Origin of the sequence: Acidovorax sp. 1608163, assembly GCF_003669015.1 — a bacterium.
Taxonomy (GTDB): domain Bacteria; phylum Pseudomonadota; class Gammaproteobacteria; order Burkholderiales; family Burkholderiaceae_C; genus Acidovorax.
Genome location: NZ_CP033069.1, coordinates 1,932,501 through 2,047,843, shown reverse-complemented (window position 1 = coordinate 2,047,843; position 115,343 = coordinate 1,932,501). Strand labels below are relative to the sequence as shown.

At 64.2% G+C, this 115,343-nt stretch carries 88 protein-coding genes, 1 tRNA gene, 2 rRNA genes, 4 pseudogenes and 1 riboswitch (2 of these 96 cut by a window edge); of the genes and pseudogenes, 40 read left to right on the top strand and 55 right to left on the bottom strand.

Annotation, left to right across the window (positions count from 1 at the left end; translation table 11 throughout):
• Window positions 1-1,189: the 3' portion of an amidohydrolase family protein gene (locus tag EAG14_RS09215; RefSeq protein ID WP_121728664.1), read on the top strand. The gene continues 80 nt to the left of window position 1, outside the view; only the last 1,189 of its 1,269 coding nucleotides appear in the window; the start codon falls outside the window, past its left edge; it ends in the stop codon at window positions 1,187-1,189.
• 121 nt (window positions 1,190-1,310) lie between these two features.
• On the opposite strand, the gene EAG14_RS09210 is transcribed toward EAG14_RS09215, so the two are convergent.
• The 11 genes from EAG14_RS09210 to EAG14_RS09160 form a co-directional block, all read right to left on the bottom strand.
• On the bottom strand, window positions 1,311-2,438 hold the full coding sequence (locus EAG14_RS09210) for an ABC transporter permease (RefSeq protein WP_233205578.1): 1,128 nt from the start codon (window positions 2,436-2,438) through the stop codon (window positions 1,311-1,313).
• A gap of 73 nt (window positions 2,439-2,511) precedes the next feature.
• A complete protein-coding gene (rbbA, locus tag EAG14_RS09205; protein ID WP_121728662.1) occupies window positions 2,512-5,328 on the bottom strand; it encodes a ribosome-associated ATPase/putative transporter RbbA in 2,817 nt (938 codons plus the stop codon).
• Window positions 5,265-6,362, bottom strand: coding sequence for an HlyD family secretion protein (locus tag EAG14_RS09200; protein WP_121728661.1), 1,098 nt, complete (start codon window positions 6,360-6,362; stop codon window positions 5,265-5,267). Before EAG14_RS09200 ends, rbbA begins: the two co-directional genes overlap by 64 nt.
• A gap of 301 nt (window positions 6,363-6,663) precedes the next feature.
• Complete coding sequence (locus EAG14_RS09195) at window positions 6,664-7,272, bottom strand: DUF1569 domain-containing protein (protein ID WP_121728660.1); 609 nt, start codon at window positions 7,270-7,272, stop codon at window positions 6,664-6,666.
• Window positions 7,273-7,436: 164 nt separating this feature from the next.
• Window positions 7,437-8,615, bottom strand: a complete 1,179-nt coding sequence (locus EAG14_RS09190) for a GGDEF domain-containing protein (protein ID WP_121728659.1) — start codon at window positions 8,613-8,615, stop codon at window positions 7,437-7,439.
• A 96-nt stretch (window positions 8,616-8,711) separates the two neighbouring features.
• On the bottom strand, window positions 8,712-9,377 hold the full coding sequence (locus EAG14_RS23730) for an EAL domain-containing protein (RefSeq protein ID WP_121728658.1): 666 nt from the start codon (window positions 9,375-9,377) through the stop codon (window positions 8,712-8,714).
• Window positions 9,331-10,623, bottom strand: coding sequence for a hypothetical protein (locus EAG14_RS09180; protein ID WP_121730389.1), 1,293 nt, complete (start codon window positions 10,621-10,623; stop codon window positions 9,331-9,333). The genes EAG14_RS23730 and EAG14_RS09180 overlap by 47 nt, the downstream gene beginning before the upstream one ends.
• Before the next feature lie 169 nt (window positions 10,624-10,792).
• Complete coding sequence (locus EAG14_RS09175) at window positions 10,793-11,545, bottom strand: hypothetical protein (protein ID WP_121728657.1); 753 nt, start codon at window positions 11,543-11,545, stop codon at window positions 10,793-10,795.
• 32 nt (window positions 11,546-11,577) lie between these two features.
• Complete coding sequence (locus tag EAG14_RS09170) at window positions 11,578-12,153, bottom strand: hypothetical protein (protein WP_099655660.1); 576 nt, start codon at window positions 12,151-12,153, stop codon at window positions 11,578-11,580.
• Complete coding sequence (locus EAG14_RS09165) at window positions 12,150-12,431, bottom strand: DnaJ domain-containing protein (RefSeq protein WP_099655661.1); 282 nt, start codon at window positions 12,429-12,431, stop codon at window positions 12,150-12,152. Before EAG14_RS09165 ends, EAG14_RS09170 begins: the two co-directional genes overlap by 4 nt.
• Window positions 12,432-12,582: 151 nt before the next feature.
• Window positions 12,583-13,296, bottom strand: a complete 714-nt coding sequence (locus EAG14_RS09160) for a YebC/PmpR family DNA-binding transcriptional regulator (RefSeq protein ID WP_099655662.1) — start codon at window positions 13,294-13,296, stop codon at window positions 12,583-12,585.
• A 332-nt stretch (window positions 13,297-13,628) separates the two neighbouring features.
• Here EAG14_RS09160 and EAG14_RS22730 point away from each other — a divergent pair, with 332 nt between their 5' ends.
• Complete coding sequence (locus EAG14_RS22730; protein ID WP_143225950.1) at window positions 13,629-13,826, top strand: hypothetical protein; 198 nt, start codon at window positions 13,629-13,631, stop codon at window positions 13,824-13,826.
• Between the two features lie 143 nt (window positions 13,827-13,969).
• Here EAG14_RS22730 and EAG14_RS09155 read toward each other — a convergent pair.
• The 5 genes from EAG14_RS09155 to tolB all read right to left on the bottom strand — a co-directional run bounded on the left by EAG14_RS09155 (window position 13,970) and on the right by tolB (window position 17,611).
• A tRNA-Lys gene (locus tag EAG14_RS09155) sits at window positions 13,970-14,045 on the bottom strand.
• 48 nt (window positions 14,046-14,093) lie between these two features.
• Window positions 14,094-14,885, bottom strand: a complete 792-nt coding sequence (locus EAG14_RS09150; protein ID WP_240456977.1) for a ThiF family adenylyltransferase — start codon at window positions 14,883-14,885, stop codon at window positions 14,094-14,096.
• 37 nt (window positions 14,886-14,922) lie between these two features.
• Window positions 14,923-15,705, bottom strand: a complete 783-nt coding sequence (ybgF, locus tag EAG14_RS09145; RefSeq protein WP_099655664.1) for a tol-pal system protein YbgF — start codon at window positions 15,703-15,705, stop codon at window positions 14,923-14,925.
• Window positions 15,705-16,241 carry a peptidoglycan-associated lipoprotein Pal gene (gene pal / locus EAG14_RS09140; RefSeq protein ID WP_099741308.1) on the bottom strand — a complete coding sequence of 179 codons (537 nt, stop codon included), beginning with the start codon at window positions 16,239-16,241 and terminating at the stop codon, window positions 15,705-15,707. The genes ybgF and pal overlap by 1 nt, the downstream gene beginning before the upstream one ends.
• A 44-nt stretch (window positions 16,242-16,285) precedes the next feature.
• Entirely contained in the window at window positions 16,286-17,611 is a 1,326-nt protein-coding gene (gene tolB / locus EAG14_RS09135; RefSeq protein WP_371414407.1) for a Tol-Pal system beta propeller repeat protein TolB, read from the bottom strand.
• A gap of 330 nt (window positions 17,612-17,941) precedes the next feature.
• Here tolB and msbA point away from each other — a divergent pair, with 330 nt between their 5' ends.
• Window positions 17,942-19,729 (top strand): lipid A export permease/ATP-binding protein MsbA, encoded by a 1,788-nt coding sequence (msbA, locus tag EAG14_RS09130; protein ID WP_121728655.1) that lies wholly within the window; start codon window positions 17,942-17,944, stop codon window positions 19,727-19,729.
• An 84-nt stretch (window positions 19,730-19,813) separates the two neighbouring features.
• Here msbA and EAG14_RS09125 read toward each other — a convergent pair whose 3' ends face one another.
• The 6 genes from EAG14_RS09125 to mltG form a co-directional block, all read right to left on the bottom strand.
• Window positions 19,814-20,485, bottom strand: a complete 672-nt coding sequence (locus EAG14_RS09125; protein ID WP_099741311.1) for an ankyrin repeat domain-containing protein — start codon at window positions 20,483-20,485, stop codon at window positions 19,814-19,816.
• The gene (locus EAG14_RS09120; protein WP_121728654.1) at window positions 20,479-21,300 is read right to left on the bottom strand and encodes a TatD family hydrolase; all 822 of its coding nucleotides are present in this window, start codon (window positions 21,298-21,300) and stop codon (window positions 20,479-20,481) included. The genes EAG14_RS09125 and EAG14_RS09120 overlap by 7 nt, the downstream gene beginning before the upstream one ends.
• 62 nt (window positions 21,301-21,362) lie before the next feature.
• Window positions 21,363-21,722: a PilZ domain-containing protein gene (locus EAG14_RS09115; protein WP_099655670.1), complete on the bottom strand. Its 360-nt coding sequence runs from the start codon at window positions 21,720-21,722 to the stop codon at window positions 21,363-21,365.
• Window positions 21,723-21,727: 5 nt separating this feature from the next.
• A complete protein-coding gene (locus EAG14_RS09110; RefSeq protein WP_121728653.1) occupies window positions 21,728-22,756 on the bottom strand; it encodes a DNA polymerase III subunit delta' in 1,029 nt (342 codons plus the stop codon).
• Window positions 22,753-23,430: a dTMP kinase gene (gene tmk / locus EAG14_RS09105; RefSeq protein ID WP_121730387.1), complete on the bottom strand. Its 678-nt coding sequence runs from the start codon at window positions 23,428-23,430 to the stop codon at window positions 22,753-22,755. The genes EAG14_RS09110 and tmk overlap by 4 nt, the downstream gene beginning before the upstream one ends.
• Before the next feature lie 28 nt (window positions 23,431-23,458).
• Window positions 23,459-24,448, bottom strand: coding sequence for an endolytic transglycosylase MltG (gene mltG, locus EAG14_RS09100; protein ID WP_305781979.1), 990 nt, complete (start codon window positions 24,446-24,448; stop codon window positions 23,459-23,461).
• A gap of 45 nt (window positions 24,449-24,493) precedes the next feature.
• Between mltG and EAG14_RS09095 the strand changes: the two genes are divergently transcribed.
• Window positions 24,494-25,420, top strand: a complete 927-nt coding sequence (locus EAG14_RS09095) for a folate-binding protein YgfZ (protein WP_121728651.1) — start codon at window positions 24,494-24,496, stop codon at window positions 25,418-25,420.
• A gap of 69 nt (window positions 25,421-25,489) precedes the next feature.
• Here the strand turns inward: EAG14_RS09095 and EAG14_RS09090 are convergent.
• From EAG14_RS09090 to EAG14_RS09080, 3 genes and pseudogenes are all read right to left on the bottom strand, one after another.
• A pseudogene (locus EAG14_RS09090) lies at window positions 25,490-26,347 on the bottom strand (YbgC/FadM family acyl-CoA thioesterase).
• Window positions 26,348-26,352: 5 nt separating this feature from the next.
• Window positions 26,353-27,282 carry an alpha/beta hydrolase gene (locus EAG14_RS09085; protein WP_121730386.1) on the bottom strand — a complete coding sequence of 310 codons (930 nt, stop codon included), beginning with the start codon at window positions 27,280-27,282 and terminating at the stop codon, window positions 26,353-26,355.
• A 97-nt stretch (window positions 27,283-27,379) separates the two neighbouring features.
• Window positions 27,380-28,249 carry a 2-keto-4-pentenoate hydratase gene (locus EAG14_RS09080; RefSeq protein WP_121728650.1) on the bottom strand — a complete coding sequence of 290 codons (870 nt, stop codon included), beginning with the start codon at window positions 28,247-28,249 and terminating at the stop codon, window positions 27,380-27,382.
• Between the two features lie 112 nt (window positions 28,250-28,361).
• On the opposite strand from EAG14_RS09080, the gene EAG14_RS09075 reads away from it, so the two are divergent.
• The 3 genes from EAG14_RS09075 (at window position 28,362) to EAG14_RS23260 (ending at window position 32,410) form a co-directional block, all read left to right on the top strand.
• Window positions 28,362-29,507 carry an iron-containing alcohol dehydrogenase gene (locus tag EAG14_RS09075; RefSeq protein WP_121728649.1) on the top strand — a complete coding sequence of 382 codons (1,146 nt, stop codon included), beginning with the start codon at window positions 28,362-28,364 and terminating at the stop codon, window positions 29,505-29,507.
• A 132-nt stretch (window positions 29,508-29,639) separates the two neighbouring features.
• The gene (locus EAG14_RS09070) at window positions 29,640-31,781 is read left to right on the top strand and encodes a GGDEF domain-containing protein (RefSeq protein WP_162995946.1); all 2,142 of its coding nucleotides are present in this window, start codon (window positions 29,640-29,642) and stop codon (window positions 31,779-31,781) included.
• Window positions 31,664-32,410, top strand: coding sequence for an EAL domain-containing protein (locus EAG14_RS23260; RefSeq protein WP_240457039.1), 747 nt, complete (start codon window positions 31,664-31,666; stop codon window positions 32,408-32,410). The genes EAG14_RS09070 and EAG14_RS23260 overlap by 118 nt, the downstream gene beginning before the upstream one ends.
• A 75-nt stretch (window positions 32,411-32,485) precedes the next feature.
• Here EAG14_RS23260 and EAG14_RS09060 read toward each other — a convergent pair whose 3' ends face one another.
• The 3 genes from EAG14_RS09060 to EAG14_RS09050 form a co-directional block, all read right to left on the bottom strand.
• The gene (locus EAG14_RS09060; RefSeq protein ID WP_121728646.1) at window positions 32,486-33,691 is read right to left on the bottom strand and encodes a patatin-like phospholipase family protein; all 1,206 of its coding nucleotides are present in this window, start codon (window positions 33,689-33,691) and stop codon (window positions 32,486-32,488) included.
• A gap of 99 nt (window positions 33,692-33,790) precedes the next feature.
• Entirely contained in the window at window positions 33,791-34,618 is an 828-nt protein-coding gene (locus tag EAG14_RS09055) for an HDOD domain-containing protein (protein WP_099655680.1), read from the bottom strand.
• 83 nt (window positions 34,619-34,701) lie between these two features.
• Window positions 34,702-37,068, bottom strand: coding sequence for a Tex family protein (locus EAG14_RS09050; protein ID WP_121728645.1), 2,367 nt, complete (start codon window positions 37,066-37,068; stop codon window positions 34,702-34,704).
• A 210-nt stretch (window positions 37,069-37,278) separates the two neighbouring features.
• Here EAG14_RS09050 and EAG14_RS09045 point away from each other — a divergent pair, with 210 nt between their 5' ends.
• Window positions 37,279-38,394 carry a DUF72 domain-containing protein gene (locus EAG14_RS09045; RefSeq protein WP_121728644.1) on the top strand — a complete coding sequence of 372 codons (1,116 nt, stop codon included), beginning with the start codon at window positions 37,279-37,281 and terminating at the stop codon, window positions 38,392-38,394.
• A 74-nt stretch (window positions 38,395-38,468) separates the two neighbouring features.
• Here the strand turns inward: EAG14_RS09045 and EAG14_RS09040 are convergent, their stop codons facing one another.
• Entirely contained in the window at window positions 38,469-40,448 is a 1,980-nt protein-coding gene (locus tag EAG14_RS09040; protein WP_121728643.1) for a Cache 3/Cache 2 fusion domain-containing protein, read from the bottom strand.
• A 274-nt stretch (window positions 40,449-40,722) separates the two neighbouring features.
• Here EAG14_RS09040 and EAG14_RS09035 point away from each other — a divergent pair, with 274 nt between their 5' ends.
• Together EAG14_RS09035 and EAG14_RS09030 are read left to right on the top strand one after the other, a co-directional pair.
• A complete protein-coding gene (locus tag EAG14_RS09035) occupies window positions 40,723-41,667 on the top strand; it encodes a pseudouridine synthase (RefSeq protein ID WP_121728642.1) in 945 nt (314 codons plus the stop codon).
• Between the two features lie 251 nt (window positions 41,668-41,918).
• On the top strand, window positions 41,919-43,235 hold the full coding sequence (locus EAG14_RS09030) for a cytosine permease (RefSeq protein ID WP_121728641.1): 1,317 nt from the start codon (window positions 41,919-41,921) through the stop codon (window positions 43,233-43,235).
• A 58-nt stretch (window positions 43,236-43,293) separates the two neighbouring features.
• Here the strand turns inward: EAG14_RS09030 and thiD are convergent, their stop codons facing one another.
• Window positions 43,294-44,175: a bifunctional hydroxymethylpyrimidine kinase/phosphomethylpyrimidine kinase gene (thiD, locus tag EAG14_RS09025; protein ID WP_099741325.1), complete on the bottom strand. Its 882-nt coding sequence runs from the start codon at window positions 44,173-44,175 to the stop codon at window positions 43,294-43,296.
• A gap of 68 nt (window positions 44,176-44,243) precedes the next feature.
• A riboswitch (TPP riboswitch) is annotated at window positions 44,244-44,378 on the top strand.
• 58 nt (window positions 44,379-44,436) lie between these two features.
• Here thiD and EAG14_RS09020 point away from each other — a divergent pair.
• Genes EAG14_RS09020 through EAG14_RS09005 form a run of 4 tightly spaced genes read left to right on the top strand, consistent with a single transcriptional unit; the run spans window position 44,437 to window position 47,489 of the window.
• A complete protein-coding gene (locus EAG14_RS09020) occupies window positions 44,437-45,567 on the top strand; it encodes an FAD-dependent oxidoreductase (RefSeq protein WP_099741326.1) in 1,131 nt (376 codons plus the stop codon).
• Window positions 45,564-45,761 carry a sulfur carrier protein ThiS gene (gene thiS / locus EAG14_RS09015; RefSeq protein ID WP_099655688.1) on the top strand — a complete coding sequence of 66 codons (198 nt, stop codon included), beginning with the start codon at window positions 45,564-45,566 and terminating at the stop codon, window positions 45,759-45,761. Before EAG14_RS09020 ends, thiS begins: the two co-directional genes overlap by 4 nt.
• 14 nt (window positions 45,762-45,775) lie before the next feature.
• Entirely contained in the window at window positions 45,776-46,588 is an 813-nt protein-coding gene (locus tag EAG14_RS09010) for a thiazole synthase (RefSeq protein ID WP_121728640.1), read from the top strand.
• A complete protein-coding gene (locus EAG14_RS09005) occupies window positions 46,581-47,489 on the top strand; it encodes a thiamine phosphate synthase (protein ID WP_121728639.1) in 909 nt (302 codons plus the stop codon). The genes EAG14_RS09010 and EAG14_RS09005 overlap by 8 nt, the downstream gene beginning before the upstream one ends.
• 62 nt (window positions 47,490-47,551) lie before the next feature.
• Here EAG14_RS09005 and EAG14_RS09000 read toward each other — a convergent pair whose 3' ends face one another.
• Window positions 47,552-49,690 carry a hypothetical protein gene (locus EAG14_RS09000; protein WP_240456976.1) on the bottom strand — a complete coding sequence of 713 codons (2,139 nt, stop codon included), beginning with the start codon at window positions 49,688-49,690 and terminating at the stop codon, window positions 47,552-47,554.
• A 166-nt stretch (window positions 49,691-49,856) separates the two neighbouring features.
• On the opposite strand from EAG14_RS09000, the gene EAG14_RS08995 reads away from it, so the two are divergent.
• The 6 genes from EAG14_RS08995 (at window position 49,857) to EAG14_RS08970 (ending at window position 56,501) form a co-directional block, all read left to right on the top strand.
• Window positions 49,857-51,380, top strand: coding sequence for a 3-hydroxyacyl-CoA dehydrogenase (locus tag EAG14_RS08995; RefSeq protein WP_121728638.1), 1,524 nt, complete (start codon window positions 49,857-49,859; stop codon window positions 51,378-51,380).
• A 4-nt stretch (window positions 51,381-51,384) separates the two neighbouring features.
• A complete protein-coding gene (locus tag EAG14_RS08990; RefSeq protein WP_121728637.1) occupies window positions 51,385-52,164 on the top strand; it encodes an oxepin-CoA hydrolase, alternative type in 780 nt (259 codons plus the stop codon).
• Window positions 52,165-52,364: 200 nt separating this feature from the next.
• Window positions 52,365-53,084, top strand: coding sequence for a Crp/Fnr family transcriptional regulator (locus EAG14_RS08985; protein ID WP_099655693.1), 720 nt, complete (start codon window positions 52,365-52,367; stop codon window positions 53,082-53,084).
• Between the two features lie 180 nt (window positions 53,085-53,264).
• Window positions 53,265-54,350, top strand: coding sequence for a phosphotransferase (locus EAG14_RS08980; RefSeq protein WP_099655694.1), 1,086 nt, complete (start codon window positions 53,265-53,267; stop codon window positions 54,348-54,350).
• Between the two features lie 46 nt (window positions 54,351-54,396).
• Window positions 54,397-55,671: an acyl-CoA dehydrogenase family protein gene (locus EAG14_RS08975; protein ID WP_121730384.1), complete on the top strand. Its 1,275-nt coding sequence runs from the start codon at window positions 54,397-54,399 to the stop codon at window positions 55,669-55,671.
• 143 nt (window positions 55,672-55,814) lie between these two features.
• Window positions 55,815-56,501 carry a hypothetical protein gene (locus EAG14_RS08970; protein WP_240456975.1) on the top strand — a complete coding sequence of 229 codons (687 nt, stop codon included), beginning with the start codon at window positions 55,815-55,817 and terminating at the stop codon, window positions 56,499-56,501.
• Between the two features lie 170 nt (window positions 56,502-56,671).
• Here the strand turns inward: EAG14_RS08970 and EAG14_RS08965 are convergent, their stop codons facing one another.
• The 8 genes from EAG14_RS08965 to msrA form a co-directional block, all read right to left on the bottom strand.
• Window positions 56,672-58,753 (bottom strand): TonB-dependent receptor, encoded by a 2,082-nt coding sequence (locus tag EAG14_RS08965; protein ID WP_121728636.1) that lies wholly within the window; start codon window positions 58,751-58,753, stop codon window positions 56,672-56,674.
• A gap of 360 nt (window positions 58,754-59,113) precedes the next feature.
• Window positions 59,114-59,605 carry a hypothetical protein gene (locus tag EAG14_RS08960; protein ID WP_240456974.1) on the bottom strand — a complete coding sequence of 164 codons (492 nt, stop codon included), beginning with the start codon at window positions 59,603-59,605 and terminating at the stop codon, window positions 59,114-59,116.
• A 218-nt stretch (window positions 59,606-59,823) separates the two neighbouring features.
• Window positions 59,824-60,465 (bottom strand): DUF3299 domain-containing protein, encoded by a 642-nt coding sequence (locus tag EAG14_RS08955; RefSeq protein ID WP_121728635.1) that lies wholly within the window; start codon window positions 60,463-60,465, stop codon window positions 59,824-59,826.
• A 229-nt stretch (window positions 60,466-60,694) separates the two neighbouring features.
• A complete protein-coding gene (locus EAG14_RS08950; RefSeq protein WP_099741334.1) occupies window positions 60,695-60,946 on the bottom strand; it encodes a hypothetical protein in 252 nt (83 codons plus the stop codon).
• A gap of 47 nt (window positions 60,947-60,993) precedes the next feature.
• A complete protein-coding gene (locus EAG14_RS08945) occupies window positions 60,994-62,229 on the bottom strand; it encodes an FtsX-like permease family protein (RefSeq protein ID WP_121728634.1) in 1,236 nt (411 codons plus the stop codon).
• A 5-nt stretch (window positions 62,230-62,234) separates the two neighbouring features.
• On the bottom strand, window positions 62,235-62,951 hold the full coding sequence (locus EAG14_RS08940) for an ABC transporter ATP-binding protein (RefSeq protein ID WP_121728633.1): 717 nt from the start codon (window positions 62,949-62,951) through the stop codon (window positions 62,235-62,237).
• Window positions 62,948-63,373 carry a Fur family transcriptional regulator gene (locus EAG14_RS08935; protein ID WP_099655701.1) on the bottom strand — a complete coding sequence of 142 codons (426 nt, stop codon included), beginning with the start codon at window positions 63,371-63,373 and terminating at the stop codon, window positions 62,948-62,950. Before EAG14_RS08935 ends, EAG14_RS08940 begins: the two co-directional genes overlap by 4 nt.
• A 190-nt stretch (window positions 63,374-63,563) precedes the next feature.
• The gene (gene msrA / locus EAG14_RS08930) at window positions 63,564-64,100 is read right to left on the bottom strand and encodes a peptide-methionine (S)-S-oxide reductase MsrA (protein ID WP_121728632.1); all 537 of its coding nucleotides are present in this window, start codon (window positions 64,098-64,100) and stop codon (window positions 63,564-63,566) included.
• Window positions 64,101-64,238: 138 nt separating this feature from the next.
• Between msrA and EAG14_RS08925 the strand changes: the two genes are divergently transcribed.
• From EAG14_RS08925 to EAG14_RS08895, 7 genes are all read left to right on the top strand, one after another.
• Entirely contained in the window at window positions 64,239-64,931 is a 693-nt protein-coding gene (locus EAG14_RS08925) for a TetR/AcrR family transcriptional regulator (protein WP_121728631.1), read from the top strand.
• A 5-nt stretch (window positions 64,932-64,936) separates the two neighbouring features.
• On the top strand, window positions 64,937-66,160 hold the full coding sequence (locus tag EAG14_RS08920; RefSeq protein WP_121728630.1) for an efflux RND transporter periplasmic adaptor subunit: 1,224 nt from the start codon (window positions 64,937-64,939) through the stop codon (window positions 66,158-66,160).
• A gap of 17 nt (window positions 66,161-66,177) precedes the next feature.
• Window positions 66,178-69,417: an efflux RND transporter permease subunit gene (locus tag EAG14_RS08915; protein ID WP_121728629.1), complete on the top strand. Its 3,240-nt coding sequence runs from the start codon at window positions 66,178-66,180 to the stop codon at window positions 69,415-69,417.
• A gap of 25 nt (window positions 69,418-69,442) precedes the next feature.
• The gene (locus EAG14_RS08910) at window positions 69,443-70,156 is read left to right on the top strand and encodes a protein-L-isoaspartate O-methyltransferase (protein WP_099655706.1); all 714 of its coding nucleotides are present in this window, start codon (window positions 69,443-69,445) and stop codon (window positions 70,154-70,156) included.
• A 23-nt stretch (window positions 70,157-70,179) separates the two neighbouring features.
• Entirely contained in the window at window positions 70,180-70,521 is a 342-nt protein-coding gene (locus EAG14_RS08905; protein ID WP_099655707.1) for a rhodanese-like domain-containing protein, read from the top strand.
• A gap of 57 nt (window positions 70,522-70,578) precedes the next feature.
• Window positions 70,579-71,958, top strand: a complete 1,380-nt coding sequence (locus EAG14_RS08900; RefSeq protein ID WP_121728628.1) for a TolC family outer membrane protein — start codon at window positions 70,579-70,581, stop codon at window positions 71,956-71,958.
• Window positions 71,959-72,368: 410 nt separating this feature from the next.
• On the top strand, window positions 72,369-73,955 hold the full coding sequence (locus tag EAG14_RS08895; protein WP_121728627.1) for a BLUF domain-containing protein: 1,587 nt from the start codon (window positions 72,369-72,371) through the stop codon (window positions 73,953-73,955).
• Between the two features lie 51 nt (window positions 73,956-74,006).
• Here the strand turns inward: EAG14_RS08895 and EAG14_RS08890 are convergent, their stop codons facing one another.
• The 3 genes from EAG14_RS08890 to EAG14_RS08880 all read right to left on the bottom strand — a co-directional run bounded on the left by EAG14_RS08890 (window position 74,007) and on the right by EAG14_RS08880 (window position 77,681).
• Entirely contained in the window at window positions 74,007-75,419 is a 1,413-nt protein-coding gene (locus EAG14_RS08890) for a 3-deoxy-D-manno-octulosonic acid transferase (protein WP_121728626.1), read from the bottom strand.
• Window positions 75,416-76,228, bottom strand: coding sequence for a carbon-nitrogen hydrolase family protein (locus EAG14_RS08885; RefSeq protein WP_121728625.1), 813 nt, complete (start codon window positions 76,226-76,228; stop codon window positions 75,416-75,418). Before EAG14_RS08885 ends, EAG14_RS08890 begins: the two co-directional genes overlap by 4 nt.
• A 64-nt stretch (window positions 76,229-76,292) precedes the next feature.
• Complete coding sequence (locus EAG14_RS08880) at window positions 76,293-77,681, bottom strand: phosphomannomutase/phosphoglucomutase (protein ID WP_121728624.1); 1,389 nt, start codon at window positions 77,679-77,681, stop codon at window positions 76,293-76,295.
• A 249-nt stretch (window positions 77,682-77,930) separates the two neighbouring features.
• Here EAG14_RS08880 and EAG14_RS08875 point away from each other — a divergent pair, with 249 nt between their 5' ends.
• The 5 genes from EAG14_RS08875 (at window position 77,931) to EAG14_RS08860 (ending at window position 85,075) form a co-directional block, all read left to right on the top strand.
• The gene (locus EAG14_RS08875; RefSeq protein WP_121728623.1) at window positions 77,931-79,526 is read left to right on the top strand and encodes a DNA-3-methyladenine glycosylase 2 family protein; all 1,596 of its coding nucleotides are present in this window, start codon (window positions 77,931-77,933) and stop codon (window positions 79,524-79,526) included.
• A gap of 50 nt (window positions 79,527-79,576) precedes the next feature.
• Window positions 79,577-80,086, top strand: coding sequence for a methylated-DNA--[protein]-cysteine S-methyltransferase (locus EAG14_RS08870; protein WP_099741349.1), 510 nt, complete (start codon window positions 79,577-79,579; stop codon window positions 80,084-80,086).
• A gap of 126 nt (window positions 80,087-80,212) precedes the next feature.
• A complete protein-coding gene (locus tag EAG14_RS08865) occupies window positions 80,213-81,097 on the top strand; it encodes a DMT family transporter (protein ID WP_099655715.1) in 885 nt (294 codons plus the stop codon).
• A 133-nt stretch (window positions 81,098-81,230) separates the two neighbouring features.
• The gene (locus EAG14_RS23255; RefSeq protein WP_240456973.1) at window positions 81,231-81,383 is read left to right on the top strand and encodes a hypothetical protein; all 153 of its coding nucleotides are present in this window, start codon (window positions 81,231-81,233) and stop codon (window positions 81,381-81,383) included.
• On the top strand, window positions 81,380-85,075 hold the full coding sequence (locus EAG14_RS08860; RefSeq protein ID WP_240456972.1) for an EAL domain-containing protein: 3,696 nt from the start codon (window positions 81,380-81,382) through the stop codon (window positions 85,073-85,075). Before EAG14_RS23255 ends, EAG14_RS08860 begins: the two co-directional genes overlap by 4 nt.
• 31 nt (window positions 85,076-85,106) lie before the next feature.
• Here the strand turns inward: EAG14_RS08860 and EAG14_RS08855 are convergent, their stop codons facing one another.
• Window positions 85,107-85,508 carry a hypothetical protein gene (locus EAG14_RS08855; RefSeq protein ID WP_162995945.1) on the bottom strand — a complete coding sequence of 134 codons (402 nt, stop codon included), beginning with the start codon at window positions 85,506-85,508 and terminating at the stop codon, window positions 85,107-85,109.
• A 93-nt stretch (window positions 85,509-85,601) separates the two neighbouring features.
• Window positions 85,602-86,570, bottom strand: coding sequence for a CDF family Co(II)/Ni(II) efflux transporter DmeF (gene dmeF / locus EAG14_RS08850; protein ID WP_121728621.1), 969 nt, complete (start codon window positions 86,568-86,570; stop codon window positions 85,602-85,604).
• A 237-nt stretch (window positions 86,571-86,807) separates the two neighbouring features.
• Between dmeF and EAG14_RS08845 the strand changes: the two genes are divergently transcribed.
• A complete protein-coding gene (locus tag EAG14_RS08845) occupies window positions 86,808-87,083 on the top strand; it encodes a metal/formaldehyde-sensitive transcriptional repressor (RefSeq protein WP_099655719.1) in 276 nt (91 codons plus the stop codon).
• A 98-nt stretch (window positions 87,084-87,181) separates the two neighbouring features.
• Here the strand turns inward: EAG14_RS08845 and EAG14_RS08840 are convergent.
• Together EAG14_RS08840 and EAG14_RS08835 are read right to left on the bottom strand one after the other, a co-directional pair.
• Window positions 87,182-89,169 (bottom strand): annotated as a pseudogene (locus tag EAG14_RS08840) (propionate--CoA ligase).
• Window positions 89,170-89,426: 257 nt separating this feature from the next.
• Entirely contained in the window at window positions 89,427-92,588 is a 3,162-nt protein-coding gene (locus EAG14_RS08835; protein WP_121728620.1) for an EAL domain-containing protein, read from the bottom strand.
• 425 nt (window positions 92,589-93,013) lie between these two features.
• Between EAG14_RS08835 and EAG14_RS08830 the strand changes: the two genes are divergently transcribed.
• From EAG14_RS08830 to EAG14_RS08810, 4 genes and pseudogenes are all read left to right on the top strand, one after another.
• The gene (locus EAG14_RS08830) at window positions 93,014-94,366 is read left to right on the top strand and encodes a diguanylate cyclase domain-containing protein (protein WP_121728619.1); all 1,353 of its coding nucleotides are present in this window, start codon (window positions 93,014-93,016) and stop codon (window positions 94,364-94,366) included.
• A gap of 431 nt (window positions 94,367-94,797) precedes the next feature.
• Window positions 94,798-95,265, top strand: a complete 468-nt coding sequence (locus EAG14_RS08820; protein ID WP_121728618.1) for a CopD family protein — start codon at window positions 94,798-94,800, stop codon at window positions 95,263-95,265.
• A gap of 70 nt (window positions 95,266-95,335) precedes the next feature.
• Window positions 95,336-95,730: pseudogene (locus EAG14_RS23250) on the top strand (VOC family protein).
• Window positions 95,731-95,837: 107 nt separating this feature from the next.
• On the top strand, window positions 95,838-97,625 hold the full coding sequence (locus EAG14_RS08810) for an ATP-binding protein (protein WP_121728617.1): 1,788 nt from the start codon (window positions 95,838-95,840) through the stop codon (window positions 97,623-97,625).
• 148 nt (window positions 97,626-97,773) lie between these two features.
• Here EAG14_RS08810 and EAG14_RS08805 read toward each other — a convergent pair whose 3' ends face one another.
• Both EAG14_RS08805 and EAG14_RS08800 read right to left on the bottom strand, forming a co-directional pair.
• Complete coding sequence (locus tag EAG14_RS08805) at window positions 97,774-98,373, bottom strand: OmpW family protein (protein WP_099655726.1); 600 nt, start codon at window positions 98,371-98,373, stop codon at window positions 97,774-97,776.
• A gap of 154 nt (window positions 98,374-98,527) precedes the next feature.
• Window positions 98,528-99,518, bottom strand: a pseudogene (locus EAG14_RS08800) (DUF808 domain-containing protein).
• A gap of 245 nt (window positions 99,519-99,763) precedes the next feature.
• Here EAG14_RS08800 and EAG14_RS08795 point away from each other — a divergent pair.
• Window positions 99,764-100,468, top strand: coding sequence for a methyltransferase (locus EAG14_RS08795; RefSeq protein ID WP_121728616.1), 705 nt, complete (start codon window positions 99,764-99,766; stop codon window positions 100,466-100,468).
• A gap of 155 nt (window positions 100,469-100,623) precedes the next feature.
• Here EAG14_RS08795 and purL read toward each other — a convergent pair whose 3' ends face one another.
• Window positions 100,624-104,631: a phosphoribosylformylglycinamidine synthase gene (gene purL / locus EAG14_RS08790; RefSeq protein ID WP_121730381.1), complete on the bottom strand. Its 4,008-nt coding sequence runs from the start codon at window positions 104,629-104,631 to the stop codon at window positions 100,624-100,626.
• Between the two features lie 136 nt (window positions 104,632-104,767).
• On the opposite strand from purL, the gene map reads away from it, so the two are divergent.
• Window positions 104,768-105,583 carry a type I methionyl aminopeptidase gene (gene map, locus EAG14_RS08785; RefSeq protein WP_121728615.1) on the top strand — a complete coding sequence of 272 codons (816 nt, stop codon included), beginning with the start codon at window positions 104,768-104,770 and terminating at the stop codon, window positions 105,581-105,583.
• Window positions 105,584-105,978: 395 nt separating this feature from the next.
• Window positions 105,979-108,570 (top strand): [protein-PII] uridylyltransferase, encoded by a 2,592-nt coding sequence (locus EAG14_RS08775; protein WP_121728614.1) that lies wholly within the window; start codon window positions 105,979-105,981, stop codon window positions 108,568-108,570.
• A gap of 34 nt (window positions 108,571-108,604) precedes the next feature.
• Here EAG14_RS08775 and def read toward each other — a convergent pair whose 3' ends face one another.
• The 6 genes from def to EAG14_RS08745 all read right to left on the bottom strand — a co-directional run.
• Window positions 108,605-109,147: a peptide deformylase gene (def, locus tag EAG14_RS08770; RefSeq protein ID WP_099741364.1), complete on the bottom strand. Its 543-nt coding sequence runs from the start codon at window positions 109,145-109,147 to the stop codon at window positions 108,605-108,607.
• A 67-nt stretch (window positions 109,148-109,214) separates the two neighbouring features.
• The gene (locus EAG14_RS08765) at window positions 109,215-110,144 is read right to left on the bottom strand and encodes an adenylate/guanylate cyclase domain-containing protein (RefSeq protein ID WP_121728613.1); all 930 of its coding nucleotides are present in this window, start codon (window positions 110,142-110,144) and stop codon (window positions 109,215-109,217) included.
• Between the two features lie 224 nt (window positions 110,145-110,368).
• The gene (locus EAG14_RS08760; protein ID WP_121728612.1) at window positions 110,369-111,343 is read right to left on the bottom strand and encodes an LD-carboxypeptidase; all 975 of its coding nucleotides are present in this window, start codon (window positions 111,341-111,343) and stop codon (window positions 110,369-110,371) included.
• Between the two features lie 55 nt (window positions 111,344-111,398).
• Window positions 111,399-112,649 carry a tRNA adenosine(34) deaminase TadA gene (gene tadA, locus EAG14_RS08755; RefSeq protein ID WP_121728611.1) on the bottom strand — a complete coding sequence of 417 codons (1,251 nt, stop codon included), beginning with the start codon at window positions 112,647-112,649 and terminating at the stop codon, window positions 111,399-111,401.
• A gap of 91 nt (window positions 112,650-112,740) precedes the next feature.
• Window positions 112,741-112,853: ribosomal RNA gene (gene rrf, locus EAG14_RS08750) — 5S ribosomal RNA — on the bottom strand.
• Between the two features lie 153 nt (window positions 112,854-113,006).
• A 23S ribosomal RNA gene (locus EAG14_RS08745) occupies window positions 113,007-115,343 on the bottom strand (it continues 541 nt past the right edge of the window).

Genomic DNA, 115,343 nt, shown 5'->3' with positions numbered 1-115,343 from the left:
CACCGAAGTGACAGAAGGTCTGCAAGCCCCCGCGCACGAAACGGTGGATGCGGGCGGCCTGCTGGTGAGCCCGCCGTTTGTGGACGCACATTTCCACATGGATTCGACCCTGAGCTACGGCCAGCCGCGCGTGAACGAGAGCGGCACACTGCTCGAAGGCATTGCGCTGTGGGGCGAGCTCAAACCCCAGCTCACGCACGATGCCATCGTGCAGCGCGCGCTGCAGTATTGCGACTGGGCCGTGGCACGCGGGCTGCTGGCCATCCGCAGCCATGTGGACACCAGCGACCCCAGCTCGCTGCCGGTGCAGGCGCTGCTGGATGTGAAGCAGCGCGTGGCGCCCTACCTGGACTTGCAGCTGGTGGCCTTTCCGCAAGACGGTGTGCTGCGCCGCCCCGGCGGGCTGGAGAACATCCGGCGCGCACTCGACCTGGGGGTGGACGTGGTGGGCGGCATTCCGCACTTTGAGCGCACCTACGCCGATGGCACCGAGAGCGTGCGGCTGCTGTGCGAGCTGGCCGCCGAGCGCGGCAAACGCGTGGACATGCACTGCGACGAGAGCGACGACCCGCACTCGCGCCATGTGGAGACCCTGGCGTATGAAACCCAGCGCCTGGGCCTGCACGGCCGCGTGACGGGCTCGCACCTGACTTCCATGCACAGCATGGACAACTACTACGTGAGCAAGCTCATCGCCCTGATGCGCGAGGCCGACCTGGGCGTGGTGGCCAATCCGCTCATCAACATCACCCTGCAAGGCCGCCACGACACCTACCCCAAGCGCCGGGGCATGACCCGTGTGCCCGAGCTGATGGCCGCAGGCCTGACCGTGGCCTTTGGCCACGACTGCGTGCTCGACCCCTGGTACAGCGGCGGCAGCGGCGACATGCTGGAGGCCGCGCACATGGGCCTGCATGTGGGCCAGATGACTAGCCAGACGGGCATGCGCCAGTGCTTTGACGCGATAACGGTGAACCCCGCGCGCCTGCTGGGGCTGGAGGGCTACGGCATCGCCCCCGGCTCACATGCGGACTTTGTGCTGCTGCATGCGCGCAACCCGGCAGAAGCCATCCGCCTGCGGGCGGCGCGCCTGGGGGTGTGGCGGCGCGGCCAGCGCGTGGCAAGCCAGCCCGCCCCCACGGCAACCTTGAACCTGCCCGGGCGACCCGGCACCGTGGGCTTTATGTAAAAAGCCCGTAGGTCGGGTTACGCTGCGCTAACCCGACCTACAACCTACGGCTATTGAAAGAATCGGGCTCTAGCGCTCATCTAATAAGCGCGGGCAGCTACACAAAAGATAGCAATGACAATCAAGCCATCCGGGCGATGGTCTTGCGAAACCGTGCCAGCGCCAGCGCAAACAGCGCCACCCCAATCGCCAGCAGCCACACCAGTGACGACCACACCACCGACAGCCCCGCGCCCCGGTACAGGATGGCCTGGGACAGCTCGGTGAAATGCGTGGTGGGGGCCAGCGCCATCACGTACTGCACCCACAGCGGCATGCTCTCGCGCGGGGTGACGCCGCCCGACAGCATCTCCAGCGGCATCATGGTCAACACCATCAGCAGGCCAAACTGCGGCATGCTGCGCGCCAGCGTGGCCATGTAGATGCCCATGGAGGTGGTGGCAAACAGGTGCAGCACGGTGCCCAACAAAAACAGCGGTACCGAGCCTTCGATGGGCACGCCAATCGCCCACCGAATCACCACCGTGAGCGACACCCAGGTGGCCACCAGCACCACCAGCGCCATGGCCCACACCTTGGCCAGCATGATCTCGGCCGGGGTGACGGGCATGACGAGCAGGTGCTCCACCGTGCCGTGCTCTCGCTCGCGGATCAGCGCAGCGCCGGTGAGGATGATGGAGAGCATGGTGACGATGTTGATCAACTCCATCACCGAGCCAAACCACGCGGGGGTGAGCGCCGGGTTGAACCGGGCGCGCACCGACAAATCGATGGCGGGCGTGGACACGGCCCGGTAGCGCTGCACAAACTCGGCCACCTCCAGCTGCACAATCTGCTGCACCGCGCCGTTGGAGCTAAAGGCCTGCATCATGCGCGTAGCGTCCATGTTGAGCTGCACGCGCGGCACCTTGCCTGCCAGCACATCGCGCTGGAAGTTGGGCGGTATGTGCAGCACCAGCGTGTAGCGGCCCGCGTCCAGGCCGGGGTCCACGTCCTGCGGGGTGATCAGATCGGGCCCCACAAACTGCGGCGCAAAAAACGCGGTGGCAATGCGCTGCGAGAGCGTGGACACGTCTTCATCGACGATGGCAATGGGCACGTGCGAGAGCGTCTCGGGCTGGGCCTTGCCCGCGCTGTACACCGCCAGCGTGGTGGTGTAGACGATGAGCACCAGCATCATCGGGTCGCGCCACAGGCTCCACAGCTCTTTGATGCCCAGGCGAAAGATGGTGGCGCAACGCCCCCGCAGGGCCGCCCATCGGCGGGGGGTGTGCACAGGCGAACTGGATGAACTGGGTGAGGAAGATGGGGCTGCTGGCATGTCAGCTTTCTTGTTTGCGCAGCAGCGCAATCGCCACGCCGATGATGACCGGGGCCGACATGCCCAGGGCCCAAAACTCGGGCTGCAGGTCGTGCAGCGACAGCGCCTTGCTGAACACGCCCCGGCTGATGGTGAACATGTGGCTGGCGGGGTAGACCTCGCCAATCCAGCGGGCCACGCCCACCAGGGACGACACCGGGTTGATGAGCCCCGCAAACTGCACCGCCGGGATCAGCGTGCCCACCATGGCAAAGAACATGGCCGCAATCTGGCTGCGCGTGACGGTGGACGCCAGCAGGCCCATGCCGGTGGAGCACAGGCTGAACAGCAGCGCCGCCCCCGTGAGGGTGGCCAGGCTGCCGGTGATGGGCACGCCAAACACCGTGACGGCCGCCAACACCATGAGCCCAAAGTTGAGCATGGCCAGCGCCACATAGGGCAGCTGCTTGCCCAGCATGAATTCGGTGCGCGTGGTGGGCGTGACGTACAGGTTGATGATGGAGCCCATCTCTTTTTCGCGCACCACGGCCAGCGCAGTCAGCATGGCGGGCAGCATGAGCAGCAGCAGCGGGATGACGGCGGGCACCATGGCGGGCAGGCTGCGCACATCGGGGTTGTAGCGGTAGCGGGTTTCCACCTCCAGCAGGCCGATGGGGGCCACGCCGGTGCGGCTGCGCACCGCATCGACCAGCCACTGCTGGTGCATGCCCTGCACATAGCCCAACACGGTCTGCGCGCGCTGGGGCATGGCGCCGTCCACCCACGCCGCAATCTGCACCGCCTTGCCCCGCTCCACATCGCGGCCAAAGCCGGGCGGAATCTCGATGGCCAGCGACAGCTCGCCCGAGCGCATGCGCGCGTCCAGCTCGGTGTATTCGCTCAAAGGGGCGCGCTCCACAAAGTAGCGCGAGCCCGAGAGGTTGAGCACATAGGCACGGCTGGTGGCCGACTGGTCGCGGTCCAGCACCGCAAAGCGCAGGCTCTCCACGTCCATGCTGATGCCGTAGCCCATCACAAACATCAGCAGCAGCGAGCCCAGCAGCGCCAGAGCGCTGCGCACCGGGTCGCGCCGCAACTCCAGCGACTCGCGCCACTGCGTGCTGTGGATGCGGGCCAGGCTTTGGCGCAGGCGTGCGGCCCAGCCGGGGCGTGCAGGTGCTGCGTGCGACACCGGCACCGCCGGAGCGGCCGCAGAGGCCAGGGCATCGTCCCCCTGCTCTGCCGGGGTGCCTGCGGCCTCTTGCAGGTAGCCGATGAAGGCTTCCTCCAGCGTGGCGGCGCCGCGCTGGGCCACGATATCGGCCGGTGCGGCACTGGTCAGCACCTGGCCCGCGTGCATGAGCGAGATGCGGTCGCACCGCTCGGCCTCGTTCATGAAGTGGGTAGAGATGAAGATGGTGACCTTGTCGCGCCGGGCCAGCTCCACCATCAGCCGCCAGAAGTTATCCCGCGCAATCGGGTCCACGCCCGAGGTGGGCTCGTCCAGGATCAGCAGCTCGGGCTGGTGCACCATGGCCACGGCCAGCGACAGGCGCTGGCGCATGCCCAGCGGCAGCTGCATGGGCAGCGTGCTGCGTGCGGCCTGCAGGTCAAAACGCTCCAGCATGGTCTGCACGCGCTGGGGCACCTCAGCCTCGGGCACATGGAACAGCCGGGCGTGCAGCACCAGGTTTTGCTCCACCGACAGCTCGCTGTACAGCGAGAACGCCTGCGACATGTAGCCCACGCGGCGGCGCGTGGCCATGTCTTTCGGGTCCACCGGCTGGCCAAACAGCCAGGCCTGCCCGTCGGTGGCGGGCAGCAGGCCGGTGAGCATTTTCATGGTGGTGGACTTGCCACAGCCATTGCTGCCCAGAAAGCCAAAAATCTCGCCGCGCTGGATGCGAAAGCTCACATGGTCCACCGCCACAAAGTCGCCAAACTGCATGGTCAGGCCCTGGGCCTCGATGGCGATCTCTGCCGCCGCGTCGGCCAGCAAAGGGGTGATGACCACTGGCTGGTGCCCGCGCCGCTTGGCCTCGGGCAGCAGGGCCACAAAGGCGGCCTCCAGGCTGGCGTGGCCGGTGCGCTGCATCAGCTCGGCGGGCGTGCCTGTGGCCAGGATGCGGCCCTCGTCCATGGCCACCAGCCAGTCAAAGCGCTGGGCTTCTTCCATGTAGGCGGTGGCCACCAGCACGCTCATGCCGGGGCGGCCTGCGCGGATGCGGGCGATCAGATCCCAGAACTGGGCGCGGGCCAGCGGGTCTACGCCCGTGGTGGGCTCGTCCAGGATGAGCAGGTCCGGGTCGTGGATGAGGGCGCAGCACAGGGCCAGCTTTTGCTTCATACCGCCTGAGAGCTTGCCCGCGGGCCGCGCCAGAAACGGGTGCAGCCCGGTGCTGCGGGTCAGGTCGTCAATGCGGCGACGGCGCTCGGCTGTGTCGTGGCCAAACAGGCGGCCAAAGAACTGCAGGTTCTCTTCCACCGACAGCGTGGGGTACAGGTTCTTGCCCAGGCCCTGCGGCATGTAGGCAATGCGCGGGCACACGGCGTCGCGGTGGCGGCCATCGGCCATGTCGCCCCCCAACACCATCACCTGTCCTTGCTGCACGGCACGCGCCCCAGCCACCAGGGCCAGCAAGCTGGATTTTCCCACGCCGTCCGGCCCGATCAGCCCCACCATGCAGGCGGCGGGCACCTGCAGGTCGATGCCCGCCAGCGCCACCGTGGCGCCGTAGCGCTGACCGACGCCTGCGAGGGTGACGACGGGTGCGGTCACTGCGCGGCCTTGGGGGCTGCCGCCTGCATGCTTTCTTTGACCGCCAGCTGCTGCGGCCATGGGGCGTTCGAGTCAATGCGCAACCAGGCCACACCGGGCAGGCCCGTCTTGACCTGTTCGCGGTGGCGCAGCAGCAGCTCTTTGGGGATTTGCGCCCGCACACGGAACATGAGCTTTTGCCGCTCGCTGGCGGTCTCCACCGTCTTGGGGGTGAACTGTGCGGTGCTGGCCACAAACGACACGCTGGCCGGGATGACAAAGCCGGGGGCGGCGTCGAGCACGATGCGCACCTCGCTGCCCATGGCGACGCGGCCCGCCACGGCTTCGGGCAAGAAGAAGGTCATGTACACATCGGTCAAATCGGCCAGCTGCAGCACGCGGGCCCCCGCGCCCACCACTTCGCCGGGCTGCACCACGCGGAACTGCACACGCCCGTCGCGCGGGGCCTTCAGGTCGCTGTCGGCCAGCTCCACGTCAATGCGGGCCAGCGTGGCCTCCAGGGCGCGCACATTGGCCTCGGCACTGGTCACCTGCGTGCGGGCAGCACCAATGCCCGCCTGCGCTGCCTTGGACTGGGCCTGGGCCGCCGTGAGGGCCGCCTGCAGGCTGCGCACCTTGGCGCGGTCATCGTCCAGCAGTTGGGTCGAAAAGAACCCGTCGCGCGCCAGTTGCTCAGAGCGCGGCAGGCGCCGTTTGGCGGTGTCCAGGTCGCTGTCGCGCTGGGCCACCACGGCCAGGGCAGATTGGTAGTCGCTCTCGCGCTGGGCCACTTGCACCTGGGCGCTGCTCACGGCCAGCCGGGCTTGCTGCAGCCGGGCCACGGCCTCGTCGCGCTGGGCTTGCAGGCTGTCGATCTGCATGCGGGCCACGGTTTGCCCAGCGGTCACAAAATCGCCCTCGCTGGCCGATATCTCCAGCACCCGGCCCGCCAGTTTGGTGGCCACCGACACTTCGGTCGCCTCGATGCGGCCGTTGCCGCTGACGAAGCCTTCACCGGGGCCTTGGGTCTTCCATGGCTGCCAGTACAACAGCCCTCCCCCCACCCCTGCCAACAGCACCGCAGTGGCGGCAAAGGTCTTCAGCTTCTTGCTCATGGTTCTTCCTTGTGGGCGCCACCCAAGCGCCTTCGTGGCCTTGCCGACATGCTAGACCAAGGCCATGGCGCACAGGGACGCAGCGCAAGCATCACTTGACCTGCATCAACGATGCGGGCGCACGGAGGGCACACCCATGCGCTTGCGGCGAGGGCCCTGCACCAGGCCATGGAACACAAGGGAGCACCAGGGAGCGCCATGGAGCGCCCGTTGGGCAGGCCCTCAGCGCATTCAATGCAAAAAATGCCTCTAGCGCTTTATTTAAAAGCGCTAGTAGCTATATTTTTAATAGCAAACCATCTCACCCAGGGCGCACATCAAAGGCCGAGAGGTGGTTGGCCAGGTGCATGGCGTGGGCCTGCTCGTACTGGGTGCGGCCCAGGGGGCCGTAGGCAAAGTGGGGCTGCAGCGGGCCGGGGTGCGCCACAAAGTCTTGCACCGCCTGGCGCAGCCGGGCCAGGGCGGCCGACGCATCGGGCGCCGCAGCGGCCAGCGCTGGCGCCCCCGGAATGGGCTCGGCCAGGCTGTGGCGCATGCGGCCCAGTGCTGCAAACGCCGCAAAGGCCGCAGCGCCTGCCGTGTGCTGAAACAGCGCCGCCTTGGGCGCAGGAAAACCGCGCAGAGAAAACTCGATGCTCTGCGCGCAGTGCTCCAGGGTTTGCGACCAGCTCCAGGCTGTGGTGGGCTCCAGTGCCTGCGCGCCTGCTGCGCTCAAACGGTCAACCTCTTGCATGGCCTGCTCGAGGGTGGCAAACACCAGCTGCCGGTCGTTGTCCGGCTGGTACATCCACACGCCTGTGCCTGCCACACCCGCAGCTGCCGTGGCCCCCGCAGCCCACGCCCCCAGCTTGATCCAGCGCCGCCGCGAGGGAGTTTGCCCTTGGCGGGCGGAGAGCGTTGTCTTGGGCATGCGTGGGCGTCTGCAGAAGCAAAAAATGCATTCTGCGGGGGCTGCAAGGCCCAGTGCTGCGGGGCGGAGACGCCGTGCGTCAGGCAGCCGACACAAGCACAGCATGGCCGCTGCACGGCGCTGCCGTGGCATGCAGCAAGCCAGCGGTGGCCCCAAACAGGTGGCTACACAAACAGCGGTGTCTCGGCCACTTCCACCCGGTTACGGCCGTTTTGTTTGGCAAGGTACATCGCGGTGTCGGCCCGCTTGAGCACAGCGTCGGCAGAGTCGGCACGCACGCACAGCGCCACGCCAATGCTCACCGTCAGCGCGATGGACTGCGGGCCAGATTGCACGGGTTGCGCCTGCACCAAAATGCGCAGGCGCTCTGCCACCGCTTGGGCGCCGGGGCCATCGGCATTGGGCAGAAAAATCGCGAACTCCTCGCCCCCCAGCCGCCCCATCACATCTTCCTTGCGCAGGCAGCGGTTGGCCAGCAGCACAAACTGGCGCAGCACGTCGTCTCCGCCGCCGTGGCCCCAGGTGTCGTTGATTTTTTTGAAATGGTCCAAGTCCAGCACCAGCACGGGCAGGCTCTGGCGCGTGCGCTCGGCCTGGCTGATGGCTTTTTCCAGCAGGGTGAGAAACGCGCGGCGGTTGAACACGCTGGTCAGCGGGTCCACCTCGGCCAGGTGGCGCAGTTCGGTGGTGATGTGTTCGTTGGTCAGCATCAAAATGCCAAAGGCCATCATCACCAGCGCGACGGTGGACTCCAGCACCACGTACTGCGACAGCAGATCGATCAACCGGGCGTTCGGGACGCCAAGGCCGTTGGAGTCGGCCGTGGCCAGCCGAAACGCCAGCGGGCGCAGCAGTACAAACAAGCCATGCGCCCCCACCAGCACCGAAAACAGGTACCGAGCGGGCACCTTGCGAACCCCGCCGTGGGCCAGCGTGGTCGCGGTCCCGATGAAATAAACGCCCGCCACCAGCCCACTCAATGCAAACCGAATGCCAGTGTGTGAATGCTCCAACGTGAAATAAACCGACACCCCAACCACCGCAGCAATGGCTGCCACCGCGTAGCCATGGAACGGCAGTGAGCGGCCCACATACAGGCGGCTGCCCAGAAAGCAGAAATAGGCGGCCAGGGCGATGACGGTTTGCGTGAGCACCACCGACGCCACTTCCGGCAGGCGCTCACGCACCAGCAAGTGGGTGCAAAACACCGAAGCGCACAGGAACGACAGCGTCCACCAGCGCAAGCCGGGGATGCTTTTGTTGAAGTACCAGACGACATACAGCACCGTGGTGACCAGTGCCGCAAGGATGGCGGCCAGAACGATGATCGTGGGGCTGTGCACAGGATGAAGGAAAAGGGGCAGCCGACGAGCGAGCGTTTCAGCCCTGCGCCGCACCACTGCGTCGTGCGAACCAGAGCCTCAGAACAGGAATATGTATCAAATGTTAACCCAAGGGGGCTGCGATAGAGCGCTAGATGACTTCGATGCAAGGTATTTGCCAGGGAACGCAGTAAAGGCGCCCAGCGGGCTTGCGCCCCGCCACAGGTTCAAAGAGGCCAAGCCATGCCCCATGGCGGCCTCGAACTCTTCTATGGTCGCAGGGCGGCCAAACAGATACCCCTGGTAGCTGTCGCAGCCGTAGGCCCGCAACAGGCGTTGCTGCTCGACCGTTTCAACGCCTTCGACCATCACGTTCAGCCCCTGCCCCTGCCCCTGCCCCTGCCCCTGCCCCTGCCCCAACGCAATGACGGCCCGCACAATGGAGGCGTCGCTGGCATGGGTGGTCACGTCGCGCACAAAGGACTGGTCGATCTTGAGCTGGTCCAGCGGCAGGCGTTTGAGGTAGCTCAGGGAAGAATACCCCGTGCCAAAGTCGTCCAGCGAAAAGCTGATGCCCACGGCTTTGAGCACCTGCATCTTGCAAACCACGGCATCTACGTCTTCGGCCAGGACGCTCTCGGTCAACTCCAGCTTCAGCCGGTGCGGGTTGGCCTGTGTCTGCAGCAGGATGCGCAGCACGCCGTGCTGCATAATCGGGGGCGTGAAACTCCTTGAGTCAGCCAACCACACTGCACTCGCGCCGCAGCAGCGCCAGCGCGTCATGCATCTGGTAGTCCATGTCGCTGGTCAGGGTCTTGGCCGCGTCTTGCACAAAGCCGGCCCACAGCGCCAGGTAATCGTTCTGGTACACGCCAGGGGCGTTGTCGCGAATGAACTGGGCCGCCAGCTCCGGCTGCCAGCCGCTCTTGCGGATTTTGCGCACCAGGCTGGTGGCCGTTTTTTCAGTCAACAGGGTCTTTTTCGGCGCCCCTACAGCCAGGCACGCGAACAGCGTGAGCAAGGAGTGTTCGTCCTCATTGCCCTGGGTGGTTTTAAGCCACAGCTTGCTGGCGGGCAAAGGAGGCTCATCCCCCTCTTGCAGCGCATCGAGGCTTCGGTGGTAGCTGTCCACCTCGGCCAAGGGGTCGTCCAGCAAAAAGTACCGGGCCCGGAACACGCCGGTGGGGCGCAACAGGGTGCGCAGTGGCACCGCGCCGTCCAGCAGCTTGGGCATATCGGCCAGCACGGCTTGGCATTGCGCCTGCAAAGCATCGCGCAAGGCCGCAGGCAAGCCCGTGGGCAGGCGCAATGCGGCAGGCACAGGTTGCTTCTTTTTGCGCAGCGTGGTCACCAGTTTTTCAAATGCCACCGTGTGGGGCCATTCGCCCATCGCCAGGGCCTGCGGGGCCAGTGCTTGCATCAGCAACCCGGTGCGAATCACCGCCTCGGCATCTGCCCCCGCCGCCTCCAGCTCGTCCACGTCCAGGTCGTACTGCTCAGCCAGCCATTGGGCCGCAGCGATGGCTTGGCCGATGTGGCTGCGCCGGGCCAGTTCTGCTTGGTATTCGGCATGGCTGCGTAGCGACCACACGGCCAACAGCGGCGTTTGCGCATCGTCGTAGCCCGCCATGCCGAAGTTGCTGCTCTCAGGCATGGCAATCAGGCGCTTGAGCATGTCCGAGCCGCCTTTGGAGCGCGACAGCAAGGAGTTGTCGCGCAGCGAGACGGCTGCTTTGGTCAAATCTCCCCCCGTCGTATCCAGCAGGTACAAGCTGATGAGGTTGACCATGCGGTCACGGGCCTTCTCCAGCTCGGGGCGCAGGAACTCGCTGCCAAAGTACCGGGCAATCTGCACAATGCCTTTGGGCGCGTCGGTGTGGATGGCAGCCAGCCGCTGCGCATCAATGATGCCGTGCTGCACGCCATGGGCCAGTACCTTGTCAAAGAACGGACGGGCATCGTGCAGCTGCAGGGCGTGAGCGGCTCCCACCGGATGGACATCGGAGGAAGGCGTATCAGGCAGGGTCATGTTGGTATCCATCGCGCTATGTATTGTTCACGGGCCATGCAGCTCGCGCAGCCCCCACCAGGCCCCGCCGCGCAGGGACAGCCCGGCCGCACTGGCGAGTCCCCTCAGCAGTGGCTCAGCCGCTCCAAGGAGGGAGAAAGGCGCAAAAGGCCTCAGGGACTGGCAGTCTTTAAATGGCAGACTCTTCGTCTGACACCCGGGCGGCAGGCGTGGCCTTGCCCCGGTCTGTTTCGCTGGTTTCAAACTTGCCGTCGTCTTCCTCTGCAGGCTCATCGGTTTCGTCCAGGCCCAAATCAAAAGCCCTGGCCTTGGCCCGCAGCACCAGCAAGGTTTCAATGAACAGATCGCGGCACTCATAGCGCAGCAGCCAAGCCATCTGCATCCAGTCGCGGTCGGCCACTTCGTCCAAGTCCACGCGCGGTTGCACATAGCCTGAGGCCAGCAGCTCATCGTCGCTCAGCATCAGTCCATAGTCTTCGGTGGCATCGAAGGTGCCAGTGCGCGCAAAGGACTCCACGCGACTCCACTTTTCCGCAAAGTAGTTGGCCAGGGCTTCGGCGCCACCGTCCAGGTCGCCAATGGCCGTCAAGAATTCGATAGGGTCGGCATCGTCGCGGAACACCACCGCGTTGACCATGCTGCGCAGGTGCGTGTGGGTCAGGTCCTTGTACTGTTTCTCCAGCACCATGGCCCGGGCAAATTGCTCGGGCGTGACCAACATATTGACCACAGACGCCTTCGAGTCGTCGTACTCGCGCATCACCGCCAGAATATCTTTGGGCGCCAGTTGGTCCAGCACGACCATCAGAGCGTTGTCGCCATCGGTGTCTGCCAACTCAGCCAGTGCCGACTCGGCACCCACGATATCGCCGGCTGCAATAAGGCTGGTGGTCTTGGTGATAAGTGTCAGGTGGTTGCTCATAAAAATCGGTACGTGGATGGTTGGTGTGCAGTTCAGTCTTTGCGCTCAAAGCCCACATCGGCCAGCCAGTTGGAACTGGCTTCTTCGCGGCTGCGGCTGTTGTGCGGGTCGGCCGCATCGTCCGCGCTCAGCGCATCGTAGCCATCGTCGTGCTCCGCAGCATCGGCATCGTCCTCATCGGACTGGCCCTCATCGTCGCCCTGGGCTGCGGCGGCAAAGCGCGCGTGCTGCAGCAAATACTCCAGCCCCGCAGCCACCACCATGAAGCGCTCTCCACCCGGCTCACTCAGCACGGTTTTGGCCAGGGCGGCCGCCCAGGGCTCCAGGGTGACAACGCTGTCCAGCGCGGACCACTGTGGCAGCTCGTCCTGACCACAGGCCAGCACCTGCTCCAACGCACTGGCTCGGCCAAACCGAAATCCCTGGTGAAACACCACCGCCACCATCTCAGGGGCGAGTTCCATCATCTTCACCAAAAAGCCGATTTCAGACCGCTTTTGGGCAAGCCGCTTGCGCAGAACGTCTTTGCCTTCGGAGTCTTCGGTCAGGTCATCGATCTCGGCTTGGTAAGCAGATCGCAGGTCATGGAAGTAAGGAGAGATTTTCACGGGGCAAGGATGTTGTGGGTGTAGGTTTGCCAGATTTCCTGGGCGGTCTGCAGCGGATCGTCCAGCAGGTTACGGCGGCGGTTGTCGTCATAGGCTTGGCGCGCCTCGTCGTCGGACAGCACCTCATAGGCTTTTTGCACGGAGGCAAAGCGCTGGGCTGCATCGGGGGCATCGTTCTTGTCAGGGTGATAGAACGAAGCCTTTTGCCGAAAAGCCTTTTTGATATCGGCCAGCGAGGCGTTGGCCGCTAGCCCCAAGGCTGCGTAATGGTCGGTCATCGGGTGTCTATCCAGTTGAACAGCACGGGCACTGAAGGCAGTGCATCCGTGCATGCATGGGTGCAGGCGTCAGCCAGAGCCCAGCGGCGGCAATGCGCCAGCGCTGGTGGCCGCCATGCAAGACGAAGGCAGCCCATGCCAGCGCAAACGCTCAGCCTGCCAAGCTCACAAAAACATTTTGCACATCGTCGTTGCCATCAATCGCAGCCAAGAAATTTTCCACTTCTTCCAGCTGCTCGGCCGTCAGGTTGGCGGGATTGACAGGATTCTTGGGCTTGTAGCCCAGCTTGGCAGACAACACGGTAAAGCCTTGCGCGGGCAGTGCACGGCTAACCAAGTCAAGGTCCGTTGGGTCTGTCCAGAACGTGGTCGTGCCCTCTTCATCCCCGGCTTCAAAGTCCTGGGCGCCCGCCTCAATGGCAGCCAGTTCAGGGTCTGCGTCAGGCTTGGCGGGTTCCGCTTCAATCATGCCCACGTGGTTGAAATCCCACGCCACCGAGCCAGAAGTGCCCAATTGCCCCTTGCGGAACAACACCCGCATTTCAGGGGCCGTCCGGTTCACATTGTCCGTCAGGCATTCAACCATCACTGCAACCTGATGGGGCGCAAAACCTTCATAAATGACGCGCTCGTAGTTGACCGCATCAGCACCTGTGCCAGAGCCCTTTTTGATGGCGCGCTCCAGAGTGTCTTTGGGCATGGACGCCTTGCGAGCCTGCTCGACCACCAAACGCAGGCGGGAATTGCTGGCGGGGTCGGCGCCACCACGGGCAGCCACGGTGATTTCCTTGACCAGCTTGCCAAACAGCTTCCCTTTGGCGTCGGCCACAAGGGCCTTGCCTTTTGCTTTCCACTGTGCGCCCATGGCGGTTCTCTTTCTAGGTGTTGTAGCGCGCGACGGCGCTGGTTGGTTGATAGATCGGTGCGCAGGGCCGCTCTTGCAAGCCCAGACTACACGCATTGCTGTATTTTCCTTGATGCGAGCGCACCACCACCGCGTGCAGCCCCATCCAGCAGGTCTTAGAACCTGTTTACGACCTCACTTGTCCCACGTCAGTCCTCAGTGCCGTCATGCCGTCATGCAGGCATGGAACATACAAACGACAAACCGATGAATTACTCTGCTATCAGTTGCAAAGCGGCCCGACTTCACGCAACATCGCTGCGCCAATTTCGGCAACCAGGAGTAATCACAACATGAAAAAAATCCTTGTCCTCGCGCTCGCGCTCGCAATGTCACCGGTCATCATGGCCAAGAGCGTCAACCACAGCACGAAAGGACATTCTGTGCAGAAAAGCGCTCACGCCAAGCCCACCCATCGCAACAAGGCCAAGCCCAGCAGCCACCGAAGGACCGCAAAGCCACACACCAACAAGGCTGGCACACAACGATAAATACTCAGGGCCAACCTGCTTTGGCGGCAGGTTCGCCCTAGCCCCCTTTCCAGGGGGCACCACAGCACCCAGCAACCCATCGACCAAAAACAAAAACCCGCTACTTTTTCAAGAGCGGGTTTTGCGGCAAATGCCGAATTGGGTGGTAGGACGTACTGGATTCGAACCAGTGACCAACGGATTAAAAGTCCGCTGCTCTACCAACTGAGCTAACGTCCCAACCTGGGCTTTTACATTTCTGTAAAGACTCAAATTATAGCTTGAATTTCAGGACTTCAAAGAAGTCTCTGCTATTTTGTCGATCACCCATCCGGCGGCACACTGACCAAAGGTGGCCGTCACCGCAACCACCGAGCCATAGCCATGGCAGTTGAGCGAGCCATCCCCTTCGCCAGCCAGCATGCAAGACGCATCGGGTGGCGCAACCGCTTCACGGCTGAAGACGCACACCACGCCCATTTTTTTCCCATCGCGCGCAGCCCGATGGTGCTTGCGCAAACGGTAGCGCAGCTGCGCCAGCAAGGGGTCGTGGGTTGTAGCAGACAGATCGTCGATGTCCACTTTGTGGGCCAGGCGTTTCCCCCCTGCCGCCCCCACCGAGATCAGGCGATGTTTGCCAGAAAGCGCCCAGGCCGCCATGGCGGTCTTTGCCTTCACCTGATCGCACGCGTCGATCACAGCATCCACAGCAACGCCCGCCAGCAAACCCGGCCAGTTGTCGGCATCCACAAAGTCGTCAATGCAATCCACCCTGCAAATGGGGTTGATCTGGGCAATGCGGTCGCGCATGGCCAGCACCTTGGCTTGGCCCAAGGTGCCCGAGAGCGCATGGATCTGGCGATTGATGTTGGACTCTGCAACATGGTCCATATCGATGAGTGTCAGGTGCCCCACGCCGCTGCGGGCCAAGGCCTCAGCAGCCCAGGAGCCCACACCACCCACACCCACAACGACCACATGCGCGCCGCGAATGCGCTGCGCACCCGCTACGCCGTAGAGCCGCTCCAGTCCGCCAAACCGGCGTTGCGTGACCTCGTCAGGGGCCACTGAGCCAGGCACGGCACCAGAACCACTCAGGTCAACGGGCGCAAAGGGATCACTTGAGCCGGGCAAGTCGCTCTTTCGCCGCTGCGGCTGCCTCAGACTGCGGGTACGCGCGAACCAAATCTTCCAGCGTCTTGCGGGAAGCCCGGTTGTCCTTCAACTCCAACTGGCAGTTGGCAATCGACAGCGCAGCTTCAGGGGCACGAGCATGGGTCGGAGCATCCGTCAACAACTGCTTGAAGTTGCCAATGGCTTCCTTGTAGTCACGCTGCGCATACTGGGCATTGCCCAGCCAAAAACGCGACGAAGGCACATAGCCACTGCGCGGGTTCTGGCGCACGAACGACGCAAAGGCGGTGCTGGCTTCTGCGAACTTGCCAGAGCGGAAGATCGCCAGCGCGGCTTCAAAATCCCGCTTTTCACTGGGGTCGGCCTGGAACTCCTGGCCATCCAGAGTCACCTTCACCGGTTCAAACTTGCTCAGGCGTTCATCCACCCCCTGGGCAATGTCTTTCTGGCGACGCTGCAGGTCGGCCACGTCGCGCAAAAGCTGCTCATTCTGGCCACGCAATTTGGCTTGCTCAGAGCGCAGCAACTCGATCTGGTTCTGCAGATCGAGGAGGTTGCGGCGAAGCTGTTCACTGTCCTGGCGCAACTCCTCAGCCGATCGTTGCTGGGTCGCTTGCATGGAGTCCACGCGCTGGCGCAGCTCCAAAATAGCCCTGCGTGCTTCACCATCTTCGAAGATGGCGGCTTGGCTGGCCGTGGCAAAAAGCCCTGCCAGCAAGGCTGCCAGCAGGGTTTTGACCGGCTTAACGATCAGTGGCGATTGCATCAGCGGTACGACAGTTCAGCGCGGCGGTTCTTGGCGTGGACTTCTTCGGTACCGCCCTGGGCTGCAGGCTTTTCCTTACCAAAGCTCACGGCTTCGACTTGAGCGTCTTGCACGCCCAGCAGGGCCAGTGCGCGGCGCACAGCCTCCGCACGCTTTTGGCCCAGGGCCAGATTGTATTCACGGCCACCGCGCTCATCGGTGTGGCCTTCCACCATCAGCTTGCGGTTACCGCCAGCCTTGATGAAACGGGCATGCGCTTCGATCACAGCCTGGAACTCTGGCTTGATGACATAGCTGTCGTAGTCAAAATACACAATGCGGCTCACACCCACGGGGCCAGCGCCATCGCGGGCCGATTGGTTCAGATCCACACCGGCCACGCCGCTTTGGCTGGTGCCGCCCGAGTTGGCACCGTTGCCAGTCGTGGACGAGGCTGTTTTGTCTTCCACAGGCACATCGTCAAGCTTGACGCCAGAGCTGCAGCCAGCGGCCATCAATGCGACGAGGGAAAGTGCCAGGGTTGCTTGTTTGATCATCCAAAAATCTCCAAAAATACAGATTGCTAAGAAAACTCAAAAATTCATTGTTTTTGAAACGCGCCCCAATCGGGTTCACGGATGTCTCCCGCTTGTCCGGCCAAGCGAGCCTTGATTTTCCCATCCAACGTGGTGGTCATCAGCGCCTCGCGGCCCTGTTGCTGGGTTGCGTAGACCAGCAAGCGACTGTTGGGGGCGAAGCTGGGATTTTCATCCGCCGTGGTGTCGGTGATGGCATTGGCCATACCCGTTGCCAAATCCATGACGTGCAGCTTGAACGCACCGCCCACCCGCGAGATGTAGGCCAGCCATTTCCCATCGGGGCTGATGCTGGGCGAAATGTTGTAGGTGCCAGAGAACGTGACCCGCTCTGCATTGCCGCCGCCCACGGGCACACGGTAAATCTGCGGGGCACCTCCACGGTCGCTGACAAAGTAAATGCTGCGCCCGTCACCCGAGAAAACCGGCTCGGTATCGATACCAGAGCTTTGCATCAGGCGCCGTGGCTCACCACCATTGGCATCAATGGTATAGAGCTGCGAGCCGCCGTCACGGCTGAGTGTCACAGCCAGCGTACGGCCGTCCGGCGCCCAGGCGGGCGCGCTGTTGGAGCCACGGAAATTCGCAATCAAACGGCGTCGGCCCGATGCTACGTCATGGACGTAGACCACAGGCTTGCGCGACTCGAACGACACATAGGCGATCTGCCCGCCGCTCGGGGACCATGCGGGCGAAATAATGGGTTCAGGGCTGGACAAAGCAGACTGGGCGTTTTCGCCGTCTGCGTCGGCCACCCACAGGCTGTAGCGTGGGCCTGTTTTGGTCACGTAGGTGATGCGGGTGGAAAACACCCCGCGCTCGCCTGTGAGCTTTTCGTAAATGAAATCTGCAATGCGGTGGGCGACCAGACGCAGATCGCCCTGCGTGACGACAAAGCTTTGGCCGCCCAAGTCCTGCCCACGCACCACGTCCCAGAGGCGAAAACGAACATCGTAGCGCCCATCGGCCATGCGAGTGACACTGCCCGTCGCCAAGGAATCCGCACTCTTTTGCCGCCACAGGGCGACATCCGGGCGAGAAGACTCGTCCAATGCGGCACCCGAGGCATCGACGGACCGGAACTGCCCGCTGCGCTCCAAGTCGGCCTGCACGATGGCTGCGATTTTTTGGGGAGATTGCGCATCACCCCGAAACGGTGCAATGGCAATGGGCAGCTGGTTCAACCCCACGCCAACAACTTCAACGCGAAACTGCGCCAAGGCGGGCATTGCCGAAGTGGCTGCAGCGGCCGCCAACAGATGGCGGCGATGGGGATGCGGCACAGCCGCAAGGAAAGTTTGGAGTGAATTTTGTTCGATGGTCATTGGCATCCAGCAGTAGCCGAACAATCGCCGCATGGCGTAAGACAGGCCCGAATGTTACACACAGGCGACGCCCCCCTGTGACAAACTGTGCAGCCCTTGTGGGGTGAAGACATTTTTACGGGCGACAAACCTGTGATGGAGCATGGTTCTTCAACACAAGCGCATTTTCCAAAGGCTGCAATTTTGGCACTGCGGACGCGCGCCGTTTGCAGCCGCGCAGGTTTGTTGACACTTTCAGCCTGAAGTTCCACGAACTTGTGCAGGGCGAGCCCTCTGTGAGCATCCGGCAGCAGCCCCTGGGCTACAGCTCGTAGCAAAACGTAGAATCCCCCGCACATGCAAGCACAAGAAACCAGAGCCGCACAGGCCCAAACTCCCAGCCTCCCATTGATGACCCGATTGGCTAGGCTGGCCGTTTATTTTGGACACCAGCGCCTTGCCTGGGGCCTCGCCATTGCCGCTACGCTGGTGGGTGCAGTGACAGAGCCCATGATTCCAGCGCTGTTGCAACCCCTGCTGGACAAAGGCTTCACCCAAGGAACCCTGCAACTGTGGACTGTCCCCCTGGCCATCATGGGGGTGTTTTTGGTGCGCGGTTTCGCACAGTTTGTGGGGCAGTACGCTCTGGCAAAAATTGCCAACGAAGGCATGCTGCTGCTGCGCAAGGCGCTGTTTGACCGCGTGCTTTCGGCAGAAATGGGCTTGTTTGGCCGCCAGTCGGCCAGTGCGCTGTCCAACACCGTGGTGTATGAGGTGCAAAACGGCTCGAACCTGCTGGTGCAGGCCCTGCTGGGGCTGTCGCGTGACGGGTTCACCCTGGTGGCACTGCTGGGGTATCTGCTTTATTTGAATTGGCAGCTCACACTGATTGTGGCAGTGGTCGTTCCCGGGGTCGCCTGGATCATGAAGACGCTGTCGCGCAGGCTGTACCACCTTACCAAGGTGAGTCAGCAAGCCACGGACGAACTGGCCTATGTGGTAGAAGAAAACGTGCTCGCCCACCGCATGGTGCGCCTGCACGGCGCGCAGCAGGGGCAAGCCGGGCGTTTTGCCGCACTCAGCCAGAGCCTGCGCAGGTTGGCCATCAAGTCCACCATCGCATCGGCCGCGATGACCCCGCTGACCCAGTTGCTGGCGGCCGCAGCCCTCTCGGTGGTGATTTGCATTGCACTTTGGCAAAGCCGAGGCGCTGTGGACGCCAAAGATGTGACGGTGGGCGGCTTTGTCTCCTTCATCACCGCCATGCTGATGCTGATTGCCCCCATCCGCAGACTGGCCGATGTGGCCAACCCCATCACCCGCGGCGCAGCAGCGCTGGAGCGGGGCTTGTCATTGCTTGGAGACACAGGCGCTGAAGCCCAGGGCACCCACACCGCAGACAGGGTGCGCGGCGAAATCGTGCTGAGCCATGTGAGCGTGCAATTTGGCACTGACCAGGCCCCGGCGCTTGACGACATCAGCCTGCGGGTTGCCCCCGGCGAAGTGGTGGCGCTGGTGGGCCCATCGGGTGCAGGCAAGACCACACTGGTCAATCTGTTGCCACGCTTCATCAACAGCAGCCAGGGGCAGATCACGCTGGACGGGCAAGAGCTGACCACCTGGAACCTGGCATCGCTGCGCGGCCAGTTCGCCATGGTGAGCCAGGACGTCGTGATGTTCAACGACACCATTGCCGCCAACGTGGCACTAGGCAGTGCCATGGATGAGCAGCGCGTGCATGAATGCCTGGCTGCCGCCAACCTGGCAGAGCACATTGCCGCCCTGCCCCAAGGCATTCACACCGTGGCAGGGCACAACGCGGCCCAGCTCTCAGGCGGCCAACGGCAGCGCCTGGCGATTGCCCGCGCACTGTACAAAAATGCGCCCATCCTCATCCTGGACGAGGCCACCTCGGCCCTCGACACCGAATCAGAACGGCTGGTGCAAGACGCGCTGCAGCGCCTGATGCAGGGCCGCACGACGCTGGTGATTGCCCACAGGCTCTCCACCATCGAGCACGCAGACCGTGTGGTGGTCATGGAGCGCGGAAAAATCGTGGAGCAAGGCAGCCACACGCAGTTGATGGCCGCTGGCGGTCTGTATGCGCGGCTGCAAAGCCGGCCAGGAGCAACAGGCGCCCACTGACGAACGCGGACAGAGCAACCACGGCCCCGTGCCACGGGGCCAGGGCACGGACGCCACAGTCGGCCTCAATCGGCAGCGGTTAGCTCACCAGGCCCCGGCGTTGGGCTGCCGCTTGCGAATGGCCGCAGCGATTTGCGCAGCCGCCTCAGCGCGGCTGACACGCTGGGCAAAGTTCACGGCCGTCAGCCCCAACCGGTTTTTCAGCGTAGGGTCAGCCCCCTCAGCCAACAGCAACTTGACGATATCGGACGAGCCGTATTGCGCTGCCATCATCAACGGAGTGGTTCCGTTGGGCGAGGCCGCATCGATGTACGCATGGTTTTCCAGCAGCAGCGCAGCAATGCGCAGGTGCTGCTCCGTGCCACCCGATGCCGCGTAGTGCAGGGGCGTCCAGCCGGTTTTGTTGACGTCGGCATCGCGCGCAATCAGCTGTTTGACGGCGTCTTCATTGCCCTTGATGGCCGCCATCATGAGCGGGCTTTCGTCCTGGGCGTTGCGCGCCTCGACCTGGGTGTTGCGCGCCGCCATCAGTGCCTCAAAGGCTTTGTGCGACTCTTCCTTGAGCGCAATGACCAAACCCACCTGCCCCTTGGCATCCCGCGTGTTGGGATCAAAACCCCTGCGCAACAGGGCTGTGATGGTGTCCGGGTCGTCCCGCAAAATGGCCGTGAAGAAATCGTCGTACGAGCCAGCCACAGCCCATGTTGCGGCTCCGGCCAGGGCGGCACCCAGCAAGGCGGCACGGCGCGTCAGCATGTCACGCCTCCTGCCACAACCCCCGTGAACAAGGTATCAAAATTGCGACTGGTGGCCTGCGCCACCTCTTGCACAGATAGGCCCTTGCACTGGGCCACCTGCTGCGCCACATACGGCACATACGAAGGGTTGTTCGTCTTGCCCCGGTAAGGCACCGGCGCCAGATAAGGGCTGTCGGTTTCGATGAGGATCCGGTCCAGCGGCGCAAAGGCCACCACGTCGCGCAGATCCTGCGCATTCTTGAAAGTGATGATGCCGGAGAACGACAGGTAGTAGCCCAGGTCCAGCGCGGCGCGGGCGACCTGCATGGATTCGGTGAAGCAGTGGAACACGCCCCCAGCCACATTACCCGCACCGTCCTCGCCCTCTTCCCGCAAGATGGCCAGGGTGTCGTCCGAGGCGCTGCGGGTGTGGATGATCAAAGGTTTGGAGCAGGCGCGCGCTGCGCGGATGTGGGTGCGAAAACGGTCGCGCTGCCACTCCAGATCGGCAATGCTGCGACCGCCTTTGCGGTCTTCCATGCCGTAGTAGTCCAGCCCCGTTTCACCAATGGCCACCACACGCGGCAACGCTGCTTTGTCCAGCAAATCCTGCAAGCTGGGCTCCTGCACGCCCTCGTTGTCAGGGTGCACCCCCACGGTACTCCAGAAGTTGTCGTAGCCCAGGGCCAGCGCATGCACGTCACCAAACTCTTCCATGGTGGTGCAAATACACAGGGCCCGCTCCACCTGCGCATCGGCCATGGCCTGGCGAATGGCTGGCAATTGGCTCACAAGGTCAGGAAACGAAAGGTGGCAGTGCGAATCGGTAAACATGCGGACTCAAAATGAAAAAGCCGACCCGCCAGCGCGGGTCGGCACAGGGCGCGAAGGCGCCATCAAATGGTTTGGGTAGGACGTTCGGAGCCGAGCGCAGTTCCCAGAATTTCTTCGATCTTGAGCTTGAGCAGGCGCGACTTGTCATCTTTTGGAAACTGAATGCCCACGCCTTGGGTGCGATTGCCAGCAGCCCGTGCGGGGGTCACCCAGGCCACGCGGCCTGCCACGGGGTAACGCTGCGTATCGTCAGGCAGTGTCAGCAGCACATACACATCGTCACCCAGCTTGTAATCCCGCTGGGTGGGCACAAAGATGCCACCCTCTACAAAAAACGGGATATACGCGGCATACAAGGCGCCCTTTTCCTTGATGGCCAGCTGCATGACGCTGGGACGGGGTGCGGTGGATGGACTGCTCATGGTGATCAATGCGTTGGTTGTCTGGAGTGTAGGGTGTTTCGCGCCTGGGCGACAAGCGCCTCCAGCATCAGGCCTGCGTTGAACGGATGGTCTGCCGTGCGCGCTTCTTTGGCCAGGGCCTTGGACCAGCGCGTCAAGGCCGCCAACGGCGGTGGCTTGGGCAGGTCGGCTACAGCAAAGTAGCGCGGAGCCGCGCCCACCCCCACCGACAGCAAATCGTGACACAGCTTCTGCAAGGCATCGATGGCCTGGGCCGGAGCCCAATCGCCCAAAGCCGTCACATCGCCCCGCGCCATGGCCTGCGGCAACGAGCCCCAAGCCTGCGGACTGCGCCCCGAGCGAGCCACGGCCAAGGCATCGTCTGGCCGCCCGCCTGCGGCACGCAAAAATGCCGTGGCCGCATCGGCAGCAATGCCTTGCGATTGCAGCCAAGGCAACATTTCCGCCTGGCTGGGCCACACCATGGTGTGGCCCAGGCAACGGCTGCGAATGGTGGGCAGCAGCTGGTGCGCAGCCTCACTGGCCAACACAAACCGCACATCGCCGGGTGGCTCCTCCAGGGTTTTGAGCAACGCGTTGGCCGTGACATGGTTCATTTGCTCGGCCGGGTACACCAGCACCGCCTTGCCGCGCCCCCGCGCCGAGGTGCGCTGCGAGAACTCCACCGCATCGCGCATGGCCTCCACACGGATCTCGCGGCTGGGTTTACGCTTCTTGTCGTCAATTTCAGCCTGGGCCTTTTCGGACAGGGGCCAGCCCAGCGCCAGCATCTGCACCTCAGGCATCAGCACGCACACATCGGCATGGGTGCGCACGTCAATGGCGTGGCAACTGGCGCACTGGCCGCAAGCGCCATGGGCCGTGGGGGCATCGCACATCCACGCGCGCACCAGCTCCAGCGCCAAGGCATATTGCCCCATGCCCGAAGGGCCTTGCAGCAGCCAGGCATGGCCGCGCTGGGCCAGCAGCGTGGCACGCTGCGCAGCAATCCAGGGCGCCAGAGGCTGGGTGTCGGGGCTGGAATGCTCGCTCATGGGGCCAACCCAGGTGTGGGCACCATGATGGACAACCAACCCTTGCGCACAAAAACGCTGGTGAGCTGCTGCCACACGCGGTGGCGATCTTGGGCAGCGTCGATGCGTGCGAAGCGCTGCGGGGCCCCTGCAGCACGGTCGGCATAGCCCTGGGCTACGCGCTCAAAAAAGGCCACGGGTTGCGACTCAAAGCGGTCGGGTACGCGCGCGCCCACCAGCCGCTGCGCGGCAATCTCAGGGGCCAGGTCAAACCACACAGTCAAATCAGGTTCTCGCATCAAACCAGGCTCTGGCGCAAGCCCTGTCTGCGCCATGCGCTCCAAAATAGTTAGCAGCTCAAGGTCAAAGCCGCGCCCGGCACCTTGGTAGGCAAAGGTGGCATCGGTGAAGCGGTCGCACAACACCACATCGCCCCGGGCCAGGGCGGGCTCAATCACCTGGCGCAAATGGTCGCGCCGGGCCGCAAAAATCAACAGGGCCTCGGTCAACGCGTCCATGGGGTCGTTGAGGACCAGGTCCCGCAGCTTCTCGGCCAGCGGCGTGCCACCGGGCTCGCGGCTGAGCGTGACGGTGCGCCCCTGGGCGCGAAATGCCTGGGCCAGGCCGTCGATGTGCGAGGACTTGCCCGCACCGTCGATGCCTTCAAACGAGATGAACAAGCCAGTACGTGACATGAAACCCTTCAATGGTGGACGGCCGTCTTTATTGGGATTGCCCGCGCTGGTAGCGGTTCACGGCCCGATTGTGCTCGTCCAGGCTGGCGCTGAAATGGCTGCTGCCATCGCCCTTGGCCACAAAGTAAAGCGCGCGGGTGGGCGCAGGCTGCACCGCCGCCAGCAGCGCCGCCTTGCCCGGCATGGCTATGGGTGTGGGTGGCAGGCCAGGACGGGTGTAAGTATTCCAGGGCGTGTCGGTCTGCAGGTCGCGACGGCGCAGGTTGCCATCAAACTTGTCGCCCATGCCGTAGATGACCGTGGGGTCGGTCTGTAGCAGCATGCCGGTGCGCAGGCGGTTGGCAAACACCCCAGCGATCTGCGGCCGGTCACTGGCGCGGCCGGTTTCTTTTTCCACGATGCTGGCCAGCACCAAGGCTTCGGCAGGGGTCTTGAGCGGCAGGTCGGGCGAGCGCAAGGCCCAGGCAGCTTCGAGCTTGCGGTCCATCGCATGCAAGGCGCGCCGCAGCAGGGCCAGGTCGCTGGAGCCCTTGGCGTAGGAATAGGTATCGGGGAAGAACCGCCCCTCCGCAGGCACCCCAGGGCGGCCCAGCTGCTCCATGATCTGCTCGGCGCTCAGCTGCGCAGTGTCTTGCTTGATCAACTCTTCCTTGGCCAGCGCCTGGCGCACTTGTTTGAAGGACCAGCCCTCCACCAAGGTCAGCGTGCGCAAGGCCTCTTCACCCCGCACCAGCATGCGCAGCAAGCTGCGCGGCGTGGTGCCCGCCGGAATTTCATAGTTGCCCGCCTTGATCAAGCGGTCTTGCCCCGACAGCCGGAACCAGGCGTACAGCAATTGCGCATTGGCTTGGGCGCCTGCAGCCACCACATCGCGGGCCACGCCGCGCGGAGTGGTTCCGGGCTCAATGGCCAGCTCCAGCGGCTCTGCGCCGGTAGCCAGGGGCTCGTGCAACCACCATGCGGCAGCGGCGCCGCTGGCGATCAATAAAACAAACACCCATGCCAGTAAACGTCGCACAACCCTGCTGCCTGTGTGAAAAGGAGGGGGCATCATAATTCAGCCATGACGCAGCTTTTGAACGGTATTGCCCCCCTGTCCCACCTTGGCGTGATTCGCGTAGCAGGCGAAGACGCCACCAAATTTCTCCAAGGCCAGCTCACACAAGACTTTGCGCTACTGGACATGCAGCACGCCCGGCTGGCCGCCTTTCTCTCGGCCAAGGGCCGCATGCAGGCCAGCTTCATTGGCTTCAAGCGCAGCGACACCGAAGTGCTGCTGATTTGCAGCCAAGACCTGCTGGCCCCCACGCTCAAGCGCCTGTCGATGTTTGTGCTGCGCGCCAAGGCCAAGCTCAGCAACGCCTCTGCCGACTTTGCGCTGTATGGCCTGGCTGGAGATACTATTAATTCGATAGCTGGCAGCGCTTATCCTGCTTGGTCCAAGGCCGATTTCGATCAAAACACCCTCGTTCACCTCTACCCCGCAGCGGGCCAGCCACGCGCGTTGTGGATCGCGCCCCAGGGCAGCGCCGCCCCGCAAGGCCCCTTGCTGGATGCCTCCGTCTGGCTGTGGAGCGAAGTGCAAAGTGGCGTGGCCACGCTGACCGCACCACTGGTCGATGCCTTTGTGCCGCAGATGCTCAACTACGAGTCCATTGGCGGGGTGAACTTCAAAAAGGGCTGCTACCCCGGCCAGGAGGTGGTGGCCCGCAGCCAGTTCCGTGGCACGCTCAAGCGCCGCACCTACCTGGCCCATGCCGACAACGGCTTTGCGGTGGGCAGCGAGGTGTTTGCCGCCAACGACCCAGAGCAGCCCTGCGGCACCGTGGTGCAGGTGGCGCCCAGCCCCGAGGGCAGCGGGGTGGATGCCCTGGTGTCCCTGCAAATTGCGGCCACCGAGCACGCCTTGAGCGTTGTGCCTGCAGGCGCGGCCGATGGCATTGCGCTGCAACTGCTGCCCCTGCCTTACCCGTTGCTCGACGACATTTGAGCGAGAACCCGGGGCAGTCAGGCCGTCAGGCTGCGGGCGCGCACACTGCCCAGCAGCACTCGCTCCAACCTAAAAATCCCGCGCCATCAGCACATGGGCAATGCCAGCCTTCTGGTAGGGCTCGCCCGCCACAGCAAACCCTGCACGCTGATAAAACCCCTGGGCACTGCACTGTGCATGCAGCTGCACCTGTTGGTCGCCACGCGCGCGGGCGGCATCCATCAAGGTGTTGAGCAACACACGGCCCCATTGGGCGCCACGCACGGATCGATCCACCGCCATGCGGCCAATGCGCCCCACGCCCGGAGCTTGCTGCAATAGCCGCCCGGTGGCAACCGGCTGGCCGAGGCGGTTGTACAGCACAGCATGGCGTGCGCTGGCGTCCAGCGCATCGGCTTCCACATCGGCGGCAATGCCTTGTTCTCTCACAAACACCGCTGTGCGCAGGCGGCCTGCATCGCGGCCCAGGGCGTTCCAGTCGCCCGTGCGCGCCTCCACCATGTCTGCGCCTGCTTCAAAACCTTCGAGCATGGCCCGCAGCGCAGGGGGCACCGGGGTGGACGTCTGCGTCGAGGGGTCGGCAAACACATACACCAGCTCGCCACTCACCAGCAGCTTGTCGCCACTGAAGATGCCCGCTTCAAACAGGCTGGACGAGTTGCCGATGCGGGCTCAGCGCAGGCCCACCTCCAGGGTGTCGTCCAACTTGGCCGAGGCGTGGTACTCCAGCATGGCTTTTTTCACATACATCTCGCCGCCCAGCGTCTGCATGCTGGCCTCATAAGGCAGCGCCAAGGCACGCCAATAGTCCGACATGGCGGTGTCGATGTACATGAGGTAGTGGGCGTTGAACACGATTTTCTGCATGTCCACCTCGGCCCAGCGCACTCGCAGGCGGTGCACACAACGGAAGTTCTGGCGTTGCATCAGGCTCACTCCATGGCAAAGGCTTGTCGCAGCGCCAAGGCTGCATCGGCGTGGGCTTTCAGTGCCTCTGGCACAGCCCGCCCCATCTTGATGAATTCGTGCGTCACACCCCGGTAGATTTCCAGGTCCACCGGCACACCGCTGGCGCGCAGCTTGTCGGCGTAGTCCACGCCCTCGTCCACCAGCGGGTCGCACTCGGCCAGCCCGATCCATGCCGGCGCCACGCCTTCCACATCGGGTGCATGCAAGGGGGCAAAGCGCCAGTCCTCGCGCTCAGCGCGGGTTTGCACATAGTGGCCAAAAAACCAGCTGATGGCGGGCTCCTCCAGCACCAGGCCCCTGGCAAACGTGGCATGGGATGGCGTGTCCTGGTGCGCCGCGCAGCCAGGGTAAAACAGCAGCTGCAGTGCCAGCGGCAAGCCAGCATCGCGGGCGCAAATGGCATTGACGGCGGCCAGCGTGCCGCCTGCGCTGTCGCCGCCCACCGCCAGTCGCGCCGGGTCAGCGCCCAGTGTGGCCGCATGCTGGGCCAGCCAGGCCAATGCGTCCCAGGCATCGTTGGACGCCGTGGGAAAACGGTGCTCCGGTGCCAGCCGATAGTCCAGCGACACCACCATGGCCCCGGACAGGCGGGCCAGCTCACGGCACAGTACATCGTGCGTGGCAATGCTGCCGATGGTGAAGCCACCACCGTGGGTGTACAGCAGCACAGGCAGCAGCGCACTGCCCCCAGCCGCTACCGGCGCATACAGACGCGCAGGCAGGCGGTGGCCGTCGCGCGCGGGAATATGAAAGTCTTCCACGCGGGGTAGCACTGCCTTGGCCACCTCCAGCACGCCCGCGCCCGCCTCGTAGGCCTTGCGCGCATCCTCGGGCGTGCGGGTGTGCAGCGGAGGATGGCCCGCGCGGGCCATGCCCTGTAGCACGCCGCGCATCTGCGGGGTCAGGCGGGTGTGGTGAATGTGCAAATCGGTCAAAACGCAAAGCTCCTGTCGGCAATATCTGGGATGAGGGCTGGGTGTAGCCTCGGACTTATTTGAAGATCACTCGCACAGGCGCTGCGCCCGGCAGGCCCTCAAACGTGGCCGTCACCGACAGGCCCGCCTTGGGCGGCAACAGCGGCGAGAACGAGCCCAGGCTGATCAGATCACCCGGCTGCATCGCCAGCCCCTCTTGCGCCAAAGAGCCCGCCAGCCAGACAACGGCGTTGAGGGGGTGTTCCAAAATATCGCTGCCTTTGCCACCGCCCAGCCGGGCACCTGTGGCATCGGTCAGGCTGACCTGCATGTCGGCCAAGGCTTGCAGCAGCGCATAACGCTCGGCACGGTACACCGGCACCGGCAGCGGCGCACCCGCCACGCCCAGGCGCGCGCCCACATTGATGGCGCTGACACCCGCACCGTTGAGCTTGGGCGGCGCCTGCACCAGCAGGTCGGGCAGTTCGATGAACGGAATCACCTGGTCGATGGCCTCCAGCACCTGCATGGGGGTTTTGGCATGGTTGATGTCGGCACTTTTCACGCGCACCAGCATGTCGGCCTCAAACAACGGGCGGGCGCCAAAGGCCGCATCTACGGCTGCGCCATTGGCCAGCACCATGCCTTCGTACAGCTTGCCCCACACCGGCTTGTCGGTGTTAAAGCGCTTTTGCACCGCCGGGTTGGTCAGCCCCGCCTTGTAGCCCACCACCTTGCCCAGGCGCTGGGCCAGCAGCGCATTGACCTTGGCACGGGTGCAGGCGCCGTCTGCGTCCGACAAGCCCTCCACATTGGCGGCCGGTGTTTTGGCCACATAGCTGGCGACCAGCTCGGCGGCCTGTGCATCGCTCAGGCATTGGGCTTGGGCGCTTGTCGCGCAGGCGACGGCCACCAGGGCCGCCATCAGGGTTTGCTTCGTGTTCATCTGCGTCTCCTGCTTTTAAAGTGGGGTTTTGGAACCTGTCCTGAGAACCTGTTCAACGCGTCGGCGGGCTATCGTAATCGCTGGCGTCCTTATTCACACACGCTCACACACCATGGCCTTCATCAACTACGTGACCCAGATCCAATTCGAGTTTGGCGCAGTGAAGCTGCTGCACCAGGAGTGCCTGCGCGTGGGCATCACCCGCCCCTTGATCGTGACCGACCCCGGCGTGAAAGCCGCTGGCGTGCTGCAAAAGGCGCTAGACGCCCTGCGCGACTTGCATGAGCAGCCTGTTGCAGTGTTTGACCAAACACCCGCCAACCCCACCGAGGCCGCCGTGCGTGCGGCCGTGCAGGTCTACCAGGCCCAGGGCTGCGATGGCCTGATTGCCGTGGGCGGCGGTTCGGCCATCGACTGCGCCAAGGGCATTGCCATTGCCGCCACCCATGAAGGCCCCCTGACCCACTACGCCACGATCGAGGGTGGCTCGCCCCGCATCAGCGAGCGCACAGCCCCCGTCATTGCCGTGCCCACCACCAGTGGCACCGGCAGCGAGGTGGCGCGCGGCGCCATCATCATCGTGGACGACCACCGCAAGCTCGGTTTTCACTCGTGGAACCTGGTCCCCAAGGCCGCCATTTGCGACCCGGAGCTGACCCTGGGCCTGCCCCCCATGCTCACGGCCGCCACCGGCATGGATGCGATTGCGCACTGCATGGAAACCTTTATGTCGGCCGCCTTCAATCCGCCTGCCGACGGCATTGCGCTCGATGGCCTGCAGCGCGGCTGGGCCAGCATTGAGCAGGCCACCCGCAACGGCGCAGACCGGCAAGCGCGCCTGAACATGATGAGCGCCAGCATGCAAGGCGCCATGGCGTTCCAAAAAGGCCTGGGCTGCGTGCACAGCCTGAGCCACAGCCTGGGCGGCGTGAACCCGCGCCTGCACCACGGCACGCTCAACGCCATGTTTTTGCCCGCTGTGATTCGCTTCAACGCCACCTGCGCATCGGTGCAGGCAGAGCGTCGGCTTGAACGCATGGCACACGCCATGGGCCTGGCCTCTGCGGGCGACGTGGCCCCCGCCATTCAAGACATGAACGCCCGCCTGGGCCTGCCCACGGGCCTGGCGGCCATGGGGGTCACGCCCGAGGTGTTTGACGATGTGATCAAAGGCGCCCTGGCCGACCATTGCCACAAGACCAATCCGCGCATTGCCACGCCCGAGGAATACCGCGAGATGCTGGCCCAGAGCCTGTAGTCGCCTGCAAAAGGCGCCCCCGGCACCTTCTCTTGAGCGCAGGCCATCGCCGGGGGCACCCTGCGCCTTTACACTCACGGACCGTTTTGACCGCTGGGCCCAGCCCGCAGAACGTCGCCCGTGACCGACCCCATGCCCCTCTCCGAAGAAACGCCCAAGACGCCGTGGCAAGCCCGCAGCGTCTACCTGCGCGTTTTTGTCCCGCTGCTTTTGGTGATCCTGGCGGTCAGCGCAGTGCGCTACCACTACATGGTCGAGTCCGAGGTGACCGCTGCCCACGAACGCGCCCAGGCAGAGGCCACGCGCATCGGCAGCGCCTTGCTAACGGCCCTCAAGCGCCTGCCGCCAGACCAGCCCGAACAAGCACAGCGCGCGCTGCAAGACAGCACGGTGTACTTTGCTTCCTCGCTGTACACCGTGCAATGGCAAGTGCAGGGCCGCACGGGTGTCTCGGCCCAAAAGCCCCCAGGCACGCCTGACGCGCCCGCCTGGTTTGCCAAATGGGTCCAAGTGCAGCCCCCCACCCTGGAGCTGAGCGAAACCCTGCCCGACGGCACGGTGGCCCGCCTGAAGATTGCGCTGCAAAGCCATGTGCTGGTGGACCAGATCTGGGACAACCTGCAGGTGCAGACCGGCATATCGCTGTTCAACGTGGTGTTTGTGCTGACCCTGCTGGCCTGGCTGGTGCACCAGCATGTGGGCCTGATGCGGCGGCTGCTGCACGCACACCGCCAATTGCAACGCGGCCACTTCACAGCCAGGATGCAGGAGCGGGGATCGCCCTCAGAGCGCGCCGTGGCGCACAGCTTCAACGCCACGGCGCTGCAATTGCAGACCCAGGTGCAGGGCCAGAAAGACAGTCTGCAACGGCACGCACAGCAACTGGAGCTGGCACAGTTGCTGATTGAAGCCGCCCCCATGCCCGTGACCGTGCGCCGCAGCGACGGCGTGTGCCTGGACGTGCGCGAAGAATGGCAGCGCCTGTTTCAAAGCCCCCTGCCCATGGCCACAGATGAAGCTCAGCCCGCGGCCCTTCCACAACCCCCTCTCGCACTGCAAGCGCAGACCCCACCAACACCCGACGCACAGCCCACACCCGCCAAGCCACCCGCAGCCCCTATCCCCGGAACCATAGGCACCCTGGTCACGGCCAGCGACCGGCAGCGCACCCGGCAGGCGCTGAGCCAGGCGCAGCAGGCCCATGCCGCTGCGCCCCATTTGCCAGGGGGCGATGGCATCATCACCACCGACCTGCACGGCACCATCGAAACCATCAATGAGACGGCCCAGTTCCTCACTGGCTGCAAGGTCCACCAGGCCATGGGGCGCCCCCTGGAAGAGGTCTTTAGGCTGGCCGATGCACTGCACCCGCCGCTGAATGCAGAGGCGCAAGAGACAGAAATCACCGCCCTTGCAGACAGCCCACCGCGCGCACACCCGATCCTGATCCACCGCTCGGGCGAGCGCTACGCCATTGAATACACCGCCTCCACCATCCGCAAAAGCAACGGCGTGGCCGTGGGCTGCGTGCTGGTGTTCCACGATGTGTCCGAGAGCCGGCACTTTCGCCACCAGGTGTCCTGGCAGTCGCACCACGATGCACTGACCGGCCTGCACAACCGGGCCGCATTGGCCGAGAGCCTCACGCATGCCCTCTTCACCGCGCAACAGCAAGGCACCCTGCTGGCCGTGTGCATGATCGACCTGGACCACTTCCAGCGCCTGAACCAGCAGCACGGCAGCGCCACCGGCGACCGCGCCCTGCGCGAAGTGGCCTTGCGCCTGCGCGCCTTTGCCGGCCCGCACGACGCCGTGGCCCGCATGGCCGGAGACGAATTTGTGCTGCTGCTGGGCCACCAGCCCCACCTGCAAGCCATCGAGGCGCGCACCGCCCAACTGCTGGAGCAACTGGGGCAACCCTATGCCATCGATGCGCTGCAACTGCACATCACCGCCAGCATGGGCGTGGCCGTGTACCCGCAGCTGCAGGCCTGCCCCACCACACTGCTGCGCCAGGCCGACCAGGCCATGTGCCAGGCCAAGCAGGCAGGCCGCAAGCAAGTGCGCTTTTTTGACGCACAAAGCGATGCCGCGCTGCAAACCCCCACACGCAGCAAACCCGCATCGCCCAAGCGCTGCGCACCGGAGAAATGCGCCTGCACTACCAGCCCCAGGTCAACCTGGCCAATGGCCAGATCGTGGCGGTGGAGGCCTTGCTGCGCTGGCAACACCCTGAGCGCGGCCTGCAAGGGCCAGAGCAGATTCTTCCGCTGATCGACGACGCCGACCTGGCGGCCGAACTGGGCGAATGGGTGCTGACCGATGCCCTGGCCCAGCTGCGGCTGTGGCACGCGCAAGGGCTGGACTGGACCGTGGGGGTGAACGTGGCCACGCAGCACCTGCTGCGCAGCAACTTTGCCGCGCGGCTGCAAGACCTGCTGGCCCTGTTTGCCCCACTGCCAGCCCACCTGCTGCAGCTGGAGGTGCAAGAGAGCGCAGGGCTGCACGAGCCGCAGGCCCTGCAAGCCCTGATGCAGCACTGCCACCAGACGCTGGGAGTGCGCTGGGCTGTTGACGACTTTGGCATTGGCAAAGCCACCCTGGCCTGGGTGGCCCAGGTGCCCGCAGACACGCTGAAGATTGACCGGTCGATTGCCGGCGCGGTGCTGCACAGCACCGAGGATGCCGCGGTGGTGAGCACCGCTGTGGCCATGGCCCAGGCCCTGGGCCACACCCTGGTGGCCGAAGGGGCAGAATCCCCCGCCCACTGCACCCGGCTGCGCGAGCTGGGCTGCCAGGTGGTGCAAGGCTACGCCATCGCCCACCCCATGCCCGGTGGCGAGGTGGCCGACTGGGCGCGCAGCTACCGGCGCAGCGTGGCCTCAACGCTGGTGCTGCCCTGAAAAGACCTTGAACGGTTTCTGAGCCCACCGCGCACCAGAACTTACATCAGCACTTTCACCAGCGCCCTCACAACGTCACAACGGCTGCACTGCCCCCAGATCAGGCCGTTCCAGCCATTGGGCCAGCTCATCGGCCAGTTGTTGCGCAGCCGCCGTGGCGGTCAACCAGGCTTTGGCGCGGGCCGCCGTATCGTGGCCGTAGTGCATAAAGTCCTGGCGGTCCGGCAGCTTGGCGTTGGGCAAGGTCTTCACCCACTCTGGGTGGGGCGACAGCACCACCATGGTGTCCAGGGCGGCGGTGCTGCGGTGGCGCCAGCGCAGGCCCTTGTCCAGCCAGCCCGGCACCACCTGGTGCTGAAAGTGCGGGTACAGCACCAGGCCCGCCCCTTGATCTGACGCCGCCACACCCTTCTTTGAATGGAATTGGCCGCTAGCGCTTTCTGAATAAGCGCTAGCAGCTATCTTTTCAATAGCATTCGAACCACTGCCTTGGTGCGTGTTGTAGGCCAGGTGCATGTGGTAATCGGTCAAGCCGCCATCCCAGTAAGCCCCGGGCGGGGCGCCCGCGATGTGGTGCACCGCCTGCAGCACAAACGGAATGGAGCAGCTGGCCTGCAAGGCATCCATGAAGTTGGCATGCGTCAGCCGCACCTGCCGGGTGCGAAAGTCTGCCGTGCCAAAAGGCAGCGCTGACATGGCGTCCCCGCCAGGCGCCCCACCTGGCGGGGACGAGAACACCACCCGTTCCAGCCAGGCGCCCAGGGCCTTGCGGTGCACAGCATTGCTCATGAAGGCACCCAGATAGCCCAGCGGCGTGGCCACCGGGTGCTCGCGCCGCAGCAGGTGGCGCCCGCGCGCGGCGATCAGGTGCAGGCGGTAGCGGGGGTGCTGCAGCACCTCGTCCACACGCCCGGCGTAAAAGGCTTGCAGGCTCTGGCCAAAGCGCTCGCTGACATGTGCTGCCGGTGGGCGCTTTTTGCCAGGGGGCACTTGGTAGTGCTGGTGCACATAGGCGTCCTCCAATTGCAGCAAGGCGGCCACGGGGTCGTTCAGGCAGGCCGTGGCCATGCGCCACGCGCCAATCGAGGCACCCACCAGATGCACCGGCTGCTGCGACTGGGCCAGCCAATGGCCAAAGATAAAACGGTCCAGCGGTCCCAGAATCAGCCCCTTGGGGCCACCCGCTGCGGCAGGCACCACGCCCACGTCGCGTGGCTGCAGGCCCTGCTGGGTCAGGTGCTCCAGGGCGCGCGGCCCGGCGTGGATGCTCAATGCTTTCATGGCGCTGATTGTCGCAGCGCACGCCGCGCTGACTGCGGGCCAGGAGCAACCGAAAAACCCAGTGAAGCGGGTCTGGCGAGATGCGTTTAGCCAGCCGCTCTAAACCATGTAGTCCGCAGCGTCCGGGCGCACCGTCCAGTCAATAGGGTCTTGCTGCAGCACCATGTCGATGTCCAGCCCCAGCACCAGCCCCACCTCGCCGGGGAAGGACACTGCCAGCTCGCGCTCGGAGTACTGCGCCTCGCGGGCACGCACGCGCCAGGCGGCCAGGTGGATCACACCTGCCAGCGGCTCGTAGGCCGTGTTTTCAAAGGGGGCGGACTGGTACTGCAGGGCATCGACCACGACCTGCGGCAGCAACCAGCGGCGGGCCAGAGCGGCCGATACCTGGCTGTAGCAAAACCCGAAGATCCGCTGCTCCACCTTGCCACGGCGCATGTCCAGCGGCGACACCAGGGTGTTGATGGACTGCGCGCGGTCGGGGCTGGCCAGATGGATCACCAGCTCGCCCAGCCCATGCAGCAAGCCCGCGGTGTAGGCCGCCGTGGGGTGCTGAAACACCACCCCCGCCAGCGACCGGGCCAGCTTGGCGGTGTGCAGGCTGTAGCGCCAAAACTGCTGCAAATTGATGCCCGGCACCGAACGGGCCGCCGTCCCCAAGGTCGACGCAGCCACCAGTGCACGCACCTGGGCGTTGCCCAGCAGCGCCAGGGCTTCAGAGATACCCGCCACTTGGCGGGGCATTTGCAGCGCGGGCGAATTGGCCAGCTCCAGCAAGCGCGCAGCCAGGGCCGGATCAGAGCCAAACAGCAGATTGATCCGGCGCAGGCTGGGTTGGGGGTGCGCCAACTCGTTCATCAGCAGCGCCACCGTGCGCGGCAGGCTCGGCAACGCCACGGGTTGGGCTAGCAGGGCATTGAGCTCCATGGGTTCGGGGGCGCCTCGGTGGTGGTTGCGGCGATTATGGCCCTGCCACCCGCATTCAATGGCCGAAACGCCCCTGTGCGCTTTTAACGCCCCTTAGCCTGTTGCAATTTGGCAAACGCCGACGCCATGGCCGACTGTTGCGCAGGCTCGGGCGCGCGGCGCTGCGGCTGCGCGTAGCCGCGCCCTGCCCCCTCAAAGCGGTTGCCCTGCGGTGCACCCCGGTCACCCTGCTGGCGCGGTGCGGCGTCCAGCTTCATCGACAGGCCTATGCGCTTGCGCTCCACATCCACTTCCATGACCTTGACCTTGACGATGTCACCGGTCTTGACCACTTCGCGGGCGTCGTTTACGAACTTGTGCGCCAGCTGGCTCACATGCACCAGGCCGTCCTGGTGCACGCCCAGGTCGATGAAGGCGCCAAACTGGGCCACATTGCTCACCGTGCCTTCGAGGATCATGCCCTCCTTGAGGTCCTTGATGTCTTCCACGCCGTCGTTGAAGCGCGCCACCTTGAAGTCGGGGCGCGGGTCGCGGCCGGGCTTTTCCAGCTCGGCCAGGATGTCCTTGACGGTGATGACACCAAACTTCTCGTTGGCGAACAGCTCGGGCTTGAGGGTCTTGAGCATGTCAGAGCGGCCCATGATCTCGGCCACCGGCTTGCCCGTCTTTTCCATGATCTGCTCGACCACCGGGTAGGTTTCGGGGTGCACGCCGGTCATGTCCAGCGGGTTTTCGCCACCGCGAATGCGCAAGAAACCCGCGCTCTGCTCAAAGGTCTTGGCGCCCAGGCCCGCCACGTCCATGAGCTGCTTGCGGCTCTTGAACGCGCCATTGGCCTCGCGCCAGCGCACCACGGCCTTGGCCACGCTGCCCGACAGCCCGGACACGCGGGAGAGCAGAGGCACGCTGGCCGTGTTCAGGTCCACGCCGACCGAGTTCACGCAGTCTTCCACCACCGTACCCAGGGTGCGTGCCAGCTCGCTCTGGTTCACATCGTGCTGGTACTGGCCCACGCCGATGCTCTTGGGGTCGATCTTCACCAGCTCGGCCAGCGGGTCTTGCAAGCGGCGGGCGATGGAGGCGGCACCCCGCAGGCTCACGTCCACATCGGGCATCTCTTGCGAGGCGTATTCGCTGGCGGAATAGACGGACGCACCGGCTTCGCTCACCACCACCTTCTCGATGGCGCGCTCGGCCTTGGCGGCCAGTTTGATGAGGTCGGCCGCCAGCTTGTCGGTCTCGCGGCTGGCCGTCCCGTTGCCGATGGCAATCAGGTTCACGCCGTGCTTCTCGGCCAGCTTGGCCAGGGTATGCAGCGAGCCGTCCCAATCGCGGCGCGGCTCGTGCGGGTACACCGTGGCGGTTTCCACCAACTTGCCGGTGGCGTCCACCACAGCCACCTTCACGCCGGTGCGGATGCCCGGGTCCAGCCCCATCACCACGCGCGGGCCCGCAGGCGCGGCCAGCAGCAGGTCGCGCAGGTTGTCGGCAAACACCTTGATGGCCACCTTCTCGGCGTCGTCGCGCAGGCGGGCGAACAGGTCGCGCTCGGTCGAAAGGCTCAGCTTCACGCGCCAAGTCCAGGCCACACATTTGCGAATCAGGTCATCCGCCTTGCGACCCGCATGGCTCCAGCCCAAGTGCAGGGCGATCTTGCCTTCGGCCATGCTGGGCTTGCCCGGCTCTGGTTCGACTGGCAACACCAGCTTGGCTTCCAGAATCTCCAGCCCACGGCCCCGGAACACGGCCAGCGCACGGTGCGATGGCACGCGGCCAATGGGCTCGTCGTATTCAAAGTAGTCGCGGAACTTGGAGACCTCGGGGTCGTTCTCGTTCTTGCCTTCGACCTTTTTGCTGCGCAGCAGGCCCTCGGCCCACAGCCATTCGCGCAGGCTTTGCACCAGCACGGCATCCTCGGCCCAGCGCTCGCTCAAGATATCGCGCACACCATCAAGCACGGCAGGCACGGTCGAAAAATCGGCGCCCGTCTTGCCGTCGTCCAGCACTTCAGGCGGCTTGGTGAAGGCAGCAGCCTCCACAGCGGGGTCGAGGGTGGGGTCGGCAAACAGCTTGTCGGCCAGGGGCTCAATGCCAAATTCGCGGGCCATCTGGCCCTTGGTGCGGCGCTTTTGCTTGAAGGGCAGGTAGATGTCCTCCAGCTCTTGCTTAGTGGGCGCTGCGGCAATGGCTGCGCGCAACGCGTCGGTCAGCTTGCCTTGTTCGTCAATGCTCTTGAGCACCGCAGCGCGGCGGTCGTCCAGCTCGCGCAGGTAAGACAGGCGGGCTTCCAGCTCGCGCAGCTGGATATCGTCCAGCCCACCGGTGACTTCCTTGCGGTAGCGCGCGATGAAGGGCACCGTGGCCCCGCCGTCCAGCAGCTCGACGGCGGCGCGTACCTGCTGCTCCCCTACTTTGATTTCTGCGGCCAGTTGCCGAATGATCTGCTGCATGTGTGGGCAAACTCTCTGAGACTCAAATGGGACTTACGCCATCGGCTTGCCATGCCAGCCTCGCCCGGGGGCGAACGCTTGCATGAGAACCGGTTTGCGTAAGCCACGTCAAACAAACGAAACGCGAAGCGCGCGAGTTTGCCACAGCGCACTGCGGGCTAACATCGCTATCCGACCCCGGTTGTTACAACTACCCTAGCCCTCCAGCGGATGCAAGAAGACCTGTTTGGCACACCCGCCGTGCCCACGCCCCCCAACCGCCAGGCCACCGATGGGCAGCCTGGCAAAGCCGCCCCCCTCTCCGCACCACCGGCGACACCACGGAGCAAGGGGCTGGGCGTGCGCCCGGTCACCGTGGACGAAGCCTTGCACACACTGGCAGATGCCCTGCCCCAGCGGCTGCGCTTGGGCACCTCGTCATGGACCTACCCCGCCTGGGCCGGGCTCGTGTGGGATGCGGAGCACGCCGAAACGCAGCTGTCCAAACAAGGCCTGGCCGCCTATGCCGCTCACCCGCTGCTGCGCGCCGTGAGCCTGGACCGCAACTTTTACCGCCCCCTCACCATCAGCCAGTACCAGCGCTATGCCGAGCAGGTACCGGCAGACTTTCGCTTTGTCGTGAAGGCGCCCAGCCTGGTCACCGACGCACTGGTGCGCACCGAAGATGGCCGGGGGCGCGAGCCCAACCCGGCGTTTCTGGACCCCGCCCTGGCCTGCACCGAGTTTGTAGAACCTGCCTTGGCGGGGCTGGGCGACAAGCTAGGCGCGCTGGTGTTCCAGCTCAGCCCCCTGCCCATGGCATGGCTGGACCGCATGCCCCTGCTGCTGGGCAAGCTGCGGGATTTGCTGCACGCGCTGCCGTCGCTCAAGCCCCAGGCAAGCGACGGCGTCATTGCCGTGGAGGTGCGAGACCCAGAGTGGCTGACCCCTGAATTTGCCGCTGTGCTGCGCGGTGCGGGCGCCACCTATTGCCTGGGCCTGCACCCCAAGCTGCCGCCGCTGGCGCAGCAGTTGCCCTTGCTGCGCGCCCTGTGGCCCACGCCCCTGGTGTGCCGCTGGAACCTGAACGCATTGCACGGCCCCTACGGCTATGAAGACGCCGAGCGGCGATACGCACCTTACGACCGGTTGCACGACCTGGACCCGGACACCCACGCGGCGCTGGCCAAGGTGATTGCAGGCATCACGGCGGCGGGGCAAAACGCCTACGTCACCATCAGCAACCATGCCGAGGGGTGCGCGCCCTTGACCGTGCAGCGGCTGGCCGAGCAGGTGCGGGCGTTGCAAAAACCCGCCGCCGAGACCGTCCCACCAATCTCTGATTGAGAGACTTTTTGGGCTCTAGCGCTTGATTCCTAAGCGCTAGCAGCTATTGATTCAATAGCAAAAGAATCGATCCCTCAGCGCCCCAGTTGCCGATACTGCCCAGGCTCCTGCCCCAGCTTGAACTGGGCCACGGCCTCGACCATCTGCTCGGCCTGGGTGCGCAGGCTGCTGGCGGCGGCGGCCATTTCTTCGACCAGCGCCGCGTTTTGCTGGGTGGCCTGATCGAGCTGCGTCACCGCCTGGCCCACCTGCCCCACCCCGGCGCTTTGCTCGCCCGTGGCCGCGCTGATTTCAGAGACGATGTCCGCCACCCGCTGGATGGAGCTGACCACCTCGCCCATGGTGGTGCCCGCCTTGTCGGCCAGCACCGAGCCTTCTTGCACCATGGCGCTACTGGCGCCGATCAGCTCCTTGATGGCCTTGGCCTCGGCCGCTGTGCGCTGCGCCAGGTTGCGCACCTCGCTGGCCACCACGGCAAAGCCCCGGCCTTGCTCGCCTGCACGGGCGGCTTCCACGGCGGCGTTCAGCGCCAGGATATTGGTCTGGAAGGCAATGCCGTCAATCACGCCAATGATGTCGGCAATCTTCTGGCTGCTGCCATTGATGTTGTGCATGGTGCTGACCACCTGCGCCACCACCTGCCCGCCCTGTGTGGCCACCTGGCTGGCGCTGGCCGCCAGGCGGCTGGCTTGCGAGGCGTTGTCTGCGTTGTGGCGGATGGTGGAGCCCAGCTCTTCCATGCTGGCGGCGGTTTCTTCCAGCGAGCTGGCCTGCGTCTCGGTGCGTGCCGACAGGTCGTGGTTGCCCTGCGCGATCTCGCTGCTGGCGGACGACACGCTTTCGGCGCTGCGGCGCACCGTGCCCAGGCTTTGCACCAGGCGCTGGCGAAAGCCTTCCATGGCCTGGCCCAGCGCGCCAATCTCGTCGTTCGATCGGATGTCCACGGCGTGCGTCAAATCGCCTTGCGACAAGTGCACCAGCGCTGTGCTGAGCTGCTGCACCGGCTGACCCACCAGCCGGCGCGTGGCATAGACCAGCACCACCGTCAGGATGGCCAGTGCCGCCAAAACGCCCACCCACAGCCAGATCAGCACCGCACGGGCATCTTCCATCATCTCGGACAAGGGGGCTTCGGCCACGATGACCCAGTTCCAGGGCTTGTAGCGCTCTGCGGCCACAAACTGGCGCTGCTGCTTGCCCGCACCCAGGCGGGGCGACCACAGCGTCTCGAAATCGCTGGTCTGGTCTTTCTCGGTCAAACGGGCCAGCCAGGCTTTGCCATCTTCGGTCTTTTCATCCACCACCGGGGCATCGGCCAAGCCCGATGTGCGGCCACGCGCGGGGCCCGAGGACACGTTCACCGCGTACACCGCGCCGCTTTCAAACAGCTTTTGCGAGCCCATGACCTGCGCCAGCTTGCCCAGGATGACCCCCATGTCCGTGCCGATGAACAGAATGCCAATCGTGCGGTTGCCCTCACGGATGGGCTCGTACACCGTCATGTATTCCTTGCCAAACAGGCTGGCGCGGCCAATGTAGGTTTTGCCCTCTTGCATGAGGGGGTAAGCGGGGTGGTTGCGATCCAACAGGGTTTTGTAGGCGCGCTCGCCATCCTGCTTTTTGAGGGACGTGGTCACGCGCATGAAGTCGTCCCCCGTGCGGGCAAAAATGGTGGCAATGGCGCCCGCGCTGTCTTTGGTAAAGCGGTCCACTCCCTCAAAGTTGCCGTTCAGCGGCGCACCTTGAAAGCTCAGAACCGCCTCCTTCTTGCCATCCGCGCCGGGCTGCTCCTCCACGCTGAAGTCGCCCGTGAAGCGGGACTTGAACAACACGAAGTCGCGCTTGGCCTGGTCCTGGGCCGTTTCATCAAAGCTCTGCACCAGCGTGCGCATCTGGGTCGCGTACTGGCGCGCATCGTTGCGCGACACGCCGCCAAAGTCCTGCCAGATGAACAGACTCACCAAGGTCATGGTGCTGAACAAGACCAGCAATAAGCTCACCAGAGCAGCCAATGAGAGCTTGAAAGCGACGGAACGCTGGGCGGAAGTGGGCATGGAAGTCCTTGAAGAATTTCTTGCTTTTATCAAATTTATTATTTAATTCATCATTTAGCAAGAATTGCTTACATCTTAGTTACAACAATAGCGTTGATCCATATCAATTTTTTGTAAAAGGAGATTTTTTACAACAGGCGCCATTGGTGTTAACCCTTGAACCAAGAAAGAAAAGCGGCCGCCCCCCGGCGGGGCAACGCCCCACAGCGCGCAAGTCACGGTGCTATGCTTTTCGAGCCCCATCCAGCCTGGCAAGTCCCTGCCCTCTGAAGCCTTGAACCACCCCCACATCCCTGAAAGCCCCCTGCCCATGCGCGATGGCGTGAGCCCCAGCTGCGTGGTGCTGCCCCAGCAAGGCCGCGGCAGCCTGCTCGAGCGGCTGGCCGCCCACTTGCCCGGGGTGGGCCACGATGAATGGCGTGCGCGCATGCTTGCCGGAGATGTGGTGGACGCCCAGGGCCAGCCTGCGCGCCCTGAGCAAGCGGTGAAAGGCAGCGTGCGCCTGTTCTATTACCGCCACCTGCCGGGCGAGCCCGAGCTGCCCTTTGAACACCAAGTGCTGTACCAGGACGAGCACCTGCTGGTGGCCGACAAGCCGCATTTCATGCCCGTCACACCCACGGGGCGCTATGTGCAGCAGTCGCTGCTGGTGCGCCTGAAGCGGCAACTGGGCCTGGCCGACCTATCGCCCCTGCACCGCATTGACCGTGACACGGCGGGGCTGGTGCTGTTCTCGGTGCAGCAGCGCACGCGGGGCGCGTACCAGGCCTTGTTCAGAGAGCGCAGCATGGCCAAGGCTTACGACGCTGTAGCTCCCTGGGACGCCCACCTCACGTTTCCGCGTGAACACCGCAGCCGCATGGAGGAATCTCCTCAATTTTTCCGCATGCAGGAAGTGCCCGGCGAGCCCAACAGCCACACGCACATGGCCGTGCAAGCCGTGCAAGGCCCCTGGGCGCTGTACCGGCTGGAGCCCATCAGCGGCAAACGCCACCAGTTGCGCGTGCACATGGCCGCGCTGGGCCTGCCGCTGCGCAACGACCCGTTCTACCCCGAGGTGAACGACCCGCCCGAAGGCGACTACTCGCGCCCCTTGCAGTTGCTAGCCCGGTCGCTGCGTTTTGCCGACCCCTTGACCGGGCAGGAGCGCCGCTTTGAAACCCGGCTGCGCCTGCAGTGGCCGGTGGCCGACGCCGCCACCACGCCAGTGGCGGCATAGACCTACAATCCAACCCGCATTGGATGCCACCCGGCCGCCAATGCCTGCTAGGGGTGTCTGCAACGCAAGCTGCAGGCTGAGAGAGTCCCTTTGAACCTGACTGCGCCCAGTCCACAGACTTGGGCCCGAGATCATCCTCGCGCAGGGAAGCCGTTACGCCGCAGCCATGCCCCGCACCGGGCAGCGCCAGGGCGGGCGTTGCCCCCTGCGCTGTAGTTACCCGACCGAACAGACCGCTGCGGAGCTTTTGCATGACGTCATCCCACCACCCTGCCCCCACTTCATCGGCAGTCAACGAGGCCCTGGTACCCGTGCCTGCCGAGCGCCGCGTCTTCCAGTGGCACGACCATGCCTCACTGTGGTTCAGCCTGGGCGTGGGCCTGCTGGTAATGCAGGTCGGCGCCTACCTGATGCCTGCGCTGGGCACCCAGGAGGCCTTGTGGGCGATTGTGGCGGGCTCTTTGCTGGGCGCGGGCCTGCTGGGCTGGGTGGCCAAGCTGGGCTGCGACAGTGGCCTGGCCAGCGCGGGGCTGATGCACGCGGTGTATGGCCGGGGCTTTGCCAGCCTGCCCATCGTGCTGAACATCGTGCAACTGGTGGGCTGGGGCACCTTTGAGCTGGTGGTGATGCGCGACGCCACCGTGGCCATTGGGCAGCAGGCGGGTGGCCTGGCTGGCACCATGGCTGGCACCATGGCTGGAACCCTGTGGCCTGTGCTGGCCACGCTGCTGTGGGGCGGTGTGGTGATGCTGCTCATCAGCGGATCGATGGTGCAACTGGTGCGCAAGGTGATTGCCCGGGTGGCGTTGCCCCTGGTGGTGCTGTCGCTGCTGTGGCTGAGCTGGCAGTTTGTGTCGCTGGCGCAAGCCCAGGGCTTTAGCGCGCTGTGGAATCGCCAGGGCGAAGGCGGCATGGGCGTGCTACCCGCGCTGGATTTGGTCATCGCCATGCCCATTTCGTGGCTGCCGCTGGTGGCCGACTACGCCCGCCATGGCAAGAGCGGCAGCGCGGCCCTGCGTGGCACGTGGCTGGGCTACGCGCTGGCCAACATGTGGTGCTACAGCCTGGGCGTGCTGGTGGCGTTGACGCTCCCGTCCACCGACCTGGTGCAAGCGCTGCTACTGGCACAGGGCGGGCTCATTGCGCTGTCGCTGATCCTGATCGACGAGGTGGACAACGCCTATGGCGATGCGTACTCGGGTGCCGTGTCGGCCCACAGCCTGTTGCCACGCTGGAGCGTGCGCCGCTGGGGCCTGGCCGTGGCAGCTATGTGCACGGGCCTGGCCCTGGTGCTGCCCATGCACAGCCTGGAGCCGTTCTTGCTGCTGCTCAGCTCGGTGTTCGTACCGCTGTTCGGCGTCATCCTGGGGCGCTTGGCGTTTGGCACCCATGCCCCCACGCTGCTGGCGCAGGCCCGGGTGGTGAACGCCTTGCCCGTGGCCCTGTGGTTGGCAGGCATTGCGGTGTACCACCTGGCGCCCAAGGTGTTGCCAGGTGCAGGCTCGGCCTTGCCCGCCCTGGCATTCAGCTTTGCACTGGCCTGGGCCACCCGGCCCAAGGTGCGCTGATCGCTATCAAATTATGAGCTGCCAGCGCTTGATTAATAAGCGCTAGCGGCCAAAATCACTAAGAACCCTCAAACACCCGCTGCGCCACCGGCGCGTAGCCATGGTTCAGCGGGCCGTGGCCGCGCCCCGTGGTCACGTCGGCGCCTGCAGCAATCGCACCCAGGATGTAGGCCCGGGCCTGTTCCACCGCTTGCTGCAGTGGCAGCCCCAGCGCCAGGTGGGCCGCAATGGCCGACGACAGCGTACACCCGGTGCCATGCCCGTTGTGCGTGGCAATGCGCTGCGACTGCAGTTTGTGCACCCGCGGTGCACCGGGCATCGACAGCACATCCACCACCCAATCGCCCGGCAAGTGCCCGCCTTTGAGCAGCACCGCCTGCGCGCCCAATGCACGCAGGTCTTGCGCTGCGGCTTCCAGCGCATCGGCGTCTTGCAAGCTGCGGCCCAGCAGCCAGCCCGCTTCGTCCAAATTGGGGGTCACAACCTCGGCCAGCGGGAACAGCTCTTGCACCAGCACGCCCACGGTTTCCTGTGCAATCAGACGGTCGCCACTGGTGGCCACCATCACAGGGTCCAGCACCACATGGGGCAACTGGTAGGTGCGAATGGCATCGGCCACCACACGCACCACGTCGGGCGAATGCAGCATGCCGATCTTCACCGCGTCCACGCCAATGTCCTGCACCACGGCATCGATCTGGGCCTTGAGCATGTCGGGCGGCACGCCATGGATGCCCGTGACGCCGCAGGTGTTTTGTGCCGTGATGGCAGTGATGGCCGTCATGCCGTAGCAGCCCAGGGCGCTGAAGGTTTTGAGATCGGCCTGGATGCCTGCGCCGCCGCCGCTGTCTGAGCCGGCAATGGACAACACGCGCGCATAACGGGACAACACGCGTGCGTGTGGACGGCCCGCGTGGAGCCCTGAAGAAGAGGAAGTCATGGCAAAAATTATGGCCTATGCGCCAGGTCAAGCTGCGGCAAAAGAGGATGTGCTGTAATTGTTTTTTCCGGACGAAACAGGGGTGTCCCGCTGCCATGCGCGGTGTGTGACTGAGAAATACCCTGGGGCCCGCAGCCACGCTGCACCGCGCCCCGCTACCCGATCCAGGTCATGCTGGCGTGGGGAGTTTCCACCAACGGCGCTGCGCCCTCCGTTTTGTCCACTGTTGCCTTTCTACAGACGGACGCCAGACGGACCCCTATGTCACTTTCCCCCTCATCCTTTGCAATTCTGGGCGCAGGCCTCATGGGCCGCTTGCTCGCCGTGGAGCTGGCACGCCAGGGCCATCGGGTGGACATCTACGACGCAGGCAGCCCACTGGCAGAGCAATCGGCCGCCAACGTCGCCGCCGCCATGCTGGCCCCGCTGGCCGAGTCCGCCATCACCGAGCCCGGCGTGGTGCGCATGGGCCACTACGCGCTGCCGCGCTGGCAGCAGTTGATTGCCTCGCTGCCCGAGCCCGTATTCTTTCAACAAGCAGGCACGCTGATCGTCTGGCACCGGCAAGACGCCGCCGAAGCCCAGCGCCTGACGCGCGTGCTAGAGACCAACCAGCGCACCACCCCCGAGTTGCCCGCCATGCAAAAGCTCGACAGTGCGGCTCTGGCGCAATCTGAGCCCACCCTGGCCGATCGCTTTGCCCAAGGCCTGTACCTGCCGGGCGAAGGGCAGCTCGACAACCGGCAACTGCTGGCCGCCCTGCTCACCGAAATGACACGCCTGGGCGTGACCATGCACTGGAACGCACCCCGCGCGCCAGAGGCCTTTGCCCCCGGCACCCCAGGCCAGCCCGACTGGCTGCTGGACTGCCGAGGCCTGGGCGCCCGCCAGGACTGGAAGGCCCTGCGCGGCGTGCGCGGCGAGGTGGTGCGCCTGTATGCGCCCGATGTCACTCTGCAGCGCCCCACCCGCCTGGTGCACCCACGCTACCCGATTTACCTGGCGCCCAAGCAAGACCACATCTTTGTGATCGGCGCGACTGAGATCGAATCGGACGATCTCTCCCCCGCCAGCGTGCGCTCCACCCTGGAGCTGCTGAGTGCCGCCTACGCCGTGCATCCGGGCTTTGCCGAGGCCCGCGTGCTGGAGCTGTGCACCCAGTGCCGCCCCACCCTGCCCGACAACCTGCCCGCCATCCGCCAGCCCCAGCCCCGCGTGCTGGAGGTCAACGGCATGTACCGCCACGGGTTCATGATCTCGCCCGCCATGCTGGATGTGACCATGGAGATCCTGAACACAGGACAATCAGCGCTTTCAAAACGTTTTGATCTGCGGCTTGAACTGCTGGGGACGTCTGCCCCGGCCGATCAGGCTGCCAGCGCATTGGCATGAAGATTTGCATCAACAACCACCCGCATGAACTGCCCGACGGCGCCACCGTGGCCGACGCGGTGGCCGCCATCGCGGCCCGCCCGCCATTTGCGGTCGCAGTCAACACCACCTTCGTCCCCAACACACGCTACGCCGCCCACCCACTGCAACCGGGCGACCGCGTGGAAATCATCTCCCCAGTGACGGGCGGCTGACGCCCCACCAAGCCATGACAGCTCTCACCTCCCAAGACCCTCTGGTTCTGTACGGCCACACCTTCACCAGCCGCCTGCTGCTGGGCACATCGCGCTACCCCTCGCCTGCGGTGCTGGAGGCAGCCGTCGAGCGCGCCCAGCCCGCCATGGTCACGGCCTCGCTGCGCCGCCAAGGCAGCAACCCGGCCGAGAGTGGCGCCAGCTTCTGGGAGCTGCTGCGCAAGCTGGGCGTGCCCGTGCTGCCCAACACCGCAGGCTGCCACAGCGCCCAAGAAGCCATCACCACCGCACAGATGGCCCGCGAGGTGTTCAACACCCCCTGGATCAAGCTGGAGCTGATCGGCGACGACTACACCCTGCAGCCCGACACGCTGAACCTGGTGAGCACGGCAGAGCACCTGATCAAGGAAGGCTTTCAGGTGCTGCCCTACTGCACCGAAGACCTGGTGCTGTGCCAGCGCCTGGTCGATGTCGGCTGCCAGGCCGTCATGCCCTGGGCCGCGCCCATTGGCACCGGCCGGGGGCCGGTGAACCCCTACGCTCTGCAAACGCTGCGCGAGCGGCTGAGCGTGCCGCTGCTGGTGGACGCGGGCCTGGGCCTGCCCTCGCACGCTTGCCAGGTCATGGAATGGGGCTACGACGGCGTGCTGCTGAACACAGCCGTGGCCCTGGCGCAAGACCCTGTGGCCATGGCCGGTGCTTTTGCCGATGCCGTGCAGGCAGGCCGCACAGCCCACCGCGCAGGCGCGATGACCGCGCAAGACTCTGCCCAGCCCAGCACCCCTGTGCTGGGCACGCCCTTCTGGCACCACGCAACCCATGCTTGAGCCCCACACCATGGGCATGGCACAGGCCATCGCCAGCCACCACGCCGCCACCTTTGCGGGCTTCGAGCCATTGCAGCCCCCTGCCCCCACCAGCACCGCACCGGCCTACCTGGCAGCGCTGCAGGCCTGCAGCCAACTGGGCTTCATCGCCCACGACGCCGAATGCCTGGCCCGCGCCTGGCAGGCCCAAACTGAGCGCACAGGCCAGTTTGACGCCACCAGCTGGCCCTGCGAGCCGCTGGACTTTGGCTTGCAGCCCCTGCCGCGCGCCCAGGCCTTTGCCGCCTGCCCGCAAGCGCTGGGTTTGTACGCCGTGCTGCCCGATGCAGAGTGGGTGGGCCGCATGGCCCGCGCAGGCGTACCCACCGTGCAACTGCGCTTCAAATCTGAAGATGCCCACGCCATTGCCCGCGAGGTGCGCAACGCCGTCGCTGCCGTGGCGGGCACCCAGGCGCTGCTGTTCATCAACGACCATTGGCAAGAAGCCATTGCCGCAGGCGCCTATGGCGTGCACCTGGGCCAGGAAGACCTGGACGCACTGACCCCGCAAGAGCTGCGCACCCTGCGCGATTCAGGCGTGCGCCTGGGTGTCAGCACCCACGGCTACGCCGAGATGGTGCGCGCCGATGCCGTGGGGCCCAGCTACATCGCCATGGGCGCTGTGTTCCCTACCACGCTGAAGAAAATGGCCACCGCACCGCAGGGCCTGGGGCGGTTGCAAGCCTATGCCCAGCTGCTGCGGCATTACCCGCAGGTTGCCATTGGGGGCATTGGCCAGGAGCAGTTTGGGGCCGTGCGCGCCACGGGCGTGGGCTCTATCGCGGTGGTGCGTGCGCTGGTGAATGCTGCGCAGCCTGAAGAAGCGGCCACCGCGCTGATGGCGGCACTGCGCGTGCAATGAAGGCGAGGCTGTAAAGCCTTTGCCCTCTGCAACCCGGCGGCCCATGGCACGCCGGGGTTTGCTTATTTCTTGCCAGGTGGATTCAGCGGTTCCAGTTCCAGACTCAACTCCATCAGGTCGTTGGAAGAGCCAAAGCCAATCGGCTGACCTGGAGGGGGTGGCGGAGTCACAGGCACCGGGGGCAAATCACTGATGGTGATGGGCACCGGCTCGGACAGGTCAATGTCCAACGTGAACGTCGATGCCGGTGGGGTGGCCGCCGCCCGGCTGGCGGCGGGGGCTGGCACAGGCACGCTGTCCACAAATTCATCGACCAAACCCTGCGTTCGCGTCGGCACCGTGGCCGGACCATCAGGCATCTCGGCGCCCGCTGCCGCAGGCTGTGTCGGCGGCTCAAAACCAAACTCCAACGCGGCGGCCAAAGAATCCAGGGGGAAATCGGGCGTTGTGTCCAGCGGGCTCAGTGGCGTCAGGGCACTCAACGCATGGGCTGCGGCCGCCTCAAAAGACTGCGCCTTGGGCGTGGTGCGCTTGCGCGGCGGCGGTGCACCCCGCACGCTGGGGGGCGTGGTCTGCGCAATGGCCAGCAGCAAGAGCAAATCGTCAAAAGCGGCCAAATCAAACGGCGCTTTGCGCTTGTCGCCAGACTTGTAGAACATGTGCTTTTCCAGCACACCCAGCACCGCGGCTGAACTCCACTCGGCTTCCACTTCGGCCAACGCCTCGTGGTACTGCTCCAGTGATTTTCCAGCCCGGTCAAACGCGGCGAACTCTGGCACCTGCGCATTGAAGTGCTGCATGAACTTCTGGCGCAGCACATTGAAGTCTGCCGCCCGGCTCAGCGTTCGGTACAGGCGCAGCAACTCCAGGTAGGCCACCGGAGAGGTTTTTTCATGCTCGGCAATGTGCTGGCGCAGCACTTCCACCGCCTGGTCGTGCTCGCCCACAGACACAAAGAACTCGGCCTGTTGCTGGATGTCGAACAGCTCTTCCGGGTTGATGATGTGCTGTAGGACGGGCTCTGAGGAAGCCGGGGCCGCAACGACAGGTTTGGGGGCAAACCCTGCGGCTTCCGCGGAAATTTCTTCAGGCTCCAGCAAGATATCGACCGCAGCCGGGGCAGGCGCTGCCATGCCTGCGGCACCAGAAATGGGCCGTCCCCAGCGGTCTGCAGGATGCTCCTGCACCCGCTCCAGCGGGTCCAGGTCCACCACTTCATGGGTGTCCGATTTGCGGTTGCTGACGGCCACCGATTCGCGCCACGAGCGCGCGGCCTTGGTCGCGGTGCGGTCGGAGCGGCGCCACAACCAGCCACCCAAGCCCAACGCAGCCGCCAAGGCAGCCCCCAGGGCATACACCACCCAGGCAGGAAAACGATCTGACTCCAGTTCTTGCAACTGGCGCTGCAACTCGGCCGAAGCGGCCTGGTCGCGCGTGGCCTTGGCGCGCAGCTGAGTCAGCTCCGACTCCAGCTGGCGCTGTGAGGCCTGGCCTTGCTCCTGGCTTTGCGGGTCTGGGTTCAAACTGCGCCACAGCGCTGCGGCCTGCTCTCTTTGCGGTGTGGCCTCGGACGCTGGGGCCTGAGGCAACTCAGGCGTAGAACGCAAGGTCACGGGCGAATCGAGCCAGATATCAAGCGGCTCCATGACTAGACGGGAGCGAGCGGCTTCTTTGGCGGCAGCTGCCGCAGGCTTGGCAGGAGCGGTTGCCGCAGGGGTTGTGCGAGGCTCTTTGCGCACGGCCTGCGCGGTGCGTTGCGAAGTACGCGGCACCACAGCGGAAGCAGCGGCCGGGCCACCTGCAACACCTTGCTCCAAGCCACCCACTTCCGGGGCGCGTGCAGCCATCACGGCTGCGTCTTGCGGAGATAGGGTGCGATCCCGCAATGGGGCGGTAGCAGCAGCCGCGGCCGCCGGTGCAGCCATGATGCGTTGCGCCGCTTTGGGCGGGTCGGCCAAAAACGTATAGGTGCGCGTGGTGCGGCCTGTGCAGCCAGCCGTCAGCGTGACCTGAACCACAGGTTCATCGATGGCGGTGAACGCCTGCACCCGCACACCGGATGCCAGGGGACTCACCAACACTTTGGACTCGCTGACCAGCGAGTCACCGGATTTGACGCTGACCACCACACACGAGGTGGCGATGTCTGAGCCCTCATCCGGCTTGACATCAAAGGCCAAATCCAACGTATTACCCAGCACCACAGTGCCCCTGCTCGCGCCCAGCGAAAGCGCGGAGGCGCCGGCGGCAACCACCCACAGACCGGCTCCAAAAATGGTGTTACGGATTTTCACAATAATTTCTGTTTTTGGTGCAGCCCATTCTTGCACATAAGTGCGCGCCTAGGGCCACAGCCATAATGGCGCTATGAAAATTCATTTTTCCACCATCGCCATTGTGGGCACGGGGGCCATGGGCCGGGGCATTGCACAAATCGCCGCCCAGGCCGGCAGCCAGGTCTGGTTGCTCGACACGCAAACCGGCGCCGCCGAAAAAGCCAGGCAAGCACTGCAAGAACAATGGGGCAAGCTGGTGGCCAAGGACCGCATCACGCCAGAGCAAGCCCAGGCCTGGGGCAACCAGTTGCAAATAGCCAACACAGTGGCCGATTTGACCGCCTGTGAGCTGGTCATCGAAGCCGTGGTGGAACGCCTTGACGTCAAGCAAGCCCTGTTCGCAGAGCTGGAACGCACACTGCCCGCGCACGCCGTGTGGGCCACCAATACATCGTCCCTGTCGGTCACGGCCATTGCCGCTGGCCTGAAGCAGCCTGAGCGGCTGGCCGGTTTTCACTTCTTCAACCCCGTACCACTGATGAAAGTGGTGGAAGTGGTGGCTGGGCTCAAGACCGCCCCCGCGCTTTGCCAGGCCCTCACGGCCTACGCCCGTGAAATGGGGCACACCCCCGTGCAGGCCCAAGACACGCCGGGCTTCATCGTCAACCACGCCGGGCGCGGCTTTGGCACCGAGGCACTGCGCATCGTCAGCGAGGGCGTGGCCGACTTCGCCACCATCGACCGCATCCTGCGCGACCAGGTGGGCTTCAAGCTCGGGCCTTTTGAGCTGATGGACCTGACGGCGCTGGACGTGTCGCACCCCGTCATGGAATCCATCTACCACCAGTATTACGAAGAGCCGCGCTTTCGCCCCAGCGTCATCACCGCGCAGCGGCTGGCGGGCGGCGTGCTGGGCAAGAAGGTGGGCGATGGTTTTTACCGCTATGTAGATGGCGCGGCCCAGGTGCCCGCAGAGCCCCCTGTGCCGGTGGTGCAAGACATTCCACCGGTGTGGGTATCGCCCCGGGCTTCACGGCGCATGGAGCTGTACCAGTTGCTCAAGGACCTGGGTGCCACCATCGAGACCGGCGCATCACCTTCGCCCCATGCCATCACCCTGGTCGCCCCGCTGGGGTTTGATGTAACCACGGTGGCAGTAGTCGAGCGGCTGGACCCGGCACGCACCATTGGCATCGACATGCTGGTGGAGGAAGCCGCCACCAAGCGGCGCGTGCTGGCCACCAACCCAGCCACGCGCGTGGACATCCGCAACGCCGCACACGCATTGTTTGCCCGTGACGGCAAGCCCGTGAGCGTGATCCGCGACAGCGGCGGTTTTGTCACCCAGCGCGTCGTGGCCACCATCGTCAACATCGCGGCAGATATTTGCCAGCAAGGCATTTGCTCGCCCAAGGACCTGGAAACCGCCGTGACCCTGGGCCTGGGCTACCCGCTGGGGCCATTGGCCATGGGCGACCGCTGGGGCCCCACCAATATCCTGGAGGTGCTGTTCAATATGCAGACCGTGTATGGCGACACCCGCTACCGCCCCAGCCCCTGGCTGCGCCGCCGGGGCGCCATTGGCCTGAGCCTGACCCACGTCGAAGAAAGCTGAGTCCATGCCCGCCCAACTGCTGAGCACCAGCGAAGGCCAGACACTGGTCCTGACCCTGAGCAACCCCGAGCTGCGCAACGCCATTGAGCCCGCCATGTATGCCGCGGGCATCGAGGCCCTGAATGTGGCCGAGCGCAGCCCCGATGTGCGCAGCGTGGTGATCACCGGCGCGGGCGGCATGTTCTGCTCGGGTGGCAACCTGCAGCGCCTGCAAGCCAACCGCCAGCAGCCCCCCGAGGTGCAAGCCCAGAGCATTGAAGGCCTGCACCAGTGGATTGAGACCATCCGCACCTACCCCAAGCCCATCATTGCGGCCGTGGAAGGCGCGGCGGCCGGCGCGGGCTTTTCGCTGGCCCTGGCCTGCGACATGGTGGTGGCCGCACGCGACGCGGTGTTTTTGATGGCCTACAGCAACGTGGCCCTGTCGCCCGACGGTGGCGCCAGCTGGAGCCTGGCCCACGCCCTGCCCCGCGCCCTGGCGACCGAGCTGCTGATGTGCGGCGAAAAGATCGCGGCCGAGCGGCTGCACGCGCTGGGCCTGGTCAACCGCCTGAGCAACCCCGGCGATGCCCTGGGCGCCGCCTTGCAGCTGGCCGAGCGGCTGAACCAACGGGCGCCCAATGTGCTTGCCAGCATCAAGGAGCTGGTCAGCGATGCGCCCCACCAGCCGCTGAGCACGCACCTAGACAGCGAACGCGACCACTTTGTCAAAAACCTGCACCATGCCAACGCGGGTGAAGGCATTGCGGCCTTTCTTGAAAAACGCAGCCCGCGCTACGACTGAGCGCCCCACCGCTACTGCAGCACCCACCGTGACACCATTCATGCCCTGCGTCCTTGCGGACCAGGGCATTTTTGTTTCCACCAGGACCCAAGCCCAACACCCGTGCCCGCAGGCACAGACGCACAGGTGACAACCCCAGGCAAAGGCCCGGGTCCCTCACGCGACAATGAAGCTGTTACCAGTCACCCAAAAGACAGACCATGGACGACCCGATTCTTACTATCGAAGAACGTGAAGCGATCAATTCCGGTCGCTGGTTCTCATCCCTTTCACCCTCACTGCGACACGACATCCTCCGATGCGCCTATGTCAAACGCTTCAAGGACGGCGGCCTCATAGCCGCCCGGGGCGATCCGCCCGAGGAGTGGATTGCCTGCGCGCGCGGGGCGGTGCGGGTCAGCTCCACGTCCATCTCGGGCAAGCAGATCACGCTGACCTATGTGGAGCCCGGCATCTGGTTTGGCGACGTGGCGATTTTCGATGGGGACCGGCGCACGCACGATGCCTATGCACACGGCGACACCACCGTGCTGTGCGTGGCCAAGGCCGACTTCAAAAAAATCCTGGCAGCGCACACCGAGTTCTACGAAGCCATGCTGCGCCTGCATGCGCGCCGCATACGCCAGCTGTACGGCCTGGTGGAAGACCTCAACACCCTGCCCCTGCGTGCGCGGCTGGCCAAGCAGCTGCTGCATCTGGTGCGCAGCTATGGCACTCCCAGCCTTTCAGATGGCAGCGAGATGCGCATTGGCCTGCAATTGGCGCAGGAAGAATTGGCACAGTTGCTGGGCGCATCGCGCCAGCGCGTGAACCAGGAGCTCAAGTCCATGGAGCGCGAGGACGCCATTCGCATCGAGCCCGGTGGCCTGGTGGTACGCAACCGCGAGGCGCTGATGCGCATTGCGGAAACCGACACCTGAGCCCCACCACTCCTCTTGCACGCAGCCCCCGCAATGCCTGGGCTGCAGTTCCTGGGCCGTGCGCCACATCGGCGCACGCAGCCACCCACACACACCCCGGCAACAGCCGCCCCAGCGCGCAGCAAGCACAGCCCTGCGCAGGCGCAGCCATGCCCAAACCCATTCCATCCCTCATCCCCCATGAGCAACTTTGACCATTTCGTGGGCACACGCCCCGTGTCTGACCAGCACGCCTTTGACACAGCAGCGCTCACCGACTGGCTCGGCCGCCACATGCCGGGTTTTGCGGGGCCGCTCACGGTGGAGATGTTCAAGGGCGGGCAATCCAACCCCACCTACAAGCTCATCACCCCCGGTGCCAGCTATGTAATGCGTGCCAAACCCGGGCCCGTGGCCAAGCTGCTGCCTTCGGCCCACGCCGTGGAGCGCGAATTTGCGGTGATGAGCGGCCTGCAAGGCACCGATGTGCCCGTGCCCCGCATGCATGTGCTGTGCGAAGACGAATCGGTGATTGGCCGCGCCTTCTACGTGATGGAGTGCATGCAGGGCCGCGTGCTGTGGGACCAGTCCTTGCCCGGCATGGCGCCCGCCGAGCGCGGCGCCATCTACAACGAGATGAACCGCGTGATTGCCGCGCTGCACACCGTGAAGTTTGCCGACCGGGGCCTGGCCAGCTACGGCAAGCCTGGCAACTACTTCGACCGCCAGATTGGCCGCTGGAGCAAGCAATACGTCGCCTCCATCACCCAGCCCATCGAAGAGATGGACCGGCTGATGGAATGGCTGCCCGCGCACATGCCTGCCAGCGCACGGGATGAGAGCCAAGTCTCCATCGTGCATGGCGACTTCCGGCTGGACAACCTCATGTTCCACCCCACCGAGCCCCGCGTGGTGGCCGTGCTGGACTGGGAACTTTCCACCCTGGGCCACCCGCTGGCCGACTTCAGCTACCACTGCATGAGCTGGCACATCCCTGCAGCGCTGGGGCGCGGCATTGCGGGGCAAGACCTGGCCGCCCTGGGCATTCCGGATGAAGACAGCTACATCCGCAGCTACTGCGAGCGCACCGGCATTGCCACGCCCGACGCGCTCAGAGCCGACTGGAACTTCTACATGGCCTACAACATGTTCCGCATCGCGGCCATCTTGCAAGGCATTGCCAAGCGGGTCGAGGCAGGCACCGCCTCCAGCGCGCAGGCCAAGGCATCGGGCGACACGGCCCGCCCCATGGCGCAGCTGGCCTGGTCGTTTGCCCAACGCGGCTGAACACGCCGCACAGAACAACACCCACCGATTTTTCACGGAGAACCCCATGGACTTTGACTACTCCCCCAAGACCAAGGAACTGCAGGCCAAACTGCTCCAGTTCATGGACGAGCACATCTACCCCGCCGAGGCAGCCTACAAGGCCGAGCTGCTGGCCAACACCGCCGCAGGCAAGCGCTGGTCGGCCCTGAACACCATCGAAAACCTCAAGCCCAAGGCCCAGGCCGCTGGCCTGTGGAACCTGTTTTTGCCAGTGGACAGCGCCGCGGCCTCGGGCTACGCAGGGGCAGGCCTCACCAACCAGGAATACGCGCCCCTGGCCGAAATCATGGGCCGCGTGCCATGGGCCAGCGAGGTGTTCAACTGCTCGGCGCCCGACACCGGCAACATGGAAACCATCGCCCGCTATGGCGACGAAGCCAACAAGGCGCGCTGGCTCAAGCCGCTGCTCGAAGGCAAGATCCGCTCGGCCTTCGCAATGACCGAGCCCGACGTGGCATCGAGCGACGCCACCAACATCGAGACGCGCATCGAGCGCCAGGGTGATGAATACGTCATCAATGGCCGCAAATGGTGGATTTCGGGCGCAGCCGATCCGCGCTGCGCCGTCTACATCACCATGGGCAAGACCGACCCCGAGGCGCCCCGGCACTCACAGCAAAGCATGGTGCTGGTGCCCGCTGACGCCAAGGGCATTACGGTCATTCGCCCGCTCAATGTGTTTGGCTACGACGACGCACCCCACGGCCACGTGGAGATGACGTTTGAAAACGTGCGCGTGCCCGTCTCCAACATCCTGCTGGGCGAAGGCCGTGGTTTCGAGATCGCCCAAGGCCGCCTGGGCCCCGGGCGCATCCACCACTGCATGCGCCTCATTGGCCTGGCCGAGCGTGCGCTGGAGCTGATGTGCAAGCGCGCCAGCAACCGCGTGGCCTTTGGCAAGACCGTGGCGCAGCAAACCGTGACGCAAGAGCGCATTGCCGAAGCCCGCTGCAAGATTGACATGGCCCGCCTGCTGACCCTGAAGGCCGCCTGGCTGATGGACGTGGCAGGCAACAAGGTGGCCAAGACCGAGATCGCCATGATCAAGGTGGTGGCCCCCAGCATGGCCTGCCAGGTGATCGACTGGGCCATGCAGGCCCACGGCGGCGGCGGCATGAGCGACGACTTCCCCCTGGCCTATGCCTACGCCGGTGCGCGCACCCTGCGCTTTGCCGACGGTCCGGACGAAGTGCACCGCAACGCCATTGCCAAGTGGGAGCTGGGCAAGTACGGCAGCTACGGCCGCGATGCGGGCGTGCCCATCACACGCGGCGCCTGAGAGGCTGAGGCCAAGCGCGGGACAACCCGCCACCCCGCAACCCACCGCACCAGCCCATGGCCCTCCAAGGCCATGGGCTTTTTTGTGGAGGGCTGTTGCCTGTGGCGCGGCAAAATCAACGCACCGCTTTTGTCCCACCCCACGTGACCACCGCTCGCCACCCACCCAACGCACAGCACGCCACCGCCCTCACCCGCCGCCAATGGAGCCGCTGGGCCACGGGTGCCCTGGCCTTGGCCGCCCCTGGCGCCTGGGCCAGTGCGGCGCAGGGCACGGACGATGGCGAGTGGCAGGCCTCGGCCACCGCAAGGCAACTGCTGCGCTGGGTGGCGGGCACGGCAGACAACGCGGGCATGCCCTTTGTGGTGATCGACAAGCCCGAGGCCTGCGTGCATGTGTTCTCAGGCCGCGCCCAGTGGCTGGGCAGCGCGCCCGTGCTGCTGGGGCTGGCGCCGGGTGACCGCAGCGTTCCCGGCATTGGGCAGCGCCCCGTGGCCCAGGTGCGCCCGCACGAGCGCACCACGCCCGCAGGCCGGTTTGTGACCGAGCCCGGCCAGAACCTGCAAGGCGAAGACATTGTGTGGATCGACTACGACGCGGCGGTATCGCTGCACCGCGTGCGCAGCGCCACGGCCATCGAGCGGCGCCTGCAGCGCCTGGCCAGCCCGCGTGCGCGCGACCGGCGCATCAGCTATGGCTGCATCAACGCACCCGATGCGTTCTACAGCCAGCACATCGCCCCCTACCTGGGGCAAGTGCCCGGCGTGGCCTATGTGCTGCCTGACACCGAGCCATTTGCTACGTTTTTTATAGCTGCTAGCGCTTATTAAATAAGCGCTAGCAGGCTATTTGGCATGAGTTTTGCAGATGCCTGAGACCCGCCCCGTTCGCCCTGAGCCTGTCGAAGGGCCGTTCAAAGGAGTGCCCTGGCTTCGACAAGCTCAGCCCGAACGGCTGGGGTAGGTGTCAGACTATCTGGCTAAAAAGCCTCCGCACAGCCTCAGAAGGCCACCTTCACCCCCACCGTCACACTGCGCCCCATCAGCGGCGCAGCGGTCTTGATGAACGAGGTGTGCGCATAGGCCAGGCGGTCGGTCAGGTTGTTGCCCTTGACGTACAGCTGCCAGGGCGAGCCGTTGGCCAGCTTGCCGTTGTAGGCGGCGCCCAGGTTCAGCATGCCGTAGCCGGGGGTCGCGGTTTCAAACTCGGCCACGCGGCTTTGGCGGGCCACTTGCACCCATTCCACCTGGCCTTCCCACGCCGCCCAATTGGCGTCCAGCCGCAAACCAGCACGGGTGGCCGGGATACGGGGCAGGTTGCCACCGCCGTCGAGCTTGGCGCGCACGGTGTCGCCAAACAGCGTAAGCCCCAAGTTGCGCGTGAGGGCCTGGCGCACCTGGCCTTCAATGCCGGTGAAGGTGGCGTCGGCCTGGCTGTACTGCAGCAGTTGCAGGCCATCCAGCGCATCGAGCGTGCGGCCGTAGATGTAGTTGTTGATCTTGTTGTGGAACACGCTCACGCCAAAGGTGGTGTCGCCACTGGTCTTTTTCAGGCTCACGTCGATGTTTTGCGAAGTCTCCGAGCGCAGATCGGCGTTGCCCCGCTCGTACGTGCTGGTGGCCATGTGCAGGCCCCGGGCGTACAGCTCTTCAGCCGACGGCGCACGGCTGGCGCGGGTGAACGAGGTGCCCACCTGGTAGCCGGGCGTGAAGCGCCACACCGCGCCCAGCGATGCCGAGGTGCCGTTGTGGCTGCGCTCGATGCCCGTGGTCTGCGCCTCGGCCGTCTGGCGGTCGTGGCGCAGTGCTCCTTCAAAGCGCCAGTCGCCCAGGCGGTATTCCTCCAACATAAACAGGCCCACCTTGCGGGTGACGGTGGGCTCAACGTAAGCCTCTTCACCTTCGGCGCTGAACTTGCGCTGCGAGGTCTGCAGGCCCACCACGCCCTTGAACCCGGCAATGGGCTCGTGCTGCAGCTCCACGCGGGTGTCGTAGGCCTTGTTCTTGAAGGTGGTGCTGATGGCGCCGTCTTCGACCTCGTCGTGCACATAGTCGGTCACGCCCGCGCGCAGGCGCAGGGCCGAGAAGCCTGCGAACGGGTTGCGCAGTTCGCCGCGCACGTCAAAGCGTTCGCTGCGCAGGTCCACCACGGGCACATCGGCCGGGTCGTGCACTTCGGCGGGCCCAGTGGGTGCAGGGCAGTCGAGCCGGTTTCCATTCACGCCACAGCCTTCAAAACTGTGGTTGTGCCCCGGCAGTCCGTACTTGGCCGTCTGGCGCGTGTAGGCCGCGCCCAGGTAGCCCTGCTCGCCCACCCACGACAAGCCCACGCTGCCCGTGTCGGTGCGGTTGAAGCTGCCCGGCACCTTGCGGGTGGCCTCGCCCTCGGGCGCCCAGCCCTTGCCCACGCGGTAGTCGCCCGCATCGCGCGCCACGCCCTCCACATGCACCGCCAGGTTGCCCGCACCGCCCGTGAGCGAGAAAGCGCCGGCCCCCTCACGGGCGCCCGTGTTGGCACGCAGCTCGGCGCTGCCTTCGTACCCCTTTTGCGGAATGGCCGTGGGCACCTTGCCATCGAGCACATTGACCACGCCACCCACCGCACCGTTGCCATACACCAGGGCCGACGGACCACGCAGCACTTCGATCTGCGTGGCCAGCATGGGCTCGGACGCCACGGCGTGGTCGGGGCTGATGGTGGAGGCATCGTGCAGCTCGGCACCGTCGCTGAGCACGCGCACACGCGGGCCATCCATGCCGCGAATGATGGGGCGGCTGGCCCCAGCGCCAAAGTGGCTGCTGGTGATGCCGGGCTCGCTGTTGAGCGTCTCGCCCAGCGTGGCCTCGCGGCGGCGCACCAGCTCGTCACCTTCGAGCACCGTCACCGGCGTGGTCATGTCATTGGCGCCCAGTTGCAGGCCGCTGGCAGAGACGGTGACGGCAGGCAGGCTGGCTTCGGCTGCAGCAGCGGGCGCCACGGCCTGAGCCTGGGCCAGCCCGGTGCCAGCCACGGCCAACAGGGCAACGGCCAGGGCCACAGGGCGCAGGGCCAGGCGATGGGGGGCAAGTGTGGAGTGAATCATGAGGAAACCTTGGGAATCAGAAAAATCGAACGCAACCACCCCGCAGCACGCACAGCGCAACACACGCAACACACAGCGCGCCATGGCAGACAGGCACAGGCCAGCCCACTCTGCGGGATATAGAACAAAAATGCACGCCAGCGCTTATCAATCAAGCGCAAGCAGCTATCAAAACAGGAGCAATCAACCCAAAGCGAAGCCGCCACGCAGGGCACAGCACGGGATGGGAAGCAATAGGCCAGAGGGAATGCGCGGAGCGAACGGGCGCAGCAGAAGCCACCCGCTGCCCTGGCAGCCCAAGGCCACCGGGTCAGATCGCAACGGTCAGCGGCTCGGGCCCGCAACTGGGGCCTGCGTATGTCAAGCCCGCAGGGCTGCAGGCGGTGCGCGGGCCTGGAACAGCGCCCGGTGCAGTGCGAACGCATGCTGCGTCCAGCCCACCGGGGCGGCATGGATGCCATGGCTGGCTGGCACGCCCAATGCGGGGGCGAGCAGCACATCGGCCAGGGCCAGTTGGTCCAGCAACAGGCAGTCTGCCCCGCTGGCGTGGGTGGGCACCAGGGCCGCCAAGGCCTTGGATGCCACGGGCGCGGGCAGGCCCTGTGCGCTGGTGTGGGCGTGTGCCGGGGGGGCGGTGCCAACCGCTGGCGCCACCCCACCCACCTGCAAAGGGAGCTGGGTGGTGAGGTGGACGGTGGAGTGCAAGGCCTGGTGCACCCGACCCAGGGTGGGCACCAGCACCAGGGCCAGCAGCAACCAAGCCAGCCAGGCCGCGTTCCAGGCGCGCACCCCAGCCCGCGTGCGCAGTGCGGTGCGCGCAGGTGGGCGGTGGTGCAACAGGGGCTTGGACATGGGCAAGGGCAAGGGCGAAATAGGCAGCGGGTTGGGGAGACTATCGGAATTGGAAATCGTCGGCTGCAAATGGACCGCAGCGGGGCCAATTTTGGTGAAACCTTCGGTTTTCGCGATCAACGCTCCAAGTCCGACAGCCTCCTAAGTCGGCAAACTCAAAAAACAAACAGCATCAAAACAGTGTGGGCCAAGGCAGCGCCTGGGCGAGCCCCCTGCCCTCACTTCACGGGCTCGGCCTCCACCATGCGGTAGAACAGCCCATAGGGGTCGTTGGGCAGCACATTGAATTTGCCCTCCACCACCACGGGCTCCAGCGAATATCGCACAGGCGTCTTGGCCTTGACTTCAACCATGCTTTCAGGCCCGCCCGGGATGCAGAACGAGCAAGTCAGCGGCACAGAGGTGAGCAAAAAGTGCTTTTGCGTGGGCTTGGCGTCCATGGGCACCATGAAGCCCTGGATGCGCTGCACCGTCTGGTGCATGGCCTGCTGCTGGGCGTTGAAGACGGGCAGCACGGCGGTCTTGGTGGTGTTTTTCTTCAGGTCACTCAACACGGACCAGGGCACCACGTCGCCCCGCACGGGCAGCGGGGCAATCGGGCTGTTGGGGCTGTGGTAGCCCGGCCCCGAGCCCGCCACCGCAGGCTGCCCGTGGGTGCCTGCGGGCAAAGGCGAGCTGAGCACGGACGCGCCCGCTGCACCGGGGGCTTGCGCCTGCGCCGCCCCCGGCAACACCCCGCCCAGCAGCACACCCGCCGCCGCCAGCCAGGCCAGCGCCCAAACAGGGCTATGCGCATCCAGGCGGTTGAGGGCGCCCGTGGGGATCCCAGTGCGGGACGTGTAGGAAGTTCGGCAGACCATGGGCCGGGCTCTTTCAATCAACGCAAAACCAAAACGGTGCGAGGCACATCGGGCGGCTAGGGATGTCCTGCATAACCCTCGCGAGTCGGTGGTAGTGCGGATCGGGATAGGCCGCAAGGCGTCTTTTCGCAGCCAATAGCAGGGCTATTGGCAAGAAAAGCAACGCAGCGGACTGCCCGAGGCCGCGCTATCACAGACCGCAGGGCGTTATGCAGGACATCCCAAGCCATCAATGCGCGTGCTTCATACCGCAGTATTTTCCGATGGCCAGGTTTTTACACGCCGCTTGCAGGTCTTTCATGCACTGGGCTTCGCCTTTGCCAGCCTCCAGGCATTTGGCAGCGGCCTCGTGCGCAACGGCCATGGCGCGGTGGCGCTCGATGTCTTCCTTGGTTTCCTTGTCAGAGTGGCCCTGGGCCAAGGCTGCAGCGCTGGCCAGCAGCAAGGGGGCCAGGCACAAAGCCGTCCACAGTTTTTTCATGGTGATTCCTTTCAGGTGAGATCGACGGACAACAAAACACATAACGATCAAGGCTGCACCAGCAGGTCGGCCACATCGGTGCGGTAAGCCTGCATGGCTGGCAACAGGGCCGCCAGCGCGGCCACCAGGCCCGCCAGCAGGGGCACCCCGGCCTCTTCGGGCAGCCACAGGGCCCCGGTGACCGGCAACAGCCCCTGCGCCTGCAGCGCCCAGCCCAGCGCGTGCGCCAGGCCGTGGCCCAGCAGCAGGCCCAAGGCGCAGGCCAGGGCCGCCAACCAAAGCGCCTCGCACAGCACCAGCCCGGCCACGCGGCCCGGGGGGGCGCCCAGCATGCGCAGCATGGCCAGGTCAAAGCGGCGCTCGCGCACGGCGTTCCACAGCGCAATGAACACGCTGAGCGCCGCCACGGCCAGCAGCACGCCACCAAAGGCGCGCAGCACATCGGCCCCCACGCCCAGCAGGCGCAGCAGGCGGGTCACTTCAATGGCCGGTGCCGCAGCCTGCATGGAGGTGTTGGCGTTGATGGCGCGCGACAGCGACACGGCGGCCAGCGGCGTGCGGTAGCGCACCAGGGCCACGGTCACTTCGCGCTCTTGCTTCAGGATTTCCAGGTCTTCAGGGTCATCGGCGGTGGCGGTTTCGTGCACCAGCCACACCGATTCGGTGCTGGTGAGGATGAGCCGATCGAGCACACAGCCGCACGGCGCCAGCACGCCGCTGACACGGTAGGGGTGGTCGCCATGGGCATGCCCCCCAGCGCCCAGGCCATGGGTACCAACAAATGTGGCGCCCACCAGTGGCTCGCCTTCGTGCCCCGGCTGCACCACGCTGCGCGCCACCGTGGCGCCCAGCACAGCGTCCATGGGCTGTTGCCACAGGGCGCCCTGGGCCAGCTCGGCGCGGTAGTGGGCGGGGTAGTCGGGCGTGGTGCCCACGATGCGAAAGCCCTGGTAGCTGTCGCCCAGGCTCAGCGGTATCACCTGGGACACCAGCGGGTTGCTCTGCAGGTCTTGCACCTCTTGCAAAGGGATGTTGCCCGTGGGCACGTCGATGTGGAACACCCCCGCCAGGATGAGCTGCAGCGGGCTGCCCTTGGCGCCCACCACCAGGTCAATGCCGTCCAGGTCGCGCTCAAAGGCCTGGTCGAGCTGGGTGGACACCAGCAGCACCAGCGTGATGGCGGCCAAGCCCAGGGTGAGCAGCAGCAGGTTGAGCGCCGCAGCCAGCGGCCGCGACCACAGGTAGCGCCAGGCCAAAGCGGCTGTTTTTGCTATATTTTTCATAGCTTTTACCGCTTATCCAGCGTGCGCTGGGTGCCCATTTCATTCAAACCCTGGCCCTGTGGGGCCGCGGCGGTGCCAGCATTCAGGTCCAGCCGCTGCAGGCGCGGCACACCGGCCAGGGCCTGCACCACACGCTGGTCGTGGGTGGCAATCACCAGGCTGGCGCCGCAGGTGGCGGCGCTGCTTTGCAGCAGGGCCAGGGCATCGGCGGCGGCTTCGTCGTCCAGGCTGGCGGTGGGCTCGTCGGCCAGCAGCAGCTCGGGCTGCAGCAGCACGGCGCGGGCCAGGGCCACGCGCTGCGCCTGCCCGCCCGAGAGCTGGTGCGGCTTGCGCCCCGCCAGATCGGCCACACCTACTTGGGCCAGCACCTGGGCTATGGCCGCATCATCGCGTGGGAGGCCCGCCGCAAAGTAGGCCAGGGCCAGGTTGTCGGCCACGGTGAGGGCACTGCTCAAGTGCAGCTTTTGCGGCAAAAAGCCAATGCTGCGCGCGCGCCAAGCGTCCAGCTCGGCCCCGCGCTGCGTGCCCAGCTGGATCCCCGCCACAAACAAATCACCGCCCGTGGCCCCCCGCAACCCAGCCACCAGGGCCAGCCAGGTGGATTTGCCCGCGCCCGACCGCCCCTGCAGCAGCAAGGTGCCGCCCTGCGGCAGGTCCACATCGGCAAACTGCAACTGCGGCCCCGCGCCATAGCGGTAGGCCAAGCCCCGGGTGCGGATCATGCGGCGGCCCCAGCGCCTGGGTGCGCGCAGCCCGCGCAGCGCCCGCGCACGGCAATGTCCACCGCCAGCCCCTCGTGCCCGGCAGACGCCAGCGCCTGCAACACCTCTTGCAAGGCCGACTGCACCGGGGCCGCGCCTTGCGACAGGCGGAACTGGCGGTGGCAATCGTCACATTCAAAACGGGGGGCAGCGCCCTCTTCGCCCTGCGGCGCGAGCGCATAGCGCGTCACGCGGGCGGCATCCACCTGCTTGAGCAGCAAGCCAGCAGCGGCAAAGCGGTCGAGCATGCGGTAGACGGTGACCCGGTTCACCGGGGCACCCGCTGCAGCCAGTGCCGCCTCCACCTCGGCTTCAGACCACGCCGCATGGGGCTGGTCCGCATACAGCAGTGCCAAGGCCCGCGTCGCGCGGGTGGCGCGCATGCCAGGAGGAAGAGCCCAGGCCGTGGGCTGAGCCAGCAATGGGGACGAGGAGACGGGCATGGGGGACAAGGTTGGGGCCAATGCAGCACCCCATTAACGCAATTGGGTTGCATTATGCACCGACACAGCTGCCACAAAAGCCCAGGCCTGAACGGGAGAAATCACTCCCGTGGCCATTGCCCCTTGGCAATCACCCCTTCAGATAGCGCACAAACGTCTTGCGAAACTTCTCCACCTTGGGACCCACCACAAAGGCGCAGTAGCCCGCGTTGGGGTGGTTGGCAAAGTAGTCCTGGTGGTAGGCCTCAGCCGTGCTGTAGTTGTCCAACGGCTTCACCTCGGTGGTGATGGGGGCGGCAAACACCTTGTCCTGGGTCATCTGGCGAAGCATGGTGTTGGCAATCTCTGCGTGCGCCGGGCTCTCGTAATAGATGCCGCTGCGGTACTGCGTGCCCACATCGTTGCCCTGGCGGTTCAACGTGGTCGGGTCGTGGGTGTGAAAGAAGATTTCCAGAATCTCTTCCAGGCTGATCTCATCGGCATCGAAGGTCAGGCGCACCACCTCGGCGTGGCCGGTGTCGCCTTCGCAAATTTGCTCGTAGCTGGGTTTCACGGTGTGGCCGTTGGTGTAGCCGCTTTCCACATCGGTGATGCCGCGCACACGGTCAAACACGGCTTCGGTGCACCAAAAGCAGCCCCCGCCCAGGGTGATAGTTTGCAAGGTCATGGCTTGTTTCCTCGGTAGTCGGGCCCATTATTTATCGCTCTCGATAACCCCTGAGGCCAGCAACGATCTCCCTCCAAGAAACCAGATTGACGGCACCAGGGGCGATTGCTACATTACTAACCAGTCAGTCAGTAAAAAATGCCCCGTAATCCTTTGAACGACCCCACCGCCAGCGAAGCTGCCCCCAAACGCAGCCGACGCAAAGAAGCGCGCCCTGGCGAATTGCTGGAGGCGGCGCTGGATTTGTTTGTCGAAAAAGGCTTTGCCGCCACGCGGGTGGACGAGGTGGCCGCCCGCGCCGGGGTGTCCAAGGGCACGCTGTTTTTGTACTTTCCCAGCAAGGAAGAACTGTTCAAAGCCGTGGTGCGCGAGAACATTGTGGGCCGCTTTGCCGAATGGAACACCGACCTGCAAACCTTTGTCGGCACTACCAGCGAGGTACTGACTTACTGCTACCAGGTCTGGTGGGAGCGCATTGGCGCCACCAAAGCGTCGGGCATCACCAAGCTGATGTTCAGCGAGGCCCAGAACTTCCCGGAGATCGCGCAGTTCTACCAGCAAGAGGTGATTTTGCCCGGCCGTGCGCTCATCCGGCGCATTTTGCAGCGCGGCATGGAGCGCGGCGAGTTCCGCGAGATGGACCTGGACTACGGCACCTACATCGTGCTGGCGCCCATGATGTTCCTGATGCTGTGGAACAACTCTATGGGCCCGTGCTCTTTGCCCGACGAGAACTTCAAGCCCGAGCAGTACATCCGCACGCAGATTGACAACATCCTGCATGGCCTGTGCGTGCGCCCTGCCCCAGGCCCTTCCCCCACCCACACCTGACCCCCATGAAACGCTGGATCACCTGGACGGCCGCTGGCCTGGTTGTTGTGCTGCTGGGCCTGGGCGTGTGGCGTGCCATGGCGGCGCGGCAGGCCCAGCAAAAAGCACTGGCCGAAGCCAGCAGCCAGCGTGAAGCGGCACCGCTGCAACTGGCGGCAAGCGAGGTGATCACCGTGCAAGCCCACAGCCTGGCGCTGGGGGTGCCCGTATCGGGCGCGCTGCGGGCGGTGGACTCGGCCATGATCAAGGCCCGCGTGGCGGGCGAGCTGCAAGGGCTGACCCTGCGCGAGGGCGACAGCGTGCGCGCAGGCCAGGTGGTGGCGCGCATTGACCCGACCGAATCGCAAGCCCGCCTGCGCCAGGCCCAGCAACAGGCCGACGCCGCCAAGGCCCAGGTGGACATCAACCGGCGCCAGCTCGACAACAACAAGGCCCTGGTGGATCAGGGTTTCATCTCCTCCACTGCGCTGGTCAACTCGCAAGCCAGCCTGCAGTCAGCCCAAGCCACCTACGAAGCCGCCCGTGCCGCGGCCGATGTGGCCCGCAAGGCGCTGGACGACACGGTGCTGCGCAGCCCCATTGCCGGGCAGGTGGCCCAGCGCCTGGCCCAGCCGGGCGAGCGTATGGCGCTGGACGGGCGGGTGCTGGAGGTGGTGGATTCCAGCCGCCTGGAGCTTGAAGCCCTGCTCAGCCCCGCAGACTCTCTGGCCGTGCGCGTGGGCCAAAAAGCCCAGCTGGAGCTGGAAGGCTCTAAGCAAGGCGTCACGGCCACCGTGGTGCGTATCAACCCCAGCGCACAAGCAGGCAACCGCACGGTGCCGGTGTACCTGCGGGTGGATGCCAACAACACACCCACGTCCGGCGCACCCGGCAATGCAGCCACAGCCCTGCGCCAGGGCCTGTTTGTGCAAGGGCTGCTGACCACCGGCCAGGCCCAGGTGCTGGCGGTGGAGCTGGACGCCGTGCGCACCGACAAGCCCCGCCCTTATGTCCAGGCCGTGGAAAACAGGCGCGTGGTGCACCGCCCCGTCACGCCCGGCCTGCGTGCCGTGGTGCAGGGCCAAACCCTGGTGGCGATTGAAGGCGTGCCTGCAGGCACCTCGGTGGTTGCCGGGCGCATTGGGCCACTGCGTGAAGGCACGGCGGTCGCCACCGCTCCAGGCGCGGCAGCCAGCGCAGCCCCAGTGGCGGCAGCGCCAGCCAGCGCGGCATCGACCACGGTCCGGTAACCCGCAGGTCCATCGCCATGTGGTTCACCAAAGTCAGCCTCAAAAACCCCGTGTTCGCCACCATGGTGATGCTAGCCATCGTGGTGCTGGGCCTGTTCTCTTACCAGCGCCTGAAGGTGGACCAGTTTCCCAACATCGACTTCCCGGTGGTGGTGGTGACGGTGGACTACCCCGGCGCCTCGCCCGAGATTGTGGAGAGCGAGGTCACCAAGAAGATCGAAGAAGGCGTTAACTCGATTGCGGGCATCAACGCCCTCACCTCCCGCAGCTACGAGGGCACGGCGGTAGTGATCATCGAGTTCCAGCTGCACATTGACGGGCGCAAGGCCGCCGAAGACGTGCGCGAGAAAGTGGCTACCGTGCGCCCCAATCTGCGCACCGAAGTGAAAGAGCCCCGCGTGCTGCGCTTTGACCCGGCCAGCCGCGCCGTGTGGTCGCTGGCCGTGCTGCCCGACGACACAGCCGGGGCCACGGCCGGTGCCGCCGCGCCCTCTGCCGTAGAGCTGACCACCTGGGCCGAGCAAGTGCTGAAAAAGCGCCTGGAAAACGTGCGCGGCGTGGGAGCCGTGAACCTGGTGGGCGCCACCAAGCGCGAAATCAACATCTACCTGAACCCGCAAGCGCTGGAAACGTTCGGCGTGACGCCCGACCAGGTGGTTGCCGCCGTGCGCAACGAAAACCAGGACTTGCCTGTGGGCGCCATCCGCTCGCTTGCCCAAGAGCGCGTGGTGCAAATTGACGCGCGCATGCAGCGCCCCGAAGACTTCGGCCGCATCATCGTGGCCCGCAAAGGCGCGCCAGCCACGGGCCAGGCCAGCGCAGGCGCGCCCATCCGGCTCGACCAGGTCGCCCGGGTGAACGATGGCGCACAAGAAGTGGAGAGCCTGGCCCTGTACAACGGCCAGCGCACCCTGCTGCTGTCGGTGCAAAAGGCGCAGGGCGACAACACCATCGAGGTGGTCGATGGCCTCAACGCGGCGGTGCTGGACATCCGCAAGCAGTTGCCCCCTGGCGTGCGCCTGGAGGTGATTGGCGACAGCGCACGCCCCATCCGCGTGGCGGTGAACAACGTGCGCCAGACGCTGATCGAAGGCGCCGCACTCACGGTGCTCATCGTATTTTTGTTCCTGAACTCGTGGCGCTCCACCGTCATCACGGGGCTGACCTTGCCCATCGCGTTGATCGGCACGTTCCTGTTCATGAACATGTTTGGCTTCACCATCAACATGATCACACTGATGGCGCTCTCTCTGTGCGTGGGCCTGCTGATCGACGACGCCATCGTGGTGCGCGAGAACATCGTGCGCCATGTGCAGATGGGCAAAGGCGCGTATGCCGCAGCCATGGACGGCACACAAGAAATTGGCCTGGCCGTGCTGGCCACCACGCTGTCCATCGTGGCGGTGTTCATGCCCATCGGGTTCATGGGCGGCATCATCGGCAAGTTCTTCCACGAGTTCGGTATCACCATCGTCGCGGCGGTGATGATTTCGATGTTCGTGAGCTTCACGCTCGACCCGATGCTGTCGAGCATCTGGCACGACCCGAGCATCCATGCCCACGGCCAGCACGGCGCACCTGTCACGCTCTACGACAAGACCATTGGCCGCGTCACAGGCTGGTTTGACCGGGCCACCGACGCGCTGGCCGAGGGCTACCAGCACCTTCTGCGCTGGTCGCTGGTGCACAAGCTGGCCACGCTGTTCATTGCGCTGGGCATCTTTGTGCTGAGCATCTTCATGGTGCCGTTGCTGGGCACCGAATTTGTGCCCAAGGCCGATTTTTCGGAAACCACCGTCAACTTCTACACGCCCGTGGGCTCGTCGCTGGAGGCCACCGAGGCCAAGGCGCGCCAGGTGGAAGGCATCCTGCGCCAGATGCCCGAGGTGCGCTACACCCTGGCAACAATCAATACCGGCAACGCACAGGGCAAGATGTACGCCAGCCTCTATGTGCGTCTGGTGGACCGCAAAGACCGCAGCCGCAGCGTGGACCAGATGTCCGACGTGCTGCGCGAGCAACTGGCCAAGGTGCCCGGCATCACCGTCACGCACGTGGGTTTGCTGGATGCAGTGGGTGGCAACAAGCAGGTGGAGTTTTCACTGCAAGGCCCCGACCTCAAAGAGCTGGAGCGGCTGACCCAGGTGGTGACGGCCAAAATCCAGGGCATTCCCGGCCTGGTGGACCTGGACAGCAGCGCCAAGCCCGACAAGCCCGTGGTGGCGCTGGAGGTCAAGCGCGATGCGGCGTCTGACCTAGGCCTGTCTGTGGCGCCCATGGCCGCCTCGCTGCGCACGCTGGTGGCGGGCACCACGGTGGGCAACTGGCGTGCCCCCGATGACCAGACCTACGACGTGAACGTGCGCCTGGCCCCCGAGGCCCGCACCACCCCGCAAGACCTGGAACGACTGCCCTTTGCGCTGACAGCGGCCGACGGCACCACCCGCATCGTGCGGCTCAACCAAGTGGCCCGGGTGACCGAATCCACCGGCGCCAACCAGATCAACCGGCGCGATCTGACGCGCGAGGTGGCCATCAACGCCAACGTGGCCCAGCGCTCGGCGGGCGAGGTGTCGAACGACATCAAGAAGGTGCTGGACACCATGGCCTTCCCACCCGGCTACCGCTACCAGTTCGGCGGCTCCACCAAGAACATGGCCGAGTCGTTTGGCTATGCCATCTCGGCGCTGGCCATGGCCATCATCTTCATTTACATGATCCTGGCGAGCCAGTTCAAGAGTTTCTTGCAGCCACTGGCGCTCATGACCTCGCTGCCGCTCACGCTCATTGGCGTGGTGCTGGCGCTCTTGATGTTCCGCTCCACGCTGTCCATGTTCTCCATCATCGGCGTGGTCATGCTCATGGGGCTGGTCACCAAGAACGCCATCTTGCTGGTGGACTTCGCCATACGCGCCCGCGAGGAACATGTGAACGACGCAGGCGAAACCGTGCCCGGCCTGCCCCGTGCCGAAGCCCTGCTGCTGGCAGCCCGTGTGCGGCTGCGCCCCATCCTCATGACCACGCTGGCCATGATCTTCGGCATGGTGCCGCTGGCGTTTGCGTTGTCCGAGGGCGCAGAACAGCGTGCGCCCATGGGGCAGGCGGTGATTGGCGGGGTGATTACCTCGTCGCTTTTGACGCTGGTGGTGGTGCCTGTGGTGTATTGCTATATGGACGATCTGGCCCGTTGGGCCCTTGGCAAGATGGGACGCGGCCAAACGGCCTCCGGGCCATCTAAAATTCAGGGTTTGTCCTGACCCGCACTCCCACTGGAGACCTTCGATGAATTTGCCACTGAACACGTCCGCCAACATCAGCGACCCCGTCGCCCAGGCCCGCTACAACATGATCGAGCAACAGATCCGGCCCTGGAACGTGCTGGATGCCGACGTGCTGGAACTGCTGTCTGCCGTGCGCCGTGAAGACTTTGTGCCGGCAGCCCACCGCAGCCTGGCTTTCATGGACATTGAAGTGCCCCTGCTGGGCGACGACGCCGAAGCAGCCGTGCGCCAGGGCCACAGCATGCTGCAACCCCGCCTGGAAGCACGCATTCTGCAAGACCTGCGCATCCAGCCTACCGACCGCGTGCTGGAGATTGGCGCGGGCTCGGGCTACATGGCCGCCCTGCTGGCCCACCGCGCAGAGCGCGTCGTGTCCCTGGAAATCAACCCCGCCCTGGTCAACATGGCGCAAGATAACCTGCGCAACGCTGGTGTGCACAACGCCGACGTGCGCCAGGGTGACGGTGCCCGTGACGCAGTGCCGGACGGCCCTTTTGATGTGATTTTGCTCAGCGGCTCGGTGGCCCAGGTCCCACAAAACCTGTTGGCCCTGCTGCGCGACGGCGGCCGCCTGGGCGCCGTGGTGGGCACCGACCCCGTGATGCGGTTCACCCTGGTTCGCCGCGAAGGTGACCGGTTTGTGACCACCTCCCCCTGGGACACCACGGCCCCCCGCCTGGTCAACTTCCCTGAGCCTTCCAGCTTCTCGTTCTAACCCCCTCGTCTTCGGAGTTCTGCATGATCACTCGCGTTCGCCCTGCCCAACTGGCGCAATGGTTTGCCGCCAACCCAGCGGGCACCCAGCCCTTGGTGCTGGACGTGCGCGAGCCCTGGGAGCTGCAAACCGCCAGTGTGCGGGCCGAGGGGTTCGAGCTGCGGGCCATCCCGATGGGCGAAATCCCCGGGCGCCTGAGCGAGCTGCCCAAAGACCAGCCCATTGCCTGCCTGTGCCACCACGGCATGCGCAGCATGAATGTGGCTGCATTTTTAGAGCAGCACGGGTTTGAACACCTGGCCAATATTTCAGGGGGCATTGACGCCTGGTCGCATGAAGTCGACCCCGCTGTGCCCCGCTACTGATTCCGCCCTGCGGCAAGCCGTTTCCATCCCTTTTGTGCAGACACTCTGAGGACTTTCATGACAGCTTTTCGGCCCACCTCCCTGACACTGGCGCTTGGCGCCGCTTTGAGTGCAGCCCTGTGCGCCCCGGTGCATGCCCAGAGCCTGACGGAGCTGGTGGAATCAGCCCGCACCTACGACACCACCTGGCAGGCAGCACGTGCACAGCTGGACGCCGCCGCACGCCGCGCCGACCAGGCTCAGGCAGGCCTGCTGCCCAGCGCCGCCCTCACGTCGGGGGTGACCCGGGCACAGACCGATGTGAGCCGCCCCGACATTGAACGCACGGCCAGCACCCAGACCCTGGGCGTGAACGCCTCGCAGCCGCTGTACCGCCCCGCCAACCGCATTGCGCTGGAGCAAGGCCAGCGCGGCGTGGATGTGGCCCAAGCCCAACTGGACGCGGCCACGCAAGACCTGCTGGTGCGCGTGAGCCAGGCCTATTTCGACGTGCTGGCAGCGCAAGACACCCTGGCCTTTGTGCAGGCGCAAAAGACGGCCGTGTCTGAGCAACTGGCGTCTGCCAAGCGCAACTTTGAAGTGGGCACCTCCACCGTCACCGATTCGCGCGAAGCCCAGGCCCGCTACGACCTGGTGATCGCCCAGGAAATTGCCGCTGAAAACGACCTGCGCGTGAAGAAGCTGGCACTCGACCAACTGGTGGGCGTGACCAACGCCCAGCCCGTGCCGCTGGCCCAACCGGTGCAATTGCCCAATGTGGAGCCCGCCAACGTCAACCACTGGGTGGACCTGGCCCGCGACCAGCAGCCCGGCGTGCGCCAGGCCGCCATGGCGCTGGACATTGCCCGGCTGGAAACCAAGAAAGCCGAAACCGGCCACCGCCCCACCCTGGACTTGCAGGCGGGCTACAACATCACCCGCAACCCCACGGGTACCGTTACCACCCCCGGCGTGAACAGCCGCACCAACGTGGCCAGCGTGGGCGTGGCCTTCAACCTGCCGTTGTTTGCAGGCTTTTCGGTGCAAAACCGCGTCAAGGAAACCCTGGCCCTGGAAACCAAGGCCGAGGCCGACCTGGAAACCGCCCGCCGCAACGTGGCGCAAGCCACCCGTGCGGCCTTCTTTGGTGTGCAGTCGGGCCAAGGGCAGGTGCAGGCACTGGAAGCGGCCGAGGCCTCCAGCCAAAGCGCCCTGGACGCCAACAAGCTGGGCTACCAAGTGGGCGTGCGCATCAACATCGACGTGCTCAACGCCCAAAGCCAGCTCTACCAAACCAAGCGCGACCTGGCCCAGGCCCGCTACAACGTGCTGCTGGGCACGCTGAAGCTGCGCCAGGCTGCTGGCACGCTCACCCAAGAAGACGTGGCCCGGATCAACAGCTTGCTGGCCCCATCGCCGGCAACAGGCGCAACAGGCACGGGCACCAAGCAGCCCTGACGCAGCGATCTGCGGGCGGCCCACATGGGCCGTCCTCCGCATCGGGCTTTTGGGGATTGCGCCTGCATTGGCTGTCGCGTGAAAGCAGCACCCGGCGCCGTGCATTTGTAACAAAACACAGAGGCCCTGCGGCCTCTCCGTCCTGCGGGCCGCGGCGGCGCCCTTGCGTAGCCGCAACACCCCAGCCCTGGGCACGGCCCGCGCGCACGATGGCTAGCGCATTCCTTCGTACAAGAGTCACAAATTTACGGTGACAATGATTCGGTGTTTACCCCATCGACCGAAGCGCAACGCCCCTCCCCGCCCCCAGTCGCCTGCCCCTGCGGCAGGGACGCGGGGGCCTTGCATGGGTTCAAGCAGCGCACTGGGCTGATGGCCCCCACCGCCACCTCCCGCCCCCTCGTGACGCCATGAAGAAGAACCCGCTTTATCTGGTGTGCTACTACGGCCAGACGCAGGGCCCCTCAGACCGCTCAAGTTCCCTGAGCAGCCTGATCGCCACGTCGGCAGAATTTGCCCGGCGCAACCACCTCACCGGGCTGCTGGCCGTGGCCGATGGGTACTACCTGCACCTGGTGGAAGGCGAACGCGAGGCGGTGCAAGGGCTGGTGCACCGCATCAATGGCTTTTGGGGCAACACGCCCCCCACGGTGCTGCTGTCGCTGGCCGTGACCAAGCAGCGCTTTGCCCAGTGGAGCGCCAACCTGGTCGAGCGCCCCGCCAAAGTGACCAACATGGACCTGCGCCTGGCCCACATGCGCAAATTCAGCGCGCAAGACTCCATGGCGGCCATCCCGGACCTGTTTCGGTATTTCCTCATGCCCAGCACCCCCACGGCGCCACCGCCCCTGGCACCGCCCGACCAGCCGCGCGGCAGGGTGCGGCAAGTGGCGGTGTTCAGCAGCTCGCTGCTGTGGTTCAACCCCATCTTCAGCCACGTGGCCACGCGCTTTCGCGGCTACCCCCACACGCTCAAGGCCTCCAGCACGGGGCTGGACGCGGACACCTTCCCCATCGACTACGTGGACGTGCTGGCGGGCCCGCTGGGTGCCGTGCGCATGGTGGGCATCAGCCTGGATCTGCTCGGCTCCACCCTGTCGCAACCGCTGCTCAGCAAGGTGGAGATCGCCGTCTTTTTGACCCGCAACAACGCTACAGGCAAAGATGTGCAATTGGTGGAGCAGGCCCTGCGCCACCCGGCCATGCTGCATTCGCGCCCTCAGGTGCTGTTCGTCACATCGGGGCGCGATGCCGATCTGTCGCAGTCGTTTTCTGAAATGGCGACGCAGGCCCACCTGCCCACCACCGATCTCGTGGCCTCGGTGCTGTCGGGTGAGCCCATCTGGACGGCCATCGCACGCATGCTGGAGTTTCCGCCCGAGCCCCTGCTCGAGCAGGCCCACGACCCGGCCGACTCGGCAGCCCCCGCCGTGTCCTGGCAACAGACTCCCCAAGCCGCATTGCCCCAGCCCGCGGACGTTGCAGTGACGGCCCCGGCCCCCTTGCTCCAGGCCATCGCACCTGCGATGGCGCCAGCGGACTTGGCTGCCACGCAGACCACTGGCGCGCCCCCTCGCTCCAAAGACCACCAGGTGTTGCAGCAGGCCCTCGAAGACGCCGTGGCCATCCTGCCCGAAGGGGCCTGGGGCGGCTGGCTGGACGTGGAGCAAGGCCGGTGGTTGAGCACTTCGGGGGCGGTACCCGAGGCCGAAGCGGCTGCCGCAGCCGCCCATTCCGCCGCGTGCGATGAGGTGCTGCTGCGCCTGCACCGCGCCGCAGAGGCCGATGGCGAGTGGACCACCGAAGAGCTGATCACCACCTATGGCTGGCACTACCAGTTCACCCTGGTGCTGCCCCATTGGCCCACGCAGGTGCTGTGGCTGTGGATGCACCGCGAGGGCACCAACTTGGCCCGCACCCGGCTGCTGCTGCGCATGGCGTTGCAAAAGGTGCAAAGCGCGCTGGGTGAAGGGGACGGCGCATCGCAGCCGTCCTGAGAAACTGTTCTAAATGCGCCGCCGAAAAACCGCTGCCCCCGGCGCAACAGGTCAGGCGGGCCGGGTGTCTCCCTCGGCATACACCGCCAGCGACGACGGCGAAATGCCCAGCAAATTGGCCACCTGCCGGGCCGTGGCACGCGCCGCCCCCCGGTGGGCCCGGGCGAACGACTGCGCTGCTGCGCGGGCGGCTTTCAAACGCTCAGGGTCTTGCACCAGGGTGCAGGCCATTTGCGCTGCGGCGGGCATCCCCGGGGTGCGCCAGGCAGCACCGGCTTCGCAGGCCAGCTCGGTGGCTTCGGCAAAATTGAAGGTGTGCGGCCCCACCACCACAGGGCAGCCACAGGCAGCCGCTTCGATCAGGTTTTGCCCTCCCAGCGGGGCAAAACTGCCCCCCAGCAGCACCACGTCGGCCATGGCGTAATAAGCAGCCATTTCACCCACCGAGTCGCCCAGCCACACATCGGCGGGCACCGGGGCGTCCCCCGCCCAGGCACTGCGCCGCGACACGGTCAACCCCGCACCCTGCAGCAATTGCTGCACCTCATCAAAGCGGTGCGGGTGGCGCGGCACGATCAACCATTGCACTGACTGTTGCCCCGGGGAATGGGGCGTGGCTTTTGCTATATTTTCAGGAGCTTCTCGCGCTTTATCTGCTTGCGCTGCAAGCTGTTTTGATCGAATAAATTCCAGCCACTGGGTTTCCTCCCCTTCACGGCTGCTGGCCAGCATGACCACGGGGCGCCCCGTCAGCAGGCGCCAGCTGCGGCCACGCTCCATCTGGGCGGCATCGGGCACCACATCAAACTTAAGGTTGCCCAGCACCCCACGCACGGGCGCGCCCAGGTCTTCCAGGCGCTGCGCGTCGGCTTTGGACTGCGCCCACACGGCGGTGAGCCCCTGGTAGGCCGGGCGCGCCAAGGCCCCCAGGCGGAGCGCGCCGCGCCAGGATTTGAGGTTCAGGCGCGCATTGGCCAGCACCAAGGGCACGCCGCGCTGCTGGCAGCCAGCAATCAGGTTGGGCCAGACCTCGGTTTCCATCAGCACCCCGATGGCTGGGCGAAACTGGCGCAGAAAGCGGGCCACGGCGCCAGGGGTGTCCCACGGCAGCCAGACCTGTACATCACCGGGCTGCAGCAGCTTCTCGCCCTCGGCCCTGCCCGTGGCGGTGCCGTGGGTCAGCAGCAGGCGCATGCCGGGCAGCTGCGCGCGCAACTCGCGCAGCAAGATGGCGGCGGCCCGGGTCTCGCCCAGCGACACGGAATGGATCCAGACGAAACGCCCCATCAAGTCCATGCTGCTGTGGGCCACCAGGCTGTCCATGGGCTGGGCATAGCGGCCAAACCGCTCAGGCACGGCCACGGCATAACCCGGCTCGGCCCGCGCGCGGCGGCGCAGCTTGCGCTTGAGCAGCGGCTGGGCGCACCAGGTGACGGCGGTGTAGAGGGCGCGGGCGAAGCTCATGGCGCCAGCCCCGGCACGGGCAGCACAGCCCCCGTCCAGGCACCTGCCACGGCTCCTGCCCCGCCGCCTTCGCTGCGCCGTCCCACCACCAGGCAAGCGCCCACGCCAGGGGCGGCCACCACCAGGTCGCCCCCCGGCGCCCACAGCGCACTGCGCCCCACGCACAGGTAGCCGCCGGTGGGCGCGCCATAGTTGGCCATCAGCACGGCCATGCCGTGGGTGCGGGCATAGCCTTGCAGCAGCGCGCTCTCTGCGGGGTAGCCGCCGGGCGAAAGCACCATGCTGCAGGCATACAGCGCAGCGCCGCCAGCGCGCGCGGCCTGGGCGTGTTCTGGGTGGGTGATGTCGGCGCACACGGCCAAGCCCACGGGCTCACCGCCCAGCTCGGTCACGTGGGCAGGCGCAGCGCCCGGGCTGGCAAACTGCTGCTCACCGTCGTGCAAATGGTGCTTGCGGTACAGCTCGGTGCGGCCATCGGGGTGCAGCACCACCGAGCCAATGCCGGGATTGGCCTGACCAGCCTCGGCCGCCACTGCCGTGCCCACCACCAGCACCATGCCGTGCTGGGCTGCGGCATCGCACAGCGGCGCCAGCTGCGGGGCATCGGGCGCCAGCACGTTGCGGGCCATCAGTGTGGGCTCATAGCCCATGAGCGACAGCTCTGGAAACACCAGCAACTGCACGCCCGCGCTGGCAGCGGCTTGCACAAACAACACATGCTGCTGCACGTTGGCAGCCACGTCACCGGGCCACACCAGGGTTTGCGCTGCAGCCACCGTGAGCCCGGCGGGCACCGAGAAAGAGGTCATGGAATCGATCGCCTGAGAGGAAAACGCGGGGGCTGGGTGGGCAAGGCGGCAAAGGCTCAGCCCGTCAGTGGGCAGCGCTGCCCACGGCGGCGCCGGGCTTGACCTTTTCGAGCAAGGCCAGCATGGCAGCCTCGATGCGGTGCAGCGCCTCGGGGGTGTGCCCCTCGAACCGGAGCACCAGCACGGGCGTGGTGTTGCTGGCGCGGATCAGGCCAAAGCCATCGGGCCAGTCCACGCGCAGGCCGTCGATGGTGTTGATCTGTGCGGGGGCGGCAAAGGCGCTGGCAGCCAGGGCCTGGAGCTCGGCCGTGAGACGGTGCGGCTCGCCCTCGGCGCAGGCCACATTCAGCTCGGGGGTGGAGTGGCTGGTGGGCAGCGCATTGAGCACCGCACTGGGGTCGCTGCTGCGGCTCACAATCTCCAGCAGGCGGCAGCCCGCATAGGTGCCGTCGTCAAAGCCAAACCAGCGCTCCTTGAAGAAGATGTGCCCGCTCATCTCGCCACCCAGGGGCGAGTTGGTTTCCTTCATGCGCGCCTTGATGAGCGAATGCCCGGTCTTGAACATCACCGGCACACCGCCCGCCTCGGCAATGGCCGGGGCCAGGCGCTGGGTGCACTTCACGTCAAAAACGATCTCGCCACCGGGCACGCGCGAGAGCACGTCTCGCGCAAACAGCATCATCTGCCGGTCCGGGAAAATGTTGGTACCGTCCTTGGTGACGATGCCCAGACGGTCGCCGTCGCCGTCAAAGGCCAGGCCCAGCTCGGCGTCGCTGCTGTGCAGCGCAGCGATCAGGTCGCGCAGGTTCTCGGGCTTGCTCGGGTCGGGGTGGTGGTTGGGGAAGTTGCCGTCCACCTCAGAAAACAGCTCAATCACCTCGCAGCCCAGGGCGCGGAAGATGGCAGGCGCCGAAGCCCCCGCAATGCCGTTGCCGCTGTCCACCACCACCTTCATGGGGCGGGCCAGCTTCACATCGCCCACGATGCGTTCGCGGTAGGCACTCAGCACATCGGCCTGGCGCACACTGCCGCCGGGCACCAGTTGCCAGGCATCGGCCTCCATCGTGCGGCGCAGGGCCTGGATTTCTTCGCCGTAAATGGCGCGGCCACCCAACACCATCTTGAAGCCGTTGTAGTCCTTGGGGTTGTGGCTGCCGGTGACTTGGATGCCGCTGGCGCACAGCGTATGGGCCGCAAAGTACAGGATGGGCGTGGTGACCATGCCCACGTCAATCACCTCGATGCCCGCCTCGACCAGCCCCTGGATCAGCGCGCCCGCCAGCGCGGGGCCCGATAGGCGCCCATCGCGCCCCACGGCCACCACGGTCTGCCCCTGCGCCCGAGCGGCCGTGCCAAACGCCCGGCCCAGGCCCAGGGCCACGGACTCGTTCAGGGTCGAAGGCACGATGCCGCGAATGTCATAGGCTTTGAAGATGGCGGGCGAGAGTTGCACGTAAAGGGCCTTTCCGAGAGGGATGAATGCCGTGAAAAACCTGACCGCAGTCAGGTGGCGCGCCTGCCTTTGCGGCAAGGGCCGGGGGGCGCCACGTTGGCTGCTCCAGCCAGGGGGCCAAGGAGGCACGGCAGATAACCGCCGCATTGTAGGTGCCTCAGGGGGGCGAACCGCCCCGCAGTCGGTCCCAGCAGGCACAGGTCCGAAAACGGCCAGTCTTCCAAAGGCATCGGCCTATCATGCCAAGCCATGCCCTCCCAGCCCACGCCCCCCAGCACCGAGCCCCCAACACCACTGCCGCACCCGCCGCAAGACGCGGACGATGGGCGCTACATGGCGCTGCGCACCCGGGATGCGCGCTTTGACGGGCGGTTTTTCACGGGCGTGACCTCTACCGGCATCTACTGCCGCCCGGTGTGCTCGGTGCGCACGCCCAAGCGCGAGAACTGCCGCTTTTTTGACCTAGCGGCCCAGGCCGAGCGGGCAGGCTTTCGGCCCTGCCTGCGTTGCCGCCCCGAGGTGTCGCCCGCCTCGATGGTGTGGTCCACCCAGGACGCCAGCCACCTGCTGGTGCACCACGCGCTGCGCCTGCTGGACGCACCCGACGCCTTGCAAAGCGACCCCCACAGCGCCCAGGCCTTGGCCGAGCGCCTGGGCGTGAGCGACCGGCACCTGCGCCGCCTGTTTGAGGCGCAACTGGGCTTGTCGCCCCTGCAGTACCTGCAGACCCGGCGGCTGCTGACGGCCAAGCAGCTGCTGACCGACACCCCCTTGCCCGTGACCCAGGTGGCGCTGGCCAGTGGCTTTGGCAGCGTGCGCCGCTTCAACGCCGCGTTTGCCCAGCACTACGGCCTGAGCCCCACCGCCCTGCGGCGCAGCGGCGCGGTGGCGGGCGAAGGGGCTACGGGCACGCTGCGTCTGGCCTACCGCCCGCCGCTGGACGCCCCGGCACTGCTGGCGTTTTTTGCCAAGCGCCAGTTCCATGGCGTGGAGTGGGCGCAGCCCGAGGGTGCCGCACCCAGCCTGCGGCGCACCGTGCGCCTGCGGCCCAGCACAGGGGCACAGCCCATCACCGGCTGGGTACAGGCGCAGTTTGATACCGCCCGCCACCAGGTGCTGCTGCAAACCAGCGACAGCCTGTACCCCGTGCTGCCCGCCGTGCTGCGGCGCGTGCGCGCCCTGCTGGACCTGGATGCCGACCCCGCGCCCATCAACGCGGTGCTGCACGCCGACTTTCCGCAGGGCGACGGCCTGCGGGTGCCAGGCGCGTGGGATGGGCTGGAGCTGGCCGTGCGTGCCGTGCTGGGCCAGCAAATCACCGTGGCGGCGGCGCGCACGCTGGGGCAGCGGCTGGTCGAGCGCTTTGGCGAGCCCATCACCACCCCCTGGCCGCAGCTCAGCCGCCTGTTCCCCACCGCCGATGTGCTGGCCCGGGCCGAGGGTGAAGCACTGGGGCAGCTGGGCATCGTGCGCCAGCGGCAGGCGGCCATCGTGGCGCTGGCGCGGGCGGTGGATGCCGGGCAGATCACACTGGACAGCACCGCCGATGTGCCCGCCACCACCCGCGCCCTGTGCGCCCTGCCCGGCATTGGCGACTGGACGGCGCAGTACATCGCCATGCGCGTGCTGCGCTGGCCCGATGCGTTTGTGGCGGGCGATGTGGCGCTGCACAAAGCGCTGGGCGTGCAGGGCCAAAAGCAACCCGCCCGGGCGGCCACCGAGGCCTCTGCCGCCTGGCAGCCCTGGCGCAGCTACGCCGTGGTGCGCGCCTGGGCCAGCCTGGAGGCCAGTGCCGAGCCGGCAGCCCCCACACCGCCCGTCGCAAATTCACTATCAAATCCATAGCTGCTAGCGCTTATCTATCAAGCGCTAGAGGCCATTTTCAATAAAACACCATGCACTACCCCACCAACACCGTGTACACCCGCATCGCTACCGACCAGGGCCCCGTCTGGCTGGCCGCCACCGCGCAGGGGCTGGCCGGGCTGTGGTTTGACGGGCAAAAGCACTTTCCGCCAGCATTGCAGGACACACCCGCCTGGACGCCTGCACCGCAGCACCCCACCCTGCTGCAAGCTGCAGCCCAGTTGCAGCAATACCTGCAAGGCCAGCGCAAGGTGTTTGATCTGCCGCTGGATTTGTCGGTGGGCACGGCCTTTCAGCAAACCGTGTGGCGTGCCTTGCTGGCCCTGCCCTGCGGCCACACCACCAGCTATGGCGCGCTGAGCCAGTCCATCGCCCGCCCCAGTGCCGTGCGTGCCGTGGCTGCCGCCGTGGGCCGCAACCCCTTGAGCGTGGTGGTGCCCTGCCACCGCGTGCTGGGGGCGGATGGCAGCCTCACCGGCTACGCCGGAGGCCTGCCGCGCAAAGCCGCCTTGCTGGCGCTGGAAGAAATGCCTGCATAGCGCACACAGCCCACGCAGCACGCCGGTGCCCCGACAAACCCGCGCCAGCAGGGCCCAGCAGAAACCGTGACAATTTCCAGCCCCACCCCAGAAAGCCCCCGAGTGAACAGTCCCTCCCCCGCGCCCATGTCTTCCTGGCTGGGCGAATTCGTGCTGCTGGCCGCCCTGTGGGGTGCGTCCTTTCTCTTCATGCGCCTGGGGGCGGCCGAGTTTGGACCCATCGTCACCGCGGGCCTGCGGGTGGCGCTGGCCACGGTGCTGCTGTGGCCCATTCTGCTGCGCCAGGGGCAATGGCCTGCGCTGCGCCAGCACTGGCGGCCCATCTTGCTGGCCGGGGTGGTCAACTCGGCCATTCCTTTTGCGCTGTATGCCTGGGCCGTGATGCACATCGCGACCGGGCTGACGTCCATCTTGAACGCCACGGTGCCGCTGTTTGGGGCCCTAGTGGCCTGGCTGTGGCTGGGCGACCGCATCAACCGCCTGCGCTGGCTGGGCCTGGCCTTGGGCTTTGTGGGCGTGGCCCTGCTGGCCTGGCGCGCCCCAGCCGGGGTGGGCGTCAAGTCTGACCAGGCGGGCTGGGCGATTGCGGCCTGCCTGGCGGCATCGTGCTGCTATGGCATTGCGGCCAGCTATGCACGCCGCAAGCTCATGGGTGTGCCACCCATTGCCACCGCCACAGGCAGCCAGCTCGGTGCGGCCCTGGCCCTGGCGCTGCCCACCCTGTGGTTCTGGCCCGCCCAGATGCCGGGGCTGCGCGCCTGGGCGGCCATTGTGGCGATTGCCCTGCTGTGTACCGCCGTGGCGTACATCCTGTACTTTCGCCTGATCGAGCACGCAGGCCCCAGCCGCGCCCTGGCAGTGACCTTCATCACCCCGCTGTTTGCCGTGCTGTACGGCGGCCTGTTCCTGCACGAGGCCGTGACGCTGTGGATGCTGGGCTGCGCGGCCGTCATCGTCAGCGGCACGTTGCTGTCAACCGGGCTTGTCACAAGGCTGTGGCCCCGAAGCTAGGGGCTGAACCCGCCTAAACTCGGGGCATGGTGCCCGAACGCCCCTTAGCCCCCCGCCGCGCTGGCTTTTCAAGCCAGTGGCTCGGCGCCTCTGCTGGCCGGTACCGCCCCCCTCCTGCCTGCCCACCGGTCCCATGAGCGTCATCATGCTGCTGGCCGGTGGCCTGCTCGCCCTCATTGTGCTGACCCTGGTGTGGCTGGAGCCCGCCGAGGTGCTGCGCCCTTCCATGCGCAGCCAGGTGGTGGCGGGCTTGGTGGGGGGTTGGTGTCGGCGCTGCTGCTCATGACCCTGCGCTACAGCGCACTGAACCTGGGGGTGGTGGTGCACCCCACGGCCACCGCATTTCTGGGCTTGTACTTTGGACCGGTGGCGGCCCTTGTCTCGGCGGGTGTGGCGCTGGGGGCGCAGTGGTGGATTCCAAACGCCCCCTGGGCCAGCGTGGGCTGCGTGCTGGCGGGGGCCTGGGTGCTGGGCCTTTTGGCCCGCAGGTATGCCTGGCAAGGCAATGGCGATGCCCGCCTGTGGATCAGCATGCTGGCCGTGGCCGGGCTGCTGCCAGCGGTCACCTACGCGGGCCTGTGGATCAGCGGGGGGGTGCCCAGCCCCACCTCGGTGCTGGAAGCCCTGGCACTCATGCCCTGGCACCACGGTGCGGGGGTGCTGCTGCTGGGCACCGGCCGCCAATTGCTGGCGGCCCGCGCACAGGCCACGCAGGCGCTGCAGCAGGCCCACCAGGCGCTGGCGCAGCGCGAGGAACAACTGCGCCTGGCACTGGACTCCCTTAACGGAGGGCGCTGGGAGTGGGATGTGGCCACCCGCCAGTTCCGATGCGAAGGCCACTTTTACGCCGCTTTTGGCATCGAGGACACCCAGGTCCCTGACCTGTGGCAGCGCTGGTACGAACGGCGCCACCCAGCAGACGCCGAGCGTGCTGCGGACTACCTGGCGAGATCGCAAAACGGGCAGGAGGAAGCCTACGAAGCGGAGTTCCGTGTGAAGAACACGGCTGGCCAGTGGCGCTGGATCATGTCGCGCGGTACGGTGGCCGAACGCGATGCCCAGGGGCGCCCCGTTCGCCTGGCGGGCATGGATGTGGACATCACCGCCCACCACGAGGTGCAGGACGCACTGCGCGCCTCTGAGGCCAAGTCCAGCACCATCTACCTGACCCTGCCCGACCCCGCTGGCATTGCCAGCATGAACGACGGGCGCCTGCTGGAGGCCAACCCCGCCCTGTGCACCCTGCTGGGCCTGCCGCGCGAGCAGGTGCTGGGCCGCACTTCACAGCAGCTGAACCTGTGGGCCAGCCAGCACGAACACACGCGGCTGCTGCACGCCGTGCTGCGCAACGGGCAGGCGCACCAGTTGCCCATGCGTGCGCAGCGCCCCGATGGCTCCACCGTGTCGGGACTCACCTCAGCCCGGCCCGTGCACATCAACGGGCAAGAGGGCTTTGTGTTTGTCTTCCACGACATGACCGAGGCCGAGCGCACCAGCGAAGAGCTGAAAACCCGCAACGGCCTGCTGCAGCAGGCGGGCCGCCTGGCCCGGCTGGGCGCCTGGGAGCACGACCTGGCCAAGGGAGGGCTGCTGTACTGGTCAGACATGTGCTTTGAGATCCACGGTCTGCCCCCAGGCAGTCCCCTGCCGGACAACTACATCGATCGGTACGTGCCCCCCGAGTACCAGGCCGAGCTGCGCCAGAAGTTCCGCGACTGCATCGACCACCGGAAAGAGTGGAGCATGGACCTGGAGATCCTGCGTGCGGATGGCCGCAGGCTCTGGATACGGGCGCGCTGCGAGGCCGTGCTGGAGCATGGCCGGGTTGCCCGGCTGCGGGGCGTGACGCAAGACATCGACGAAGCCCGGCGCGCGCGCTTGCGGCTGAACCAGTCGGAGGAACGCTTTTCCCGGATCTTCCAGCTCATGCCCTTCCCGATGGGGCTGTCGCGCTGCAGCGATGGGCAGTACGTCGAAATCAACCCGGCCTGGGAGGAGATGATCGGCATCCCGCGCAGCGAAGCCCTGGGGCGCAACTCCATCGAGATGGGCATTTTTGACCCCACCGACCGCGCCAACCTGATCCGGGCCGCCGAGCCCACCGGCCAGCTCAACAGCTACGAAGTCACCATCCAGCCGCGCAACGGCCCGCCGCGCACAGTGCTGCAATCCATGCGCATGACGGACTTTGATGGCGAGCCGTGCTGGATGTTCTCGGTGCAGGACATCACCGACCGCAAACGCTCGGAAGAAAAGGTGCGCGAGCGCGAAGAGCTGCTCTCGCTCACCATCTCGGCCGCATCGCTGGGCCTGTGGGACTGGGATTTGCAGGCAGGCACCGTGACGGGCGACAGCCGCTGGCGCGCCCTGCGCAGCGCCCATGGGCAAGAGGCCGGAGCCGAGCCCACCGATTGGACCCACCTGGTGGCCCCGGACGACGTGGAGCGCATCGCCGCAGAAATATCACGCCACGCCAAGCACCACGCCACGCCGTTTGATGCCACCTGGCGCCTGCACGGCACGGGCAGCGACCAGCCCCGCTGGGTGCGCAACCTGGGCAAGATCGTGAGCTTTGACGCCCGGGGCACGCCACAGCGCATGCTGGGCGTGGCCATTGACGTGACGCCGCAGCGCGAGCAAGAGGTGTTGCTGCAAAAACTGGCCCACTTTGATGCCCTGACGGGTCTGCCCAACCGCGTGCTGCTGGCGCGCAAACTACAAGAGGCCATGGCCAGCGCCCGCGCGCAGGGCAGCTTGCTGGGCGTGGCCTACCTGGACCTGGACGGCTTCAAGCCCGTGAACGACCGCTTTGGGCACGGGGCCGGAGACCGCCTGCTGGTGGCCGTGGCGGGACGGCTGACACGCGCACTGCGACCCGAAGACTGCGTGGCCCGCCTGGGCGGCGACGAATTCGTCATCCTGCTGCCCCACCTGGCATCGGGCTGCGACTGCGAAGCCCGGCTGACCCGCGTCATGGACAGCGTGGCCGCCCCCTACCCACTGGACGCCGAGCGCGTGGTCGTCACCGCCAGCATCGGCTACACGCTATTCCCTTCAGACGATGCCGATGCCGACACCTTGCTGCGCCACGCAGACCAGGCCATGTACGCCGCCAAGCAGGCCGGGCGCAACCGTTTCCACCTGTTTGACGCAGCGCAGGACCGTGCCGTGCAGCTGCTGCGCGAGCAGGCCAAGCACCTGCGCAACGCGCTGAACGAGGCCCAGTTCACGCTGTACCTGCAGCCCAAGGTGGACATGCGATCGGGCAGCGTGGTGGGTGCAGAGGCCCTGGTGCGCTGGCTGCACCCCGAGCGCGGCGTGCTGACCCCTGGCGAATTCCTGCCGATGATTGAGGGCACGGAACTCGACATCGTGTTCGGCCAATGGGTGATCGAGGCAGCCCTGCTCCAGCTGGAGTGGCTGCAAGCCCACAACATGCCCATGCCACTGAGCATCAACGTCAGTGCGCAGCATTTGCAGCAAGACGGCTTTGCCCACTGGCTGGAGCAATGCCTGGCCCGCCACCCCACAGTGCCAGGTCATTTGGTCGAGATTGAAATCACCGAGAGCGCCGCGCTGTATGACCTGCAGGCCGTCACCCACACGCTGCAATCGTTGCGCGCACTGGGGGTGAGCATCTCGCTGGACGACTTTGGCACCGGCTACTCGTCGCTGACCTACCTGCGCCGCCTGCCCATGGACACCCTCAAGATCGACCAGAGCTTTGTGCACGGCATGATGAGCGATCCGGGCGACCTGGCCATCGTGCAGGGCGTGATCGGGCTGGCGCGCTCGTTTGGCTACCGCGTCATCGCCGAGGGTGTGGAAAGCGTCGAACAGGGGCAGATGCTGCTGCAGCTGGGCTGCCCACAAGCCCAGGGCTACTGCATCGCCCGCCCCATGCCCCAGGACGCTTTCGCGCAGTGGATGGACACCTGGCAAGCGCCCACGCAGTGGACCCGGCTGCGCCTCCTGTAAAACAGGGGCATCCCTCCCGCCCCACCAGCGATCAATCCCCCGCCACAAAAGACACCATGCGCCAGCCCTGGGCGGTGGGCTCAAAGCGGGCACGGGCGGCGCGGCCCGCTTGTCGGGGGCACTCCACACTGCCGTCGGGCAACGCTGCGCAGGGCGCGCCCGTTACGCGGCGTAAAGACTTCAAGGCCTTGGGATCTGCCTTCCAGGCAGCAATCGCCTGCTGTGCATCCGCATCGCCACCAAAGCTCCATACAAACTCTGGCGCCATCAGCCGTTGCAACGCCGCGTGGCGTTGCTGCCCCGCCGCCGCGTGCACGGCCTGGACCACCGCCGTGGCCCCAGGCGGCAAGGGCTTGGCTGCCCACACAGGCAGCGATGTACCGATGAGAACGCCCACGACCACCATGGCGCCAGCAACAAGAAAGACACGCATGAACAGAGATTTCAATAAAAACAGACTCTAGCGCTTAACTAGCAGGCGCTAGCAGCTATCATTTTTGAAGTACTTTATAGCTATGGACTTACGTCACTGCGCCAACGCGCCGCTGGCCGGAAGATGGTTCACTTCCACCGTGATGTGCACCAGTTCCTCGTGGATGCGCAGCTGCTGTTTGAAATAGTCAGGCGTCACATCCGCCGCCGTGGCCAGGGCCACCACGCAGGCATATTTGTCGGTGCCCACTCGCCAAACATGCAGGTCGCACAGCGTGGCAGGCACCGGGCTTTGTTCGATGACCTCGCGGATCTCAGCCACCACAGGGGCGTCCATCTCTGCATCGAGCAAGGCCGTGGCAGAGTCGCGCAGCAGACCCAAGGCCCACAACGCCACCAGGCCTGAGCCCACGATGCCCATCGCTGGGTCCAACCAGGCGGCGCCCCAGAGCTTGCCCCCAAACAGGGCCACGATGGCCAGCACCGAGGTGGCGGCATCGGCCACCACATGCACGTAGGCGGCCCGCAGGTTCAGGTCCTGGTGGTGCACCGGGTGGTCATGACCATGATGGTGTCCGTGTCCATGGTCATGACCGTGGTGATGGTGCCCGCCGCGCAGCAGCCAGGCGCACACCAGATTGACCAGGAGCCCCACCACCCCGATCACGATGGCCTCGTCGTAATGGATCGGGCTGGGGGTGAACAGCCGGTCCACCGACTGGTACAGCATCAACGCAGCCACCAGGGTCAGCAACACAGCGCTGGTAAAGCCGCCCAGGACTTCGATCTTCCAGGTGCCAAAGGCAAACTGCTGGCTGCCCGCCAGCCGCCGGGCCCAGACATAGGCCAGCACCGACAGGCCCAGCGCCAGGGCGTGCGAGCTCATGTGCCACCCGTCAGAGACCAGGGCCATGGAGTTATAGACCCAGCCCCCCACGATCTCGACCACCATCATGCTGGCCGTCAGCACCACCGCCCAGGTGGTGTTGCGCTCTGCCAAAGGATTGCCTTCGTTGAAATGGTGCGGGTGCTGCCACCCGTGGGCTGCGATGGAGGTTTGCATGAACGCAGGGCTCAAAAGTTGATCGCTAAATATACCCCCCACCAGTATTTTCATAAACAGCCTGGCCCTGCTTTTGCCAAGGTTTTCAATGGGAATCAGACCTGCCGCAAGAATCAAGCGGAAACAGGTGGGGAAGCGCCGGTACTTCGCGCCGCACAAGCAGCCACGCCCCCCATGGACCGCACAGGCAAAGGCACAACCGTGGCAAGGCGTCAACAGGCCCTAAGATCACCGCCCATGAGCCACACCATCACCGGAAAAAAGCGTTTGCTGTCGCGCGTGCGCCGCATCAAGGGGCAAACCGAGGCCTTGGAGCGTGCGCTGTCGGATGAGGGAGAGTGCCAGGCCATCTTGCAGCAGATCGCGGCCATTCGCGGCGCTGTGAATGGTTTGATGGCGGAGGTGCTGGAGGGGCATATCCGAGAGCACCTGGGCCAGCCCGACATCGAACCCACTCAGCGCGAAAAAGACATGGCGGCCCTGGCAACCACGCTGCGCTCGTACCTGAAATAAGCGTTCACCGGCACAGCCCAGCGCGGTCCATCCAGCGGCCCGCGCCAGGGCGACCTGCGCCACCCCAACGCCTGCCCAGGCCCCCGGAGTGGCTGAATTCAACCGACCAGATCACGCACCTGCTGCAGCGCAGCGGGGTCGTCCATGGTGGTCAAGTCGCCAGGATCGCGGCGCTCGGCCACGGCCTGCAGGGCGCGGCGCAGCAGCTTGCCACTGCGTGTCTTGGGCAACACATTCACAAAGTACACGCGCGAAGGCCGGGCCACGGCGCCCAGTTGGTGGTCCACCTGCTTCATGACTTCGCCTTCCAGCTTGAGGCGGCCCGCATCCGAGTCGAGCCCCGACGCATCGCGCGCCACGGCAAACGCCATGGCCACCTGGCCCTTGAGCTGGTCGGCCACGCCCACCACGGCCACCTCGGCGATGTTGGGGTGCGAGGCGATGCTCTCCTCGATCTCACGGGTGCCCAGGCGGTGGCCCGCCACGTTGATCACGTCGTCCGTGCGGCCCAGGATGAAGTGGTAGCCATCGGCATCGCGAATGCCCCAGTCAAAGGTGCTGTAGATGAGGCGGCCAGGAATGCTCTTCCAGTAGGTGTTCACAAACCGGGCGTCGTCGCGCCACACGGTTTGCATGCAGCCCGGGGGCAGCGGGCCTTCGATGGCGACCACGCCTTTTTGGTTGGCCCCTGTCAGCTCTTCGCCGGTGGACTCGTCGATGATCTTCACGGCGTAGCCATACGTGGCTTTGCCAGGGCTGCCAAAGCGGGTGGTTTGCTGCTCTACCCCATTGGCCAGGGTCAAGATAGGCCAGCCGGTTTCAGTCTGCCAGTAGTTATCGATGATGGGCACGGCCAGCGCGTCGCTGATCCATTGCGCCGTGGGCTCGTCCAGCGGCTCGCCCGCCAGCCACAAGGCCTTGAGGCTGGAGACGTCATATTTTTTGAGCCAGCTGGGGTCTTGCTTCTTGAGCACGCGCACGGCCGTGGGGGCCGAGAACATGTGCGTGACCTTGTACTTTTCCACGATGCTCCACCACACGCCCGCATCGGGCCGGGTGGGCAGGCCTTCGTACATGATGGTGGTCATGCCCGCAATCAGCGGGCCATAGATGATGTAGCTGTGTCCCACCACCCAGCCGATGTCGCTGGTGGCGAAAAAGACCCCCACGCTCCGCCGCTCACGCGGGTCGCTGCCCCCGAGGGGGCCGCGTTTTCACCTTGGGGCGGCCCGGCGGTGAAAACCTGCTCCTTGGCATCAAAGATGTGCTTCATGCTGGCCGCCAGGGCCACGGTGTAGCCGCCGGTGTCGCGCTGCACGCCCTTGGGCTTGCCGGTGGTGCCGCTGGTGTACAGGGTGTAGCTGGGGTGGGTGGATTCGACCCATTCACACGGCACCACGGCATGCAGGTGCTGCTCGCGCAGCGATGCCCAGTCGTGGTCGCGCCCCGCTTGCAAAGCCATGGGGACCAGGCCCCGGTTGACCATGAGCACGGCCGCAGGTTTGTGGGCCGACAGGCTGATGGCTTCGTCCAGCAAGGGCTTGTAAGGCACCACCTTGCCGCCACGCGATCCTGCATCGGCACTGACCACGGCCACGGGCTCGGCGTCTTCGATGCGCGAGGCCAACGAGCCCGCCGCAAAGCCGCCAAACACCACCGAGTGCAAAGCACCGATGCGCACGCAGGCCAGCATGGCAAAGGCGGCTTCGGCAATCATGGGCATGTAGATGAGAACGCGGTCGCCCTTCTTGACCCCCAGGCCTTGCAGCGTGGCGGCCATGCGCTGCACTTCGGCATGCAGCTCGGCAAAGCTGTAGCTGCGCTCGGTATCGGTCTCGGTGGAAATCGCCACCAGCGCGGGCTGGTCGGCACGGGCTTGCAGGTGGCGGTCTACCGCGTTGTGGCACAGGTTGGTGGTGCCGCCCACAAACCATTTGGCAAAGGGAGGGTTGCTGTAGTCGCACACCTGCTGGGGCGGCGTGTGCCAGTCGATGAGCGCCGCCTGCTCGCCCCAAAAGGCATCGCGGTGGTCGATGGAATGGCGGTAGAAGTCAGCGTAGCTGGCCGTGGGGGTCGTGGCGCTCATGGGTTATGTCTCCTTGCATCTCGATCTGGACCTGGGCCATTGCAGCAGGCACGGCCACCGATGATGGCAGCCCAACACGCTACTCCGCCGCAGGCACCTGCGGCAGGAGGAGGTGTTCGCCGGCGCACGCGAGGGGCAGCGCGCTTGGCCTAGGTTTTGAATTCATAATTATTCATAACGTGCTTGCGGCAAGCTGACGGAAGCGCACACGGGTTCTCACAACATTCCGGGGCTTTGTCGCCACCGCCCAGCAGGCCTTAAGCAGGCCCCTGCTGGCCGTTGTACTCGGCCACCAGCCGCTCAAAATCGGCCACAGGAATGGGCTTGCTCAGCAGATACCCTTGCCAGCTGTGGCAGTGGTTGCGTGCCAAAAACGCCCGCTGCTCCTCGGTCTCCACCCCTTCAGCAATCACGCTCAGCCCCAGGCTGGTGGCCAGGGCCACCACGGTGCGGGCAATGGCCGCATCGTTGGGGTCGGTGAGCACATCGCGCACAAAGCTCTGGTCGATTTTGAGCTGGTTCAGCGGCAGGCGCTTGAGGTAGGCCAGCGATGAATACCCAGTGCCGAAATCGTCGAGCGAAAAGCCCACGCCATAGCTCTTGAGCTTGGCCATCTTGGCGATGGTGTCTTCCACATCGGCCAACAGCAGACCTTCTGTCATTTCAAGTTTGAGGCGCGCGCCCTCGGCCCCCGAGCGGGCCAAAGCCGCCAGCACCTGCGGCACAAAGCTGCTTTGGTGAAACTGCCGCGGGCTCACGTTGACGGCCAGGCTGAGCCCCGCAAGCAAAGGCTGCTGCGCCCACTGCGCCAGGCGCTCGCAGGCGGCGTTGAGCACCCACTCGCCCAGCGGCAGGATGAGGCCGGACTCTTCCGCCAGTGGAATAAATTGCGCAGGCGAGACAAAACCATCGCGCGGATGGCGCCAGCGCAGCAGTGCCTCGGCCCCGGTGATGCGGCCGTTGTCCACCTGGGGCTGGTAGTACAGCTCGAACTGCTCCTGGGCCAGGCCTGCGCGCATATCGGCCTCCAGCGCCGCACGGGCACTGACGGCGGCCTGCATTTGCGGGTCGTAAAAGCGCAAAGTGTCCCGCCCCGCAGACTTGGCCTGGTACATGGCCAGGTCGGCACGCTTGAGCAGTTCATCCACCGTCTCACGCATACCGCTGAAGACGGTGATCCCCATGCTCAGGGAACTGTGGTGGGCCTCACCGTCCAGCGTGTAGGGCTCGCGCAGGGCCTGGAGGATTTTTTGCGCAGCGTCTTCCGCGCGTGCAGCAGCGTCTTCCGGGGTGTCACCCAGGTCTTCGAGCACCACCACAAACTCATCCCCCCCTTGGCGGGCCACCGTGTCGTCTTCATGCACGCAGGCGCGCAGGCGGTGCGACACCTGCAGCAGCAGCGTGTCGCCACGGTCGTGTCCCTGGGTTTCGTTCAGGGTTTTGAAGTTGTCCAGGTCCAGCAGCAGCAGGGCCCCGCTGCGCTGGTGGCGGGCGCTCGTGGCCAGGGCCTGCTGCAAGCGGTCCAGCAACAGGCGCCGGTTGGGCAGCCGGGTCAAGGGGTCGTAGAAGGCCAGGTAGCGGATCTCTTCCTCCGCGGCCTTGCGCTGGCTCAGGTCCACCATGGTGATGAGGTGGTCCTTGCCCACCAGCACCCCGGCAATTTCAACGCTGCGCTGCTGGCCGTCGTGACAATGGATCACATACTCGGCGGGCTCAATGCTGCCATCGAAGGCATGGGCATGCTCCAGCGCCCGGCCCCAGGCGGCACGGTGCCGTGCGCGGGTTTCGGCGTCGGGGTACACCTGCTGCCACCACTGCTCAGCGGTGGGGATGTCCTGCTCGGTGTAACCGCAAATTTGCACAAAGCGTTCGTTGCGAAAGCTCATGCGCCCATCGTGCTGCACCAGGCACACCCCCACGGGCAAACGCTGCAAAATGCCGCGCAGGCGCTGCTCGTTGCCGCGCAGTGTCTCTTCCATTTGCTTGCGCGAGGTGATGTCTTGCACCATGGCAATGTGAAAGTCTGGCGTGGCACCCAGGGTCCACATAGGGGTCACGGTCAGGTCCACCCAGACTTCCGCGCCATTTTTGTGAAAGTAGCGTTTTTCGATGCGGAACTCAGGAATATCGCCCGCTTTGAGGCGGTCCATCTGGGCAAACCCCGCAGGCTGATCGGCCGGATGGCTGATCTCGCGCAGGCTGCGGCCCTGCAGCTCTGCGGCGGTGTAGCCAATGATGTCGCAGTAGCGCTGGTTGATGCGAACGATCAGCCCGTTTTGCGAGTTGATCTGCGCGACGCCGACAGCGGCCTGGTTGAACAGGGCGCGAAAGCGTTCCTCGCTCTCGCGCCGGGCTTCATCCGATGCCTGTGCCTGCACCAACGCGCTGGTGCGCTGGCGCACCAGCAGCGTCACCAGCACCCCCAGCAAGCCCGACACAAGGGCCCCTGCCCCACCGGCAATCCAGGGCAAGCGCTGCTCCGTGGGCGACAACAGCGAGCGTGTGGGCTGGAAGGTCAGGCGCCAGCGCCGGTCATGCACCTGCAAGCCTTTGACCAGCGTGGGCGCACCAGGCAGGGCCTGGCCTGTGGGCTCCAGCAAAGGGCGTGCAGTCTTGTCTGCGACCTGTTCGCGCACCGAGCCCGCATCCTCCATCGCCACAGCCACACCTTGCAGGTAGCCCTGGGCTTCCAGCGCTCGCACCATGTCATACACCCGGATGGTGGCGGCCACAGCGCCCAGAAAAGGCGGTGGCCCACTGCTGTGCCCCCCGCTCCTGTCAAACACCGGAATGCGGATGACAAATGCCGGCCGGTGGGTTTGCTCCTGCAGCAAATCAAACGGCGCAGAGGCCACGGGCCTGCCGCTGTCGCGGCTGTAATGCATGGACGCCAAGTTGGTCGGCTGTGCACTGATGTCCATCCCCAGCATGTGAGCATTGCCCTCAAGCGGCCATATGTAGTGCACCACAAAATACTCGTCCCGATCACCAGGCGGGTGCACCGTGAAAACAGGCGCACCTGGCGCATCGCGCGACAGCTCGGCGCGAATGCTGGCCTCGTAGCCGGCTCGCTCACTGTGGGACACGCTCTTGGTAAATGCCAAGTTGCGCACCCCGGGATAGCGCTGCACAGCATCCAACTCCGACACAACCCGCTCGAATTCGGCGCGCCCCAGCTGCGGGTTCAGCGCAAACAGGTTGTGCAGGCCGTACACAATTTCAGTATTGGCGGCTACGCGCTGGCTCAGGGCATCGGTGAAGGCGCGGGCCTCCTGCGTGAACCGTGTCTGCTCCACCATGGCCACCGACTGCCATTGCTGCTGCACCAGCCAGTAGGTCGTGACCAACCCCACCAATGCCACAGCACAGCCTGACAGCCAGTGGCGATAGCGACCGAGAGAGAGGAAGGACAGTGTCATAAAAAGGGGTTAAAAGCCAGACACCACCAAGCCTGCCTGGCTCGAACCTCCTGCGCAGCAGGTGGTTCTCAGCAAAGACCCAGGCGCTTTGAGCGACGGCAAATATGCCCGCATTTTGCGCCACATTTGGCAACATCTGGTTACCGCACATGCTTCAAGCCAAATTTGCGTTTTACGCAACAAATACAAGCGCTAGCAGCTATGAAATGCATAGCATAAGTTCAACCTCCCAGACAAGCGGGGGAATGCTGTTGTTTTGCGGCTGCAACCCCGTCATTTCCTCACCCGCATTCCGGCTGCACAATGGGATCCGCTGTCCGATGGGCGGCCCCGCCCTTGCGCTCTCTGCCAAAACCCTTGTGTAACCACCGGTTAAGCAAGCTTGACGGCAACACAGGGCTCCATTGGCTTCAAACTGGCACGCAATGCAAAGCATCTCGTCACTGAATGTCATTGATCTCTTGCTGGATGCCGTCTGCATCGTGGACGAGGACAGCCGCATTGTTTTTGTGAGCCCCGCGTTCGAGCGTATTTTTGGCTACACCCCGCAAGAAGCGGTCGGGCTGCGGATGTTGGACCTGGTCCACCCCGAAGACCTCCAAGCCACGGAGCAGCAAGCCCAGCGGGTCATGGGCGGAAGCCCCCAATTGCAGTTTGAGAACCGCTACGTGCGCAAAGACGGAGCCGTCGCGCACATTCTGTGGACCGCCCAGTGGCTGCCCGAGCGCCGCTTGCGCCTGGCTGTGGCCCATGACATCACCAAGCGCAAGCACACCGAGTCGATGCACGCGGCGATCTATGCCATCTCGGAAGCCGCGCATGCCGCCCCCAACCTGCCCACCCTTTTTGAACGCATTCACCGCATCATTGGTGGGCTGATGGCGGTCGCCCAGTTCACAGTGGCACTGCATGACCGCGCGCGTGGTGCTTTGAGCTTTCCCTATCTGGCCCCTGCGCTGGAGCAAAACCCACACAGCACACCCGGAGCCGGGCAAATCCAGCTGTGCACCCGGGTGATCCAGGAGGACAGGCCCTTGCGGCTGTCGACTTGCGAAGGGCCACAAACCTGCCACTGGCTCGGGGTGCCACTGCCCGCCCAGGACGGCGCGATGGGCGCCCTGTTGTTGCAAGGCCCTGCCGAGGGAGACACCTACAGCGAGGCCGACAAGGAATTGCTGCAGTTTGTCTCCACCCAGGTGGCTTTGGCCATTGAGCGCACCCAGATGCACGAGCGGCTGCAGCACATGGCGCAGTACGACCAGTTGACCGCCCTGCCGAACCGCGCGCTCTTCAATGACCGGCTGAGGATTGCCATGGCGCGCGCACACCGGGAGCAAACCCTGCTGTCTTTGCTGTTCATTGACTTGGACCGTTTCAAAGAGGTCAACGACACCCTCGGTCACGCGATGGGCGATTTGCTGCTGCAGGGCGTAGCGCAGCGCCTGCAAGCCTGCGTACGTGGCTCGGACACCGTGGCCAGGCTGGGGGGAGACGAGTTTGTGGTGCTGCTCGAAGGCATTCATGCAGGCGAGCTGCCCCAGCCTGTGGCCCAGAAAATTCTCACAGCGTTCGCTCAGCCATTTGATCTGAATGGACTGGCACTGAGCATCCAGCCCAGCATTGGTATGGCGGTATTTCCAGAGCACGGCACCCATGAAAGCATGCTGCTCAGCCACGCCGATGAGGCCATGTACCAGGCCAAGCGCAACGGCGGCAATCAGTTCATTGTTCACCCGCGTGGCGCAGCGACGCGCCAGGGGCTGTCTGGCTCGGCTTAGAGGGATCACAAAACGCCCCTGGGGTCGTTGTTTCGCCTTTTCGCAAGGCTTGTAATGCTTGTGGCGAAACGCCTGGCCAGGGCCGCTTCGCTGAGTTTTGTGAGCCACTCTGAGAACCTGTTCAAAGTCTTTTTGGAGATTGCATTGGAGTGCAATCGGGATGAGTGGATGCTTCGGATGCGCAGCATGGGCTCGTGCCCATGCAAGCAGCCGGGGCGTTCAATCGCCCGATTTCACTCCAACCCTTCGGGCAAGTGGCTTGCCGGGCAGTCTGCGTTGTTGCACCGCTTGCCAATAGCACGGGCTATTGGCTGCGCGCTGCGCCTAGCAGCCCATCCCGGCAAGCCGCTTGTGCAACTCCAAAAAAGACTTTGAACAGGTTCTTAGACCCTATGTACGATCTTCTCCGGGAAAGAAAGGCCCACACCACCATGCTGTACGCAACCCTCAAACTGGTTCACTTGCTCGCGGCCATCGTCTGGCTGGGGGGCATGTTCTTCGCCCATTTCTTTTTGCGCCCTGCCGCACAAACGCTGGAGCCTGCGCTGCGCGTTGGCCTGATGCAAGGCGTTTTGCGCCGCTTTTTTGCGACCGTGGTGGCAGCCGTGGTGGCCCTGCTCGCATCAGGCCTGTGGATGGTGGGCCACGTCGCCAAGCACACAGTGCAAGCGGGGGGCAGTTTTGCCATGCCCTTGGGCTGGACTGTGATGGCGGCCCTGGGCGCGGTCATGGCCGTCATCTTTGGGTACATCCGCCTGTCGCTTTTCCCCCGGCTCAGCCGCGCCCACCAAAGCGCTCACTGGCCGGAGGCGGGCAAAGTGCTGGCCCAAATCCGGACGTGGGTGGGCATCAACCTCGCTCTGGGGTTCGCAGTTGTCGCAGTGGCAACGCTTGCATAAACAGGCGCCCCGCCGCGTGCCCGGTGGTGCAGAATGACCGAACACAGTCACCACCCACTGGGCTTTCTCCATGCAATTCGGCTACACCATCATTTACGTTCCGGACGTAGCGGCCTCGCTGGCCTTTTTCGAGCAGGCCTTTGGCATGACAAGGCGTTTTTTGCATGAGTCAGGCACCTACGGCGAGCTGGAGACCGGCGCCACCACGCTGGCTTTTGCAGACCACTCGCTAGGCCACGCCAACTTTGCAGGCGGCCATGTCGCTGCCCATGCCAGCGCACAGCCCCTGGGCATGGAGATCGCTCTGGTCACACCCGATGTCCCCACCGCCCACCAACAGGCGCTGGGCAGCGGAGCCACCGAGCTGGCCCCCCCAGCACCAAGCCGTGGGGCCAAACGGTGTCTTACCTGCGATGCCCAGACGGCACCTTGGTCGAGTTGTGCACGCCGATTCTGGCCGGATAGCCCGCAGAACCCACTTGGCCATGCGGCCGCAGAGTCGGCTCGCGGATCCAGCAACAGCCCTCTGCGCAAAGCGGCGGGAAAGTGGCATGCTCTGAACCATGGGAACCATGTTGGAAAAATCACCCCCTGCCGTGCAGCCGCTGCCAAGCCCCCCAGTCGCTGCGGCCTTGAACCCGCTGCATGCCAAAGACTTGCAGGCCAAGGTGATTGGCTTTGTGGCCCTGGCGCTGGTGGTGACGGCAGCACTGGTGGCGTTGGCGCTCTACACCAAATGGCAAGACGCGATAGACGCCCAGGAGCGGCAAAACGCCAACTTGGCACGGGTGCTGCAAGAACAAACGCTGCGCGTGCTAGCTCCCATCGACCAAGCCACGCTGCGCATGCGCGACGCCGTCGCCAAAGGCAGCTTTCAGCCCTCAGACTACACACGGCTGGCCAATGAGACGGGCCTCGTCCCGGATATCTTGACCCAGCTCTCTGTCGTGGGGGCGGATGGGCGGTTTGTGGCCAGCAATCTGGACCCCGACGGACAGAAAACCGGGCCGCTTGATCTCTCGGAACGCGAGCACATCCAGGTGCATCTGGAGCCAACGCGCCACCTGGATGCTCGCACGCAAATCACACGCAACGGTCTGTTTGTAGGCAAACCGGTGCTGGGCAAGGTGTCTGGCCAGTGGACGCTGCAACTCTCGCGCCCCATCGTGTCACCCAGCGGCTACCTGCATGGGGTCGTGGTGGCATCGGTCGACCCCGACTACTTTGAAACGGTGTATGGCGACGTTGAATTAGGGGCCGGAGGCGCTGTGTCGTTGCTGGGCGACGACAACACACTGCGCGCTCGGGTGGCAGGTGGGAAAGCCACAGGCATGGGCAAGTCCGTCACGCTGCCCAATGGCCACCCTTTGGCTGATCTCAACAAGCCAGAAGGCGTCTACGTTCGGGTCAGTGAGGTGGACAAGACGGAGCGCATCACAGCCTTCAGGCGGGTGCCGGGGTACCCCCTGAACGTGGTGGTATCCAACACCACGGAGGCAGCGCTGGAAGAGTGGCGAGACATGCGCAACGTGACGCTGACCGTGGCGTTGGTGCTGGGCGCAGCCATCGTGGCCAGCGGCGTGGGTTTTTTGCGCGGCGTGCGCCGGCTGGAAGAGTCCCATGCAGCGCTGGCCATCAGCGAGGCGCAGGCCCAATCTGCCAGCCAGGCCAAAAGTGAGTTTCTGGCGGCGGTGTCGCACGAGCTGCGCACGCCGCTCACCAGCATCCGGGGCTTTGCGGAACTGATGGAGTTGCGCTTGCAGCAGCCTTCGTTCAGGGAGGCAGCCACCTTGATCCGGCAGGCTGCAGACCACCTCAACACATTGCTCACCGAAATTCTGGACTTGGCCAAGGTCGAGGCCGGGGCCATGCCCATTGTGCTGGCGCCCCACCCCGTGCGCGAACTGGTGCAAAACACGGCCGACTTCTTCGCTATTTCAGCGGCCCAAAAGGGCCTGACGCTGCAAGTGTCGGTATCACCAGACACCCCGCAATTGCTGGTGTGCGACGGGCTCAGGCTCAAGCAAATTCTGAACAACCTGCTCTCCAATGCCCTCAAGTTCACCGCACAAGGCGGCGTGCGGCTGGAAGTGGAAACAGGGGCAGAAGGAACACGGCTGCAGTTTCATGTCGTGGACTCGGGCCCCGGCATTCCACAGCACTTGCATGATCTGATTTTTGAGAAATTTCGCCAAGGCAGCGCCCAGGTGAGCAGTGAGCATGGAGGCACAGGCTTGGGCCTGGCCCTGTCCAGGGCGCTGGCGGAGTTGATGCATGGCGAACTGACCGTCACCTCCACACCCGGCGAAGGGGCGCGGTTCACACTGTCCTTGCCTTGCACGGAGCCGACAGCGGGCTAACCCAGGTTCTCATCCACGCGAAATGACCGGGGGTTGATTCGTTTCGTGCCAACACACCCGGCCCCCGTGAAGCCATAAAAAAAGCCAGCGCAGATGCGCTGGCTTTCCCCACCAGAATGTGCGCAGCGTTGCCGCTGCGCAAGGCGCATCAGAAGCGCCAGCCGAGGCCCACACCCACCAGAACAGGGTCCACCTTGAACGTGCCAATCTTGGCGCCTGCCAAGCTCACGTCGGTCTTGATGAAGACCTTCTTGACGTCCAGGTTCAGATACAGGTTCTTTTGCAGCGGAATGTCCACGCCCACTTGCAGGGCTGCACCAAAGCTGTTGCGGTCAATGTCTACGCCAGCGGGCAACTTCACGCTGGAAAAGCGTGTGTAGTTGATACCAGCGCCCACGTAAGGCTTGAAGCTGCCCATGGGCATGTGGTATTGCACCAGCAGCGAAGGAGGCAGGTGCTTGAGCGTGCCAATCTTGCCGCCCAAGGTGCTGGAGCTCAGGTTGTGCTTTTGGGGCACGGTCAACACCAGTTCAGCAGCAATGTTGGGGGTGAAGAAGTACGACACGTCGACTTCAGGAATGACCTTGTCGTTGATCGACAGACCGAGGCCGGTGCTGTCTTTGTTGGCGCTATCGAGGTTCACGGCACGGGCACGCACCAGCCAAGGGCCTTCGGCTTGCTGCGCAAACGCAGCGCCCGAAGTCATCATTGCGCACAGAACGGCCACGGTCAGCAGGTTTTTCTTCATACAGAACTCAATGCAGTTGAACGGGGACGACCCCCGTGTTTGTATTGGGCCTGTTAGCGAAATGGTCAACCTTGCCACAGGTCAAACAACCCCGTGTTTACCCGAGGCGATTCGGTCGGCGCCCATTCAATCGACGGGCCAGGTGCCGCCCCCTTCAACCTTGGGTGGCAGGACTGCCGCGCAAACGTTGCACCGCCGTTACGGCCACAAGCACCACCACCCCAGCGAGCAGCCCAATCAACGCATTCACCCCATTGGGAACCAAAACCGACCACAAGCCCCCACGGGCCACTGGGCTGCCACAGTACCCCAACCTTCGACGGCGTGGTGCAGCCAAGGCACACCGTGCACCAAGATACCGCCCCCACCAGGAACATGGCGGCAGTGCCAGCCACCGACAAGCCCTTCATCAGCCAAGGGGCCGCCCACAAGATGCCACGACCCATGGCCTGGGCAGCACTGCTGCTTTTGCGATGCAGCCACAGGCCAAGGTCGTCCAACTTGACGATGCCTGCCACGAGACCGTACACACCCAACGTCATGATGAATGCAATGCCGCTGAGCACCATGACCTGCTGCGCAAAGGGCGCGTTTGCCACCGTGCCCAACGTGATCGCAATGATCTCGGCGGACAAGATGAAGTCCGTGCGCACGGCACCTTGGATCTTCTCCTTCTCAAAAGCCACCATGTCCACGGCAGGATCGGCATTGGCTTTGACCAGGCTGTCGTGCTCTGCCTGGGCTTCTTCTTGTGGGTGCAAAAACTTGTGGGCCAACTTTTCTGTGCCTTCAAAGCACAGGAAAGCACCACCGAGCATTAACAGTGGCGTCACAGCCCAGGGCGAAAAAGCGCTGATCAGCAGCGCCGCAGGCACCAGGATGACCTTGTTGATCAAGGACCCCTTGGCCACCGCCCATACCACCGGGATTTCACGGTCTGCGCGTACGCCCGTGACCTGCTGGGCGTTCAGCGCCAAATCATCGCCCAGCACGCCAGCGGTCTTTTGCGCGGCGACCTTGGTCATCACGGAGACATCGTCGGCCATGGCCACGCTCTTTTTGGCCGCCACTTTGGTCATCAACGCGACGTCGTCAAGGATGGTCGCGATGTCATCCAATAAAGCTAAAAGGCTGCCTGCGGCCATGGAGTTTCCCCAACGAAGTCAATGAACCCGCGGGACTATATCAACCAGGTCCATCGGCTTACCCAAAAGCCGCCCTCGCCCACAGCCCATTGGGCTCACCTGCAACACCCCCATCCAGACCATCCCTGCAGATGCATCCAAAAGCCCTGAGAACAGGTTCTGAGGACTGTTTTCGGTATAGCGCATACTCCAGGCCCTCACCCACTCTATCGGGGTCCCTTGACAACGGGCTTCAGGCCCATTGCATGCCAGGCTACCTCACCAAGCAAGAGAGCATCCCCGTCCCAGGGGTCGCTAATCTGTTCATTCGCTCGCTGCTGGACAAACAGCAATTTTCCGACCCCCTGGGCGCTGCCGAGCAACTGGGCATCTCTTCTGCGGCCTGGCCCTTGTTTGGGCTGTTGTGGCCTTCAGGCGCGCAACTGGCAGCCCGCATGGCCTCGCGCCCTTTGCGCACCGGGGAGCGGATCTTGGAGATTGGCTGCGGACTGGGGCTGGCAAGCCTGGTGTGCCATCGGCGCGGCATGGATGTCACGGCCAGCGATTGCCACCCGCTGGCAAGGCAGTTTCTGGAGGAGAACCTGCGCCTTAACGCGCTAGCCCCCATGAAGTACCGCACAGGCCAATGGGGCACAGACAACCCCCAGGGCATGGGTGATGTGCAGGGCCAGTTCGATCTCATCATCGGCAGCGATGTGCTGTACGAACGCGATGCACGCGCCACTTTGGCCCATTTTCTGGATGCCCATGCAGACCAGGGCGCTCAGATTTGGATAGTCGATCCCAACCGGGGGAATCGGGCGGCATTCCACAAACAGATGGCAGTGCACCGATTTGAGGTGGTGGAGGAGCGCCTGGACTGCCCGGCACTGGAGAGCGCGCCAGCCTACAAAGGCCGCCTGCTGGTATATGAAAGACCCCGCACCCACGCCCTGGTGGAGCCCACTTGAGAGCCCCAGGCCATACAAAGGCCAAGACTCAGACACCCACCCGCATGGTCTGAGCCCCATTAAAAAAGGCCGGGCGCTTGCGCGTCCGGCCTTTTTTGCACAGGCAAACACAGCGGTTTGCCTGTCATCCATCCCAGGGAGCCAAGGTCAGGGCCTCAACCCACCCACTTGCGCGCGTTGCGCCAGATGCGCATCCAGGCGCTGTACTCCGCCTTGTCTTCGCTCGTCCAGCTCATCTGCACGTTGCGGAACACACGCTCGGGGTGCGGCATCATGGCCGTGAAGCGGCCGTCCGCCGTAGTCACCGCCGTCAGACCACCGGCACTGCCATTGGGGTTGAAGGGGTACTGATCCGTGGCGCGGCCATGGTTGTCCACGTAGCGCATCGCGGCAATGGCTTTGTCAGCGTTGCCCCGGTACTTGAAGTTGGCATAGCCCTCGCCGTGCGCCACCGCAATCGGCAGGCGGCTGCCTGCCATGCCTTGCAGGAACAGGCTGGGCGATTCCAGCACTTCCACCAGCGACAGGCGGGCCTCGAAGCGCTCGCTCTGGTTGGTGGTGAAGCGTGGCCAGTCTTGCGCGCCGGGGATGATGTCGGCCAGCTCGGCAAACATCTGGCAGCCATTGCACACGCCCAGGCCAAACGTGTCCGTGCGGCCGAAGAAGCCCTGGAACTGCGCCGCCAGCACGGGGTTGAAGGTAATGGAACGCGCCCAGCCAATGCCCGCGCCCAGCGTGTCGCCGTAGCTGAAGCCGCCGCAGGCGACCACGCCCTTGAAGTCTTCGAGCTTGACGCGGCCGGTTTGCAGGTCGGTCATGTGCACGTCATAGGCCTCGAAACCAGCCTCGGTGAAGGCATAGGCCATTTCGATGTGCGAGTTCACACCCTGCTCGCGCAGGATGGCGACCTTGGGTTTGGCGAGGTTGAGGAACGGCGCAGCCACGTTGTCTGCCGCGTCGAACGTGAGGTGCACGTGCATGCCCGGGTCGGTCGGCTCGCCCGCTGCCGCGTGCTCGGCGTCGGCGTTGGCGGGGTTGTCGCGCTGCTGGCAAATCTTCCAGCTCACTGCATCCCACACCTGGTGCAGGTCGGCCAACGGGGCGCTGAACACGGCCTTGGCATCGCGCCAGACCTGCAGCTCACCCTTGCCAGCGTCGATCTCCGACGACGCTGGCCGCGTCTTGCCCACAAAGTGGCTGAAGGCCGAGAGTCCATGCGCACGCAGGGTCTGCATCACCTCGTTGCGCTCTGCGGTGCGCACCTGCAGCACCACACCCAACTCTTCGTTGAACAAGGCCTTGAGGGTCAGTTCATCACGGCGGGCACCGATCTGGGTGGTCCAGTTCTTGGCATCGCCCGTGTCCATGCGGCTGTCGCTCACGCCGTCGCCTTCGGTCACCAGCATGTCCACGTTCAGTGACACGCCCACATGGCCTGCAAACGCCATTTCGGCGGCGGCGGCCAGCAAGCCACCATCGCTGCGGTCGTGGTAGGCCAGGATCTGGCCCTTGGCGCGCAGTGCGTTCACAGCGTTGACGAGGTTGACCAAATCCTTAGGATCGTCCACATCAGGCACCACATCACCGCTTTGCTCCAGCGTCTGGCCCAGGATGCTGCCGCCCATGCGGTTCTTTCCATGCCCCAAGTCGATCAACACCAGCGTGGTGTCGGCCTCGGTAGCGTTGAGCTGGGGCGTGAGCGTGCCGCGCACGTCGGACAGCGATGCGAAGGCGCTCACGATCAGGCTGACGGGAGACGTGACCTTCTTCTTGTCCGCGCCTTCGCTCCACTGGGTGCGCATCGACAAGCTGTCTTTGCCGACAGGGATGCTGATACCCAAAGCAGGACACAGCTCCATGCCCACGGCCTTCACGGTTTCGTACAGCGCAGCGTCTTCGCCAGGCTCGCCGCAGGCGGCCATCCAGTTGGCCGACAGCTTCACGCGGGGCAGCTCAATGGGCGCAGCCAGCAGATTGGTCAGCGCCTCGGCCACGGCCATGCGGCCCGAGGCAGGCGCGTTGATGGCGGCCAGCGGGGTGCGCTCGCCCATGCTCATCGCCTCGCCAGCGAAGCCCTTGTAATCGGCCAGGGTCACGGCGCAATCGGCCACAGGCACTTGCCAGGGGCCCACCATCTGGTCGCGGTGGCTCAGGCCACCCACGGTGCGGTCGCCAATGGTGATGAGGAAGCGCTTGGACGCCACCGTGGGGTGGGCCAGCACGTCGATCACGGCCTTTTGCAGCGGCACGCCGGTCAAGTCCATCGGTGCGAATTCGCGCACCACGGTCTTCACGTCGCGGTGCATCTTGGGCGGCTTGCCCAGCAGCACGTTCATAGGCATGTCCACGGGCAGCTTCTGGTCCTCGGCCGTCGCAGCAGGGTCGTGCAGCACCAGTTGGCGCTCTTCGGTGGCCGTGCCGATCACGGCAAACGGGCAGCGCTCGCGCTCGCAGAAAGCCTGGAACAGGGGCAGCGACTCGGGCGCAATGGCCAGCACATAGCGCTCTTGCGACTCGTTGCTCCAGATTTCCTTGGGCGCCATGCCCGACTCTTCGAGCTGCACGGCGCGCAGGTCAAAACGTGCGCCACGGCCTGCGTCATTGGTCAGCTCGGGGAAGGCGTTGGACAAGCCGCCTGCACCCACGTCGTGGATCGCCAGGATGGGGTTGTCGCTGCCCTGCGCCCAGCAATGGTTGATGACCTCTTGCGCACGGCGCTCGATCTCGGGGTTGCCACGCTGCACCGAGTCAAAGTCCAGCTCGGCCGCGTTGGTGCCCGTGGCCATCGAGCTGGCGGCGCTGCCGCCCATGCCGATGCGCATGCCGGGGCCGCCCAGTTGGATCAGCAGCGAACCGGCGGGGAATTCGATCTTCTTCGTCAGTTCGGAATCGATCACCCCCACGCCGCCCGCAATCATGATGGGCTTGTGGTAGCCACGCTGCACACCGCCGACTTCCTGTTCGTATTCGCGGAAGTAGCCATTCAGGTTGGGCCGGCCAAATTCGTTGTTGAACGCCGCGCCGCCCAAGGGGCCTTCGACCATGATCTGCAGCGGGCTGGCGATGTGCTCGGGCTTGCCGACCGTGCTGCCCCAGAGCTTGGACACCGTAAAGCCCGTCAGGCCCGCCTTGGGCTTGGAGCCGCGGCCAGTGGCGCCCTCGTCGCGGATCTCGCCGCCCGCGCCGGTGGACGCACCTGGGAATGGCGAGATCGCTGTGGGGTGGTTGTGGGTCTCCACCTTCATCAGCACATGCTGGGTGACGCTACTTTTTTGATAGCTGCTAGCGCTTGATAAATCAGCGCTAGAGGCCATTTTTGCTACAAACCGCTCAACCTGGTGGCCTTCCATGACCGAGGCGTTGTCCGAATACGCGATCACCGTGTGCTGGGGCGCCAGCTGGTGCGTGTTGCGGATCATGCCGAACAGGCTCTTGTCCTGCGCCACGCCGTCAATGGTGAACTCGGCGTTAAAGATCTTGTGGCGGCAGTGTTCGCTGTTGGCCTGCGCGAACATCATCAGTTCCACATCAGTGGGGTTGCGCGCAAGGCCCATGAAGGCGGTCACGAGGTAGTCGATTTCATCGTCGGCCAGGGCCAGGCCGAAGCGGGTGTTGGCGGCCTCCAGGGCAGCACGGCCACCGGCCAGCACGTCCACATGCTCCATGGGCGCGGGCTGCAGTTCGGTGAACAAGGCGGCAGCGGCGCTGCGGTCGGCCACCACCGATTCGGTCATGCGGTCGTGCAGCAAGGCGGCCACCTGGCCAAGTTGCTCGGCGGTCAGCTCGGGCGTCTTGCCCAGCAAGCCCGATTTGAGGCTGACGCGGTACTCGGTGATGCGCTCTACCCGGCGGATGGCAATGCCGCAGTTGCGGGCAATGTCGGTGGCCTTGGAGGCCCAGGGCGACAACGTGCCCAGGCGCGGCGTGACGACCAATGCCGCGCCTTCTTGCGGCCCCGTGTAAGGGTCGCCATACGCCAGCAATGCGGCCAGGCGCTCTTGCTCTGAGGCCGTGGGAGCCGCATCGGTGGCAACCAAGTGCACAAACCGTGCGGCAATGCCACTGATCTTGGGGTGGATGGCCTCGAGGGCGGGCTGAAGTTGCTGAGCGCGGAAGTTGCTGAGGGCGTTGCCGCCCGCCAGCGTGGTCATGTGCAAGGTCACGGTAGCGGCCTGTTGGGGTGTGAGGGGGGTCAAATGGATCACGGGCCTGCCGGGTGCAGCAGCCGTGAAGCCCGCCATTTTACCGGGCATGTGCCCCCACCCTGCGCCACGCGGGCCCCAATGGGATAATTGCCCCATGAGCATCACCATCAAAAGCGCCGAAGACATTGAGGGCATGCGGCTGGCTTGCCGCCTGGCTTCGGAAGTGCTGGACTACATCGCCCCCCACATCAAGCCCGGCATCACCACCAAAGAGATCGACCGCCTGGGCGCCGAATGCATGGCCCAGCAGGGCACCATCTCGGCCACTGTGGGCTACCAGCCCCCTGGCTACCCACCCTACCCCGCTTCGCTGTGCACCTCGGTCAACCACGTGGTGTGCCACGGCATTCCTAACGACAAGCCACTGAAAAAAGGCGACATCGTGAATGTGGACGTGACCGTGATCACCAAAGACGGCTGGTACGGCGACAACAGCCGCATGTACCTGATTGGCGACTGCTCCATTGCAGCCAAGCGTCTGTCGGCCATCACCTTTGACGCCATGTGGCACGGCATTTTGCAAGTCAAGCCCGGCGCACGTTTGGGCGACATTGGGCATGCCATCCAGAAATTTGCCGAAGGCCAGGGCTTCTCGATCGTCCGCGAGTTCTGCGGCCACGGCATTGGCCAGAAGTTCCACGAAGAACCCCAGGTGCTGCACTACGGAAAACCCGGCACATTGGAAGAACTGCAGCCCGGCATGGTCTTCACGATTGAGCCCATGATCAACGCGGGCAAGCGCGACGTTAAAAACCATGGCAACGACGGCTGGACCATTGTGACGAAAGACCACAGCCTGTCGGCCCAGTGGGAGCACACGGTGCTGGTCACCGAAACTGGTTATGAAGTCATGACGCTGTCGGCAGGCTCACCCACCCTGCCCGCGTTTGTGACGGCAACCCGCACCTGAGCACCCGGCCCAGCCGGGCCTGCATGACTCTTGCTTGGGGTGGGTGCCTGAAAATGGCTCAAGTTGCGCAACCCCTCGTTAGAACCTGTTCAAAGTCTTTTTGGAGTTGCACAAGTGTCTGGCCGGGATGGGCTGCTAGGCGCAGCGCGCCGCCAATAGCCCGTGCTATTGGCAAGCGTTGCAACAACGCAGACCGCCCGGCAAGCCACTTGCCCGAAGGGTTGGAGTGAAATCGGGCGATTGGACGCCCCGGCTGCTTGCATGGGCACGAGCCCATGCGGCGCATCCGAGGCATCCACTCATCCCGATTGCACTCCAATGCAATCTCCAAAAAGACTTTGAACAGGTTCTTAGGGTGGCGCACTAGACTCTACTGCCACCCCCTTCCAATTTTCATGACCGACATTCAGGCCCTGCGTGCCAACTACCGCAGCAACAAAGCCAGCGTCCTTGACGCCATGGCGGCTACCGTAGCCTCCACACGAGGCATCCATGCGGCACTGCGCAAGCTATCTTCGTTCACGGATGATCTGCTGCAGTCGCTCTGGCTGCGTGCGGATTTTCCTGCAGGCTGTGCCCTCGTTGCGGTGGGGGGCTACGGGCGAGCACAGCTGTTTCCCTATTCCGACGTCGATGTTTTGCTGCTGCTGCCGGAGGGCGCTACCCCACAAGCCGACAGCCCGCTGAGCGCCCGCATTGAAGGGTTCATCGGCAGTTGCTGGGACGCAGGCCTGGAGATCGGATCGAGCGTTCGCACCATTGCCGAGTGCCTGGCAGAAAGCGCCGCCGATGTCACGGTGCAAACCTCTTTGCTGGAGTCTCGCCTGATTTGCGGAGACCGGGTCCTGTTTGCCCAGTTTCAGCAACAGTACCAAGCACAGATGGACCCACAGGCGTTTTTGGTGGCCAAAACCCTGGAGATGCGCCAGCGCCACACCAAGTACGAAAACACGCCCTACTCCCTGGAGCCAAACTGCAAAGAGTCCCCAGGGGGGCTGCGTGACCTGCAATTGATTTTGTGGGTGGCCAAGGCCGCAGGTCTGGGGGGCAGTTGGAAGGAACTGGCCAAAAGCGGCATGGCCACAGCCTTCGAGGTGCGTCAGATCGAGCGCAACGAAGCCGTGCTGTGCCTGATTCGGGCCCGCCTGCACGCGGCCTCAGGGCGGCATGAAGACCGGTTGGTCTTCGATTTGCAGACCGCTGTGGCCGAGTCGTTTGGCTACCGCTCGCAAGCCCCCGATGGGTCACGCCTGCCCATGCGCGCCAGCGAAACCCTGATGCGCCGCTATTACTGGGCGGCCAAGGCGGTCTCCCAGTTGTGCCAGATTTTGCTGCTCAACATTGAAGAGCGACTGAACCCTACGGCGCATGAACCCCGCCCCATCAACGACCGCTTTTTTGAAAAAGCTGGGCTGATTGAAGTGGCCAGCGACGATCTCTACCAGCGCGACCCCCATGCGATCCTGGAGACCTTTCTGCTCTACCAAACCACGGTGGGGCTGAAGAATCTGTCTGCACGCACCCTGCGGGCGCTCTATAACGCACGCGGCGTGATGGACGCCGCGTTCAGGTGCGACCCGGCCAACCGCCAGGCCTTCATGCGCATCCTGCAGCAACCTGCAGGCATCACGCATGCCATGCGCCTGATGAACCAGACTTCGGTGCTAGGACGCTACCTCTGGGCATTTCGCGGCATCGTCGGGCAAATGCAGCATGACCTGTTCCATGTCTACACCGTGGACCAGCACATCCTGATGGTGCTGCGCAACATGCGCCGCTTCTTCATGGCTGAGCATGCCCATGAGTACCCCTTTTGCTCGCAGCTGGCGGGCGGCTGGGACAAACCGTGGATTCTTTATGTGGCCGCGCTCTTCCACGACATCGGCAAGGGACGCGGTGGCGACCATTCCCAGATTGGTGCGCAGGAGGTCCGGCGCTTTTGCCGACAGCACGGCGTAGAGCAAGAAGATGCGCGCTTGATCGAGTTTCTGGTCAGTGAGCATTTGACGATGAGCCGCATCGCTCAAAAGCAGGACCTGAGCGACCCCGATGTGATTGCTGCCTTTGCTAAACGGGTGCACAACGAGCGCTATCTGACGGCAATGTACTTGTTGACCGTGGCCGACATCCGGGGCACCAGCCCCAAGGTCTGGAATGCGTGGAAGGGCAAGTTGCTGGAGGATTTGTACCGCGCCACTCTGAGGACACTGGGGGGTCGTGCGCCCGATGCGGCTGCAGAAATCGAGGCACGCAAGCGGGAAGCGCTGGTGCAACTGGCCCTGAGCGCGCAGCCGTTTGAAGCGCACAAGGCACTGTGGGCCACGCTGGACGTGAGCTACTTCATGCGCCACGAAGCCGCAGACATTGCGTGGCACACCCGCCACCTGTCCCGCCACGTTGGCACAACCAAGCCTGTTGTTCGGGCCCGCCAATCGCTGGCGGGCGAGGGCTTGCAGGTGCTGGTCTATGCGCCTGATCAAGCCGACTTGTTTGCCCGGATTTGCGGCTACTTTGACCGCGCAGGCTTCAGCATCCTGGATGCGAGGGTGCACACAGCCAACAACCAGTACGCGCTGGACTCGTTTCAGGTCGTGGCGTCGTCGCAGGCCGGGCATTACCGCGAGCTAACGCACATGGTGGAGAGTGACCTCGTGCGCACGATTGAGGCTGGAGGCCCACTGCCTGAGCCCGCGCGCAAACGGGTGTCCCGCAGGGTCAAGAGCTTTCCAATCGCCCCACGTGTCACCCTGCAGCCTGACGAGAAGGCCCAACGTTGGCTTTTGGGCATCTCTGCCAGTGACCGCGCTGGCTTGCTCTACTTAGTGGCCCGGATCCTGGCGCAACACCATCTCAGCGTACAACTGGCCAAGGTCAGCACATTGGGCGAGCGGGTGGAAGACACCTTCTTGCTACAAGGCTCTGAGCTGCAAAACAATGCACGGCAAATCCAGATTGAGACGGAGTTGCTGCAAGCACTGTCCGAGTGATGGAAGCGCGCATTTGCGATGGCTGTGCTATGCCTCAGTCGTCAGCGTCTGCTGCGCCCAGTTCGGGAAAAAGTACTTCGGTGTAGCCAAACTGGGTGAAATCCCGCACCCGCATCGGGTAAAGCTTGCCCCACAAGTGATCGCACTCGTGCTGCACCACCCTGGCGTGAAATCCCTCCACCTCTCGATCAATCGGATCACCATAGGGATCAAAGCCTGTGTAGCGTACGCGCTGCCAACGCGGAACCTTGCCCCGCAAACCAGGCACCGATAGGCAGCCTTCCCAGTCTTCTTCCTCGGCGTCCCCAACAGGCGTGATCACCGGATTCACCAGTACGGTGAGGGGAACCAATGGCCTGTCTGGATAACGGGGATTGCGTTGCTCGGAGCCAAAAACAACGACCTGAAGATCCACACCAATTTGAGGCGCAGCCAACCCAGCTCCATTCACGGAACGCATCGTCTCCCACAAATCACGTACCAGCAGGTGAAGCCCATCGGTATCGAATTGGGACACAGGGCTTGCGATCTTCAGAAGTCGCGGGTCTCCCATTTTGAGAATAGTGTGGATGCTCATAAAAACCTGATTTGGAGATAAAACGGCACGACGAGAAGCAGGGTTGCGGCATGCAACAGGGCCAGCCCTAACCCAGGTGCATGCGGCTACCAGCCACGTGGAAAGCCACCGTCGGGGCCTTGGGGTCTGCAAATGAAACGCCGAGGGATATTTCGCCCGTGCCGTGCAAGATGCAAGCATCACGGCGAAGTCGCACATGCGAGTCACTGCCATCAAACCGCACCCAGGTACCAAAGCTGCTCAAATCAGTCAACAAAAAGCCGCTGTTGCGCCAGTCAATGCGTGCATGCAACCTTGAAACCCGCAAATCATTGATGCACAACTGTGCATGGGTGGCTCGACCGATATGCACAGGGGCTTCATTTGAAGCGAAAGTGGCATCCAAACCATGCCAGCTGAACTGTATGGACCCCAAAATGGAATCCACCGGGGACAGCTGACTGACCAGCCCAGCCTGCATGGTCAGCGAGTCTGGCTCCTGGTCTTGGCGCCACTCGACTTGGTAAAGCATGGCGGGTTCCGCTTTGCCGCGAATGTCCATCATGCCGAGTTTGCGAAACCAAACGGCAGGTGCGGCGCCAGCCAGCAACACTGCCATTTCTGTTGCCCAAATCTCCCCTGGTCCAGAGCGCTCGCACAATCTGGCAGCCACATTGACCGCATCACCATAACAGTCGCCGTCGACCTCGACGATCTCACCCGTAGCCACCCCGACACGAATATCCATCCGCAGTGGGTAAGGCCAACGTGCAAGCCTTTGTTCGTGGGCTTGGAGCATGTCTGCAGTCGCGGCAACAGCGCCTGCCGCATCCCCGAATACCCCCAGAACACCATCCCCCAGCTTTTTCACCACCCTGCCGGAATGGGATTGAATCGAAACACTGATCCACTGAGTCAACTGGGCAACCGCAGCGGCAGCGCGCTCGTTACCCAGTGTCTCGTACAGCGCCACACTGCCGGAGATATCGGCAAACACAACCGTTGTCAAAACGGTCATGGCCGCAGGTTCACACAAATCGTCATGCAGCCCAGTTTAGTACATGGACCGTCGGCTGAAGTGGTCGCATCCGCTAGAAACGGCAAAGTCAGGGATTAGAAAACCACAAAACGGCTAAGCGTACTTCAGAAAAAGCCCAAGGGCCCGGGGCCCAAAACAAAGCGAGAGATCTTTGCAAGCGAAGATGAGATTGCAAACAATTGCAAAGCAACGGTCATCCTTAACTAGTGGGTGTGGCCCCAATACAAAAGGGCGTCACGCCCTTCAACGGACAAGGAAACATTAGCACCAACAGGTAAAAGCACTTTGGTTGGCACATGACCAAATGGCAAATTAGTCAGTACAGGCACAGAAACTTTGGTACGTAGCCAGTCGACTACCGATTGAAATTTAAAGCCTTTGTCATGAGGGGCAAGCTTGTATCCATTGAACTGCCCCAACACCAGTGCCTTTTGCTTTGCAAGCACGCCTGAATGCAGCAACTGGGTCAACATACGCTCAATCCGATAAGGATGCTCTCCAATATCTTCCACGAAAAGGATCCCTCCCTTTATGGATGGGAAATAAGGCGTTCCAATCAATCCAGTCAGCACCGCCAAGTTCCCACCCCAAAGGGTAGCTTTTTTGATATAAAAATCGCTTGATTCAACTTCAGCCAAAGATTTTCCACGAGGAAGACGCCACCCTGCCCCCTCGCCATGGCCAGTCAACAGATCATCAAAGCAAGCCTCCATGATGTCATCTGGAGTTCCTTCCACACCGAAATCGGTGATCAAAGACGGTCCAGCCCACGTCACATCACCTGTTTTCGCAAGCACCGCCGACTGAAAGGCGGTGAAATCACTGAGACCGACAAATTTTGTGCCTGCGCCGATAGCTTTACCCACTGCCTTGTAGTCAATCTCTGAAAGCAAACGAGTCAGCCCATAAGCGCCACGGGTAATCAGGGCTACGTCTGCGCCACTGGCTGCAGCCCTATGAATCGCAGCCAAGCGCGTCTGGTCATCTCCAGCAAAGCGGGTGTACACAGCACGCGCATCTTGATCAATCTCTACCTCGTGACCAAAAGCTTCCAGACGAGCGACCCCCCTCTTAAAAGCCAACTTGTCACGAATGGCTCCAGCGGGGGAGTAGATATAAATATGCTTCGGCCCATGATCATGATGACAACACAGTTGATTATGGCTATTTTGCTTCACAAAATTTAGATCAAAAGATCTACTCCGTTTATTTTAAAATACCGAATTATTAAATTTAAAGCGAAATGAAATAATTTTTCGTCTTAATTAAAAATTTACCAAAACTAGCTTCATCTATTTTTTCGAACGATTCAAAATAAATATTTTTTTGAAAAAAATTTAAACTCAGGTTAGAATTATCGCCAATGCAAAAAATTTTTTTTACATTAAAAAAATGAGGCCTTGATGACTTAAAAAATGGCTCACTCTCAATTTCCTTCTGTATCTTAAAAAATACGCGAGGAGCAACCCGATGCCCTCTATCAGGAAATGGGGCATCGTTTATAAGCATCGACTCAGGAGAGCGACCGTACTCAATTCCGTCAGTAAAAACAAGGATGCCTTCAACATAAGAGACAATTTTTGCACAGAGCAAGAGTCCTACTCCCTCATCCCAACCGTCTAAAACAAGGACCAAACGCTTTAGCTGTAATCGTTCCACGAAGTCTAGCAACACCTGCTGGTGGCGCTCAATCTGATGGAACGATTCTTTTTTAGGCTTGTCACTGCGCCCAAATCCGATCAAATCGGGGGCAACAACGCGGACCGAGGACGATAACGCGGACAGCAATCCATTGAAAACATAGCTCCAGCGCAGAGAGGAATGCAAACAAAGCCACGTGATTGGGGCGTCCGATGGCCCTTGGTCAACGTAGTGCATACGTAAACCAGATAAGCTGGGCAAATCGCTTAGATAAGCAGAGGCGTGCGGGGGATAGGAGGCAAACCCTGCAAATGCAGAATCCGGAGTTCGGAGGGCATCGTCTCGCAAAACGGGGCGCTGAGACTCTTTTGCGCGAGCCTGCTGGCGTCGCTTAGTGAAAAAATCAACAAGCAGTGCGCTGCAGCGATCCGCCAGAACACCCCCACAGATTTTGGTTTGGTGATTCAGAGCAGGCAGCGAAAAGAGATTAATCACAGAGCCCGCAGCGCCCGTTTTCGGCTCCGTGGCACCAAAAACGACTCTACTGATACGTCCGTTGAAAATAGCGCCAGAGCACATGACACACGGCTCAAGCGTCACATACAAAGTACATCCCTCAAGACGGTAGTTGCCCAAAATTTGTGCAGCAGCCCGCAATGCAAGCACTTCGGCATGCGCTGTTGGATCACCTAGCGCTACAGGAGCATTGCGCCCTTTCGCAATAAGTTGACCATCTTTGACCACAACTGCACCTACGGGAATCTCTCCATCCCTGGCGGCTAACTCTGCCTCCTGCAGCGCCATATTCATCCAAAACTCATCCGAATAATTTGGAGCAGTCATTTAGATAAATAGCAAATGGCTAGAAAATATCTGAGTACAAAACGCAAAACCCCCCAATCCGTTGGGACTGGGGGGTATTGGGGCTATAAGAGCCTGACGATGACCTACTTTCACACGGGAACCCGCACTATCATCGGCGCAAAGTCGTTTCACTGTCCTGTTCGGGATGGGAAGGAGTGGTACCAACTTGCTATGGTCATCAGGCATAACTTGGTGCTGGGCTGTTCGTGGAACAGCCTGGCGAATTCATAGAGTTTGGAATCAGATTTTATGTGTTTTGACTGCGTCAACTTGGCATAACAATCTTTGAGCTTTTCACACAAGCATGACTGCTTGAGCGTTGGCTATCAAAGTTATAGGGTCAAGCCTCACGAGCAATTAGTATCAGTTAGCTTAACGCATTACTGCGCTTCCACACCTGACCTATCAACGTCCTGGTCTTGAACGACTCTTTAGGGGGCTCAAGGCCCCGGCAGATCTCATCTTGAAACGAGTTTCCCGCTTAGATGCTTTCAGCGGTTATCTCTTCCACACTTAGCTACTCGGCAATGCCACTGGCGTGACAACCGATACACCAGAGGTGTGTCCACTCCGGTCCTCTCGTACTAGGAGCAGGCTTCCTCAAATCTGCAGCGCCCACGGAAGATAGGGACCAAACTGTCTCACGACGTTTTAAACCCAGCTCACGTACCTCTTTAAATGGCGAACAGCCATACCCTTGGGACCGGCTACAGCCCCAGGATGAGATGAGCCGACATCGAGGTGCCAAACACCGCCGTCGATATGAACTCTTGGGCGGTATCAGCCTGTTATCCCCAGAGTACCTTTTATCCGTTGAGCGATGGCCCTTCCATACAGAACCACCGGATCACTATGTCCTGCTTTCGCATCTGCTCGACTTGTCAGTCTCGCAGTTAAGCACGCTTATGCCATTGCACTATCGTCACGATGTCCGACCGTAACTAGCGTACCTTCGAACTCCTCCGTTACGCTTTGGGAGGAGACCGCCCCAGTCAAACTGCCTACCATGCACTGTCCCCGATCCAGATAATGGACCTAGGTTAGAACCTCAAACACACCAGGGTGGTATTTCAACGTTGGCTCCATGAGAACTAGCGTCCTCACTTCAAAGCCTCCCACCTATCCTACACAGATCTGTTCAAAGTCCAATACAAAGCTACAGTAAAGGTTCATGGGGTCTTTCCGTCTTTCCGCGGGGAGATTGCATCATCACAAACATTTCAACTTCGCTGAGTCTCAGGAGGAGACAGTGTGGCCATCGTTACGCCATTCGTGCAGGTCGGAACTTACCCGACAAGGAATTTCGCTACCTTAGGACCGTTATAGTTACGGCCGCCGTTTACTGGGACTTCAATCAAGAGCTTGCACCCCATCATTTAATCTTCCAGCACCGGGCAGGCGTCACACCCTATACGTCCACTTTCGTGTTTGCAGAGTGCTGTGTTTTTATTAAACAGTCGCAGCCACCGATTTTTTGCAACCCCTTTGGGCTCCCTCTGTACGAGTTCACCTACTTGGGGCATACCTTCTCCCGAAGTTACGGTATCAATTTGCCGAGTTCCTTCTCCTGAGTTCTCTCAAGCGCCTTAGAATACTCATCTCGCGCACCAGTGTCGGTTTGCGGTACGGTCGTCAATAGCTGAAGCTTAGTGGCTTTTCCTGGAAGCAGGGTATCACTCACTTCGTCTGCAAGCAGACTCGTTATCACCCCTCATCTAAGCCCGGCGGATTTGCCTACCAGGCACGACTACAGGCTTGAACCAACATATCCAACAGTTGGCTGAGCTAACCTTCTCCGTCCCCACATCGCACTATTGATCGGTACAGGAATATTGACCTGTTTCCCATCAGCTACGCATCTCTGCCTCGCCTTAGGGGCCGACTCACTCTACGCCGATGAACGTTGCGTAGAAAACCTTGCGCTTACGGCGAGGGGGCTTTTCACCCCCTTTAACGCTACTCATGTCAGCATTCGCACTTCTGATACCTCCAGCATCCGTTACCAGACACCTTCACAGGCCTACAGAACGCTCTCCTACCACGTGCAATAAATTGCACATCCGCAGCTTCGGTAACTGGCTTAGCCCCGTTACATCTTCCGCGCAGGACGACTCGATCAGTGAGCTATTACGCTTTCTTTAAATGATGGCTGCTTCTAAGCCAACATCCTGACTGTTTTAGCCTTCCCACTTCGTTTCCCACTTAGCCAATTTTAGGGACCTTAGCTGGCGGTCTGGGTTGTTTCCCTCTTGAGTCCGGACGTTAGCACCCGGTGCTCTGTCTCCCAAGCTGTACTCGTCGGTATTCGGAGTTTGCATAGGTTTGGTAAGTCGCCATGACCCCCTAGCCTAAACAGTGCTCTACCCCCGACGGTAATACTTGAGGCACTACCTAAATAGTTTTCGGAGAGAACCAGCTATTTCCAAGTTTGTTTAGCCTTTCACCCCTATCCACAGCTCATCCCCTAGTTTTGCAACACTAGTGGGTTCGGACCTCCAGTACCTGTTACGGCACCTTCATCCTGGCCATGGATAGATCACTTGGTTTCGGGTCTACACCCAGCGACTGATTCGCCCTATTCGGACTCGATTTCTCTACGGCTTCCCTATTCGGTTAACCTTGCCACTGAATGTAAGTCGCTGACCCATTATACAAAAGGTACGCAGTCACCCT

What these genes read in the sequence shown, in the direction of transcription:
- rbbA (WP_121728662.1), bottom strand. Translation starts at nt 5,328, where the DNA reads ATGGCCGCAGCAGCTGGCGGTCAAAGAAAGCATGCAGGCGGCAGCCCC.
- EAG14_RS09200 (WP_121728661.1), bottom strand. Translation starts at nt 6,362, where the DNA reads ATGAGCAAGAAGCTGAAGACCTTTGCCGCCACTGCGGTGCTGTTGGCA.
- EAG14_RS09195 (WP_121728660.1), bottom strand. Translation starts at nt 7,272, where the DNA reads ATGCCCAAGACAACGCTCTCCGCCCGCCAAGGGCAAACTCCCTCGCGG.
- EAG14_RS23730 (WP_121728658.1), bottom strand. Translation starts at nt 9,377, where the DNA reads ATGACGCGCTGGCGCTGCTGCGGCGCGAGTGCAGTGTGGTTGGCTGAC.
- EAG14_RS09180 (WP_121730389.1), bottom strand. Translation starts at nt 10,623, where the DNA reads ATGACCCTGCCTGATACGCCTTCCTCCGATGTCCATCCGGTGGGAGCC.
- EAG14_RS09175 (WP_121728657.1), bottom strand. Translation starts at nt 11,545, where the DNA reads ATGAGCAACCACCTGACACTTATCACCAAGACCACCAGCCTTATTGCA.
- EAG14_RS09165 (WP_099655661.1), bottom strand. Translation starts at nt 12,431, where the DNA reads ATGACCGACCATTACGCAGCCTTGGGGCTAGCGGCCAACGCCTCGCTG.
- EAG14_RS09160 (WP_099655662.1), bottom strand. Translation starts at nt 13,296, where the DNA reads ATGGGCGCACAGTGGAAAGCAAAAGGCAAGGCCCTTGTGGCCGACGCC.
- EAG14_RS22730 (WP_143225950.1), top strand. Translation starts at nt 13,629, where the DNA reads ATGAAAAAAATCCTTGTCCTCGCGCTCGCGCTCGCAATGTCACCGGTC.
- ybgF (WP_099655664.1), bottom strand. Translation starts at nt 15,705, where the DNA reads ATGCAATCGCCACTGATCGTTAAGCCGGTCAAAACCCTGCTGGCAGCC.
- pal (WP_099741308.1), bottom strand. Translation starts at nt 16,241, where the DNA reads ATGATCAAACAAGCAACCCTGGCACTTTCCCTCGTCGCATTGATGGCC.
- tolB (WP_371414407.1), bottom strand. Translation starts at nt 17,611, where the DNA reads ATGCCAATGACCATCGAACAAAATTCACTCCAAACTTTCCTTGCGGCT.
- msbA (WP_121728655.1), top strand. Translation starts at nt 17,942, where the DNA reads ATGCAAGCACAAGAAACCAGAGCCGCACAGGCCCAAACTCCCAGCCTC.
- EAG14_RS09125 (WP_099741311.1), bottom strand. Translation starts at nt 20,485, where the DNA reads ATGCTGACGCGCCGTGCCGCCTTGCTGGGTGCCGCCCTGGCCGGAGCC.
- EAG14_RS09120 (WP_121728654.1), bottom strand. Translation starts at nt 21,300, where the DNA reads ATGTTTACCGATTCGCACTGCCACCTTTCGTTTCCTGACCTTGTGAGC.
- EAG14_RS09115 (WP_099655670.1), bottom strand. Translation starts at nt 21,722, where the DNA reads ATGAGCAGTCCATCCACCGCACCCCGTCCCAGCGTCATGCAGCTGGCC.
- EAG14_RS09110 (WP_121728653.1), bottom strand. Translation starts at nt 22,756, where the DNA reads ATGAGCGAGCATTCCAGCCCCGACACCCAGCCTCTGGCGCCCTGGATT.
- tmk (WP_121730387.1), bottom strand. Translation starts at nt 23,430, where the DNA reads ATGTCACGTACTGGCTTGTTCATCTCGTTTGAAGGCATCGACGGTGCG.
- EAG14_RS09095 (WP_121728651.1), top strand. Translation starts at nt 24,494, where the DNA reads ATGACGCAGCTTTTGAACGGTATTGCCCCCCTGTCCCACCTTGGCGTG.
- EAG14_RS09085 (WP_121730386.1), bottom strand. Translation starts at nt 27,282, where the DNA reads ATGCGCGGCGTGCTACAGGGCATGGCCCGCGCGGGCCATCCTCCGCTG.
- EAG14_RS09080 (WP_121728650.1), bottom strand. Translation starts at nt 28,249, where the DNA reads ATGAACACGAAGCAAACCCTGATGGCGGCCCTGGTGGCCGTCGCCTGC.
- EAG14_RS09075 (WP_121728649.1), top strand. Translation starts at nt 28,362, where the DNA reads ATGGCCTTCATCAACTACGTGACCCAGATCCAATTCGAGTTTGGCGCA.
- EAG14_RS09070 (WP_162995946.1), top strand. Translation starts at nt 29,640, where the DNA reads ATGCCCCTCTCCGAAGAAACGCCCAAGACGCCGTGGCAAGCCCGCAGC.
- EAG14_RS09060 (WP_121728646.1), bottom strand. Translation starts at nt 33,691, where the DNA reads ATGAAAGCATTGAGCATCCACGCCGGGCCGCGCGCCCTGGAGCACCTG.
- EAG14_RS09055 (WP_099655680.1), bottom strand. Translation starts at nt 34,618, where the DNA reads ATGGAGCTCAATGCCCTGCTAGCCCAACCCGTGGCGTTGCCGAGCCTG.
- EAG14_RS09050 (WP_121728645.1), bottom strand. Translation starts at nt 37,068, where the DNA reads ATGCAGCAGATCATTCGGCAACTGGCCGCAGAAATCAAAGTAGGGGAG.
- EAG14_RS09045 (WP_121728644.1), top strand. Translation starts at nt 37,279, where the DNA reads ATGCAAGAAGACCTGTTTGGCACACCCGCCGTGCCCACGCCCCCCAAC.
- EAG14_RS09040 (WP_121728643.1), bottom strand. Translation starts at nt 40,448, where the DNA reads ATGCCCACTTCCGCCCAGCGTTCCGTCGCTTTCAAGCTCTCATTGGCT.
- EAG14_RS09030 (WP_121728641.1), top strand. Translation starts at nt 41,919, where the DNA reads ATGACGTCATCCCACCACCCTGCCCCCACTTCATCGGCAGTCAACGAG.
- thiD (WP_099741325.1), bottom strand. Translation starts at nt 44,175, where the DNA reads ATGACTTCCTCTTCTTCAGGGCTCCACGCGGGCCGTCCACACGCACGC.
- EAG14_RS09020 (WP_099741326.1), top strand. Translation starts at nt 44,437, where the DNA reads ATGTCACTTTCCCCCTCATCCTTTGCAATTCTGGGCGCAGGCCTCATG.
- thiS (WP_099655688.1), top strand. Translation starts at nt 45,564, where the DNA reads ATGAAGATTTGCATCAACAACCACCCGCATGAACTGCCCGACGGCGCC.
- EAG14_RS09010 (WP_121728640.1), top strand. Translation starts at nt 45,776, where the DNA reads ATGACAGCTCTCACCTCCCAAGACCCTCTGGTTCTGTACGGCCACACC.
- EAG14_RS09005 (WP_121728639.1), top strand. Translation starts at nt 46,581, where the DNA reads ATGCTTGAGCCCCACACCATGGGCATGGCACAGGCCATCGCCAGCCAC.
- EAG14_RS08995 (WP_121728638.1), top strand. Translation starts at nt 49,857, where the DNA reads ATGAAAATTCATTTTTCCACCATCGCCATTGTGGGCACGGGGGCCATG.
- EAG14_RS08990 (WP_121728637.1), top strand. Translation starts at nt 51,385, where the DNA reads ATGCCCGCCCAACTGCTGAGCACCAGCGAAGGCCAGACACTGGTCCTG.
- EAG14_RS08985 (WP_099655693.1), top strand. Translation starts at nt 52,365, where the DNA reads ATGGACGACCCGATTCTTACTATCGAAGAACGTGAAGCGATCAATTCC.
- EAG14_RS08980 (WP_099655694.1), top strand. Translation starts at nt 53,265, where the DNA reads ATGAGCAACTTTGACCATTTCGTGGGCACACGCCCCGTGTCTGACCAG.
- EAG14_RS08975 (WP_121730384.1), top strand. Translation starts at nt 54,397, where the DNA reads ATGGACTTTGACTACTCCCCCAAGACCAAGGAACTGCAGGCCAAACTG.
- EAG14_RS08965 (WP_121728636.1), bottom strand. Translation starts at nt 58,753, where the DNA reads ATGATTCACTCCACACTTGCCCCCCATCGCCTGGCCCTGCGCCCTGTG.
- EAG14_RS08960 (WP_240456974.1), bottom strand. Translation starts at nt 59,605, where the DNA reads ATGTCCAAGCCCCTGTTGCACCACCGCCCACCTGCGCGCACCGCACTG.
- EAG14_RS08955 (WP_121728635.1), bottom strand. Translation starts at nt 60,465, where the DNA reads ATGGTCTGCCGAACTTCCTACACGTCCCGCACTGGGATCCCCACGGGC.
- EAG14_RS08950 (WP_099741334.1), bottom strand. Translation starts at nt 60,946, where the DNA reads ATGAAAAAACTGTGGACGGCTTTGTGCCTGGCCCCCTTGCTGCTGGCC.
- EAG14_RS08945 (WP_121728634.1), bottom strand. Translation starts at nt 62,229, where the DNA reads ATGAAAAATATAGCAAAAACAGCCGCTTTGGCCTGGCGCTACCTGTGG.
- EAG14_RS08940 (WP_121728633.1), bottom strand. Translation starts at nt 62,951, where the DNA reads ATGATCCGCACCCGGGGCTTGGCCTACCGCTATGGCGCGGGGCCGCAG.
- EAG14_RS08935 (WP_099655701.1), bottom strand. Translation starts at nt 63,373, where the DNA reads ATGCGCGCCACCCGCGCGACGCGGGCCTTGGCACTGCTGTATGCGGAC.
- msrA (WP_121728632.1), bottom strand. Translation starts at nt 64,100, where the DNA reads ATGACCTTGCAAACTATCACCCTGGGCGGGGGCTGCTTTTGGTGCACC.
- EAG14_RS08925 (WP_121728631.1), top strand. Translation starts at nt 64,239, where the DNA reads ATGCCCCGTAATCCTTTGAACGACCCCACCGCCAGCGAAGCTGCCCCC.
- EAG14_RS08920 (WP_121728630.1), top strand. Translation starts at nt 64,937, where the DNA reads ATGAAACGCTGGATCACCTGGACGGCCGCTGGCCTGGTTGTTGTGCTG.
- EAG14_RS08915 (WP_121728629.1), top strand. Translation starts at nt 66,178, where the DNA reads ATGTGGTTCACCAAAGTCAGCCTCAAAAACCCCGTGTTCGCCACCATG.
- EAG14_RS08910 (WP_099655706.1), top strand. Translation starts at nt 69,443, where the DNA reads ATGAATTTGCCACTGAACACGTCCGCCAACATCAGCGACCCCGTCGCC.
- EAG14_RS08905 (WP_099655707.1), top strand. Translation starts at nt 70,180, where the DNA reads ATGATCACTCGCGTTCGCCCTGCCCAACTGGCGCAATGGTTTGCCGCC.
- EAG14_RS08900 (WP_121728628.1), top strand. Translation starts at nt 70,579, where the DNA reads ATGACAGCTTTTCGGCCCACCTCCCTGACACTGGCGCTTGGCGCCGCT.
- EAG14_RS08895 (WP_121728627.1), top strand. Translation starts at nt 72,369, where the DNA reads ATGAAGAAGAACCCGCTTTATCTGGTGTGCTACTACGGCCAGACGCAG.
- EAG14_RS08890 (WP_121728626.1), bottom strand. Translation starts at nt 75,419, where the DNA reads ATGAGCTTCGCCCGCGCCCTCTACACCGCCGTCACCTGGTGCGCCCAG.
- EAG14_RS08885 (WP_121728625.1), bottom strand. Translation starts at nt 76,228, where the DNA reads ATGACCTCTTTCTCGGTGCCCGCCGGGCTCACGGTGGCTGCAGCGCAA.
- EAG14_RS08875 (WP_121728623.1), top strand. Translation starts at nt 77,931, where the DNA reads ATGCCCTCCCAGCCCACGCCCCCCAGCACCGAGCCCCCAACACCACTG.
- EAG14_RS08870 (WP_099741349.1), top strand. Translation starts at nt 79,577, where the DNA reads ATGCACTACCCCACCAACACCGTGTACACCCGCATCGCTACCGACCAG.
- EAG14_RS08865 (WP_099655715.1), top strand. Translation starts at nt 80,213, where the DNA reads ATGTCTTCCTGGCTGGGCGAATTCGTGCTGCTGGCCGCCCTGTGGGGT.
- EAG14_RS23255 (WP_240456973.1), top strand. Translation starts at nt 81,231, where the DNA reads ATGAGCGTCATCATGCTGCTGGCCGGTGGCCTGCTCGCCCTCATTGTG.
- EAG14_RS08860 (WP_240456972.1), top strand. Translation starts at nt 81,380, where the DNA reads ATGACCCTGCGCTACAGCGCACTGAACCTGGGGGTGGTGGTGCACCCC.
- EAG14_RS08855 (WP_162995945.1), bottom strand. Translation starts at nt 85,508, where the DNA reads ATGCGTGTCTTTCTTGTTGCTGGCGCCATGGTGGTCGTGGGCGTTCTC.
- dmeF (WP_121728621.1), bottom strand. Translation starts at nt 86,570, where the DNA reads ATGCAAACCTCCATCGCAGCCCACGGGTGGCAGCACCCGCACCATTTC.
- EAG14_RS08845 (WP_099655719.1), top strand. Translation starts at nt 86,808, where the DNA reads ATGAGCCACACCATCACCGGAAAAAAGCGTTTGCTGTCGCGCGTGCGC.
- EAG14_RS08835 (WP_121728620.1), bottom strand. Translation starts at nt 92,588, where the DNA reads ATGACACTGTCCTTCCTCTCTCTCGGTCGCTATCGCCACTGGCTGTCA.
- EAG14_RS08830 (WP_121728619.1), top strand. Translation starts at nt 93,014, where the DNA reads ATGCAAAGCATCTCGTCACTGAATGTCATTGATCTCTTGCTGGATGCC.
- EAG14_RS08820 (WP_121728618.1), top strand. Translation starts at nt 94,798, where the DNA reads ATGCTGTACGCAACCCTCAAACTGGTTCACTTGCTCGCGGCCATCGTC.
- EAG14_RS08810 (WP_121728617.1), top strand. Translation starts at nt 95,838, where the DNA reads ATGTTGGAAAAATCACCCCCTGCCGTGCAGCCGCTGCCAAGCCCCCCA.
- EAG14_RS08805 (WP_099655726.1), bottom strand. Translation starts at nt 98,373, where the DNA reads ATGAAGAAAAACCTGCTGACCGTGGCCGTTCTGTGCGCAATGATGACT.
- EAG14_RS08795 (WP_121728616.1), top strand. Translation starts at nt 99,764, where the DNA reads ATGCCAGGCTACCTCACCAAGCAAGAGAGCATCCCCGTCCCAGGGGTC.
- map (WP_121728615.1), top strand. Translation starts at nt 104,768, where the DNA reads ATGAGCATCACCATCAAAAGCGCCGAAGACATTGAGGGCATGCGGCTG.
- EAG14_RS08775 (WP_121728614.1), top strand. Translation starts at nt 105,979, where the DNA reads ATGACCGACATTCAGGCCCTGCGTGCCAACTACCGCAGCAACAAAGCC.
- def (WP_099741364.1), bottom strand. Translation starts at nt 109,147, where the DNA reads ATGAGCATCCACACTATTCTCAAAATGGGAGACCCGCGACTTCTGAAG.
- EAG14_RS08765 (WP_121728613.1), bottom strand. Translation starts at nt 110,144, where the DNA reads ATGACCGTTTTGACAACGGTTGTGTTTGCCGATATCTCCGGCAGTGTG.
- tadA (WP_121728611.1), bottom strand. Translation starts at nt 112,649, where the DNA reads ATGACTGCTCCAAATTATTCGGATGAGTTTTGGATGAATATGGCGCTG.